Here is a 115,343-nt window from a genome sequence, read left to right as displayed (position 1 = left end):
CATGGCAAGGAAGAACCAGTCCTCGCAGACGTACCGTTCGTCGTCGCAGCTCGCCAGGCGCAAGGACGTGTGGAGGGCGACGACCGCCTCGTCCGGATTGCCGGCGTAATAGTGCGCGACCCCGAGCGTGTTCCAGTAGTTGCCGAGCCGGTCGCGGCCGGACTTGTCCCGATCGTCGTGTTGCTTGACCGACAGCGCTACTACCTGCCTGGCCAGGTCCACGGCCTGGGCAGGGTCGCGGTGCGTGGTCTCGACGCACGTGGCGAGTTCCCAGGCCAGCCCGTTCAGGGGGTTCGGGTCCGCGGGGAGGAGCTCGGCAGACCTCCGGAAGTGGACGATCGCTTGCCCGCACCGTCCCCGCAGGCGCAGGATGTTGGCGAGGCTGAAGTGGGCGGGGGCATGATCCGGGTCGAGTTCAACGACCGTCTGGTAGTAGGCCATCGCCTCGTCCAGCTTTCCCACCGTGTGCAGGGCGTGGCCGAGGTACCAGTTGGCCGTAGGGCTGTGGGGGCGGACGGCCACGGCGATTCGGCGGAAGGCGATCGCGTCGTCCCACGCCGGGGACTTGAGGGATCTGAGGCTCCAGCCCAGGCTGGCGTTGATGGAGTAGTCGGTGGGGTGCCGCCTCTGAGCCGCGCGGAGGAACTCGACCGACGCCTCGACATCGCCGGCCGACCTCAGGGAGTCGCCCAGGGCCGCCAGGACCCGGGTGCGGAGCCGAGTTGGGTCCGCCTCGGCAGCGAGTTCCCGAAGGGCCCTCAGGTCCCCGGCCTCGGCCGCCGCGTTGTAGCGCATACGCCAGGGGTCGGGGCCGGCCGCCCGGGAGATCGCCTGCAGCTGCTGCCAGCGCGCCGGGTCAAGTTTTCGGGGGTCAGTTCGCAGCGCGGAGGCCCACCGGTCGAGCGCGAGCACCAGATCGAGCTTGATGTTGCTTTCCGCCACGCGCGCGGCCGCCGCCTCGGGCGGAAGCGCCCCCACGTCGATCCCGGACGCCTGGAACACTCGGGCGTATTCGGCATAGCCCTGGTCCCGAAGACCGAGCGCGGCCGAATCGATCAGGATCTCCTCGAGCCGCGCGGCGGACGTGAGTTCGACGAGCCGTTGCTCGACGCGGCGGCGCAGGCCCTCGTCCCCGCCCCCGGCACCCAGGACGCCACGAGCCTTCTGGACCTCGGCCACCGCCTCGGGAAGTTTGTTGTCCGCGTAGAGGGTGTCGGCCCGCTGCAGAAATACGGCGACCTCGGAAGCTGTCCGCACCCGTTGCGCCGCCCGGTCGGATGCCACCCAGGCGAATCCGCCGACCAGGACCAGGAACATTACGACCAGGAGAGACGCGCCGGCGAGCGCCTGCTTGTTCCGGCGGGCGAACTTCCGCACCCGGTACCCCACCGACGGCGGGACGGCCAGCACCGCCTCGCCGGCGAGGTAGCGCTGCACGTCCATCGCCAGCCCGTTGGCCGTCTCGTATCGGCGGTTGCGGTCCTTTTCCAGGGCCTTCATCACCAGCCAGTCCAGCTCCCCGCGCACGAGCGTGAACAGCCGCCGCGGCTCGACGCCGCGGTTGGCCGAGACGGTGCCCGCCGCCGGCCCGAGGGTGCTCAGCCGGGTGCTCGGCCGTGGGGGCTCCTCCTCGCGGATGATCTGTCGCAACTCGTCGTAAGCGGCCGTGCGGAACCGCTCCTTGTCGAATGGCGTCGTCCCCGTCAACAGCTCGTATAGCAGGACGCCCAGCGAGTAGATGTCGCTCCGCGTGTCCACGTCCAGTCCGCTCAGGCCGGCCTGTTCCGGGCTCATATAGAGCGGGCTGCCGACCAGCTGTTGGAACCGGGTGTAGACCGTCTTGTCGGTCAGCTGCTGCCCGACCGCCTTGGCCACCCCGAAGTCGATCACCTTGGCAGTCGGTGCGCCGTCACTCCCGGCTACCAGAACGTTGGACGGCTTGATGTCGCGGTGGATCACCCCCTTCTGGTGGGCGTGCTGCACCGCCTGGCACACCTGGACGAACAACTCCAGCCGCTCCCGGAGGCCCAGCCGGGCCTGGTCGCAGTATTCGGTCACCGGGGTACCCCGGACCAGTTCCATGACGAAGTAGGGCCGGCCCTGGTCGGTGACACCGCCGTCGAGCACCTTGGCGATGTGGGGGTGGTCCATGAGCGCCAGAGCCTGCCGCTCGGCCTCGAACCGGGCGACGACCTCGCGCGTGTCCATCCCCGGCTTGATCACCTTCAAGGCGACCTTCCGGCGGATCGGGTGACGCTGTTCGGCCACGAACACGACCCCCATCCCGCCCTCGCCGACCGGCTCGATCAGCCGGTAGGGGCCGATCACCGTGCCGGGGCCGTCGATGGCACCCGTGCCGACGGTCGTCTCCAATCCGGGGGGCTGGTCTTCCAGGAAGCCGCCGGCGCGGAAGTACGCGGCCACCAGCCGCTCGACCTTCAGCCGCAAGGCGCGATCCTCGCCGCACGCGCGGGCGATGTACGCGACGCGGTCGGCGGCGGAGGTGAGTTCGATCGCCCCCGAAAAAATCGTGTCCAGAGGGTTGGGCGTGGACACGCCGAGTCTCCTGAGAGCCGGTCCTACCTCACCTGGCGCCGTCCCGGGCCGGAACGGCTCACGAAAAATGAGCACTCAGCCCGACGGCACGGGTGGATCGGTCAGGGCGGCGAACAGCCAGGCGCGGGCCAGGGCCCAGTGTCGCTTCGCCGTGGCGGGTGAGATCCCCTGGCAGGCGGCCGCTTCCTCGAGGGTGAGGCCGGCGAAGTACCGCAGCTTGACCAGTTCGGCCTTTCCCGGCTCCTCGCGCGCGAAGGCGGTCATGACCTCGTCCAGGGCGAGCAGGTCGGCGGCCCGGTCGTCCCGCGTCGGGACGGCCAGTTCGTCGAGGTCGACCCGGTCGCGGCCGCCGCCGTGCTTGGCGCGGAGTTTCCGCCGGGCCTGGTCGACCAGGATGCGGCGCATGGCCTCGGCCGCGGCCGCGAGAAAGTGGCCGCGGCCGTTCCAGGTCCTCGGCCGGCCGTCGCCGACCAGGCGCAGGTATGCCTCGTGGACCAGGGCGGTCGCCTGGAGCGTCTGCCCCGGCCGCTCGCCCGCCAACCGGGCGGCCGCGAGCTTCCGCAACTCGTCGTACACGAGCGGGAGCAGGTCGTCGGCGGCCGCCAGGTCGCCGGCCGCGGCGGCGTCGAGGAGCCGGGTGACGTCGGACATCAGCCCGAGTGTACCCGATCCGACTCGCGACCGTATCCGCAAACCGTCCATACCGGAGGCCGACTCCGGCTTCCGGCGGGACGGTCATTGCGTCCGAGCGGACGCGGGCGTACGCTACAAACCATCAGGTGCTCGTTAGTCGATTCCTCTCGACCCTTGGCCGCGTTGCCCGTTGCGGAAGCCGTGCCGGTTTCGTGGCTCGGGCCAACTGACGGGGAGGCCGACTCATGGCTTCGATCCTGGTCGTGGACGATTCGATGATCGACCAGCGACTGGCGGGTCGGCTGTTGCAGTCGCGGACGTCCCCGACCGACGGCCCGGAGCCGACCGGGTTCACTGTGACGTACGCGGCGAACGGCCGGGAGGCCCTCGCGGCCGTCGATCGCGAGGCCCCGGCCGTCATCGTCACCGACCTGCTGATGCCCGAAATGACTGGGCTGGAACTGGTCCGCGAGGTCCGGGCCAGGCACCCGCTCGTGCCCGTCGTTTTGATGACCGCGCACGGGAGCGAGGAGATGGCCGTGCGCGCCCTCCAGGCGGGTGCCGCGAGCTACGTCCCGAAGCGGGACCTGGCCCGCGACCTCCTGCAGTCGGTCGAGGCGGTCGTCGAGGCGTCCAAGACCCGGCGCGGCCACGCCCGGCTGATGAAGTGCCTGACCCGGAGCGAGGCCGACTTCGTGCTCGACAACGACCCGTCCCTCATCCCGCCGCTGGTCGGCCACCTCCGGGAGTGCGTGTTCCGGATCAGCAGTGCGGACGAGACGGAACTGGTCCGGGTGACGATGGCGCTGCGGGAGGCGCTGATGAACGCCATGGAGCACGGCAACCTGGAGATGAGTTCCGACCTCCGCGGCCGCGACGACAAGGAGTACCACCGCCTCGCCGACGAGCGGCGGTCCGACCCACGCTACGCCGGCCGCCGGGTCCACGTTACCGCGCGGGACACCCCGGCGGAGGCCGTGGTCGTGATCCGCGACGAGGGGCCGGGGTTCGACACCACGGCGGTGCCCGACCCGACCGACCCGGCCAACCTGGAGAAGTCGAGCGGCCGGGGGTTGCTCCTCATGCGGGCGTTCATGTCCGAGGTGCGGCACAACGCCAAGGGGAACGAAGTCGCCCTGATCCGCCGGCCGGAGTCGTGACCCCGCGCGCCGGTGCCCGGCCGTGATTCGTGGTAAGGTGAGGAAGCGGTCGAGTGGATTCGGAAGCATCAGCCGTCCGGAGGTCGCCATGAAAGTCCTGATCGCGGACGACGACCCCGTCTCCCGGCGCCTGCTCCAGAGCTACCTCCAGAAGTGGGGCTATGACGTCGCCACCGCCGTCAACGGCGCGGACGCCTGGCGGCTGTTCGAGCAGGAGGAGTACCCGATCGTCATCACCGACTGGGTGATGCCCGAACTGAACGGGACGGAGTTGATCCGCCGCGTCCGGGCCAGTCAGCGGCCGCACTACGTCTACGCCATCCTCCTGACGTCGCGGTCCCAGAAGGAAGACCTCGTCGAGGGGATGGAGGCTGGGGCCGACGACTTCGTGAACAAGCCGTTCCTCGCCGAGGAACTCCGCGTCCGCCTGCGGGCGGGCGAGCGGATCGTCAACCTCGAGCGGGCGCTGGCGGACCAGAATCAGGCACTCCGGGAGGCCCGTGCCGCCCGGGAGGGAACCGTCGACCGGCCGGACGCATGACCACGCGGGAGGACGGCATGGCCCTCGCCCCGACCGACCGGACCGCAAAGCCGGGCGCCCTTCAGAAGGCCCTGCAGATCAACCTCGACCTGGGCCGGTACGGCACCTTCGCCGAGATCGGCGCGGGCCAGGAGGTCGTGCGCTGGTTCTTCCGCGCCGGTGGCGCCGCAGGCACGATCGCCAAGAGCATCTCCGCCTACGACATGGCCGTGAGCGACGCCTACTACGGGCCGTGCGAGCGGTACGTGTGCCGGCAGCGGCTGCAGAGCATGCTCGACGCCGAGTTCGACGGCACCGTCCGCGAACTCGGCCCGGCGCGCGGCGGCGCGACCGCGTTCTTCGCGTTCGCCGACACGGTGTCGGCCCGCAACTTCAAGGGGACGAACGAGTGCCACGGGTGGATGGGGGTGAAATTCCAGGCCCGCCCCCGCGAGCCCGCGAGCCAGGTCATTGTCCACGTCCGGATGCTCGACCCCGAGAACGCCCAGCAGCAGGAGGCGCTCGGCGTCGTCGGCGTGAACCTGCTGTACGGCGCGTTCGCCCACCACGCCGAGCCGGAACACGTCCTCGACTCGCTCCTCGACGACCTCGGCGTCCAGCGGATCGAGGTCGACATGGTCGAGTTCTCGGGCGCCGCCTTCCGCGAGGTGGACAACCGGGTCATGAGCCTTCGGCTGGTGCTGCTCGGGCTGACCGACGCGGCCATGTTCGCGGCCGACGGGACGGTGCTCCAGCCGTCGGAGGTGCTGTACAAGCGGCCGATCCTGGTCGAGCGCGGCAGCTTCCGGCCGGTCACCCGCGTCCACCTCGACCTGCTCCGCTGCGCCCGCGAGAAGTTCCTGCAAGAGCCTGCGGTCCGCGGTGAGGCCGTCGTCCAGCTCGCGGAGGTGACCATGAGCAGCCTGCTGGCCGGCGGGGCGGTGGACCACCGCGACTTCCTGGCGCGGGCCGACCTGCTGGCGGCCGAAGGGCTGACGGTGCTCATCTCCGACTACTTCGAGTACTACCGGCTCGCCGCGTACCTCGCCCGGCACACCAAGCAGCGGATCGGAATCGCGCTGGGCGTCGCCGGCCTCCGCGAGCTGTTCGACGAGAAGTACTACGCCGGGCTTGAGGGGGGCATCCTGGAGGCGTTCGGGCGGCTGTTCAAGAACGACCTGCGGCTCTACGTCTACCCGCACCTCGACCAAGCCACCGGCGACTTGACCGCCGTCCAGAACCTGGAGGTCGCGCCGGGGCTGCGCAAACTCTACGGGTTCCTGGTGGACCGCGGCTGCATCGAGCAACTGAACAACTTCGACGAGAGGTGCCTGCCAATCTTCCCCGCCGACGTCCTCCGGAAGATCGCCGCCGGCGACCCCGCGTGGGAGGAGATGGTCCCGGCCGGTGTCGCGGGCGTCATCAAGCGCTGCGGGTACTTCGGTTACCGACCGGACGTGGTGCCGGCCCACGGCTGACGGCCCTCGCGGTCATGATCCGTGGAGTTCGGCCAGCGCTGGCTGGAGGCGGCCGACGGCCGCCTCCAGCGCGGCCAGGGCCGCGTCGATCCCGTCCCACCGCCCGGCGCGGCCCATCTCCTCAAGCCGCTGGGCCGCCGCCGCAGTCTCGTCCGCCCCGAACGTCGCCACCGCCCCCTTGAGGGCGTGGGCCGACAGCTGCAACCCGGCCCCGTCCCTCCGGGGAACGGCCCCGCGGATCGCCGCCATCAGCTTCGGGGCCTCGTCGATGCACAGGCCCGCCAGTTCCCGGAGTAACTCCTCGTCCTCGCCGGTCCGCTTCAAGGCCGCGGCCCGGCTGACGGCCGACGCCGGGGGCAGTGCGCGGTCGGCGCCGCCGCCGGCGTCGGCCAGCCCCTCCAGGGCGGCGAACAGGTCCTCGGGCCGCAGCGGTTTGGTGACGTACCTGTCCATCCCCTCGGCCAGGCAGTGCTCGCGGTCGCCCTTCATGGCGTGGGCTGTCATGGCGATGACCGGCAGGTGTCCGCCGGCCTCTCGCTCCTGCGCCCGGATCGCGGCCGTCGCCGCGAACCCGTCCATCTCGGGCATCTGGACGTCCATCAGCACGGCGTCGAACCGCTCCCGCTGCAGTGCGGCGAGCGCCTCCCGGCCGTTTCCGACGACGACCACCCGGTGGCCGCGCTTCTCCAGCAGTCGGACCGCCAGCTTCTGGTTGACCGCGTTGTCCTCGGCCAGCAGGACGCGGAGGGGCCGCCGGGCGGCGCCCCACCCCGGGGCGTCGGGCGTCGTGCCAGGCCTCGCAGCTCCCTCCACCCCGAGGGCGGTCATGATCGCGTCGAGCAGGGTGGACTGACGGACCGGCTTGGTCAGGTAGGCCGCCAGGCCCAGCGCCCGGCAGCGGGCGGTGTCCTCCCGCAGGCCCGCCGACGACAGCATCATGAGCGTTGCCCCGGCGACAGCCGGGGTCCGCTGGATCCGCTCGGCGAGGTCAAACCCGTCCATCCCCGGCATCATGGCGTCGAGCAGGACCAGGGCGAACGGCTCCCGGGCGGCCTCCAGGGCGGCGAGCGCCGCCGGGCCGCCGTCGGCGACCGTGGGCCGCATCCCCCACTTCGTGAGCATCTCACGGAGGATGAGTCGGTTCGTGGCGTTGTCGTCCACGACCAGAACCGAAAGCCCACGGAAGCTTGCCGGGTCGGCCGGTGCGGGGTCCGCCACCGGCCCGCGCGCCGGGGCGAACCGGACCGTGAAGTGGAACGTGCTCCCCCGCCCGACCTCGCTCTCCAGCCAGACCCGCCCGCCCATCATCTCCACCAGTCGGGCCGAGATCGCAAGGCCCAGCCCGGTGCCACCGTACCGCCGGGTTGTCGAGGTGTCGGCCTGGGCGAAGGCCCGGAACAACTTTGCCTGTTGGTCGGCGGTGATGCCGATGCCGGTGTCACGGACGGCGAAGTGCAACACCACGCCGCCCGGCGCGTCGGGCCCGTCGTCATCCTGCCACCGCGACACGTCGAGTACGACCTCGCCCGCCTCCGTGAACTTGATGGCGTTGCCGATCAGGTTCACGACCACCTGCCGCAGTCGGTGCGGGTCGCCGGCCAGCGCGGACGGGACCTCCGGGGCGACGTGGTCGGCCAGTTCCAGCCCCTTCTTGTGCGCCCGGGCGGCGAGCGTGGCGACGGTGTCGTCGAGCGTGTCGCGGAGGTCAAAGTCGGTGCACTCGAGATCGAGCTTGCCGGCCTCAATCTTGGAGAAGTCGAGGATGTCGTTGATGACCGTCAGCAGGTGGTCGGCCGACGTCTTCACCAGCCCAAGGTACTCGCGCTGTTCCGGGGTCAGCTCGGTGTCCAGTGCCAGCTCAGTCATGCCGATGATGCCGTTGAGCGGGGTGCGGATCTCGTGGCTCATGTTCGCCAGGAACTCACTCTTGGTCCGGGTCGCGGCCTCGGCCGCCAGCCGTGCCTCCTCGGTCGCGGCATCGGCCCGCCTCTCGGCGTCGATGTCCGTGTGTGCCCCGACCCATTCTCGGACCCCGCCCCCCTCGTCCAGGATCGGCACGGCCCGGACGAGCATGTGCCGATATTCCCCGTCGTACCGCCGGAGCCGGTGTTCGACCTGACACTGGGTCCGGGCGGCGAGGGCCGCCGACCACACCCGGGTCGTCTCCTCACGGTCGTCCGGGTGAATGGCTTCGAGCCACCCCCACCCCCGGAGTTGCTCGAACGTCTGCCCCGTATACGTACTCCACCCAGGTTGCTCGGTCACGGCTCCGCCGGTCGCATCGGTGGTCCAGACGATTGCCGCTGTCGCCTCGGTCAGCGACCGGAACCGCTCCTCGCTCCGCCGCACGGTGTCGAGCAGGTTTCGGAGCAGGAGCCGCTCTCGAGTCAGTTCGTCCTCCGCCTGCTTCCGCTTGAGGAACTGGCCGATTTGGCTGCCGATCGCGGCGAACATTCGCAGAAGCTCGTCGTCCGGCTCCTCGATCTCGCGGCCGAAGAACTCGACAATGCCGATCACCGCCCCGTCCACCTCGACCGGGAAGCCGAACGCGGCGTGCAGACCGTCGCGGGCGGCCGCCGGGGCTCGCGGGAAGTTCGGGTCGGTGACCACGTCCGGCACCCAGACCGGCCGGCCGCTGGCCCAGACCCGGCCGGGCAACCCGGCCCCGCGGGCGAACGTGAGTTGTCGGCTAAGGTCGGCGAACGCGGGTGACGGGGAGACCGACCACACGTCCGCGCAGCGGAGGGCATTTCCCGACTCGTCGACCCGCCACACGGCCCCGAGCTGCCAGCCCAGGCTGTCGCAGATCGCCCCGAGTATCGCCGGCATCGCGGCGGCCGGCTGCGGCGAGTCGGCCAGAGCCTGGGTCGCTGCGTACTGGGCCGTCAGCCGCCGCTCGGCCCGCCACCGCTCCCGGTCGGCCCGCTCGAGCGACGCCCCGATCCCCCACACGAACGCCGAAAAGACGGCGGCGTTGACGAGCACGAACAACGACAGCCCCATGACCGGGCTGATTACACCCCGCTGCTCGCCGGCCCACCTCACCCAACCTGCTGCGAAAGGAACGAGGACGGCCACGGGTAAGAGGCGGCGGACCATCACTCCCCCGGCCCCGGGGCTGACGGCAACCGCCATGAGCCCCGAGGTCGACCGGGCACACAGGATGCCGGCGCTAAGCAACCCGAGGGCGGCGGCGGTGTTTAGTGCCATCGGGACGAACTGTTCGACCCCCGCCAACGCCTCCGCGGAGTAGGCATAGCCGACGACTGCCGTCAGAGCGACGCCCGCCGCCGCGAGGGCCAGCACCTCGGCCGGCCGGATGCCGCGTCGCCACCGCACGTCGAGGAGCACGAGGGCCAACCCGGCGAGGAGGAGTCCCGCCGCCGTGTTCGGGGCCATCCGGTTTGGCGGATCTTCCCGGTCCAGCATCTCCCGGAATAGGAGTTGATCCGGCCCTCCGTCCCAGCCGGCGAGGTACCCCCCGATTCGGAGAGCGGCGACGAGGACGACGCCGGCGGCCAAGGCACGGGCGACGAGGCGGCGCCGGCCGTCCGGTCCCAGCTGGAGCCAGAGCGCCGGCCCGGCCAGGAGTAAGGCGAAGGCCGTGCCGCCCGGATTCATGGCTGTCAAGCCGGGGGCGAGGGCCCGGAGGACCGGGACGTCGAACGCCCACCCGACCAGGACGAGGCTACCGATCAGGGTGACGCCGCCGGCCGCGACTCGAGAAAGGTGGCGACACCCGGCGCCGAGGTCGACGCGGGACGTGGGCATGGCCGGACCCGGGCTGAAGGGCGGCCGAACGGCCTTCGCACGCCGTTTGTCTGAGGACGGAGTCGGGGATTAACACCCGAGTTCGTCCACCGTGAGTTACTCGGACTCAGACAGGCGGCGAACGGCAGTTGTGACCGTGGTAACCATCATAACGAGCCCGATGCCGCGCCGGCACAATTTCCGGACTCCCCGGCGATATGCCCCGTCGCTCGGTGCAGAGCATTCTTCACGCTGCTGGCTACGCGCCCGATGAGTGGACTGCGTAAGAGAGCCCCTGGTCGGTGAGCATCTTCAGGGCTTGAAGCTTGAACTCGCGGGTGTAGGTCCTGCGGGCCGTTGGTGCGCTCCTCCTTCGGAGTCTACACCCATTAATCGGACTCCATGACTTCCGGGGAAGCCCACCGACCACCGGGAGGATAACAGCAAGAGCTGTTCGGTGAAAGACTTGCGATCAGCGAGGACGACGGGACTCGAACCCGCAACCACCGGATCGACAGGCCTGTGCCGAACCACCTCGACGGACGGCGGAAGTGGTTTGCAGGGATGATACTAGGCCCGAGAGGGGGGTATGGCAAGTCCGTGCAAACTCGTGCAGAAGCGTGCAAAATGACGCGGTAATAGCGGTCTACCGGCAACGTGGCCGGTAGTGCGTTTCGGTGTCGTTGCCACGGTTGAAGCAGCACCGTGGCACGAGTCCCATCCGGCTGGGGAAGGGCAGGATGGGTACCCCGGATTGCATGTGCGTACCGCCTGTCGAAAGACGCCGGTTGCAGTGCAGCTTTGCGAATAAACGCATCGCAACTGGATTCTGCACACCGACCCTTGCGCCCAATCCACCAATCGTGTAGCCTCCTGCGATCACCCGCGGAACCGCGCTGATGAACGTCGAGCCGCACGTCACCGAGGTCGCGTTGGACCGCCTCATCGCTCGGGAGAAGGACGCCAACCGGGCCGAGCGGCTCCGGGCCGTTCCGCTTGCACTCGCCGGGCTCGACTCCCCGACCGTGGCCGATCGCACCGGGTACAGCTGCCGGTCGGTCCAGACCTAAGTGGCCCGGTTCAATGCCGTGTTCCTGCCCGGTCTGGACGACGCCCCCGGCCGCGGTGCAAAGCCGCTCGACGCCGACCAAGAGTCCCGGTTGCGCCCGCCTCGAGGTCGGGCGGACACCCGCCACAGGCGTCGACGCCCTGCGGAGGGGAGGACTAGCGCCGGGTCCAGAAGGAGGACTTCGGCGTCGCTGGCTCCCTCGGCGCGGTGTACTATCTGCTCCACCGCCTCGGGTACTTGTCGCTCGCGCCCCGACCCCACGGCCGCGCCACCGACGGTCTCGAACCCTGCGGGATTACGAGGCGGGGGCGACACACTCCCATCACGGGAGAGATCACCCGCACGCCGGGCGCATCCGGCCGCGGTTGGCCCTAGCGGTTTGCTGCCAGGGCTCGGCGGAGTGAGGGGTAGCTGTGGGTTGAGAGGAGTGTGGTGTGGGAACGGCAGCTGAAGGCCGCCGCTCCGAACTGGCCAGGCTGGCCCCGTACACGCTGCGCGGGCGGCCTCCGCCGATTGCGTGGCGACCGCTTCCCGATCGCCCGGAAGTCGACTTCTCACCTGACCAGTTCACGCTGAAGGCTTCCTGTCAGGCACCGAAGGGCCGAGCATGCGGTGGGTACTCGGACTCGGGTAGGTTTCTGGGGTCTGGGGTTTCTGATTGTCTCGCCGCGGACAGTCGGGTACTCTTCACTAAACTCGTGTCGCCTTCCGTTCCCACCACGCGACACACTCCCACCCTCCCCACCTGCCCCCGGGGTGTCACGTGGATCAGAAGTACGACGGCCCCGCGCCGATGGCCGAACTCACCCTCCGCGGCCGCCGCGTCACCCGCTCTACGGTCCTCAACGACTGGGGCCTCCAACTCCGCTGGCTCGTGACGAAGGACGGCAAGCCCGCCGCCACCGTCGCCGCGCCGCGCTCCGGCGACAGCTACGAGCACCCGGACACGACGCCCGGCACGTACGAAATCACCCTCCAGACGTGGCGGTACGTGAGCTACGCGAAGGGCGCCGACGGCGAGTTCACCGCCAGCAAGTTCATCCCGATCTCGAACGCCGTCCGCTACACGATCTGACCCTCCCGCCTCCCCTCCCGGGCCGACGCCCGGGCCTCGCCTCGCGGAGTCCGCCCATGCTGAACGTCGGCAACGTCCGCGTGCCGGTCTGCCACGGCGCCACCCGCCGCAGTTTCCTCACCGCCGGCTCGGCTGGGCTGGCCGGGCTCGCGCTCCCCGACCTGTTCCGCCTCGAAGCCAACGGCCAGGTGGCCGAGACGAGCCGGTCGCAGATCAAGAACTGCATCACCATCTTCCTCGTCGGCTCGCCCGGCCACCTCGACACCTGGGACATGAAGCCCGACGCCCCGGACACCGTCCGCGGCAAGTTCAAGCCGATACAGACGAACGTCAACGGCGTCCGCATATGCGAGCACTTCCCGCTGATGGCACGGATGATGGACAAGGTGGCGCTCATCCGCAGCCTTCATCACAAGACCGGCGCCACGCACGAGAACGGCCAGCGCTGGATGATGACCGGCCACGACTTCAACCCGGACGCGGTGAAGCCGCACACCGGCAGCGTGGTCAGCCGGGTGTTCGGGCCGAAGGGCGACCTGCCGGCGAACGTGATCCTTCCCGGCCCGATCGGGAACACCGGCGCCGGCCCGTTCCACGGCCAGACGGCCGGCTACCTCGGCAGCGCGCACGAGCCGTTCTTCCTGAACGCCGACCCGAGCCGCCGAGACTTCAAGGTCGGCGACCTGGAGGTGCCGGCCGGCGACTCCGCGAGCCGGTTCGACAACCGCCGCCGGCTGCTCGACCAGATCGACGAGCTGCAGCGCCGCACCGAGACGCGCACGACGACTGCCCACGACAGCAGCTACGAGCGGGCGTTCCGGCTCCTCACGTCGAGCGCCGCGAAGCAGGCGTTCGCCATCAACAGCGAGTCGGACGCGGTGCGTGACCGGTACGGGCGGAACACGTTCGGCCAGAGCTGCCTGATGGCCCGCCGGCTGGTCGAGTCGGGCGTGCGGTACGTGACCGTGAACCACTTCGACACGGTGTTCAACCTGTCGTGCTGGGACATGCACGCCGACGGCGGCGGGCTGAACAACACGTACCTCGACTACGAGCGCCACCTGTGCCCGCAGTTCGACTGGGCGTTCACCGCGCTGATCGAGGACCTGCAGCAGCGGGGCCTGCTGGAGAACACGGTGGTGGCGGTGCTGAGTGAGATGGGCCGCACGCCGCAGGTGAACGGTCGCGGCGGCCGCGACCACTACCCGCCGGCGTGGACGAACTTCCTGTGCGGGGCGAACATCCGCGGCGGGCAGGTGGTGGGCGCGACGGACAAGACGGGCTCGCGCCCGGTGGACAGCCCGGTGGAGCCGCCGCAGGTGCTGGCGAGCATCTACAAGGGGATGGGGATCGACCTGGACAGCACGATGATGCCCGGCCCCGGCGACCGCCCGATCCGCCTCGTGGAGGCCGAGCCGATCCACCAGTTGTTCCGGTGACTTACGGTAGGTCGGGCCGAGACTTCGAGGCCCGACGCGGGCCGCGGCCGCCGAACGCTTGACTTCGGGACCGGAAAACCACGTAGGATTGGCGCCCTCGACATCCCGCCACCGCACCCGTCCCACGCGACGGGTCTCGAAAAGCCTCGACCCGACCCACAAGACCCGAGCCAAGCCCGCTGATGTCCCGACTCCCGGCGTGTCTCGCATTGATCCTCCTGGGCCCGCACGCAGGTGCCGCGGAGCCGACCGTTCGCGCCGTCAGCGTCCGCGGCCTGCAACTCGGCGCGCCCACGACCGTCACCATTGACGGCGACGACCTCGGCAAGGCTCCGAAGCTCCTCCTGCCGTTCGCGGCGAAGCAGACGTCCGGCGAGAAGAACACCGACAAGCAGGCGACGTTTACCGTGACCCCGGACGCGGCGGTCGCTCCGGGCCTGTACCACCTCCGCGCCGTGACCGACGGCGGCGTCAGCCTGCCGACCGTCATCGCCGTGGACGCGCTGCCGCAGCGGCCGTTCGCGCCGGCGGTCGAGGCGCTGCCGGCGGCGTTGCACGGCGCTGTCGGCGGCAGCCAGGTGCTCGAAACGACCTTCGCCGGCGCCGCGGGTCAGAAGGTGATCGTGGAGGTGGAGGCGCAGCGGCTCGGGAGCAAGCTGCGGCCCGTCGTTCACCTTTACACGGCGAAGCGGCTCCAACTTGCGTGGGCGTGGGGCGTGCCCGACCTGCTCGGCGACGCCCGCCTCGAAGCGACGCTGCCCGAGGCCGGCACGTACACGGTGACGCTCCACGACGCCGAGTACGCGGCGGGGAACCCCGGCTTCTTCCGCCTGAAGATCGGCCAGTGGAAGACCGCCGACCTCGTCTTCCCGCCCGTCGCCGGGGCCGAAACGCAGGCCGTCGAGTTGCTCGGCGCCGGCCCGCCCGTGCGCGTCGAACTGCCGGCGGCGCGCGCCGCCGGGCCACTGCCGTGGCCGACAGGTGGCGCGTGGTCCGGGCCGCGGCCCGTCCTGGAGATCAGCCCGCGGGCCGAGCGCACGGCCGAGCCGACGGGCGACACGCCGGTCGAACTGCCGGCGGGTTCGGTCGGCGTGTCGGCGCGGTTCGCGGTGCCGTTCGCGGAGCACCGGTACAAGGTGCCGGTCGAGCCGAAGTCGAAGGTGCGGTTCGAGGTGTTCGCCGAGCGCTACCGCTTCCCGGTGGACGCCGCGCTCGTGGTCCGCGACGACAAGGGGACGCTGCTCGCCCGCGCCGAGGACGGCCCCGGCACGCTCGACCCCGTGCTCGAGTACGCGGTGCCGGACAAGACGACGAGCGTGACCGTCGGCGTGGTCGAGACGCAGGGCCGCGCCGGCCCACGCGCCGCGTACCGGCTCGTGGTCGATCCCGGGGCGGGCGCGGTGAAGGACTCGCGATTGTTCACGCCGGCTCAACGGCTGTCGCTCCCGGCCGGCGGCCGCGGCGTGCTTCCCGTCTTCGCCGACCGCCGCGGGTTCGCCGGGCCGATCACGCTCACCCCGACGGCCCTCCCCGCCGGCTGGAGCGCGACGGGCACGACGATTCCGCCCGACGCCGACGGGGCGCTCGTCACGCTGACGCGCACTGCCGCCGCCGCGGAGGCCGCGGTGATGGGCTGGACCGGGAACGGGCGTCCGCTGACGGTGAAGGGACACCCGCTCGAACGCTTCCAGCCGTGGCTCGCCGCCGAGTTCGCGGCAGCACCGGTCGCCGGCAAGGCGGACGTGGCGGTCGAGTGGAACGCCCTCCCCGACGCGGCCGCGCTCGCGCCGCCGTTCAAGCTCAAGCTGCCGGTGAAGGTGACGCGGCCGGACCCGGCGGCGCCCGTGCGGCTGACGCTGTTGACGAGCCAGAACCCGCCGCTCCAGAACAACCAGCCCGACGCGGCGAAGACCGTCCGCGCCGAGAAGGCGGTGGAGCTCGCGGCGAAGGCGGCCGACGGCGAGCTGGTCGCCCTCGTGCCGCCCGAGCTCCCCGCCGACGGCTACGACCTCGCGGTGCAGGCCGAGGTGCTGTCCGCCGACAAGCAGCGGGTGCTGGCGACGGCGGTCACGGCGGTCCGCCGTCTCCCCGTGCGGCTGCCGGTCGCGGTGAAGCTCGACGGCGGGGCGGCGATAACCGCGACGCTCGATGCGAAGGCCGCGACGGTCGTGGAGCTGAAGGGCGAGGTGACCCGAGCCGGCGACTTCACGGGCGACGCGGTCGTTGCGCTCGCCGGGTTGCCGCCGGGCGCGACCGCGCCGCCGGCGACGGTCAAGACTGGCGAGACGCGCTTCGCCCTGAAGCTGACGCTGCCGCCGACCACGCCGCCCGGCGACGTGCGCGGGCTGAAGCTGTCCGCCTCCGCGGCGCCGGACCCGGCGCAGGCGGCGGCTCGTGTGAAGTCCCGCGACAGCGACATCGTGCTGACACTCCGGCCGGGAGCGAAGACGCCATGATTCGACGCCTCTCCGCACTCGCCGCGCTGCTCGCGTTCGCACCCAGCGCACCGGCGCAGGAAGCGACAAGCGTCACCGTCTCGCCCGCGGCGGTGACGATCCGCCACCACCGCCACCCGCACTCCCTCCAGGTGCTCGGCCGCACCGCCGACGGCTTTTCGCTCGACCTCCACGCCGCCGCAACCTACGCCAGCGCCGACACGAAGGTCGCCACCGTGGACGCGGCCGGCTGGGTGCGACCGGTGGCGAATGGCACGACCACGGTCACCGTCACCGCCGGCGGGAAGACGACGGCCGTTCACATCACCGTGCAGCTCCCCGCGGCCGAACCGGCGACGAGCTTCCGCCACGAGGTGATGCCGGTGCTGACGCGCGCCGGGTGCAACATGGGTTCGTGCCACGGCTACTCGCTCGGCAAGAACGGGTTCAAGCTGTCGCTCCGTGGCGAGTCGCCGGAGCAGGACTTTGGCGCCGTCGTCCGCGACGCCGCCGGCCGGCGTATCAGCTACCTATCGCCGGCCGAGAGTCTGTTGCTGGCAAAGGGGCGCGGCGACGCCGGCCACGAGGGCGGGGTACGCTTCGCCCGCGGCAGCCTGTCCGACGACATCCTGACGCGCTGGGTGCGCGAGGGGACGCCCGGCGACATCGCCGACGCCGGCCGCGTCGTCCGCGTGCGGCTCGTGCCCGACGTGCTGGTGATGAAGCCCGGCCAGCGCCACCGCCTCCAACTCCTCGCCGACTACGCCGACGGCTCGACCCGCGACGTGACGCGGCTCGGCCTGTTCGCCGCGAACAACGACCTGCACGCGAAGGCCGACGAGGCCGGCGTGGTGGTCGGCGGTCTGCCCGGCGAGACGGCGGTGATCGGCCGGTTCGAGCGCAAGTTCGCCGCCACCGGCGTCACCGTCCTCGACGCCGCCGGGCCGTTCACACCGACGCCGGTGCCGAGCAACCTCATCGACCGGCCCGTCCTCGAGAAGCTGAACCGGCTGCGGGTCGCGCCGTCGGGCGTGGCGACCGACGAGGAGTTCCTGCGGCGGGCGTACCTCGACCTGATCGGCGTGCAGCCAAAGCCGGACGACATCCGCTCGTTCCTCGCCGACCGCGACCCGCGCAAGCGCGAGAAGCTGCCGGACGCGCTGTTCGCCCGGCCCGAGTTCGTCGATCACTGGTCGCTCAAGTGGGGCGACCTGCTGCAAAACTCGCGCACGACGGCGAGCCCCGCGGCGGTGTACCAGTTCCGCGAGTTCATGCGCGGCGCCGTTGCCTCGAACACGCCGGCCGACGAGTTCGCCCGCCGCGTGCTGACCGCCCGCGGCGGCCCGGCCGACGACCCAGCGAGCGGGTACTTCGCGGCGAGCAAGGACGTCAACGACACGGTCGAGCGGGTGACCCAGGTGTTCTGCGGCGTGCGGATGCTGTGCGCCCGCTGCCACTCGCACCCGCTGGAGAACTGGACGCAGGCCGACTACTTCGGCGTCGCCAGCTTCTTCACGCAGGTGGCGGTGCGACCGGACGCGCGGGCGCCGGCCGTGCCGAACAGCAAGCTGATCGCCCTGAACCTGAACGCCGGTTCGGCGACGAACCCGCGCACCGGCAAGCTACAGCCGCCGCGGTTCCTCGGGGGCGCCGAGCCGCCGCTGCCGCCCGGCGTCGACCGCCGCGAGGCTTACGCCGCGTGGCTGACGAGCCCGCAGAACCCGTTCTTCGCCCGCGGCCTCGTCAACCGCGTGTGGAGCTACTTCTTCCACCGCGGCATCATCGACCCCGTGGACGACGTGCGCAGCACCAACCCGCCGATCAACCCCGAGCTGCTCGACGCCCTCACCGCCGACTTCGTGAAGAACAAGTTCGACCTGCGGCACCTGATGCGGACGATCGTGGGGTCGGCGACGTACCAGCGGTCGAGCGTGCCGACCGGGTCGAACAATCACGACGAGCAGAACTTCTCGCGGGCGGTGCCGCGGCGCATCCCCGCGGAGGCGCTGCTCGACTCGCTGGTGCAGGCGACGGGCGTCGCTGAGAACGTGGGCGGCGCGCCCGGCGGGTTTCGCGCGGCGCAGCTGCCGGACGGTGACGTGGCGAGCGAGTTCCTCCGGCTGTTCGGCAAGCCGCAGCGGATGGACGCGTGCGAGTGCGAGCGCGACAACGGCTCGAACATGCTCCAGGCGCTTAGCCTGTTGAACGGCAAGAGCATCCTCGGCCGCGTTCGCAACCCGGCCGCGCGGCCGGCGCTGCTCCTGCGCGAGAAACTGACGGACGAGAACCTGGTGATCGAGCTGTACCTGTGGTCGCTGGCGCGGCACCCGAGCCCGCGGGAACTGGCGGTCGGCGCCCAGTTCGTCCGGTCGGCCGGCGCGCTGAAGGATCAGGCTGCCCAGGACCTCATGTGGGCACTGCTCAACAGCCGCGATTTCCTCCTCGTCCACTGACCAACACTCGTTCTACAACGTGAAGTATGGCGGCACCCCGGGCGGGAGGTACTGTGCCGCGGTCGATCGGGCCTGGGGTAAGCTGTACGTGAGGCGAAACGTGAACCACGGCGGTCGGGCGCGGGGTAGCTGCGCCCCGACCGCAATTCCCATCCCCGATTCACGATCCGGGTGAGCCTGTCTATTTTGTCATCGGCAGGATTCCCGACCCCGTTGAGGACCGGCCGTGATCCGCATCTCCCTACCGGACGACGACCTGCAACGACTGGAGGCGGTGTTCCGTGATGCCGCCGACGCGACTTTGCGGCACCGGGTCCAGATCGTCCTGACGGCCCACCGGGGACGCCGGCACCCGGACATCGCGGACGACACCGGTACCACCCCGCGGTCCGTCCAACGGTGGCTCAACGCCTACCTCGACCGCGGGCTCGACGGCCTCCGCCCCATACATGAACCCGATGGCAGTGTCGCATCCTCGAACCGGAGGTAACACCTCCCGTTGCAGGATGCCGCCGCGATCCGTGTCGTGCTCCCCCAGACCGACGCCGACTCCCTGGATGACCTGTTCCGCTCGACCACGGACCGCAAACTCCGTGACCGCCTCCAGATCGTCCTTATGGCCCACCGGGGGTGTCCCCGCCAGGACATCGCCGCCGACTTGGGGGTGAATCGCCGGACCGTGCCCCGGTGGGTCAACGCCTACTGCGACGCCGGCCTCGACGGGCTGCGACCGAAGTCGGCCAACGGGATGCCCGGCAAGATCCCGGCCTCCCTGGCCGACGAGGTCCGTGGATGGGTCATCGACGGGCCGGCCGGGCAGGGGCTGGACCGGGCCAATTGGACCCACGAGGAGTTGGCCGACCACCTCCTCAAGACGAAGGGCATCTGCACCTCCCGGACGGAGTGCCGTCCAGCGGTTTTGCTCGGGGAGCGGCATCCGGCCGTACCGGCCGACGTACCGGCATCTGCGGGGGCAGCCCGAGAAGCAGGCCCAGACCGCGAGCGACTTGGCCTACCCAGGAAACGCGCACGGGCCGGGGAGGTCGTCCTGTTGTGCCAGGACGAGGCCCGGTTCCCGATGGTCCCGACCCCGGCGGCGACCCTCGGGGTCAAGGGGCACCGGCCGACCGTCGGCACCCGCGACGGCAAGGACCTGCGGTACGTGTTCGCGGTCGTCACCCTGACCACTGCGGCGGTCCACGCCAACACGCTGGAAAGCCAGAAGAACGCGAAGAAGAAGACCGGGTTGAGCAAGACGCGCCGCATGCAGGCGGCATTCGCGGCCCACCTGCGGCACGTCGGCCGGACGTACCCGCGGGAGGTGCACCGTAGCCGTCCGGTGGCGATGCTGATGGCCATACCGCTATTTCCGAGTCGTCCCCGCGTAACCTGGCGGTTACACTCGCCTCCATGTCCGACGTGACTCGTCTCCTCGATGCTGCCGCGGCCGGCGACCGCCGCGCCGCGGGCGACTTGCTGCCGCTCGTCTACGACGAGTTGCGGAAGCTTGCCGCCGCCCGCATGGCCGCCGAGTCGCCGGACCACACCCTCCAGCCGACCGCCCTGGTCCACGAGGCGTACCTCCGGCTGGTCGGCCCGGCCGACGCGCTCCGCTGGGACAACCGCGAGCACTTCTTCGCCGCGGCCGCCGAAGCCATGCGCCGCATCCTGGTGGAAGCCGCCCGCCGCCGGCACGGGCCGCAGCGCGGCGGCGACTACGCCCGCCACGCCCTCGACCCCGATCAGCCCGAGCCCCCGGGACCGTCGCTGCGGTTGCTCGCCCTGGACGAGGCCCTCGACCGGCTCGCGGCCGTCGAGCCGCGGGCCGCGGAGGTGGTGAAGCTCCGCTACTTCGCCGGCCTGACCGTCGCGGCGGCCGCGGCCGCCCTCGGCATCTCGACCCGAACCGCTGATGCCGACTGGGCTTACGCCCGGGCCTGGCTCGCCACCACCCTCCGCGACGGGGACTGACCCCGGCCCCCGGGGAAAAAATCGCCGAATCCGTCGCGCGATCCGGCCGCCGCTCTCGCATTGGGTAACGAGAGCACTCCCACCAGAAGGGGCCGACCGTGAGCGAGCGCGACATCTTCACCGCCGCATGCGAGCTGACCGACCCGGCGGCCCGGGCCGCCTACCTGGGCAACGCCTGCGGCGGTGACGCCGGCTTGAAGGCCCGGGTCGAGGCGCTGCTCCGCGCCCACGACCGGCCGGACAGCCTGCTCGATCACCCGGCGGTCGCCCCGCACGACCCCGACCCGGATGCCACTCGCACGGTCGGCCACGAGGGCGGCGTGGCGACCGACGACGAGGTGCCGCTCGGGTTCCTGGAGCCGGCCACCCGTCCCGATTCGCTCGGCCGCATCGGGCACTACGAGGTGCTCCAGGTCCTCGGCCACGGTGGGTTCGGGATCGTCTTCCGCGCCTTCGACGACGTGCTCCACCGGGTTGTCGCGGTGAAGGTGCTGGCCCCGCAGATGGCCTCCACGTCGCCGGCCCGGAAGCGGTTCCTCCGGGAGGCCCGCTCGTCGGCCCAGGTGCGGCACGAGAACGTGGTGCAGGTGTACGAGGTCGGCGAAACCCCGCTGCCGTACATCGCCATGGAGTTCATCCCCGGCGAGACCCTCCAGGACCGCCTCAACCGCATCGGCCCGGTCGACCCGCCCGAGGTGGTGCGGATCGGCCGGCAGATCGCCGAGGGGCTGGCCGCCGCCCACGGCCAGGACCTGATCCACCGGGACATCAAACCGGGGAACGTCCTGCTGGAGGGCGGGGCCGGGCGGGTGAAGATCACCGACTTCGGGCTGGCCCGGGCGGCCGACGACGCCAGCATCTCGCAGAGCGGGATCATCGCCGGCACGCCCATGTACATGGCCCCGGAGCAGGCCAAGGGCGAGAAGCTCGACCAGCGGGCCGACCTGTTCAGCCTCGGCAGCGTGCTCTACCAGATGGCCGCCGGCCGGCCGCCGTTCCGGGCGAACAGCACTGTGGCGGTGCTCAAGCGGGTCGCCGAGGACACCCCGCGAGACATCCGGGAGATCGTCCCGGAGGTGCCGCAGTGGCTGTGCGACATCATCGCCAAGCTGCACGCCAAGAACCCGGACGACCGCTACCAGTCGGCCCGCGAGGTGGCCGACGTGCTGGCTGATTGCGAGGCCCAACTCAAAGCCAATTCGAAGTTGAAGGATTTCAGCCGCATTCCGCTCAGCAAGCAACCCACCACAAGGAAGTCCGGCAGTTGGAAGTGGGCCGCGGCGGCCGTCGTGCTGCTTCCCGTGCTCGCGCTGGCCGTGACGGAGTTCGCCGGGGTGACGCAGCTGTTCCGGCCGCAGGCGACGCCCAACCCGATCACGCCCGGTGGCGACCAAACGCCGGTTCTGGTCGCGAAGCAGGAACCGCTGCCGCCCACGTTCACGAACGGCATCGGCATGGAGTTCGTGGTCGTGCCGAAGGGCAAGTCGTGGCTGGGCGGGGGTAAGGACAAATTGGGCGATAAGGAGGTTGAGTTTCCGGCCGACTTCTACCTGGGAAAGTACGAGGTCACGCAGGAGGAGTGGGTGAAGGTGATGGGCGAGAACCCTAGCCACTTCTCGCGCACGGGCGGCGGCAAGGACGCGGTGAAGGACGTCCCGGACGCGGACCTGAAGCGGTTCCCGGTCGAGAGGGTGTCGTGGGAACAGTGCCAGTTATTCGTGGCAAAGCTGAACAAGCTGGAGAAGGAGACGGGCTGGGTCTACCGGTTGCCGAAGGAGGCGGAATGGGAGTACGCCTGTCGGGGCGGCCCGATGGTGCTTTCGGACAAGTTGGACAGCGCCTACGATTTCTACTTTGCGAAGCCGACGAACACGTTGCTGCCGGAGCAGGCGAATTTCACCCCGGCGGAGGGCAGGGGTCTGAAGCGGACGTCTCAGGTGGGTTCGTACGAGCCGAATTCGCTTGGCCTCTACGACATGCACGGCAACGTCTGGGAGTGGTGCGACGACACCGAGAAAGCAGCCGATGGCGCCTCGCATGGGGTGTGGCGGGGCGGCGGCTGGAACGACGACTCCTGGCTCTGCCGGGCGGCGTATCGCTATACGTTCCCGCCGTCGTACCGGCAGTTCCACCTCGGCCTGCGCTTGGCCCGAGTTCCGGTCGGCACTCCTTCGCCCGCAGCGAAGTCGCCACCACCCGCCGTCGCCCCGTTCACCGACGCCGACGTCCAGCGGATCGCCGCGCTGCCGGCCGAGCAGCAGGTCGAGGAAGTCCGCAAAGAGTTGAAGCGACTCAATCCCAAATTCGACGGCAAGGTCGAGCCCACCATCGACAACGGTGTGGTGACCGGATTGAAATTCCTCACCGACGAGGTGGACAACATCGCGCCGGTCCGGGCGTTGAAGGGGCTCGTTTCTCTCGATTGCAGCCGCACCAACGAGGTCAAAGGGAAGCTATCGGACCTTTCGCCGCTGAAGGGCATGGCACTCACCTCGCTAAACCTTGAAGGGACAGACGTGACCGACCTGTCGCCGCTCAAGGGGATGCCACTGAAGTATCTGAGGCTCTGGGATGATAGCAATGTGGCCGACCTGACGCCGCTTGAGGGGATGCCGCTGAAAAGTCTCCTCATCTTCAATCTTAGGCACGTTAAAGATCTGTCCCCGCTAAAAGGGATGCCGCTGGTATCTCTTCTTTGCCGCGCACCGGTGGACGACTTGACGCCACTGAAAGACATGAAGCTGACCTCTCTGGACATTGAACAGACACACGTTACCGATCTTTCGCCGCTGAAGGGAATGCCCCTGGGGTTGCTGATGATTGGCGAATGCAAAACGTCTGATCTAACGCCGCTCAAGGGCATGCCGCTCAAAACACTCAACATCTGGGGTACTCAGATCCAGGACCTGACACCGCTACAAGGCATGCCGCTGAAGTCTTTGAGTATGTTTGAATCCAGCGTGACCGACCTGTCGCCTCTGAAAGGGATGCAGTTGGAGAGCATCCGCCTGACCCCCAAGAACATCACCCAGGGTCTGGACATCCTCCGCGGCATGAAGAGCCTCAAAACGATCGGCATCCACTTTTTTCCTGAAAAAATCTGGCCGGCGGCGGAGTTCTGGGAGCGCTACGACAAGGGGGAGTTTGGCAAGGCCGCCGCCCCCGCACCGGTCGCCGACACGGACCGCAAGGCCGCCGAGTATGTGCTGTCCATCGGCGGGGAGATTACAGTCAACGAGCAGGGGCCCGCGATCAAGGCCGTGACCAACCTGCCCCGCGAGGCGTTCCGGCTCACGTGGGTCGGGTTGCCGAACAACAAGCAGGTGACGGACGCGGGGCTGGCCGCGTTCAAGGACTGCAAGAACCTCGGCGGTCTCCAACTGGAGGGCGCGCCGGTCACGGACGCGGGGCTCATTCATCTCAAGGACGGCACGGGGCTGACGGGCCTCGACCTGTGCGGCACGAAAGTGACGGACGCGGGGTTGGCCCACCTCAAGGGCTGCACGAAGCTGACCTACCTGCAACTGGGGGACACGCAGACGACCGACGCCGGTCTGTCGCACTTCAAGGACTGCAAGAACCTGATGCACCTCAACCTGAGCCGCACACAGGTGGGCGATGCCGGTCTGGCCCGGCTCAAGGAGTGCGGCGGCCTGACGACACTCTGGCTGGACGGCGCCCCGGTCACGGACGCGGGGCTGTCACACCTCACCGGGCTGGACATGCTGATCGAGCTGAAACTCGCCAGGACGAAGGTGACGGCGAGGGGCGTCGAGGGGCTGGCCAAAGCGTTGCCGAAGTGCAAGATCGCCTGGGACGGCGGCACCATCGAGCCGAAGTAAGTCGAGGAACTGCTGGCGACGAGGCGATGGGGGATCATCAACGACCAGCGGCCCACGGAGTTCTGGCAGAACGTCAAGCCGGAGTGACCGCCGGCCGCCGTCAACCCACTCGGCGGTGGGTCTCGCCACGGGACTTCCCCCATGCATCCGGCAACAGGTCCGTCAGGTCAGCCCCGGCCCGCCGGGCGGGCAACTCCGACAGCACGTGCGTCAGGTACGACCACGGGTCGAGACGATGCCGGGTCGCGCCGGCGCAGACGCTCAGCAACACGGATGCGGTCTTCAGCCCACGATCCCCACCGACGTGCAGCCAGTTGCCGCGGTTATGCAAACCTCCGCATAACCGCGGCAACTGGCTGTTCGTGGGCGGTGACGGGGGGCTGACGAGTGCCGGGGTGCTGATGAGTGTGTGCGCGTCGGCGAAGCGGCATGCGTTGAACCCGTGGGCTTACCTGAGCGACGTGTTGACGCAGCTGGCCGCCAAGCCGGCCGACGTGACGCATCTGTTGCCTGACGCCTGGGCCAAACAGCACTTCCTCGTCAACCACTGAGGTCCCAACTCGCCGCGCCGCCAAAAACTCAACGCACACCACGACCGTACTGTGCACGCTTCCCGAGCAGCAGCGTCTTTGTCAACACAGCTACTCCCGTGCTACCACGGTACCGACCGGGGCGGAATCGCATCCCAGCCCATCATTTTTCCCAGAATGTCGCGTAAGATCGGGCCGCCCCGCCCGACTGGCCTGGTGCAGCCCGAGGTACGCGCATGGCTGGTCACTCGCCCGAGCCACCCCTCCGCGACCGTCTGGAGCGCCACCGGCCGGGGCTGCTACGGGTCGCCCGGTTGTCTCTCTTCGAGCGCGCCCGTGCCCGCCTGGACCCGGAAGACCTCGTGCAGCAAACGTTCGAGGAAGTGCTGTTCCACCCCGAGCGACTGGCCGGGATGTCGGATGAACGACTGCACGCGTACCTGGTGGCGGCGGTGCGAAACAACACCCGCGACGAGAACCGGCGCGAGTCGGGCGAGGTGCCGCTCGACCTCTGCGAAGAGTCGTCGCAGAAGCTGTTGGACCGGCTCGGCGGCGACCTGACGACACCGAGCATGCGGGCGATGCGGGCCGAGCAGTTCGCCCGGCTCGCCGACGCCATCGCGGTGCTGCCGGACGCGCAGCGGGTGGCGGTCGTCCTGCGGTTCATCGACGGCCTGCGCGTCGCCGACATCGCCGCGCGGATGAACAAGAACGCGAACGCCGTCTCGCAACTCCTCCACCGCGCGCTGACCGCGTTACGAGGCATGCTCGAAGACCCGGACGCCTGACCAGAGGAACTCCCGTGCCGGACGACTCGCCCGACGCGACCCGCTCGCACCACGTCGGTTCAACTGCCGATCCCGAGGACACCGGGTTCGCGCTCGTGTTGGAAGCGGAGGACCGCGGCGACTGGGCGCCGGTCGTGGACTGGCTCGCGCGCCGGCCGGACCGCACCACGGACCTGCTCGGGTGCGTCGCCGCCGGGCGCCGGATGGGCGCTCTGCTCGGAACCCCGGTTCCGGCGCGGGCGCCCGGCGGCGCGCTGGGCGACTTCGAGATCCTGGAGGAGATCGGGCGCGGCGGGATGGGCGTCGTGTACCGCGCCCGGGACCGGCGCCTCGGGCGCGTGGTCGCGCTGAAGGTGGTGCGCGGCGCGCTGTCCGCGGCCGAGCGAGCGAAGCTCCGGTTCGAGGCCGAGTCGATGGCCGAGGCGAGCCACCCCAACGTCATGCCGGTGTTTGCCTCCGGCGAGGCCGACGGTGAACCGTATCTGGTCATGCCGCTGATGACCGGCTCGCTCGCCGGATGGTTGAAGGGCCGGTTCACCGCGCCGACGAAGGCCGCCGAGATCGTCCGCGACATCGCGCGGGGCGTCCACCACGCGCACCAACAGGGACTGATCCACCGCGATCTCAAGCCGGCGAACATCCTACTCGACGCGGAGGGCACACCGCGGGTCGCCGACTTCGGTCTCGCGCGGCGCGCCGACGCGACCGCGACGGGCATCGCCGGTGCGCCGGCGTACATGGCGCCCGAACAAGCCCGCGGCGACAAGTACCTGACCGTCGCGGTGGACGTTCACGCGCTGGGCATGATCCTGTTCGAGCTGCTGACCGGGCGAACCCCGTTCGGCGGTGGGGACATCGCCGCGGTGTTGCGCCGGGTGATCGAGGACCCGGCCCCGTCGGTGCGGGCGCTGCGCCGGGACGTGGGTAAGGACCTGGCCGCGGTGTGTGCAAAGTGTTTGGAGAAGGAACCGGCCCGGCGGTACGCCTCGGCGCAGGAGTTGGCCGATGACCTGCAGCGGTTCCTCAGCGGCGAACCGGTGCGCGCCCGGCTGCCGGGCATCTGGGGCAAGGCCGTGCGCGCCGTGCTGCGGCAGCAGTTCGACAAACCCGGCGCGTGGGGGTGGGTGTCCGTCTGGAGCGGAATTCTCATCATCGCGTTCCACCTGTTTTGTGCGTGGGCCATCTCCGCCGGGCTGCCGCGCGGAACGTTTGCCGCCGCGACAGCCTTGAACGTCGCCGCGCTCGCCGTGTTGTACTGGGTGATTCTGCGCCGGCGGCGGTTCCGGGCCGGCGACCGGCACACCCTGACCGTCATGATCGGGTTGGTCGTCGCGGCCACGCTACTGCCGGTCGTGTACTGGCCGTCGGACGGTGGCGACCTGACCGCGTACCGGCTGTCTCTCTACCCGCTGCTGGCGCTGATCACCGGCGTGTCGTACCTCGCGCTCGCGCATCCGTTTTGGGGCGGTTACCACCTTCTCGCGGCGGGCTACCTCGGCCTGGCCGTCGTGTTCAAGCTTGTCCCCGCGATCGGGCCGTGGATGTTCGCGGTCGTCCACGGCGGGGTGACGCTTCTGGTCGGGGTGTATCTGATCCGTCTGGACCGCGAGCCGGAACCGGACGGCGCAAACTCGAACCCAATGGGGAACCGATGACGCGACCAATCGCCCAGGCCCGGATCGTCCGGGTCGCCGGGATGTGCGATCAGTGGGGCGTGGACCTCACGGCCGGCTGCGAACATCGCTGCGGCTACTGCCACTTCCATCGGTACCAGTCGATGGCCCTCCGCCACGAGGCCGGAGGAGCCGATGTCGCCCCGGCGCTGGCGCTCGACGAGTTGCTCCGCCGCGACGAGTACCCACCGGCGCTCTACCTCAGCCCGTTCACCGACCCGCTCGCGCCGGCCGCGCGGGGCAATCTGGAGGCGCTGTTGCGCCGCGTGTTGCCGCGGAATGTGAGTGTCGGCATCTCGACGAAGGGAGTCGTCCCGCGGCGTGTGCTCCGGTTGCTGGCCGAGTATCCCGAGCAGGTACTCCTGTTCGTCGGGCTGACGAATCTCGACGACGCGCGGAACCGGGCCGTCGAACCGGGGTGCGCGCCGGCCCGGGCGCGGCTGGCGAATCTCGTGTTGGCCCGCGAGTACGGGCTGCCGGCCCGGTTCGTGCGGCTCGACCCGGTGCTGCCCGGCGTGGACGACTCCCCAGAACAACTGGCATCGCTTCTCGACGCAATCGCCGGCGCCGGGGCGGTACAGGTGTCAGCTGCGTATCTGTTCCTCACATCCGGCGTCAGCCACGCCCGGCTCGGCGGCGCACCGTACCTGCCAGCGGCCGCGTCGTACTGCACCGAGGCGTGCCCGATCGACGGCGGCACGGTCTACTCGGTGCCGCTGGAGCGGAAGCGGGCGACCTACGAGTGGTTGAACGCCGAGTGCACGCGTCGGGGTCTGACGTTTGGAACGTGCGGGTGCAAGGATCTGCGACTGGCGGGCAGTTCGTTCCCGACGTCGTGCAGCTACCCGCACCTTGCGGAGTGCTCGGCCGCCGGTCACAAGGAGTCGGCCTTCAGGTCACTGCCGATGGCCGGGCCGTGATCCGCCGAGCGCGTACGCTTCACCGGAGAGCATGACTCTACGGCGCCGGCCCGGGGAAGAAGTTGATCGCTACGCACCCAACTCAGCGGGGAGAAACGCGATGAGTCGCCGGTTCGTGCGGAGCGTCGCCGTCGGACTCTGCCTGATGGGGGTCGGTGCCGCCAGTTGCGCCCTGTGGCCGTCCTCACAACCGGTCGAAGTCGACCCGCCGCACGGCCCGAGGATGGAGCCCCCGCCCCTTGATGAAGAGTTCGCCGAGCTTGCCAGGACTGACCCGGTCGCGATACTCGCCGCCTGCATGAACCGGTACGAAAACAAGGTTAAGGGGTTTCGCGCGACGCTGGAGAAGCGGGAGTTCGTGGCAGGCGTCCTTCACGACCGGGAGATCATTCAGATCGCCGTCGCGGGAGAGGTACCCGACGAACCGGGGGTCCGGCCGAGAACACGGGTGCGCATGGTCTGGGAGAAGGGGTTCCAAAAGGCAGGGCGACTTGGCCTCTCTTACGAGGTCCACGGGGTGTTGTACCCGTCCCCCGACAACAGCAATGAGATGCTGACCTTCCGGCCCGACGCCTTCCTGACCGACTACTCCATCGCCACCCGATCCCCCGATGCCCGGAACGCGTCTCGGTACTGCGTGACGGACTCGGGCATCTACCGCGGGATGCTCCGCACGTACACCGCGTGGAAGAATCTGAAGGACAGAAACGAGTTGACGGTCAAATACCAAGGCAAGGACCGCGTCGAGAAGGCCGGGGGCCGCGTGTGCCACATCATCCGCCGGACCTGCACACCGGCGGAGGTGGACTCGTTTGTGATTGGCGAGAAGACACCGCCCGCGGCAGCGAACATCGACCGCGACGGCTTTTCTGAGGTAACGGTGATGATCGACGCCGACCGGTGGCTCCAAGTCGGCACAGTATTGAGGAGGGCGAACGGCGACCTGATCGGGGAGTATTACTTCCAGAACGTGGAGGTCGTGACCGAAGCCGGGCAATTCCAACCGGACACGTTCACGCCCGAGGGCATGAGGGCTGCGGCGAACAAAAAGAACTAGCCGGTCGTCGGTGGGAGACCGACTCCGGGGTCACATCAGACATTTGCCCGAGTGTACCGGATGCGGGCGGCATGGGCGCGGGAAATCCCACTGCCGATGCCGCCATCAAGCCTTTCACCTTTCACCGGACGCTTACCGTGTTCCAGCCCGACGACGCCACCCAGACGCTCCGCAGCTACGTCCGCCAGCGGGCCAACCTGGTCAGGCTGTCGGCCCACCGGCGGGCGAAGAAGCTGGGGTACGAGGTCCGGAAGGTCGAGCCGCCGGCACCGGCCGACGCGGCGGCGGGGTGAGGCGGCGGGGTGAGGCGGCGGGCACGTGTCGGGCAGCCGAGAGGCGGGGTGATCGGGGACGAGTGACGTGCGTGGCGACCGGTCGAGTCCGGTGGTCGGCGTCGGAGGTACGCGCCGAGGACCCACGACGGCTCGGTCAGCAGAGGTGATCGACGCGGCTACTCAAGAGAAGTTCCTGGGGCGGCCGGGCTGCCCACCAACTCCCGCAACTCGGCCGCCAGCGCCGCGGCCTCGGCCGACCCCCGGTCCGCCGCGGACAGCAGGCGGATCAGTTCGTGGACGCGGTCGTGGGCGGCGAGGTCCCGCCGGGCGTGCTCGGCCATCCCCTGCCGCACCGCCGCCACCGCACCCGCCGGCGGGGCGACCGGGCCGGCCAACCGCTCGGCCGCGGCCGTCCAGGCGAACCGCGTGGCCCACAGTGCCAGGACGTTCGCCGGGGTCGGCCGGATCCGGCACTCGTACCGCACGAAGTCGTCCTCCAGCAGCCCGGTGGCATTCTCGTGGCCGACCGCCACCGGGGCCGCCGGGTCCGCCCCCGGGGCCGCCCGGAGGGCCAGGGCCAACTGCTGGCCGCGGGGCAGCCGCCAGGGGTCGTCGGTGACGAGGACCGGACCGATGTAGTCACCGTACCCGACCACGAGGGCCGACCCGTCCGGGGCGGCGTCGATCTGATTCGGAAGGCGGTGGAAGGACACTACGTCAGGCATTCGATCCCGTCCCCAATCGGAATCAATCGCGCGGGCCACACCTAGCTTTTCGGCGGGATTGGTAGCATTCGCGCCTCCGTGGCCGAACGTTGAAGCTGAGCGGCCAGCGCGCCGCTCCCCCTGTGGCGAGCAGGGTGCTGTCGGCGCGCTGGTCCGCTCCAGCGCCGGGTTCGGGCTGGGCGGGGCCAGTTCGCCGAGCGGACGTTGGTTCGCTCAGCTTCGGCGTCACCCGCCCGGCGAGCCACGCCGGGAGGGACCGCCGGGGTTTGGGTATAGAGCATCGCGACACCCGGCCGGGGCGCGGCCGAGGCCGCTTCCGCCGCGATACTGGGTTATCGGCGGTCCGGTTTCCGCAACATGGCTTCCCCCGAACCACCTATCCAGCCCGAACCATCAATTCCGCAGATCCGCAGAGTACGGCGGCCTGGACTGCATAACGCCGACCGCCTCGTGGAGACGGTAGCCGCATCTACGCTCTGGGTCAACAACTCCGGAACGCGTCCCCGCCAGCCAAACCGTACTATGCAGCCCGGGACTGCTGCATAGTACGGCCGGATAAGCAGCACGGATCACAGCCGGTCAGCCGGGCTGGTCACCCCCCGCCCGCCCTTGTTCAGTACGTGGGTGTAAATCATCGTCGTCTCCAGGTTCGCATGCCCTAGCAGCTCCTGGACCGTCCGCACGTCTGCCCCATCCTCCAGCAGCTGGGTCGCGAAACAGTGGCGCAACGCGTCATCACACTGCTCATCGATCGACCGCGCGCGTCTGCTACCGCCACCATCCGTTCTTCTCCCAGGACGTGGTGATCGTCCGCCTCATCCGGCGGACCGAGCCCACGGTCATCGTGCGGCTCGCGGACGGAACGCACGTCGCCATTCCCGAATGGATGCTCGACGCCGCGTACTGCGCCGCCCTGCCCGCCCCTCGCATCGATCAGGGAACGGGGAGTGTCTCGCGCGTGCCACTCGCCCCGTCGACACCCGGGGCCGAGCGTCGGGTCAGAGTCGGGTACCCACCCGACGCTGCTCCGGGCCGTTACCCACTGCAAAAACAAGGTTTGCGACTCCACCGAGTCTCAGTGTCGGGTGTCGGGTAAGTGGGCGGGGAGCGGCCGTGCCGGCCTGCGGGGGTCGTGACCACTCCCTCTCACCCGACACCCGACACTGACCCGTGAATTCGACGTAAATGGTTATAAAGAAGCATTTTGCGCAACTAATCCGCGTCGGTTCGGCACCCGACACTGACCCGACACTGCCCCGAGCCGGTTGATCGCCGCGAACTGTCGTCTGAGCGACTTCCCTTCCCCGGCGCGGTTAAAGCCGTGGAACCCCGGTCCGCCTGAATCCGCCACCTCCGGCTGTCAGCATCACTGGGGACGAGCAGCATCCGGCCCCGCCGGCCGCCACGTCTCGGCCCGGCCACGTGATCACGCGTCGGAGACAACACATGTGCGTCACACTGTCGGCGGCCCGACCGGGGCCGGCGGCCGGGGAGGCGTTCGCCGCCGCATTGCCGCGGGTGGAGGCGGTCGCCCGGTTCGCGACCCGCCGGGTGCCGTGCCCGGACGCCCGGGAAGAGTTGGAGGCCGAGGCGGTGGCCCTCGCCTGGCGGTGCTACGTCGCGCTCCTCCGACGGGGGAAGGAGCCGGGGAAGTTCGTCACCACCATCGCCCGACGCGCGGCCCAGGCGGCGCTGGGCGGCCGCCGGGTGTGCGGGGCGGAGAGGGCCCGCGACGTCCTCTCGCCGCTCGCCCGGCTCCGCGGCCGGGTGCGGGTCGAGCGGCTCGGGGACCGCGACCGGGGTCGGCGCCGACGTCCCGGGGAGGTGGTGGCGGCGGAACTGGCGGCGGCCGACCCGCGGGTGAAGGTCCCCGACCAGGCCGCCTTCCGCGTCGACTTCCCCCGGTTCCGCGGCGGGCTGACGCCGGCGAGCCAAGCTGCACTGGACCTGCTGGCGGCCGGGTGGGGGACGGGGGCGGCCGCGGCCCGGCTCGGCGTCACACCGGCCCGGGTTAGCCAGCTCCGCCGCGAGCTGGCCGAACAGTGGGAGGCTTTCCACGACGGCCCCGCGTGACCGGGGCCGGCAACACGAGGGGAGGCAGGTGATGTTTGCGACGATCCTGGGGCCGCTGGTGGACCGGGTGAAGGTGCTCCTGGCCGCCCGGGCGGTGCAGGAGCTGGAGGCCGACTTCCTGGCCGGCGCGGCCGGCCGGGCCGGCGGCCTGGACAAGCTCGCGGCGGCGTGGCAGGCGGACGGCCTCGACGGGGCCGCGGCCGAGGTCCAGCGGCGGTCACGGGGGCTGAAGGCCACTGGCGACGGGCCGGGCGGGTTGGCCCCGCCGCCCCCGCCGGCGCTGCCGGCTCCGGGCCGGAAGCCGCGGCCGCGGTAGCCGGCGATATTCGACAATCGAGACCAAAGGAGGTAAGTGATGGGTGCGCGGCAGAAGCTGAACCAGCTGCACGCGACGGGGGCGGCGGTCGTGGCCGGGTGGCTCGGGCTGGCGTTTCAGTCGTGGTGGGCGTTCGTGGCGTTCCTGCTCGGGCTGCTCGGCCTGGGCGTGTGGGGCGGGAGCATCCGCCTCGCCCGGCGGTGAGGTATGCAACAGACGATCCCCGGCCGGGTGACGGCCCGGCCGGGCTTTCGTTAGCCGTCAGCGACAGCAGAACTCCGCGCCCGCGTCCGCTCCGTCAAGTCGCCCACGGCCAGCTGCTCAGACACAAGAAGTTGCGGAAAGAGCAGACAGGGTTGCGATCTGGCCGAGCTGCTCCTTGACCACCCGTGGCAGGTCCGGGTTGGCGGCCGACTCGCGGTACAGGTCGTCGGGGTAGCCCCTCACCCCGCCGGCGTTCCTCCACCTCCGGGTTCGTCAGCCCGAGCCACAGCCCCGCCGTGGGCACCGCGATCAGCGCCGTGGCCAGGCCCAGCGCGGTCGTACCTAATGCGGGCGGGCGAGAGGCGCTCACCCGCCGGGGTGCAGTCCCCAGCCGGATCACAGGTCCGTGTCGAACAGCCCCTCGAACGCCGACATGTCCGCCACGAGATCGACGTGCGGGCCACCCACGCTGTTGAAGATGAACCAATCGCTCCCGCCGCCGCCTGCGAGCAGGTCGCAGGCGGCGTCGTCGAACACCGTCGCCGTCGGGCCGGTCGCCCGCAACACCGCCTCACCGTTCACCCCGGTCGTGCCGGTCCCGGACAGGTTCGCCACCCGGTCGGAGAAACACCGGGCGGATGACCACTCGGCCCGGACGAGATCGAGCGCAGCCAAGTTGCCGTCGAACGCCGTATACCCGGCGATCAGGATGTCGTCCGCCCCTTGACCGCCGATCAGGTCCGACCCGCGGCCGCCGATCAGGATGTCCCGGCCGTTTCCCCCGAGCAGCACGTCGCACCCGTCGCCGCCGACGAGGATGCTGTTCCCCCCGCCCGCCTTCAGCAGGTCGTTCCCGGTCCCGCCGAACACCGTCAGCGGCACCGTCACCCCGCCGGCGACCTGTACCAAGTCGTCCCCCGCGCCGGCGTAGACCACGATCGCGGTAACGCCCACGTAGGTGGACTGCACGCCGTTCAACTTCACCTTGATCTCCGGTGCCCCGCCGCCCGGATTCACCTTGATGTCGTCGTCGCAGCTGGTCCCGACGATCACCAGTAGGCCACCGGGCAGCAGCGTCACGCCGGAGGGTGCGCCGACGGTGACGAGGTGCGACGCGGTCGTCGCCCCGCCGTCCTTGTCCGTCACCGTCATGGTGACGGTGTAAGCGCCGGGTTCGGTCGGCCTGAAGTTCAGGGTCGTTCCGGTCGTGGCGACGCCGGTCAGATCGACGGGCGTACCGCACCGCAGGACGGACCACTGGTACGTGAAGCCCGCGGCCGCGTCCACCGAACTGGGATCGGATGCGCTGGCGACTTGTACCGAGAAGTCGATACCGACCTGCCCGGTCGTCGGGCCGGAGACCGTCGCCGACGGCGTGACGTTCCCGACCGCGATCGTGTGCGTCGCCGGCGCGCTAGTCGCGCCGTCCTTGTCCGTCGCGGTGAGGGTCGCGCGGTAGAGGCCGTCGTCGTTCGGGTTCAGGGTGAGGGCCGCCCCACTGCCGACGACGTAGGGGGAGAAGGTCGCACCGCCGTCGCGGCTGCGGGTGACGGTCCAGACGTACGTGAACCCGGCGGCCTGGTCGATAGCCCCGGCGTCGGTGGCAGAGCCGGTCAGCAGGACCGACGTACCCTCTGTGCCGGTGGTCGCGCCGCCGTTGAAGGCCGCGGGGGTGGCGTTGCCCACGGCGATCGTCTGTTCGGTCGTCGCCGCCCCGCCGTCCTCGTCGGAGACGGTCAGCACGATGCGGTAGCTGCCGTTGTCCGTGGGCGTGAAGCTGAAAGACGTACCGTTGCCGCCCGTGGCGAACGCGGAGGCAGAACTACCCACGTAGACCGCCCACGCGAAGGTCAGGGTGTCGTTCGCCCCGGCGGGGTCGGTCGCCGACCCGGTGACCGCGATCGACGTGCCTTCGACCCGGACGGTGCCGATCGAAGAAATCACGGGGATCGGGTTCGCGTTGGTGATGTTGACCGTGGCGCTGCCGTCGCTGCTCGCCCCCGCCGAGTCCGTGACGCGCAACCGCACCGCGACCGCGGCCCCGGCGAAGCCGTCGAGGCCGGCCGCCGAGAACGTCGGGTTCACGCCAACCTCGTCGCCGCGCCCGGCGGCCGCGCCCGTCTCGCCGAAAACGTTGTCGCCGTCCAGATCCCACGTGTAGGTGAGCGTGCCGGCCGACTGGTCCGGGTCGCTGCTGCCCGAGCCGTCGAGCGTGACGGACCCACCCTCCGCGACGGTGTATGGCCCGCCGGCGTTGGCGGTCGGCGGGGCGTTGACCGAGATGACCGCCAACACCACATCGTTGCCGGTCCCGCCCTGGTAACTGATCTGATACGTGATGCTCCCGATCTTAACAGTCGCCCCCTCCGGCAGGCCGGAGAACGTGCCGACGACCGAGTTGCTGCCCCGGTTGTCGATGATCGTGAACGTGTCATTCAGGTGCGGAGAGAAGCCGTTGGTGAGGACGATGGACAACGTCCCGGCCAGGCTGACGTTCCCGTTCACGACGATCTGACCGTACCCGGTGCCCGGTGTCAGCCCGCCGATCAACTCCGTCAAGCTGCCCGTGGCGGTCTGGGTGTAGTTGGTGACGGGTGGCGGCGGCGTGGGCGAGGGCTGCGACGACACCTGACCGGAGTTGACGACGGCGGTCGTGACCGGCCCGCTGAAGTTTCCGGTGATCGTGCCGGAACTACTGCCGCCGCTCGTCGTCGTCGTGACCTGCACGAGGCCGCAATCGATGTTGAGCGACCCTTGCTCGACCTGCACGCTGCCGCTGTTGAACAGCTGCATGTGCAGGTCCGTGGTGGTGGCGGTGGTCTTTCGGAATAGGCCTTGGTTTTCGAAGTCGGGGCAGTTGTTATCGGCGCTGCCGAAGTGCCCGCCCGCCCGGTCCTCGAACGTCGCCCCCGACAGGTTGGTGAAGTGACTGTCGGCACCGTAGAAGTTCACCGCTCCGCCGGACCAGACCGCGTCGCCAGCGTTGATGAGGGTAAAGTCGCGGATGGAGTACGTGCCGTTGAGCGTCATGTTGCTGAGGACGGTGAGGCTACCGAGACCGGCGACGCCTTGAAGCGTGCCGCCAGACCAGTTAAACGAGCCCGTCACGAGGAAATCGTCCGCGCCCCGCAGCGTTCCGATTACGGTCAATTCCGGAATGGTGAGGGACTGCGGTCCGATAGCCGGGATAAAACTGGTCGTGCCGGAGACGGTCAGCTTGCCGACGCTGGAGACCGTGCCGGTGAAGTCAACCGCCCCGGTGTCGGTCGCGCCGGTCACCGCGTAACTGCCCGCCACCGTCGTGCCGGTCAGCCCGACCGTCCCGGCGCTGGAGACGCGTGACGTCGCCGTCAGGTTCTGCTGGTAGAGCACCAACGTCGTGTTCACCGCGCCATCGAACGACCCGCTGCTGGTTCCCGGGGTGTCGATCCACAGGGTTCCGTTGCCGACCTGCACCGAGCCAGCGTTGGAAAACCCGACGCCGTCATAGATGTAGGCGGTGCTCGCGTTGGCCGTCTTGGTGATCGAACCGGTCGTCGTATTGGTGAAGCTGCCGCCGCCGGCCTCGCCGTACATGTCGAGGCTGCCGATGGCGAACGACCCGGAGTTAACGACCGCCGCGCCGTTGCTGAGAATGAACCGCTGCGAGTTCCAGCTGCCGGTGCCGGCGTTGGCCAGCGTGCGGCCCGACAGCCGGAGGTGGCCGCCGGTGCCGGTCAACGTCCCGCCCGCCAGCACCGTCGTCGTGCCCGCGCCCGTCATGGCCCCGCCCGACCACGCGAACGTCCCGGCAACAGTGATCGGGGCGTTGCTCTGCAGGGTGCCCGTCAAATACAGGTCGCTCGGGCTGACGGCGATGCCGTGGAAATCGGTCGTGCCGGAGACGGTCAGCTTGCCGACGCTGGAGACCGTGCCGGTGAAGTCAACCGCCCCGGTGTCGGTCGCGCCGGTCACCGCGTAACTGCCCGCCACCGTCGTGCCGGTCAGCCCGACCGTCCCGGCGCTGGAGACGCGTGACGTCGCCGTCAGGTTCTGCTGGTAGAGCACCAACGTCGTGTTCACCGCGCCATCGAACGACCCGCTGCTGGTTCCCGGGGTGTCGATCCACAGGGTTCCGTTGCCGACCTGCACCGAGCCAGCGTTGGAAAACCCGACGCCGTCATAGATGTAGGCGGTGCTCGCGTTGGCCGTCTTGGTGATCGAACCGGTCGTCGTATTGGTGAAGCTGCCGCCGCCGGCCTCGCCGTACATGTCGAGGCTGCCGATGGCGAACGACCCGGAGTTAACGACCGCCGCGCCGTTGCTGAGAATGAACCGCTGCGAGTTCCAGCTGCCGGTGCCGGCGTTGGCCAGCGTGCGGCCCGACAGCCGGAGGTGGCCGCCGGTGCCGGTCAACGTCCCGCCCGCCAGCACCGTCGTCGTGCCCGCGCCCGTCATGGCCCCGCCCGACCACGCGAACGTCCCGGCAACAGTGATCGGGGCGTTGCTCTGCAGGGTGCCCGTCAAATACAGGTCGCTCGGGCTGACGGCGATGCCGTGGAAATCGGTCGTGCCGGAGACGGTCAGCTTGCCGACGCTGGAGACCGTGCCGGTGAAGTCAACCGCCCCGGTGTCGGTCGCGCCGGTCACCGCGTAACTGCCCGCCACCGTCGTGCCGGTCAGCCCGACCGTCCCGGCGCTGGAGACGCGTGACGTCGCCGTCAGGTTCTGCTGGTAGAGCACCAACGTCGTGTTCACCGCGCCATCGAACGACCCGCTGCTGGTTCCCGGGGTGTCGATCCACAGGGTTCCGTTGCCGACCTGCACCGAGCCAGCGTTGGAAAACCCGACGCCGTCATAGATGTAGGCGGTGCTCGCGTTGGCCGTCTTGGTGATCGAACCGGTCGTCGTATTGGTGAAGCTGCCGCCGCCGGCCTCGCCGTACATGTCGAGGCTGCCGATGGCGAACGACCCGGAGTTAACGACCGCCGCGCCGTTGCTGAGAATGAACCGCTGCGAGTTCCAGCTGCCGGTGCCGGCGTTGGCCAGCGTGCGGCCCGACAGCCGGAGGTGGCCGCCGGTGCCGGTCAACGTCCCGCCCGCCAGCACCGTCGTCGTGCCCGCGCCCGTCATGGCCCCGCCCGACCACGCGAACGTCCCGGCAACAGTGATCGGGGCGTTGCTCTGCAGGGTGCCCGTCAAATACAGGTCGCTCGGGCTGACGGCGATGCCGTGGAAATCGGTCGTGCCGGAGACGGTCAGCTTGCCGACGCTGGAGACCGTGCCGGTGAAGTCAACCGCCCCGGTGTCGGTCGCGCCGGTCACCGCGTAACTGCCCGCCACCGTCGTGCCGGTCAGCCCGACCGTCCCGGCGCTGGAGACGCGTGACGTCGCCGTCAGGTTCTGCTGGTAGAGCACCAACGTCGTGTTCACCGCGCCATCGAACGACCCGCTGCTGGTTCCCGGGGTGTCGATCCACAGGGTTCCGTTGCCGACCTGCACCGAGCCAGCGTTGGAAAACCCGACGCCGTCATAGATGTAGGCGGTGCTCGCGTTGGCCGTCTTGGTGATCGAACCGGTCGTCGTATTGGTGAAGCTGCCGCCGCCGGCCTCGCCGTACATGTCGAGGCTGCCGATGGCGAACGACCCGGAGTTAACGACCGCCGCGCCGTTGCTGAGAATGAACCGCTGCGAGTTCCAGCTGCCGGTGCCGGCGTTGGCCAGCGTGCGGCCCGACAGCCGGAGGTGGCCGCCGGTGCCGGTCAACGTCCCGCCCGCCAGCACCGTCGTCGTGCCCGCGCCCGTCATGGCCCCGCCCGACCACGCGAACGTCCCGGCAACAGTGATCGGGGCGTTGCTCTGCAGGGTGCCCGTCAAATACAGGTCGCTCGGGCTGACGGCGATGCCGTGGAAATCGGTCGTGCCGGAGACGGTCAGCTTGCCGACGCTGGAGACCGTGCCGGTGAAGTCAACCGCCCCGGTGTCGGTCGCGCCGGTCACCGCGTAACTGCCCGCCACCGTCGTGCCGGTCAGCCCGACCGTCCCGGCGCTGGAGACGCGTGACGTCGCCGTCAGGTTCTGCTGGTAGAGCACCAACGTCGTGTTCACCGCGCCATCGAACGACCCGCTGCTGGTTCCCGGGGTGTCGATCCACAGGGTTCCGTTGCCGACCTGCACCGAGCCAGCGTTGGAAAACCCGACGCCGTCATAGATGTAGGCGGTGCTCGCGTTGGCCGTCTTGGTGATCGAACCGGTCGTCGTATTGGTGAAGCTGCCGCCGCCGGCCTCGCCGTACATGTCGAGGCTGCCGATGGCGAACGACCCGGAGTTAACGACCGCCGCGCCGTTGCTGAGAATGAACCGCTGCGAGTTCCAGCTGCCGGTGCCGGCGTTGGCCAGCGTGCGGCCCGACAGCCGGAGGTGGCCGCCGGTGCCGGTCAACGTCCCGCCCGCCAGCACCGTCGTCGTGCCCGCGCCCGTCATGGCCCCGCCCGACCACGCGAACTCGCCTCCGATGCTCAAGTTTCCGCTGCCAGAAAGAGTTGAGGTGAGGAATAGGTCCTTGGCAACAGACGAGGCAGCGGCGATGTCGAGCGTACCGCCGACAAGTCTGAGGGATGCCAAGTTCCTCAGGCTTTGAATTGCGGTGTCGCCTGCCGAATGCGTGACCGCGAAGTTATTGCTCCCGAGGTCGATCACTACATCGTCACTCGCCCCGGGCAGCACGTCCGCACTCCAGTTCGCGGCCGTGTTCCAGTCGAAGTTGCCGCCGCCGCCGTCCCACGTCACCGTCGCCGGCACGGTCCGGTCCTCCAGCGGGTCGACTCGCAATCGCGGTCGGCTGGGCGGCGTGGCCCGTGCCGAGCGGCGGTCGCGGCGGGACGGGATCTGGTAGAGACCGGGCAGGCGGGCGAACCACTTGCGAAGCATCGGGCGACTCCGGCGGAGGAACTTACGAGACTGCAACACTTCGAGCAGGGACGCGGTGCGGGCGAGTCACTGCTTGTACGGGTCGTGGACGCGGCCGGCTTCCGTCCAGGGCACGTCCGCGAGGGCTGCGGCCGGGCGGGCGTAGATCGGCCCCGGGTCCCGGCCGAACGCTAGCAGGCGGTCTCCGTCCGCGACCAATCGGTCGTACCCGGGCGGCCACGGGCCGACCGGAACCCAGGCCGCATCGAGCTGGCTCGCGGGTCGCTTGAACAGGCGCTCGCCGTCGTTCCCGAACAAAAAGTCACCCACGACCGCGAAGCCCCCATGTTGGACCGGGTGTGTGGTCCGCACCCAGCCGACTGCCGGGTCGGACAGCGGCCGGGAGTTTAGGGCGTGCGGTTTCATGGCCATACACAACCGCCCGCCAGCGATGAACAAGTCGCGACGGTCCTGGTCGCCCGGTTCGAGTGGCGGCTCGTCGCACCACTTCACCCACGGGGCCGTCGGCTCGGCGAGCAGTCGAGACCAGATCCCGCCATTCACGTGGCAGAAGGCGCGCCCGTCCGCCACCACCGGCGAGACGCCGGGACATTCCCCGGTGTATCGCCACGAGTCGGTGTCGTCCCGGACGTACAACCCGCCGCACTCCGCCGCCAGGATCACCCTGCCGGAGAATCCCGAGGCTCCCAGACTCCTGGCCGGAAGCAGCAACTCACTACCCGGCGGGCCGAAGAGCAGTCGGAGTAGCGCGGCCTCGGCTCGTTCGTCCTTCGGGAGTCGGTCGAACAGCCGTTCCGTGGCCGCGAACTCGTCCCGCCCAATCACGACCTCCCGCCCCGGCCCGGACAAAGCCGGGAGTTTGATGGCGACGGGCTTTTCCGGGTTCATCCAGTACCAGCGGGTATCCCCAGTCGGCTGCGAGTCAACCCGAAGCTTGCGCCGAAACACACAGTAGCGGCCGCGCGACACGGCGGCGAGCTGGGTGATCGCCGGGGGCGGTGGCGTCACCCGCAGCTCGACTTCGACCTCCGACCCGAACGCACGGACGCTCTCGACACGGACCAAGTTCTCCTTGGGGTAGAATCGCTGGAAGATGTCCCGGACCTGCGGGGCGATCTCTTCCCGCGTGATCCGCAGGTTTTTCACCTGCAGGTTTTCCGGCTCGACGGCCGCGGCGACGGCCGGGGTCGGCGCGAGTGGCTGGGGGCTCCGTGTGGCCGTCCACCAACCCTGCACCGCACCGGTTGCCGCCACGCCTCCGGCGCAAACGACCAGGCCGATCGCCGACGGGATCCCTCGCGGCATCCACCACCCCCCGGTCAGCGGGACGCCCGCCTCCGCCCGGGCCCAGGTGATGTCAGCGAGGGCAGCGGCTCGGGGTGGATCGAGCCCCGCTGAGCGGGCGGAGAGGGCGGCTTCCAGAACCGCCACTCCTCCGACTGCGAGTATGTCTTCTCGACCGAGCAATTGCCGCAACCGCCCCAGTCCGCGCTGGACACACGTACTGACCGAGCCGCGGGACCAGCCCAATGCAGCGGCCGCCTCGGCGTGCGTCATCCCCTCCTGGTAGACCAACTCCAGGGATCGCCGCTGGGCGGTCGGCAATCGGAGCAGGGCCGCCGTCAGTGTTGCATGCCGGGCATCCGCGTCGAGGTCCGGGGCGGGAGTGCTTTCCGGTGGGCACTCCTCCGCTTTCCGCTGTTCGCGCCGAGTCAGCCTCCACCGATGACGGTTGACCTGCCGAGCAGTGTTGGTCGCCGTCTGGTACAGCCAGGCGACGGCGGCCCCGTAGGTCGGCAGGCGGCCGCGGTGACGGATCAGGGCGAGCAACGTCTCCTGAACGGCTTCCTCGGCCAGGTGATCGTCACCCAGGACGGCGCGGCACCGAGCGTAGATCCGCCCACCGACCCGCTGCAGTAGCACTCGAAATGCACCCTCATCCCCGTGATCCCGGAACCGGACCCACAAGTCGTCGTCGCTCAACCGCCGGTAGGGCTCGTCAGCCAGAAATCGACGGAGGATGTGTTCCAGTGGGTCCATGGCGTCCGACCGCGGCGCGGGCTGTCGATGTACAGTAAAATGCCGCCGGGTCCGCTTTGCCGACAGAAATCTCGAAATGCGGCAAGATTCTCTCAGGGGGCTGGATCGGTCAGGTCTGTGCTTTCCGCAACTTCCTGTACTTGAGCGGCTGACCCTGGGCGGGTAGACGACGGCCGGCCCGTCCGGGACGATGGCGGTACCACACGACCCTCGCCCCGGACGGAACCGGCCATGCCATCTTCGCATCCCCTCCCCCCGTCGTGCCACCCGTTTTCCCGCCTCGCGTCCGTCCTCGACCCACGATCGGCTCCCCGGCTGGCGTGGCTGCTCGTCGGGGCCGTCCTGGCCCGCGGCCGTCGGACGGTGACGAGTTGGGGCCGGGCCGCCGGGCTGAGCGACGAGTACCGCCCGTGCTACACCACCGTTGCGGCCGCCGGTGCGCGGACCGACTGGATAGCCGCCCGCCTGGCCCACGAAGTCGTCAAGCCGCTGGTCGCCGGACGCGGCCGGCTCGCCGAACACCGCCGCGTACTTGTCGCGGAGTTTGGCCGCGGTCATCCGCATTAGCGCCGCCAGCTCCTTCGCCAACGTCGGCGGCTTCTCGGTTGTCGCAGGCATGCGGGCCTCCTCTCGGGCGTCTCGGGGTCGTTAACCGGCGTGGACAGTAACGCTTGCGCGGGGCGACGCATCAAGTCGATTCGGCTGGTTATTCCTGCGAATTCGTGGTGCCGTCCGGGTGCGGGAAGGCGGCAGGGTAGAGGTAGCGGAGGAGGCCGGTAGCGTGGAGTGCGGCGACGGCGGTGGCCCGCTCGGCTGGGGTCATTTCGGCGGGTGGCGTGCGGTCGAAGGGGCGAACGGGAGCGGCCGTCATCACGTCGGCACCTCCGGACGGGGTGTGGCCCACAGCGACATTCGGCGGCACCGGCCGGCGGCTGTCTGGCGGGAGTCTCTGGACGTGCTAATTGCCCGAACGGGCAAGAAGTGCCCGACCGTAAATCAAGAGGGTCTTTCTGACCCACTCGACGGTCGTTCCGTGCTGGACTGCCACTTGGTGGTGGTTAATTCTTACCACGGCGAGCCCGTCGACGCCGAGCGCTGCAGTGGTCCGCCTCGCTTCGGGACGCCAAACGTCTTACCACTGACCGGAATCAGGTCCCAGCGAGGCACGCCACTGGGGGTGTCTCGTTCTGGAGTTTGCTAGGTTCTCCTCACGCTCTGAGACCGCGACATGCTCGCACCGGTCGCCTACCCAACCCGGCGCGTGCCCGCCGATCGACAATTCCAGACGCGGCAGTCAGCAGGGCGGTCGGGTGCCCGGCGTGCGGGTCCCGGTTCAAAGCCGCTAGTCGGTCAGCACTTTTGAGGTGCGGGGTAGAGCCGGCGGAGTTTGACCCGGGCGTCGGCCGTCGTGAAGCGCCAGTTCACTCCGACCTTCCGCTCGTTCCGCTCCTTCACCCACGCCGTCACCACCTGGCTCAGCCGCGCCCGCCGACCCGATCCGGCGGTCCAGGCACTGACCCGACAGGGCGGCCAACTCGCACTCCGCCACGTTCAGCCACGACCCGTGCTTCGGGGTGTAATGCCACTCCAGCTTCGCGGCGATCCGCCGCGCCCGGTCCGGCTCGAACGCCTCGTACAGGCACCCCGGGTCGTGGGTGTTCAGGTTGTCCGTCACCAGGACCAGCTTGTCGGCCCCGGGGTGCCGCTCCTCCACCAGCCACCGCAGCACCTCGGCGAAGTCCTTCGCCGTCCGCCGGTCCGTCACCGTCACCTGCCGCCAACCCGCCAGCGGCTCGGAGATCATGAACAGGTTCGCCGTCCCCTCCCGCTTGTACTCGTAGTCGTACCGGGCCGGGGCGCCCGGGGCGGTCGGCAGGGGCTCACGGACCTCACTCACCAACTGCTTGGACGACTCGTCGATGCAGACCAGCGGCCGCTTCGGGTCCGCCGGCCGGTGGTACACCTCGATCACGTCCTCCATCCGGGCCACGAACTCCCCGCTCGGGCCGTCCGGCAGGCACCACTGCTCCTTCAGGTGCGGCTTCACCACGTTTTTTTCATCACCCGCCGGACCGTCTCGGCCGAGACGGCGGGAACGACCTCCAGCTCGACCAACTTGTCGGCCAGCATCCGCAGGGTCCACCGGGTGCGCTCGTCCGGGGGCGGGGAGCAGGCGAGGGTGATGAGTCGGGCCTCGGCCGCCCCGTCCAGCACCCGCTCCCGACTCGGCTTGGCCTGGGCCTTCCGGGTCAGGGCGGCGGCCACCCCCGACTCGACGAACCGCTGGCGGACCCGCCCGACGGTGTCGGTGCTGACCTCCACGGCCTCGGCGATCCGGTCGTCCGTCCACCCCGGCCGGCCGTCGGCGGTGTCGGCCTTGAGCAGGATGCGGGCGTGGGCCACCTTCTGGGCGGCCGTCCTCCCGGCCGCCAGCAACCCGGTCAACTCGACCCGCTCTTCGGCGGTCAGGGTCACGACGTACTTCTTCATGGCGGAGTCCTCCCGATCGCCCCAGTGGAGCTGATCGGTGGGCTGTCCGCAACTCGAAAGCGTCAGCCGACTAGCCGTACATCTGAGGGGGCGTTCACACCCACCGCCGCCATCGCCGAGAAGGTGGAGGGTGTCGGGCGATTCGCTGTCAGTGGAATGCGTGGGGCCGGGGCGTTCGGAACCGCGTTCCGGGCATACAACCCGGAACTCTACCAGGAGTGGCGTTCAAGGTGCCCAACCCCAAGGTGTTCAACAATCCAGCACAAATCATGCAGTCCATCCGTGAGTCGAAGACTGCCGCCAACCTCCGCCACCCACATGTCGTCTCCGTCCACGTCGATTGCCGATAGGGCTACCGGTTGTTCATCGCGGCGGCGTTCGTAGACGGGAAGCCGGTGTTCGGAGCGATGAAGTACGGCGCCGTGACCCTGAACCGCAGCTCGCGCGTCACCCGCGAACTCGCCGGCATCTGCCCACAACTTGTCGTCGCGAAACATGACTCCCAACAATCAGAACGAGAAAACCCAAAGATAGGGGTCGTAGCCAAGCCGCCCCGTGGGGTACAGGAACTGGTACACGGCCTGTGTGTCGATCGACGGCTGGGTGCTCGCGGTCGGCGAGGTCGGCGCCAGGTACTGGGGTGTCAGCGTCGTATCCCCTGCTACCGGGCCGACCGGGTCGGTCAGCGTCGAACCCGAGAGGACGAACCCGAGCGGCCCGGTCGCGTCCGCCGAGGCCGTGAACGTCACCACGTAGGCGCCCGGCGGTAGCACCAGTGCCGGGCCGGAGACGGTGTCGCCGGCCGCGGCCGTCAGGTCGAACAGCGCCGGCCCCGTCGGGTCGGCGGCGCTGCGGATTTGCACGCGCACCGCGGCGGCGGCGCCGGTCGCAGTCAGGGTCAGGCCGAACAGCTGCGTCTGGCCGACGTACACGTTGAACCCGCTCGCGGCGCCGGCCCCGGCCAGCGTGCCGGCGGCAAAGTCGCTCACTGCCGCCGCGGTCGTGCCGAAGCTCACGTCGAGGGCGTAGTTGCCCGACGCGCCGCCCGCCTCATACACCCGCACGAAGTAGTTCGCCTTCCGCGGCGGCACGCCGGTCGCCTGGACGGTGAACGTCCCGTTCCCGTTCACCAGCACCCGCGCCGGGATGACGCGGTTGCTGCCGTCGAGCAGCTCGACCCGCGGGGCGACGGCGTTCAGGTCGACCGCCCGCACCGTCGCCGTCATCACCTGCGCCGTCCGCACGTCCGGGGCGCGGACGCGGTAGAAGTCGTTGTCGGCCGCGTCCGCCAGGCTGGCGACGACCCGGTAGTGGCTGTCGGCCGCGTACCCCGGCGTGGCCGGGAGACTCGTCGCCACATCGATCGTGTCGTCGGCGTGCAGGTCGTCGTCGTAGAAGGCGTGGTCGGGGTCGGTGAACACGGCGTAGAGGTCGTTAGCGTCGAGCGTGTCGTACGGGCCGCGGAGCACGGCGTCGAGCGGCGTGACGGTCGGCAGTTGGAGGCGGTCCATCGTCACCGCGACGGCGTACCGGCCGACGCCGACCGGCCCGCCCGGCGCAGCCTCGACTCGGACGTAGTACTTCGCGGACGGGTTCACGGACGGGAGCGTCAGACTCAGCACACCGCCGGCCGACCCGCCCCCGACGGCCTGCGCGAGAACGCGGTTGTTCAGGTCGACGATGCTCAGCCGGGCGGCCAGGAAGCTGACGCCGGCAGTCTGGACGCGGACGGTCATCGGCCCCGTGTACCCGCCCGGGGGCGACAGGTAGAAGGTGTCCACGTCCTGGCGGGTGGTGACGTCGCCGTACCCGACGAGCGGGGCGGAGAAGATTTCGGCACCCGTCGGCGACTGGGGGTAGTGGATGCGGGTGGCGGTCTTCGGCTCGGCGTTCCCCTTGTCCCCCTCGTTCGCGTCCGGCGCCCGCACCCCGTAGAGCGCCCGCAGCGCGGCCGTGTCGCTGGCCGTGGGGACGGTGTTGCCCGAGAACTGGTTGTACATCACCGACCGCGGGTCGGCGCTCGGCCCGAGCCCGAGGGCGTGGCCGACCTCGTGCAGCGCCACGCCGTACAGGTTGGCGGGGTCGAAGTGCCCGGCGGTGTTCAGGAACACGTCGCCGGCCAGGGTGCCGGACAGGAACGGGTCGGGCGGTACGGCGTTCGCCAGCTCGGCGGTCATCGGCACGGCGCCGACGCGGATGTCGCCGAACCGCGCGTCGCCCTGCGTCTCGCCGGGCGTGCCGAACGGCTGCCCGGCGTCGGCGACGAGGCCGACGTTCAGGTTGCCGAGTTCGCTCCACGTCTGCACGGCCCGCAGCACCGCCCCCTGCCACGCGGCCCGGCCCACGGCCGCGTCGAGGGTGGCGAACAGCGTGCTCGGCGTCCCCTCCGCCGGGGTGCCGTCCGGCACGAAACTGAGTGTCAGGTGCGTCGGGTCGCCCCACGCCACGCCGAACTGCGCCGGCACCTCGCGGCCTTCGAGGGCGTCGAGCCGCGGGCGGAAGCGGGAGCGGGTATCGGTCATCGGTTCACCACCGGGAGAATGACGTGGGTCAGGGTGCGAGGACGGCGGCGGCCGCGACCATGGCACGGAACGCCTCCACCCCGTGGACGGTCTTCAGGTCGGCGTCGGACGGCATGAACCGGCCCCACGACGGGTCTTTCCTCAGGGCCGCGCGTAGGAAGCCGAGACCGGTCTGCCGCTCGTCGTCGGTCGCGGCGCAAAGCAGATGGGCACATCCGATTTGATACAGGATCAGAGCCGGCGTGTCTGCCCCGACGCACCGCGCCGCGTCAGCGCGGGCGGCGGCGGTGCGGCCGGCGCGGGCGTGCAGCACCGACCGCCCGGCGCGGGCCGGGGCGTGCGCCGGGTTCAACTCCAACACTCGGTCGAGCGCCGCGACGGCCTCGTCAGGGCGGTTCAGGTGTTCGGACAGCACCTCGGCGGCGTTCTCCCAGCCGAGCAGGTAGCCGGGGTCGAGGCGGGTCGCGGCGCGGAAGTCGGCGAGGGCCGCGGCCGGGTCGGCGGGGCGGGCGCGGAGGCGGGCGCGGCCGCGGGCCACCCACGCGGCGGGGTCGTTCGGCTCGGCCGCCAGCCCGGCCCGCAGGTCGGCGGCGGCCCCGGCTGCGTCGCCGGCCAGCCGCCGGGCGTGCTCGCGGACGAAATACAGCCGCGGCAGCCGGGCGCCGGTCCGCTCCAGCCGGTCGAGGTCGGCGACGGCCCCGGCGTGGTCCTTCTCGCCGAGCCGCGCCAGCGCCCGGTTCAGCAGCGACTCCGGGTGGTCGGGGAGCGCGGCGAGGACGGCGTCGAACTCGGCGCGGGCGGCGGCGTGGCGGCCGAGCTGGTGGAGGGCGATGCCGCGGTGGAAGCGCACGGCCGCGGCGTCCGGGGCGAGGGCGGCGGCCACGTCGAGGCAGCGCACCGCGTCGGCGTTCTCCGCGAGCCGCAGGTGGCAGTACCCGAGCACGACCCACGCCGGGTAGTGCGCCTCGCGGCCCTGCGGCCGCGCCCGCTCGATCACCTCGCGGTAGCGGCCGGCGCGGATCGACTCGGCGACGCCCTCGGCCGGGGTGACGGCGGGCGCGTCCGGCTCGGGCGGCAGCCCGGCGGCGCGGCGGAGCGCGGCCCGCTGCGGCCGGGCGGCGTCGGTCACGGCCGCAGCCTGCTCGTTGGCGCGGAGTGCGGCCGCGAAGCGGTCGGCGCGCGCGGCCGGGTCGGGTTCGCGCGCGGCGAGCGCGGCCCGTGCCTCGGCCAGCGCCATGAGGAGCCGGCCGGCGTCCGCCCGCGCCGCGTGCGCCTCCTCGCTCGGCAGCCGCGCCAGGAGCGGGCCGGCGGGCCAGTCGGCGGCGTCGGTGTGGTACGGGGCGAGCACGGCTTCCGCGCGGCGGGCGGCGTCGGCGGCGAACGCGCCGGGCGCGTCGTGGTCGATCAGCAGCGCCTCGACGGCGTCGCGCTCGGCAGCGAGCCCGTGCCGCGCGTCCGCAGCTTCGAGCCGGCCGAGGTGTTGCTGGCGGACCAGGAAGCCGCCCGCCGTCAGCGCCAGCACGACCGCCGCCGCCGCCGCGACGCTCGCCCCGGACGCCGCCCGCGGGTGCCGCCGCCGCCACTTGGCGAACCGCTCCCGCGGCGACGGGTTCGCCGCGAACGCCAGCGGCCGGGCGTCGAGCTGCCGCTGCAAGTCGTCGCGCAGCGCCGCGGCCGTCGGGTAGCGGCGGGTGAAGTCCGAATCGAGGCATGTCGCCAGGATCGACGCCACCGCCGGCGCCAGGTCGGGGTGGAAGCGGCGGGCGCTCGGGGCGGGTTCGGCGCGGGCGGCGCGCATCGCCTGAACGGTCGCGGCGGGCGGGCCGGGCGGCGGGTCGGGGTACGGGAACGTGCCGGTGAGGAGCTCGTACAGCACGAGCCCGAGGGCGTACACGTCGGCCCGCGGGTCGGCGTGGCCGCGGTGGTCGGCGAGCGCGGCGAGCACTTCCGGGGCCATGTAGTGGAGCGTGCCGCCTGCCGGCAGGTCGCCCACGGCCGGGTCGGCGGCGTCGGCCGCGAGGTTGAAGTCAAGCAGCATCGGCCGGCCGTCGTCGGTGACGAGCACGTTCGCCGGCTTCAGGTCGCGGTGGAGCACGCCGCGGTCGTGGGCGTGCGCCAGCCCGTCGGCCAGCTGCGCCCCGAGCCACAGTACGGTGTCGGGGTAGCTCAGCGCCTCGAGCCGCGCCAGCGCCGCCCGCGACAGGCCGGGGGCGTCGCCGGCCGGCGGCGCGGGCGTGGCGTCGGACGCGCCGCCGGTGGTGCGGTGGGCGTGGCCGGCGAGTGTGCTGACGAGCCCCTTCCCCGACCCCGGCAGCCCGCCCGGCCCGCGGAACGACGCGAGCAGGTCGGCCAGCGTCGTCGCCCCGAGGAACGGCATGACGAGGACGTGGTACGGCCCGTGCCGGCGGATCGAGTAGACCGGGACGATGTTCGTGTGCTGAAGCCGGGCGAGGGTCTGCGCCTCGCCGACGAGGCGCGACGACACCTTGAGCACGACCGGCCGCCCGGCGAGGCCGGGCTCGTGCGCCAGGAACACGCGCCCGAACGCCCCGCGGCCGAGCTCGCGCACCAGCTCGAACTCGCCCACCCGGTCGCCGGGGGCCGGCATCGTCGACGGCTCGTCGCCGGCCTCGGAGCCCAGCACGCTCGTCCGCGGCAGGTGGGCGGGGCCGGTGGCGCCGCCCAGGTCGATCCCGAAGCGGCGGTGGTAGTCGGCGGGCGTGGGGCACTCGCCCGCGGCCTGGCGGAGGCGGTACTCCTCCCACGCCACGGCCCGCAGCCCGTCCGCGTCGGCGAACAGCTCGGGGAGGCGGTCGCGGTACGCCTCCACCCGACGGGGCGCGCCGCGGTCCCAGGCGAACTCCAAATCGATCCGTGCCAGCTCGCGCAACACCGCCCGGTACTTCGGGTGATCGGCCGGGGGAAGAAAGGCGGCGGGGGCGGCGGCCGGGTCGCGGGCGGCGGCACGCTCGAAGGCCGCGACGAACCCGTCGAGCTCCGCGTCGAACGCGGGCGGGGCGGGGGCCGGCGGGGTGTCAGTCCGGTTCATTCACCTGCCCGCGGAGGCTCTCCCGGAACTCTTGCAGGATCCGCTCGACCGACCGCTTGGCCCGGCCCGTCTGGGCCGCGATCTCGGCCACCTCGTGCCCCGCCACCCGCAGCTCGACCACCTCCCGGTACGCCGGCGGCAGGCGCGCCAGGATCTCGTCGATCGTCAGCCGCAGGGCCGTCAGCGACTCGTCGTCGGACTCGGGGGCGGCCGCGGAGGTAATGTCGCCGCCGGTGGCGGCCACGTCGCGCTTCGCGGCCCGGTGGTGGGCGGCGACCGCCCGCACCTTGTTCAGGCCGATGACCAGGAACAGCTTCCACAGCTCCTCGCCGGCCGGCACGTCGTACTGCCCGGCGGCGGCGCGGCGGAAGAACGTGCGGAACACCGACTGGACGATGTCGTCCGGGTCGAGCCGGCGGCGCAGGTCCGGCGCCGTCTGGGCCTCGGCGACGGCGCGGAGCCGGCGGGCGTAGCGGAGGTACAGTTCGGTCGCCGCGTCGCCCTCGCCGCGGCGGAAGCGGCCGAGGAGCGAGGCGTCGGTGGGTGCGGGGTCGGGGCCGGTCGGGTCGGCCATCGCGCTACCTGTTGGGACGTGGCGGGCACCGGTATTGTGGCACGCTCCCGCCCGCCGGTCCACCCGGTCACGGGCCGACCGCCTCCACCTTCAGCGCCACCCCATCGGCGCCGAGCTTCGCCTGCCCGAAGTCGTTCACCCGGAACGCGGCGAGCGTGGCGTCGGCGTCGTTCCGCTCCACCTTCGTCCCGGGGCCAGTGCGGACCACCACCGTCGTCCCGTTCGACCGCCGCAGCGTGACCGTGCCGGCCCCCGCGTTCACCGCGATCACCGTGCCCTCCTCATGGCTCGCCACGGTCGTAGACCCGCCCGACGTGCCGCCGCCGGAGCCGCCCTCCGCGATGTCGCTCGGCGAGGGGTTGTCGTCCACCGCCCGCGTCAGCCGGCGGATCGGCCCGTCCGAGGCCGGGTCGAACACGGAGAGCACGTCGTCGTTGCCGTGGCGGGTGTGCGCCACCACGTCGTCGCGGCCGTCGCCGTTCACGTCGGCCGAGCCGACCCGCACGCCGCCGCGGAACGAGATGTCGTCAGCCAGGAACGATTCGAGCTGGTCGCGGGAGAGGGCGTCGAACACGCGCACGACCGGCCCGCCGCCGACCCCCGCGCCGGCGATCACGTCGTCGCGGCCGTCGCCGTTCACGTCGCCGGCGGCGACCAGTACGCCCCCGCGGAACGAGTCCTCGGCGGCGAAGAAGCTGCCGAGCTGGGCGCCGGTGAGGCCGGAGAAGGTGACGACGCGCGGCCCGCCGCCGACGCCGGTGCCGGTGACCACGTCGTCGCGGCCGTCGCCGTCGATGTCGCCGGACGCGACCAGGACGCCGCCGCGGAACGACCCCTCGTAGGCGAGGAAGTCGCGGAGCACGGTCTGCCCCAGGGTGGCGCCGTCGAGCACCCGGACGCGCGGGCCGCCGCCGTTGCCGGTGCCGGTGATGATGTCGGCGCGGCCGTCGCCGTTCACGTCGCCGGCGGCGACGTACAGCCCGCCGGTGAACGACGGCTCGTACACGAAGAAGTCGGCGAGTTGGTCGCCGGTGGCGCCGTTGACGATCTTCACCCGCGGCCCGCCGCCGACGCCGGGGGCGATGATCAGGTCGTCCACGCCGTCGCCGGTCACGTCGCCGAGGGCGGTGCGGACGCCGCCGCGGAAGCCGAGCTCGTAGGCCTCGATCTCGCCCACGTCCTCGCCCGTCACCGGGTCGATGATCTTGACCCGCGGCACGCCGCCGTCGTCCGGGCCGGTGGTCACGGAGTCGTCCGGGATGGGGCGCCAGCCGGCGGCGGGAACCGCACGCTCCTCGAACCGTTCCAACGTCGGGCGGAAAGCCGCGCGCATCACTCAGTCCTCAACGCAGTCCGGGCGACCGGGGCCGGGCGGCCGAGCCGGCCGGAACCCCTTCACCGGTAGAGAGTCGGATCGGGCGGTTCGGTCCGCCAGAAACCCGCCCGAATAATCGGCGCGCCGGAAGTCGCAGTCTCGCAAGGAGTTGCGACGCTCTTTCCGGCCGATGAGTGGAATCGGTGCGATTCTTGGCGGACGGCGCGGTCGCGACCGACTTCCTCCGGCGTCGCCCCGACGGCCGCCGGCGCCGTGCCCGCGTCCCACTCACGTCATCCGTTCCGATCAGGGTTCATCATGTTTCATCACTGGCTCCGGCAGCTCTTCGGCACCGCCCCGCGCCGCCCGATCCGCAACGCTTCGCGCCGCCCGCGCCTGGGCCTCGAAGGGCTCGAGAGCCGCGAGGTGCCCGCGTTCCTCACCCCCACCAGCTACGCCGCCGGCGCCAACCCCGCCGGCATCGCCGTCGGCGACTTCAACGGCGACGGCCGCGACGACATGGCGGTCGTCAGCAACACCCTCGCCGGCTCCGTCGGCGTGATGCTCAGCAACGCCGACGGCAGCTTCGCCCCGCGGGTCGATTACGCCACCAGCGCGTCCCCGTTCGACGCCGCCGCCGGCGACCTGAACGGCGACGGGGTCCGCGACCTCGTGGTGGTCGGCTCCGCGGTGGACGTGCTGCTCGGGAACGGGGACGGCACCTTCGCCGCGCCCGTGAGCTACCCCGCGGCCGGCCCGCACTCGGTGAAGGTCGCCGACTTCACCAACGACGGCAACCTCGACGTGGGCGTGGTGAGCACCAACGGCGCCGCCGTGTACGTCGGCGCCGGCGACGGCACCCTCGGCGCGGCGCTGGCGACCGGGCTGCCGGGGAACAACATCAACCTCGTGGTCGGCGACTACGACCGCGACGGCAACCTCGACATGGCCTCGTCCAACACCGCGAGCGTGGGCACCGTCGGCGTCCTCCGCGGCCACGGCGACGGGTCGTTCGAGCCGGCCCAGAGCTACTACGCGTTCACCGCCCCGGTGTACCTCGCGGCCGGCGACTTCAACCACGACGGCTACCTCGACTTCGCCTGCCCGAACTCCTACGCCGCCACGTCGATGAGCGTGCTCCTCAACAACGGCGACGGCACCTACGGCGCGCCCCACACCTACGGCATCGCCCAGACCGGGTACGAGATCGAGGTGGCCGACTTCAACAGCGACGGGAACGACGACTTCGCCGTCCGCGGCGGGTCGTCGTACATGGTGAGCCACGGCAAGGGCGACGGCACGTTCTACCCGTCGGTGTCGTTCCCGACGCCGTCCGGGCGGTTCGAGGCCGGGACGCACGGGGACTTCAACGGCGACGGCGCCGTGGACCTGGCGTACCCGAGCACGACCGGCGTGACGGTGGTGACCAACGACCACGCCGACTACCAGAACCTCGCCGGCGCCGTGACGTTCCAAGTGACCGCCCCCGCCACCACCACGTCCGGGTCGGTGCTGCCGATGACGATCACGGTGGTGGACGCGAGCGGGAACGTGGCCACGGGCTTCCGCGGCGTGGTGTACGTCAGCAGCAGCGACCCGCGCGCCACCACCGCCGCCGGCTACGCCTTCAACCCGCTCGACGCCGGCATCCCCTACGTGTTCACCGCCGCCGACGCCGGCACCCACTCGTTCGTCGGCGCCATCCGGCTCGTCACCGGCGGCGACCAGACGGTGACCGTGTCGGCCCCGAACCTGACCGCCGGCTCGGCCGCGGTGACCGTGACCGGCCAGGTCGCGCGGCTGACCGTGGCCGCCCCCGCCGCGACCGGCGCCGGCGACACGTTCGCCGTCACTGTCTCGGCGATCGACACGGGCGGGCTTCTGGCGGCCGGCTATTCCAGCCGCGTCCACTTCGCCAGCACCGACGTGCTCGCCGGCCTCCCGGCCGACTACACGTTCACCGCCGCCGACGCTGGCACGCACACCTTCACAGTGACGCTGCAGACGGCCGGCGCGCGGTTCGTCAGCGCCACCGAGGTAGGCGGTTCGATCACCGGGGGCGCGACCGTGAGCGTGTCCCCGGCCGCGGCGCAGACGCTCGTGTTGGCCGGCGGCGGCGGGGCGATCGGCGTGGCCCGGCCGGTCACGGTCGTTGCCCGCGACGCCTTCGGGAACACTGCCACCGGCTACAGCGGCACGGTTCACGTCACCAGCTCCGACCCGGCCGCGGTGCTGCCGGCGGACACGGCCCTGGTGAACGGCGTCGCCACCGTGAGCGTGAAACTGCTGACCGTCGGCACGCAGACGATCACGGCGACGGACGTGGCGAACGCCGCGCTCAGCGGCACGGTGTCGAGCGACGCCACGCCGCCGGTCCCGGCCCTGTTCAGCGTCGGCGGTTACCCGGTCGCCATCACCGCCGGCGTGGCGAACGCCTTCACCGTCACCGTCCGCGACACGATCGGCCAGGTGGCCAGCGGGTTCACCGGGACCGTGTACTTCAGCAGTTCGGACGTGCAGGCCGGGCTCCCGGCGAGCTACACGTTTACCGCCGCCGACGCCGGCAGCCACACGTTCGCGGCCACGCTCCGCACCGCCGGCACGCAGTCGATCGCGGTGCGCGACCTGAGCGGGGCGCTGTCCGGCTCGCAGGGCGGCATCACCGTGTCGGCGGGGGTCTTCGCCGGCTACCGCGTCACGACCTCGCTCGGGGCCGACAGCAAGGGGCACGTCCTCGTCACCGCCGGCGACGCCGTCCCGCTGACCGTGCGGGCGATCGACGCCTTCGGCAACACCGTCGCCGCGTACCGCGGCAAGGCGAAGTTCACCAGCACCGACACCATCGCCGCGCTGCCGACCGACTACTCGTTCACCGCCGCCGACGCCGGCAGCCACACGTTCGCCGTGGTGCTGAAGACGGCGACCCCGAACAGCGTCGTCTGGTCGGTGACCGTGACCGACGCCTCGAACGTCGCCCTGGCGGCGACGCTGACGAACTTCGAGGTGGTGAACGCGGCGGCGGCGAAGCTGGTGTTCGCGGCGCCGTCGAACGCCACCGTGGGCGCCGCGGCGACGCTGAAGGTGACGCTGGTAGACGCCTACGGGAACAAGGTGAAGAACTACTTCGGCACGATCCACTTCGTCGGCGCGAGCGGCGTGCCGGTGGACTACACCTTCACCGCCGACGACGCCGGCTCGCACACCTTCACGATGGTGTTCGCGGCGCCGGGTGACTTCACCCTGTCGGTGACCGACGTGTCGAACCCGCTGTTGACCGGCAGCAGCCTGGTCAAGGTGAAGGCCGCGAGCACCGGCGGTGGCGGCGGTGGCGGCGGTGGCGGCGGTGGCGGCGGTGGCGGTGGCGGTGGCGGTGGCGGTGGCGGTGGCGGTGGCAAGTCTGCGTAACACGTTACCCGAAAGCTCACGGGGGCTAGCAAGACGCTGGCCCCACAACGACCTCACCGCCTGCGAACTATCTCAAACCTGGCCTTGTGTTCGATTTCGATCGGTCCAAGAAATCAGTCCTTCAAATGCGGAGTGCAGACTGGCCCTGGCGTACTACCAGTCCGTGAACGCGGAACAGCACAGGCGGGACGCAACGGGTTTTCCCTCGATTCTGAAGTGGCGTAGGCTCATCGGGCGTCAGCGACCAGGACGAGTCCGGTGGCGAGCTGTTCCACGTGCGGCGCCCTGAACGACCGGGGCGGCTCCCGGGTGGCGGTCACGAACACCGACGGCGACGCGCGGGCGGACGTGGCCATTCACAGCTGTGCCAGCCGCCCGGCCCGGATGCGGCTGTTCTTGTAGAAGGACTTCGGCGGGGGCGAGGAGCCACCCGCGACCGACCTCGACGTACTCGGCGGGGCGTGACGGCCGACGGGGAATACGTCGGGTGAGCAGAGTGGGCGGTCGGCGAGCGGCCATCGCCGAGGAACGTGGGCGAGTGGGAGACGCCTTGGGGCCGGCAGAGCGCACACCATCGATGCCTCTATTCTGTTAAGCGCCGGAACGTCGGCGGGCGTCCCAGAAGGAATTATTGGGACGAACTTGCCATCGACGGCCAACCCGCCAGTTAATAGGCGCGAGACGCCTGAAATCCTAGGTGTTTCGTCGTTCTGCCCCCCTCAGCCTGTTCCCAAGGAACACTCCGTCGAGATCGCTGGGCGTTGCGTCGAGGTTCGACCGAGTGAGCGCAACGCCCCCCTGCGGGACCGATGCGACGCACGGCCCGCGGCTCCCGATCGGTCCTATCCCACTCATGTCCCGGTCGGTGCCGTCGGCTCCAGCCGATATCCCAACTCGCCCGCTCGTCGCGCCAGCCCCTTGACGACTCGCGCCCGGTAGGCCGCCTCGTACTCCTCCGCGTCCCGGCGCACGTACTGCTCGCCGTACCGCAGCAGCCGGTACACCCGCTCCGCCAGCTTCCGCGCCGTCGCCACGATCGCCTTGGGCGCGCCGGCCCGTGCCTGGACCCGCCGGTAGAACGCCCCCAGCGCGTTCTTGGCGTGGTGGCAGCCCCGCACCGCCAGGCGTAACGCCCGACCCGCCCGGTTGGCCCCGCGCCGCACGCCCCGGCTCTTGATCCGCCCCGCCGAGCCCTGGTGCTGTGGGCACAGGCCCAGCCAGCTCGTGAAGTGCTTGGCCGTCGGGAACCGGCTCACGTCCGTGCCGACCTCGGCGAGGATCACCAGCGCCGGGCCCTCGTCCACCGCCTCCAGCACCGTCAGGTCCACCCCGGCCATCCGGTACAGCCGCTCGCGCACGGCCTCGAACGCCAGGTCGTTGGCCCGGCGCGACCGGCGCTTGTAACCCGGCCGGTCCTCGAGCGGGCGGCCGTCGGCCCGGTCCGCGAACGTCCGCAGGTGGGCCTCCAGCTCGGCGTCGCACTCGCGCATCTGCTGGTGGTAGAACTCGTACAGCGCCACCGCCTGCTTGAGCGCGAACAGGTGCTCGGCGCGCCAGCTCCCCTCCAGCGCCCGGGCGATCTCCGCCCGGGTCCGCTTGCACAGCACGTTGCGCCGCCCGGCCAGCCCGTCCGGGTCGCGCTCGCCCGCGAGGATCGCCTTGATGATCGCCAGGCCGGTGACGCCGGTGACGTCCGAGACCACCTCGGTCAGCTTCACGTTCATCTGCTCCAGCGCCTTCTGCATGTGCTGGACGTGCTGCCCCGCGTACCGCAGGAGCATCTGCCGCTGGCGCAGGTAGGCCCGCAGGACGACCACCCGCTCGGCCGGGCGGAACGACGCGGTCAGCAGCCCGTAGCTGTGCAGCCGCTGGAGCCACTGGCAGTCGAGGACGTCGCTCTTGGGCCGGCCCGGCGCGTGCCGCGACTGCCGCGGGTCGACCAGGTACACCTCGAGCCCCCGCGCCTCCAGCAGCTCGAACAGCGGGATCCAGTACACCCCGGTGGACTCCATCGCCACCGTCCGGACCCCGCAGGCGGCCAGCCAGTCGGCGAGTTGGTACAGGTCGGCGGTGCAGGCCCCGAACGCCCGCACGTGGGCCGGCAGGTTGGCCGGGTGGTCGGGCGGCGGGGCGGGGGCGTGGTCGGGCGGGACCGCGACCCAGTGGATGTCGGAGTGGATGTCGATGCCGGCGGCGTGGGGGTTGGTCACCCGCAGCCGCCGGGCCGCGCGCGGCCGCGGGGGCGCCTTCGGCGGGTCGGTCGTGGTCTTCGTCCGGGTCGTGCGCGTACTCATGACCGCCTCCGCGGTGGGCGATGGGTACAGGGGTGAGGTCGCGGGCGCGGGAGGGTGTGATCGTCGAGCAGTTTCCCAAGCGGGGACACACGGGGTGCCACCAGTGATGTGATCGCAGGCTCCCGGGACCAGGTTAACTGACGGGCACGAGGCACCACTCAGATGTCGGCCACCTCGACCCGCGACCTCACCCGCACTCTACGCACTGACACCGACCCGCGGAAGAAACGCCCGCACGTGTTCCTTCGTGATGTGGGGCAGCGTGCTGCCTGTCCCGTTAACTGTCGCCTCCCGACTCTCCAGAGACCGCGAGACTTTCCGCCCCTCCCACCCCCAAAACGCCCACACTCGCACTCCTCGTTCCACCAACCGACCGACCGGTCTGAGACTTTCCCACGCGTCCCACAACGCCCAAACCCTTGCGGAATAAGCCCCTGATACGCGAACACCCCGGGGCTTCTCTCCCCGGGGTGTCGGTGTTAACTGATTGGATGGCGCGAGTTCGCACCTGTTCGGCAAGCTCCCCTGGGCAAACAGGTTACAACCGGGGTTTCGAGGGGGTTCGCGCGCGAGATCGGCGCGAGATTTCGGCGGGGGTGATTGCGGGGTAGGAAGTTGTGAATTCTCTCGTTGTCGTGCGGAGGCGAGAGAATGGAAGTTCGTTGGCGTTGATGGGGATGTCGGGCGAGCAGGTTGCGAATTTCGGCCATCTACTTCTGCGAGTGGTGAAACTTGATCGACCACCGACAAGCGCATGTGACCGCGACGGGCTTCTCCGGCCGCGGTCCCGGAACCTGACGGCCCTCCAGACCGGGTTCGGATTCCGGCGATCTGAACCTGGTCGGGAGGAGCATCGGGCGCTACGGTCAGCCGACCCAGACGCCGCCGGGGATGACCGCCGCGAACGGATCGAACGTCTGGACCCCGCCCGGCTCAGAACTCGACCCGAACGCCGTCGCCAACTGCGTCGCCCGATACACACGCACCGCCGACGCCTCGCCCGACCCGCTCCCCGTCACGATGTCGGCCAGGCCGTCACCGTCCACATCCTTTGCTGCCACGCGCACGCCGCCGCGGTTGTTCGAACTGCCGGCGAAGAAGTTGTTCAGCACCAGCCCGTTCCCCAAATTCACCGGGTCGTCGAGGTTCACGCCCTCCAGGTTTGGCAGGCCCAGCAGCACGGCCGAGTTCACGACCCGGAGCCGCGGCCCGCCGCCCGGCCCGCCGCCGACCGCGATCTCGGCCTGGCCGTCGCCGGTCACGTCGCCGGCCGTCACGAATGCCCCGCCGCGCTGCGTGCTCTCGAACACGAACAGGTTGGCGATCGGGTTCGTCGTCGGCTGGCCGCCGGCGGCGCCGGCGAACCCGGTGCCGTTCCACACGGTGACGCGCGGGCCGCCGCCGGTGCCGGCGGCGACGAGCAGGTCGTTGAGCCCGTCGCCGTTCACGTCGGCGACCGCCGGCCGGCCGCCGAGTTTCACCAGCGGGTTGTTCTGCCCGCTCGCCCCGCTCAGCGACGCGAGCCCGTCGAACGCCGCCACCAGCGACGGGGTGCTCGTGCCGCCGCGGAGCGAGGCGCCGTTGTACACCCGCACCGGCAGCTGGTTCGGCACCGGGCCGCTGAACGCGTCGGCCGCGTCCGGCGTCACCACCACGTCGGCGATGCCGTCGCCGGTCAGGTCGCCGACGGCCACGAACAGGCCGCCGGCGTAGCCGGGGAACGGGACGAAGTCGGCCAGCACGTTGCCCACGTTCGGGGCCGGGCCGTTCGCCCCGTCCACCACCACCACGCGGCCGCCGCCGGGGCCGGTGCCGACGACGCCGTCGGGCACACCGTCACCGGTCACGTCGCCGAGGGCACCGTGTAGCTCGCCGGCGAAGCCCGGGACGAGCGTGACGCCGGAGCCGGCCCCGAACTGGCCGCCGCCGGTCGGGCCGAAGACCTGCCCGCTGCCGGTGCCCGGCCCGGTCACGAGCAGCGGCCCGACGAGCGCCCCGGGCGTGGGAATCGCGGTCAGGGTCACGTCGTTGCCGTCGCCGCCGACGTAGCTCACCCGGTAGGCCGCGCCGCCCGCGTCGAGGGCGACGCCGCCCTCGGCGACGCCGGCGAACGTGCCGCCAACGGCGTCCGCCCCGTCGTTCTGGAGGATCACGACCGAGCTGCCGATCGGGAGGGGCGCACCGACGGGGAGGACGAACAGCGTAGCCCCGCCGAGGGCGACGGTGCCGGTCACGGCCAGCACGTCCACCGCCCCCGGGCCGCCGAGCTTCACGCCGAACGTGGTGCCGCCGCCGTTGAACGCGACGCTGCCGGTGGACAGGGTGGCGATCGTGGTCGGGTCGCCGGGGAGGACGGCGCCGCCCGCCGCGACCGCGACGGCCCGCGGGGTGGACCCGCTGCCGCCAAGGGCGCCGGTGCCGGTGAGCGTGACCCCCGACCCGGCCAGCCCGAGGGGGAGCGTGCCGTTCAGCAACAGCGTCCCGTCGGTCACGGCGGTCACACCCCCGTAGGCGAGGTTCGCGGTCGGCGGGAACGTGATGGTCCCCGTACCCGCCTGTGTCACCGCGAGGGTGTTGTTCAAATTATTGGGCACGGTGATGTTGTCGGAGCGGTTGAACACCAGCGTGCTGCTGCCGAACCCGTTCGTGGTGACCGGCCCGGTCCCCAGGGTGCCGGTCGTGCCCCCAGCCCCGACCCGCAGAACGCTGTTGTTGTCGACGGACGTGATCCCGGTGTACGTGTTCGCCCCGGTGAAGGTCACGTCGCCGCCCAAGACCGAGACCGAGCCACCGCCGTCGATCGGGTTCGCCACGGTCGTAGCGTCCGACCGGCCGAAGTTCAGCCTGGTACCCGGGAGGACTGTTACCGGCCCGGTCCCCAGTGTGCCAGTCGTTCCCCCGATCGTGCCGACCACGAGGTTACCGGCCTGAACCACGGTGGGCCCGGTGTAGGTGTTCGTCCCGGTCAGGAACAACGTTCGCCCGCCCAAGCTGGGAATCTGGACCAGCGTGCCGGACCCGCTGATGGCGTTGCCGATGACGACATCGTTGGACCGGCCGAACGACAAGGTACCGTTGTTTACGACGGCCCCCGCGCCGAGGTTGCCGGTCGATCCCCCGGCGCCGACCTGGAGGGTACCGGCGGTGACGGTGGTCGTGCCCGCGTAGGAACTTGTGCCGCCGAGCACGGCCCTTCCCGCCCCGATCTTCTGCAACGAATCGCCGCCGCCCGTGCCGCCCAGACCGAGGAACGCCACGGGTGCGGTGATGTCGCCCCCGGACGTGTCCAGCACGAACGTGTCGGTCGCCCCAGCCCGGCCGCTGAAGGAGATCGAACTGGTCGCATCGGCGGACTGACTGGCCAGCACCGTGGCCGGGTTAGCCGTGTCCACGATCTGGTACTGGCTGCCACTCACCCGCAGCGTGTACGACGAAACGGTGGACGCGGGCGGGGCCGCGTAAACGAGTTGCGTGCTGGCGTTGGCGACGATCACACCGTCGATCGTCCACCCGTTCAGCGGAACACTCCCGTCGGTCGCCATGCGCCAGCGGAGTTGGACGGTCCCGCCGACGGCCACGGCCGGCAGATTGGCGGCGGTGGTGAGCGTCCCGCCGGAATTTCCGGTCCACGCCTGGCGACCGGCGATCGGGTTGGATCCTCCGAGGGTTCCGGAATAACCGCCGATGATAAAACTGCCCCCGGCGGCGAGGATGTCGACGAACGCCCCGCCGTTCACACTCACTTCCAGCACGCCTCCGTCGAACGAGTTCTCGGTGAGATAGTTGTTGTCGAACTGCACGCCGGCCGCCGCCGAGATGTTGAACACCGGGCTCTGAAGGAACGTGTCGGTTACGACGGCCGGAGCGGCGACCGTGGCCGCGCTCCCGTTGCCCGCCCACGGATTCGCGCCGGCGTTGTTGACGTTCGTCCACCCCGTCGGCAGGGCCGGGGCGGCGAGGTCGCCGAAGTTCTGGACGTAGTTGGCGGGGACGACGCGGTCTTCGAACGCCTCCAGGCGGCCGAGTGGAGCGGCCCGCCGGACCGGCGGCCGCGGCCCGCCCAGCCGACACGCCCGCTTCCAAAGCCGCAGCCAGGTTTTCGTGACCATCGGACCGCTCTCTGCAGGGTGATCGCCGACGGAATCGTCCGCCGTCACCGTGCTTATCGCGGCGACCTTACACGATCTTTTCGGAGAGGAAGGAGTTGGGTTATCGCGCCGGCCCCGCCGTGCGGCGGGCGCGGTCCTGGGCCGCGAGCGAGTCCCACACGCGCACGGTGAGGTCGCCGGACCCGGACACCAGCCGCGTGCCGTCCGGACTCCAGCCGACGGAATGGACGTAGTCGGTGTGGCCGTGCAGCTCGGCCACCTGTTGACGGCGGGCCACGTCGAACAGGCGGATCGTGTTGTCGCGGCAGCCGGCCGCCAGCCGCCTGCCGTCCGGGCCGAACGCCACCCCGTACACGGCGCTCCCCACCGGCATCACCGCGAGCAGCTCGTGCGTCCGGGCGTCCCACAGGCGGACGGTGTTGTCGGCCGACCCCGACGCCAGCATGGTGCCGTCGGCGCTGAAGGCCACCCGCCACACGGTCCGCGTGTGCCCGCGCAGCACGGCGACCCGGGCGCTCGCGGCCACGTCCCAGAGGCAGACGGTTCCGTCGTGCCCGGTGCTGGCGAGCTGCCGGCCGTCGGGGCGGAACGCCACGTCCGCGACGGACCCGTCGTGGCCCACGAGCGGGGCCACCTCCCGCCGCGCGGCCGCGTCCCAGAGCCGCACAGTCCCCGCCGTGGACGCCGCCGCCAGGAGGGTGCCGTCCGGGCTCAGGGCGGCCCGGCTGCCTTCGTCGAACCCCATCGGTACGATCCACGGCGGCGCGTCGGCCGCGGTGTTCCAGACGGCCACGCCCCGATCGCGCTCGACGGCGGCCAGCCGGCGGCCGTCGCCGCCGAACGACACCGAGTGGAAGATCTTTGCCTCGTGCCGGAGCAGGCCGGTCTGTCGGCCGGTCGTGGCGTCCCACAGGCGGACGGTGCCGTCCCACGCGGCCGACGCCACCCGCTCGCCGTCGGGGCCGAAGGCGGCGTCGTAGACGTAGCTCTCGTGGCCGCGGAGGATGCCGTTCCGCTCCGCCAGGGCCGTGTCCCAGACGCGGACCGTGCCGTCCGCCGAGCCGGTCAGGAGGCGGGCGCCGTCGGGCGTGAAGACGGGCCCGCTACCCCGGGTGAACTCGCCGCCGTGCCCGCGGAGGACGGCGAGCAGCTCCCCCGTGTCGGCGTCCCACAGGCGGAGCGTCGCGTCCTCCGCCGCGGTGACGAGCCGGGTTCCGGTCGGGCTGAAGACGGCGTGCCACACCTGGCCGGTGTGCCCGCCGAGCACGGCCACCAGCCGCCCGGTCCGGCCGTCCCAGAGCCGGGCGGTCTGATCGAGCGAGTTCGTGACGAGCCGGGTGCCGTCGGGGCTGAAGGCCACCGCCTCAAGGGTGTTCTTGTGCCCGGCGAGGACGGCGAGCGGCCGGCCGGTCGCCGCTTCCCACAGGCGGGCCGTGTTGTCCGGGTAACCGCCGGCGGTCACCAGCCGCGCCCCGTCCGGGCTGAATGTGAGCGTCATCACACCGGTCGTGTGGCCGCGCAGCACGGCGGTTTCCCGGCCCGTCTCGGCGTCCCACAGGCGGACGGCGTTGTACTCCCCGACGGCCGCGGTGTCGTACGGGCTGGGCGTGTTGGAGGTCTGCCAGGAGGCGATCCGGCGGCCGTCCGAGCTGTAGTGCAGCGCCCCCACCGTCAGCGGGTGCGGCCCCAGGGTGGTCAGCCGGCGGCCGGTGGCGGCGTCGTGGACGTGGACGTAGTCCCCGTCCGCCATCACGACCCGGCGGCCGTCGGGGCGGAAGGAGACCGGCAGGAAGCCCACGTGCCGCCCCGACCCGGCGGCCAGTTCCCGGCCGGTCGTGGCGTCCCACAGCCGGCCCGCCACGCCCAGCCGGTCCGTTCGGGAGGTGGTGTTGGAAACGAGTCGGGTGCCGTCCGCGTTGTAGCTCACGGTCACGGGATGGCCCGCGTCGCCCGGCGGTCCGGGGATCGGGAACCGGGCGGTTTCTCGCCCCGTCGCCGGGTCCCAGAGGCGGACGGTCTGGTCGGGGGCAACGGTGGCGAGTTGCCCGCCGTCCGGCCGGTACGCCACGCCCGTGGCCCAGGCCGTGTGCCCGCGGAGGACCGCGTCGGGCCGGCCGGTCGCCACGTCGTACAGGTACACGTCGGGGTGGCTGCTGCAGCCGACGGCGACCTGCCGGCCCGACGGGCTGATGGCGAGCGCGAACACCTGCCCGCCCGGCACCGGCACCACGAGGGCGGCCCCGTCGAGCTGGCTGTGGAAGTGGTGCCACTCCCAGTTGCGGTGCTCCGGCGGGGCGTCGTCGAGGGCGCGGCGGGCGGCCCCGCTGTTCTGGAGCCGCAGCGCCGCGGACGCGGCGGCGATGTTCGCCCGGTAGCGGCCCCACCGCTCGGCCCGCTCGTTCGCCTCGGCCGTCTGCCGCTGCCCGGCCTCGTCCACGCGCGCCTTTTCCGCCCGCAGGTAGCTCCACGTCACGAGCGCGAACGCCGCCAGGAAGACGCCGCCGACACCGGCCAGCGACGCGGCTACGGCCGGATTCCGCCGCGCCCACTTGCGGGCGCGCTCGACACGGCCCGCCGGCCGGGCCAGGATCGGCTGGCCGTCCAGGTATCGGCCCAACTCGTCGGCCACGGCCGCCGCCGTCGGGTAGCGGTTCGCCGGTTCCTTCCGCAGGCACGTCAGACACACCGTGTCCAGGTCGCGCGGCACGGCCGGGTTGACGGCCCGCGGCGAAACCGGGTCGAGCTCGACCACCTGGCGCAACGTCTCCAGCGGCGTCGCGGCCTGGAACGGCGGGCGGCCGGTGAGCAGGGCGTAGAGCGTCGCCCCGAGCGCATACACGTCGGCCGGCGGCCCGACCTCGGCCCCGCGACCCTGGGCCTGCTCCGGCGGCATGTAGTTCGGCGTGCCCATCACCTGCCCGGCGACGGTGAGGTCGGCGTCGCCCAGGTCGGCGCGCTTGGCGAGGCCGAAGTCGGTGACGACGGCCCGGCCGGCGGCGTCGAGGAGCACGTTGCCGGGCTTCAGGTCGCGGTGGACGATGCCGCGGGCGTGGGAGAACGCCACGGCCGACGCGGCCTCGCGCATCAGCCGGGCGGCCCGGCGCGGCTCCAGCGGCCCGGCGGCCAGCTCCCCGGCGAGGGTGCCCCCCGGGGCGAACGCCATGACGAAGTACGGCCGCCCGGCCGCCGCGCCGATCTCGTAGATGGGGATGACGTGGTCGTGCTGCACCGCCGCCACGGCCCGCGCCTCGGCGAGGAACCGGTCGCTCAACCCGGCCTGCCGGGCGGCGTGCGGCCGCAGCACCTTCACCGCGACGGTGCGGCCGAGCCGCGGGTCGGCGGCCCGGAAGACCACGCCCATGCCGCCGCACCCGATCACCTCCAGCACCCGGAACGGCCCGAGCCGGCCGATCTCGCCCGGGGCTTCCGGCGGGGCCAGCACCTCGCGGGCCTCGGCCGACAGGTCGGCGTGCGGCGGCCGCGCGCTGCCGTCGGCCCAGCCGGGCGTCCGGGTGGTCGAGTCGGCGTCGAGCCGCCCGACGAGTTCTTCGGCGCGGAGCAGGCCGGCTTCCGGGGTCTCGGCCCCGGCCTGATCGGCCCGGCGGACGAGCCGGCAGACGGCGTCGGCGGGGCCGGGGTCTGCGAGTCGGTCGCGGCACGCGGGGCAGGCGTCGAGGTGTGCGCCGACCGTCTCGATCTGGGCGTCGTCGAGCGTGCCTGCGTTGAACGCGCTCAGGACGTGCGGGGCAGGGCAGTCGTTGCGAACCATCGGCGGCGCGCCTCACGGGTCCGAACGCGGTCTCCCCGCCGTGCTTATCGCGGCGACCTTACACGGCCCGGCTCAGACGAGGCCGTCGAGCTCCTCGCGGAGCCGCTTGAGGACGCGGCTCTTGGCGACGTACACGGCCCCAACGGACATGCCCAGCTCGGCGGCGACCTCCGCGGCCGGCCGCTCGTCCACGCCGACGGCCTGGAACGCCTGCCAGGTCCGCGGCTCGAACTCGTCCCGGATGAGTTCCAGCCCGCGGCGGACGAGGCTCTGGCTGTCCGTCTCGTCGGCCTCATCGTCGGGCGGCAATTCGGGATGGAGGTGGAGGCGGACGTTGGCGGCGGAGCCGCCTTCGGCGGTCGGCCGGTCGGCCTGCCGGCGGAAGAAGTCGCGGACCTTGTACTGGGTGATGCGGCGGAGCCAGCCGCGGAACGTGGCCCCGTCGTGGTCGCGGCGGAACTCAACGACGCTGTGGAGCACGCCGACGAACGTGTCCTGCACCACGTCGGGGGCGTCCGCCTCGGGCACCCCGCCGCGGCGGACCCACTGGTAGACGACGGGCGTGAACAGCAGCACGAGGCGGTGCCACGCGGCCGCGTCCTGGTGGCGCACCCGTTCGAGCAGGCTCGGCGTGATGGTTTCGGACATGGCTCCGCACCTTAGCTCGTGGGCGTCGAACTCGGCGAAAGGTGCGGCATACCTCGTGGGACGGGCGGCGGTGGGGCGACTCAATTCACCCGACATTCTCACACCTCCAACGGGTGCGACGCAATTCCATTTCCGGAGCGCCAAGACCTACCGTGTCGGCGTGATCGGGACCTATGACGCCCCCCTCCTCACCTTCCCTACCCGTTGGGGGTTCCAACCCGAGTCGCCCGCGCGAGCAGTGGTGGTCAGAATCTCGTCCCCCCGCGAGGGCGACACGTCGGCCGTGTCGATGTCGTCGTCCTTCAACTCGACGAACCGACAAACCGGGTGCTGGCGGCCGACCCGGGGCACGGCCCGGCACGACCTCGGGGTGCTGTTGCGGGCGTTGTCGTGCCCCGGGGCAAGCGCTTCCAACGACGGGGATAACGTTGACGCCGGGTGAGGACGAGGCCTGCCCGCCCGAGTGTACCAATACCTCTCCCTCCGGAGCGAATGGTGAAGAGCAGGGCGAGACCGATTCCGGAGCGCGAACAGGCCGACCATGCCGCCAATCCGCCTCACCCTCGTGGTCGCGTCCGCCGGGTGGGCGGGTGTGACCGCGACGTCGGCAGTCGTCGGCTTTCCGGCTCCCCCGCTCTTCTGGGCCGGCTTCGCCGTCACCCTCGCCCTCGCCGGGGCAAACCTGGTCGCCGCAACCGCCTGCGGGACCGCGCCGGCCGCACGGGCGGCCCACGTGGCCGTCGCGCTGGGGGTGTATGCGACCGCCTTCCCCGCCGCCCATGCACTCCTCGGCCCCGGCCACTTCGACGCCCCGCCCGACGCCGGCCCGGGTGCCTGGGCGGCGTTCGCCGTGGCCCACCTCCTCCGCGCCGCCGACGCCCTCGACCTCGTCCGGGACTGGGGGGCGGTCCAGGCCGTTCGCCACACCAGCCCTACGGCCGCCGGACTGCTGGTCGGGTTCCACCTCATCGCCGGGGCGTTCGTGGTCGACGCGATCGGCCGGGCCGCCGGGCGCGCCCGCCGAACTCTCGTCGGGGACATGCCCCGGACGATGGCGGTCGTCCTCCTCTCCGTCTTCGCGCGGCTCGGGCTCGCGGCGTGTGCGGCCGTCCCGCTGGGCATGGCCATCGGCCAAGTCCAGAACTCGGGGATCCGGGTGTTCGACTGGCGGGCGGTGCCGCTGGCGGCTGCAGCGGCGGTCGGGTGCCTCGGACTGCTCCGGCTCGCCACCCGGCTACGCGACCGCTCCAGGGTGGGGCCGGCGGACCCGGGGGACGCGTTAGGGGAACTCGGGGCCGACGCCGGCCGGCCGCTGGCCCGGGCCGGGGCGGTCGTCCTCGCCCCGGCGTCGGTCGCTTTGCTGGTCGCGCTGGTGTCGATCACCGGGCTGGCGGCGAACGAGATCGGGGCGGCAGGGATGGCGTGGTGGGCGGTGGACCAGGCCCTTCGGGGGGCGGACTTCGCCGACGTGATGCAACTGTTCGACCTCCGGGTCACCGCCGGACCGGCCCTCCCGGCCGCGGTGCTCCCCGCGGTGTGCCTCCGGGCCGCGGGGTCGGCGGTCGTCGGGGTCGCCGTCCACCGGCTGTGGCGGCTGGCCCGGCCGGCCCCGGTCCCGACGAGGTGAGACCTGCGTCCGGGCAGCCGTGGTCGCCACCAGGGCGACGTACGAGGGCACCGCGGAAGCGATGGTGCCGGGGAACCGCACTCGAGCCGCCGTGACGGCAATGACACGGTGTCGGGGGGCGAAACTGCCGGTCGCAGTGTTCCGGGGGCGGTGGCCCCACAAGCGGCGCTGATGCAGGTGCTGGTGAGGGCGGGGCGGGGCGGGGCCAACCGAGCCGGAGCCGGCAACCCGTGCCGTGCCGGCGGCCGACCCGGGGCACGGCCCGGCACGACCTCGAGGTGCTGCTGCGGATGACCAGGCGGTGGCCCGAGGGCGGCAGCTATGCCCCTGCGCTCGGAACTCGGATCCCGGCGACCAGATCCAGGTACGTCCCAAACGCCTCCGCCCCGCCGCACGCCCGCACCTCCTCGGCCACCCGCCGTGCCGGCTCCGCCCCCGATGTATGCGAAGACGGCTACGAGACCCCCGGCGACGGTCGCCAGCACTTTACGGAAGCTCGCGGTTGCGCTGAACTCGAGCCTGGTGGAGCTACCAAGATCAGGGTATTGTGCGCCCAGAAACCCCTGTCCGAAGCGTTACGGACCATCCATGCGCGTCGAAGCCAAAGACCTCGAGCGGAGCTTCGGCGGGCAGGGAGGGCCGTTCGAGAGCTTCGTCTTCTCACTCATTCACGAGGCCGCGCGGGAGTGTGGGATCGCCGCAGACGCGGTCGGGTGGGATCCGCGGCCCAACGCCCCGGACGGGGGACGCGACATCGTCGTCCGGGAGGGTGACCCACGAGGTCCGGGACACTTCATCCCGGATCGGCCGTCCATCTGGTCCGTGAAATCCGGCGGAGACGGGGTCAAGCGCGCGACGCTTCGGCACGAGATCCTGGAGCAACCCAAAGGGGGTGGTCGGCCCGACCATCCGAACGTCCGTGCCGCCCTGGGACGCGGTGACGTGTACGTCTGGTGTGCCGTCCAGCCGATCGACCCCGACGACCGGGACGGGATGGTTGAGGAGGCCTTGAACATCGCGGCGGAACTCGGGGTCGACCCCGGCCAGTTCGCCTTTCGCTGGCAAGACCAACTGGCTGTCGCGGCGGAGCGATTCCCGAACGTGGTCCCCGTCCACCTGCCCCCGCTGGCTGCACGATGGGCTGGGGGTGCGATACCTCCGCGAGTGGGAGCGGGAGTCCAACCTGGCCAACGCGTGGGCCGATTTCGGGGACCGGGCCGGGCTCGTGGACCGCGTCGCGCGGCACCTTCTCGGGCGGGACGCGCCCAACGTCCTGCACGTTGCCGGGCTCTCCGGGATCGGGAAGACGCGGGTCGCGTTCGAGGCGTGTCGCCGGAACGAGCGGCTGAACGGGGTGTTCTACCTCCCGCGGTACACGGACCTCACGCTGGCCCTACGGCGGGCGATCGAGGCGGCGGACGCCGTGACCCTGGTGGTGGACGAAACCTCGTTCTCCGAGTTCGAGCAGGTGCGGGCGCTGTTCGCGGACCGCCCGGCACAGGTGCGGATCGTGACGCTCGGCCCCGCCGCCCGCCAGCGGGTCCATGCTCACCCGGACCTGATCGTGGTGCCGGAACCGCAGACCGAGGGCGAGGTGCTGGCGGTCATCCGCGGGCCGGGGCAGTCGCTCCCCGAAGCGGTCCTGCAAAGCATCGCAGCCCGGTCGGCTCATGACCTCCGACTCGCCTTGCTGCTGGTCGAGGCGACCCGCCGGAGGCCGGACTTCCAGACCGTTCCGCTGCTCGACTTCGACGGCGTCTGGCGGCGGGTGACGACCTTGTTCTCGTCACACATCCCGGACCCGGTCGCCTTCCGCTCCCGGTACGAGGTGCTGACCGTCTCGGTCGATGTCGGCGTGAGGGACGAGTACGGCGACGAGCTCCGCGCCCTGGCGGGCTACTTCGGGATCCCCGAGTCGCACCTCCTCGACGCCCTGAACGTGGCGGAGGGCTGCGGGCTGGGGGTCCGGACGACGCGGTTCTTCGAGGGGGTGCCACACGCGCTCGCCGTCGGCCTGTTCCACGACCTCTTCCGGCGCCGCCTCCGGGACCGGCTGGAGGAGTTCATGGGCCGCCTCCCGGAGCGGCTCCTCCGGCGGTTCCTGGAGCGGTGCCAGGAGCTCCCGGGCGGCTTGCGGGAGGAGGTGGCCGACCACGTCGGCCGCGTCTTTCTGAACTGGCTGTCCGGGGCCGGTGTCACGGCACTCGTCGGCCGGTCGGACTCGCGGGTGTTCCAGACCTGGGCCGAGTTCGACCCGACCCAGGGCCTGGCCTGGCTCCGTCGGGCGGCCGAGGCCGCGTCCGCCGAGCAACTGCTCGGGGTCGACGGCGCCCCGGACGGCTCGGGCGGCTGGCGGGGGCGGCGGCAGCTCGTCTGGCTGTGCCAGAACCTGGCCGGGTTCGCCGACCACTTCGCGGCGTGCGAGGCGATCCTGTACCGGCTCGCCCGGTACGAGACCGAGCCGCGGATCGGGAACAACGGCACCGCCGTCTGGCGGTCACTGTTCTGGCCCGTCCTCACCCCGACCGAACTCCCGTTCGACCGGCGGTTCCGCACCCTCCTCACCCGCCTCCGGGCGGCGTCGGCTGACGACCTAGAACTGGTCCTGGAGGCCGCCTTCGCCGTGATCGACCCGCCGCACCTAGGGCTCGGCATGCCCCCGGGGATGGTCGGCGGGCGGGTGACACCGCAGCCGTGGATGCCGGCGTCACACGAGCAACTCCGGGAGTACCGGCGGGACGCGGCCCGTCAGGTTCTCGGAGCCGTGGCCACGCTACCGGAGCCGGTCAGGGATCTCGCCCGCCGCCGCCTGGTGAGCCGCATCCGGCGGTTCGGGTACGTCGGGGCGCTCGACGCGGCTCGCGGGCTGTTCACGACCTCTTCCCTTCCCGCCGACCTCCGGCGCGAGCTCGTGGTGGAACTCGACCGGACGATCGGCTTCCACCGGCGGATCGACGGTGGCGCCCGGCCGCCGGCCCACCTCCCGCTGCTGGAGCAGTGGCGGGCCGACCTCGCGGTGGACGACCTGGCGACCCGGATCCAGGACCTGACCGCCCACGGCTACCACGACCTGTGGATGGAGCACCAGTCGGACGCACTGTACGAGGCGCTGGCCGAGGAGCTGTTGACGACCCCGGGGTCGCTCGCCGGGTTGGGGGACTGGCTCGCCGCCGAAGCCGCCAAGGGGGCCGGGGCGTTCGGGTTCACGGTCGGCCGGCGGGATACCGCCGGCCGTTGCGCGGAGACGGTCCGGGGTTGGCTCGGGACGGACGCCGCCCGCCCGTTCGTTCTCGGCTACCTGCACGGGGTCATGGCCCGGACCGGCGACCTGCCCGGCGACTGGGCCGCCGAGCTCGACGCGGTCGCGGCCGGGCATCCCGAGCTGGCGGTGATAGCGACCGTGACTGCCGACCGCGGCGCCCGCGGCGTCGACCGGATCCTGGCCGTCATCGGTCGGGTCACGCCGCCGGCATCCCGCCTCCTCCGGCAGCTCGCCTACGGCGGGTGGCGGGAGCGGTTGGTCGAGCCGGACCGGGTGAGAGTCCTGGATGCCCTGATGGGGTTGCGGGAGACCGGCGACCGGGCCGCGGTCGGCGTCGGGCTGGAACTCGTTGCGTTCTGGTACCACGACGCCCCAGGGCTCGACCCGACCATCGTCCCGGCAGCCGCCCGCTTGGCAGCGCTCGCCCCGACCGCCGAGGCGAGCCACGACCGGATTCACGACTGGCACCGGGTGCTGCGGCTCCTGGCCCCGTTCGACCCCCAGATGGTCGCCGAGGTCGTCGTCGGTCTGATTACCGGGTCCGGGCACGATTGGCGGCTCGACGACGGGAACGTCGAGGTGTTGGCCGCGGCCGGGCGGGTCGCGCCGCGGGGGGTGATGAACGTAATCGGGGCGGCGATCCTGGACCCCGCCCGCCGGGGCATCTTCGGGGTGGACGTGTTCCACGGCCTGTTCGAGGCGATCGGGGTGGCCGAAGTCCGCCGGTGGGTCGAGGCCCACGGCCCTGAAGCCCTCCGGTGGGTCGCCCGGCACCTGGACAGTCCGTCCGTCGGTCCGGCGGGAGAGGTCGTGATCCCGGCGGTGACGCACTGGCTGTTCACGGACCGGGAGGGTGACCAGGAGGCGTTCGAGTTGTACTTGATGGGCCGGCACAGCGGGGCGTTTATAGCCACGGACGATATGGCCGACCGGACCAGGGCGGTTATGGCACCGTTCACATCGCACCCGCTCCGGCGGGTGCGGGAGTGGGCCGAATATGAGATCCGGTCCGCCGAGCAGCACACCGACTGGCTGCGACGGGAGAACGAGGAGGATGAGCGGTTATAATGTCGCGGTCGCTGCGCACCAGGAAGCGGTGTCCGGTACGCTACCTCCGGTCCAGCCGACTCCGGTCGATACAGACAGCTCGAAGGGTGGCGTGTCTTGGCGCGGAGCTCAACGACAGTGTGGCCGTGAATCTATCGCCCGTTACGGTGGAGTAGTGATCACGACAGAGGATGTCGTGAGCCGCGCCTCCAGCCCCGCCAGCGCCGCCGGGTCCGGCCCGGTCCCGTCGAACACCACCGTCGCCACTCGCCCATCGTCCTCGAAGTAGACCCCCGGCGGCAGGTCGTCGGCCATCCCGCTCCCCCACCGGGACGGCGACCACCAGGTCGAGCTGACTCGACTGCGGGAGCCTGCGGAGCACCTGGCGCAGCTTCTCCAGCCGCACCCGCACCCTCATCGCCCCTCCCCTTCCCACCACGCCAGCCGGGCGGCGAACACCCCCGCCAACTCCTCGGCGACCGACGCCGCCGCCCGCGACGGCCCGGGCGGCTCCGACCCCGCCCGGTGGATGAACGCCTCCCCGTCCGCCCCCGGGGTCTCGTCCGCCTCCGCGTCAGCCTTGGCTGCGGCCAGCACCTCCCCGCCGGCCAGGTGCTCGTCCAGCCCCCCGGACGGGAGCAGGTGTTCGCCGTAGAACCCCGCCGGGACGCCGTGGGCATCGGCCTACCACCCATCCGCAGCGTCGGGGAGGATGCCGGCGGCAGCCCAGGACCGGTAGTACTCGAGTTCCCGCGGGGTGAGGAAGCCGCCGGCCGCGGCGTCGGCCACGCCGGCGAGTTCACGCCGGGCGACGTCGTACCGCCCGGCGACGCAGGCGAGCCGGGCGAACAGGCCGCGGAACTTGCTCAGCTCCGGGTCGGCCCGGGTGAGGACCGTGAGGGCGGTGCGGGTGAGCACCCAGACGTTCGGCCGGCCGTACGCCGCCCGGAGGTCCGCCAGCTGGGTGGGGAAGACGATCGGCCGGGGGAGGGTGTGGTGCGCCATGACGTGGGCGACCGGGACGACCGGCAGCCGGCCGTGGACGTTCCGGGTGCGGACGCACTGCCAGGCGAACCCGAGGTAGTCGTCGTCGGTGCCGTACCACTTCGGGTGGAGGTACTCGATCTTGACGGTACACGCCGGGGTGTTGTCCGGCTCGGCCCGCATCGCCCGCCCGAACCAGCGCTCCATCTCCTCGCGCGGGTGGCCCAGCCCGACGCACACCCACAGCATCTGGGTCGCCGCCTCGGGCCGGTCCGGGTCGAGGTCGTGGGCCTCGGCCAGCGCGGCCTCGGCCTCCGCCATCCGCCGCCGCAGCAGGCGGTGGCCCTCGGGCGTGACAGTGTCCGCGAGCCCGCGGCCGCGGGCGTCCCAGGCGTGCCGGATCAGGAACGACCCGGTCACGACCAGCCGGGTGTACGCCGGCGCGCCGGCCTCGGCGAGGCGGGCGGCGGTCTCCGCGTGGGCCTTCTCCCGCGTCCCGCCGCCGGCCATCACGTACTCCTCCCGCACCCGGGCCAGCTCGACCACGTCGGCCTGGGTGTACGGGTCGGGGTCGCGGCAGGCGCGGCCGAGCGCCTCCCAGTACCGGGCGTCCCAGACCCGCGACTCGGGCGGCGGCGGGTCCCGGTCGCCCGGCAGCTGGAGGGTCAGGAGGTTCTGGATGGCGTGGGCCTTCCGCACGCCCCCGTACTCGCTCGCCCAGAGAGCCTCGACGATCGGGACGAGCGTGGCGGCCGCCTGCCCGAGTAACGGGAACCGGTAGGCGGCGTGGTCCAGCCGGTGGCGGAGGTACAGGACGAGGGGGTCGTCGCACCCGGCGGCGATCGCGGCGGCGAGCGCGTCGTCGCTCGAGAGCTTGACCCGGTAGTCGAGCCCCGAGGGCTCGCGGGCGGCGAACTCGTCGGCCCGGAACTGGAGAGCCTCGCGGGCCTTTCCGGCCCACGGCGCCTGAGCCCCCTTCGACCGGTCGAACCCCCCAACCAGGCTGTCGCGGTACCAGGCGCGGCGGGCGGCGCGCCGGGACGCGGCGCGGGCCGCATCCTGGGGGATCGGCTCGGGCTGTTCGGCCGCGCGCTCGTCGAGCCAGCGGAGGGTCGCCGCGTCATCGGGCTCGGCCGGGGCGAACGGGTCTTCCTGCTCGGGAGCCGGGGGGAGAGCGGGCGGCCGGACCGCGGGGGGCGCGGCCGGCGGGAGTCTCGCGCCGGCGACTCCCGGGCCGGCGTTCGGGTTCCGGAAGGCCAGCACGAGGCCGCCGGCGGCCCCCGCCACGACGACCACGGCGCCGAGGCCGACGAGCACCAGCGGGAGCACTCTCCGCCCGGCGGTTGAGCGACCCGCCCGCGTGCGCGACCGCCGCCGGTCGGAGCGGCCCGATTCCTGCGGGTCCGGCTCGACGACCTCGATGTCGGGCTCGGGACCGGCGGGTACGGCGACCGCCCCTCCGCACGTCGGGCATCGCAACTCGACCCCGGCGGCGGCGTCTGGCGCGCGGAGGCGGGTGAGACAGGTCGGGCACTCGACGGGAATGGGCATGGGGCACCGGGAGAGGTCACCGGCGGGCGGGGCCGCGTGTCGGGCGCGTCACGGCAGGTGGTAATTCTCCGCACCCGCGTCGGCGGGGCAAGCGGTGGGCGGGGATTGCTGCCGGGGGATGACATCCGGCGGCCGGCGATCCCGCCGCCGACCGGGACGGCGATGATGAGTCGGCCTGGCGGCGGAAAGCGGCCGACCAGTATCCGTAACTTCTCCACCCGCCCGCGCACCTTCATCGCCCCTCACCCTCCCACCACCCCAGCCGGGCGGCGAACACCTCCCCCAATTCCTCGGCCACCGACGACGCCGTCCTCACCTGGCCCACCGGCCCACCCCGCGCGGCGATTATCCCCGCCACCTCGTCCGCGGTGACCTCGTCCCTCTCGGCCTCGTCCTCGGCTATCCGCAGCACGTCCCCGCCGACCAGTGCCACCTCCAGCCCGCCACACGGCAGCATGGCCCGCTCGCTGAACGTGGTCCACCCGTCCCGGGCGGCCAGGAGCAGGTAGCCGAATGCCCTGGCGACGTTGCCCATCCGCCCGCCCGGCCCCTCGTCGTAGTCCTCCTCGAGGCGTTTCGTCTGGAAGAACCGGGCGGTCAGCTCGAATCGCTCGGCCCGGTGGCGGTCGAGGACCTCCCGGAACGCCATGTACCGCGGGAACGTATCCGGCACGACGACGGGCACTCGCGGGGCGGTCGCGACGAGGCGCTCGTGCTCCGCGTCGTCGCCGCGCCCGCTCGCGGCCAGCATGAGCGCGAGGCGCTCGTCGGGCCGGAGCACGGCGTAGCGGCGGGCGAGGCGGTCGGCGGTCACGACGGGCTCCTCCGGGACAGGACGGCTTCGAGCGCCACCACCCGAGCGGCGACCTGGTCGGCCTCAATCGCGTCGAGCGCGACGCGGGCGATGGCGCCGACGGCCCGCGCCCGGGCGACCGGGTCGGCGGTCGGGTCGGCGCGGACGCGCCCGGCCTCGGCCTCGAGCAGCGCGAGCACGTCGGCCGGGGACCGCAGCCGCACCGGGGCGTCGACACCTGTCGCTGCCCGCAGGAACACCGCCCGGCCGAGCCGGGCCAGCCGCCCGCGGGTCATCGCGCCCCTCCCGCACCCGAGTGAGCGATCAGCAGCGCCGCCGCGTACGCCACCGCGTTCAGCTGGTCGGCATCCGCCCGGTCGAAGTCGGCCATCGACACCGTCCCGGCCGCCAGCCCGGCCAGCAGCGCCGCCGGGTCGGTCGGCACCCCCTTCGGCCGCCGCCCCGGCAGCCGCCGGGTCAGCCTCGCCACCCGGCCGTGCAACGTCATGGCGGCGGCTCCGTCCACCAGTTGGCGGCGTGGGAGGTGACCCCGCCGCAGGCCGGGCACGTCGGGAAGACGACGATCGACGGCGGCGGGCTCGGGTCGCGGGAGTCGGTGGTCAGGAGCGGCACCCCGAGCCCGCACCGCTCGCAGTGGTGGCCCAGGAACCAGGCGTGTGGCCGGCCCAGCAGCCACTCGACCAGCGCCCGCGGGAACTGGAACCCGGCTGGCGCGACGGCCCACCTTGCGAACGGCCGGGCCACCCACGAGTGGAGGGCGTCGTCCCCGTCCGGGTCGCGCAGGGTGATCCCGACCGCCATCCGCAGGTCCTCGGGAACCATCATGAGGAACGCCACCCGCTCGGCGTGCCCCGCGTCCACCGCGGCGGCGACGGCGGCGTGGCGTTCGCCCGCCTCGGCCTGGCGGCGGGCGAGGTCACCGATACGGCGGGAGAGGGCGCGGGTGCTCACGCGGGCTCCGGGTCGTCGGGGGCGTACAGGACGAGGACCGCCCGCCCGCCGGGCATCGGGTAGCGGCCCGGCACCTCGGTCCCGCAGTCCTTGACCGGCAGCCACACCTCCGTCGGCGCCACCGCGGCGGCGGCGGCGACCGACTTCACCGCCGACCGCAGCCGATCGAGTCGGCCCCGACGCGCACTCACGACCGCCTCCCGAGGTCAGCCGTTTCGACAGCGGCGGGGGGCGGGACGACGTCCGGCCCGAGCACGATCTCCAGCGCCGCCGGCGGCGCCTTCCGGAGTACCCGCTCCCGTGGGACCGGGTCGGGCTCGTCGCCATCGTACACCACGTCGATCACTCCGCCCGACCGGTACACCCCCGGCGGCCGGCCGTCCGGGTCGCCCCCGGCCGGCACCCTCACCACGATGTGGGCCAAGTCGTCCCCGTCCCGCCCGACCAGCCCGGCCCGCAGCCGCGCCACCCGCCCGCGGACGTTCACCACCGCCTCCCGCCGCCGTCCGGCGGGCCGAGGGCCTTGACCTTCTCCTCCAGGTCCCGCAGCTCGGCCTCCAGGTCGGCCAGCTCCCGGATCTTCAGCCCGACCTCCAGCACCGCCTTCGCCGCCCCCAGCCGCACGGCCGGCGGGGCCGACTCCTTCATCAGCGCCAGGAGCGTCCGCACCGCCTCGCCGGACGCGGCCGACAGGAGCCCGGCCGACCGCCGGACCATGTCGGAGCGGACCTGCTTGACCCGCAGCTGGAAGTCGGCGTCCTTGAGCCGGGTGTAGACCGTCCGCTCGGACAGGTCGCACTGCCGGGCGGCCGCCTCCACCGTGGCCCCGCAGGCGAGCGCGAGGACCAGGGCGTCGTCGTTCTTCTTCCGGGCGACCATGCGTCCCTCCCGCGAACAGGGCGAACTTGCAGACTTTTTCCGCCGATCTTCAGGGTCCGGGCGGGTCCGCCGGCGGTTCGCCCGCCTCCACCACGACCTCGTCAATCACCAGCACGTGGCACCCGCCACACATGGGGCACGGCGGCGGGTCGGCGTCCTCGTCGGCGGCGAGTCGGTTCACCACCCCGGGGCCGGGACAGCCGGTGGTGGCGGCCACCGCCGCCGCGACCGCCCCCACCCGCTTGCTGAGCCGCATCGGCTGCCCCTCGATCGTACCGGCTACGCCGCCGCTGCTTCGGCCCGCCGCGCCGCCACCACGTCCGCGTGGGCGACCTCCGTATCGCCGTCGAGCAGTCGCACCGGCACGGCATCGCCGAACGTGGCCCCGGCACGAGACAGGATGACGTCACAGTACCGCGGATCGACCTCCAGCAGCCGCGCGCTACGGCCCGCCTGTTCGGCGGCCACCAGCGTGGTGCCGCTCCCGCCGAACGGGTCGAGGACCACCCCGCCGACCGGGCAGCTGTTGGCGAGCAACGCCTGGAACAGGGCCACCGGCTTCATGGTCGGGTGCTCGGCGTTCCGGGCCGGCTTGTCGAACTCCAGCACGGTGGTCTGGGCGCGGCCGCCGAGCCACGTGTGGGGGGCGCCGTCGGCCCAGCCGTAGAGGCACGGCTCGTGGCGCCACTGGTAGTCCTGCCGCCCGAGCACCAGCGCCGGCTTCACCCACACCAGGCACTGCCGCACCCGGAGCCCGGCCTCGGCCGCGGCCCGGCGGACGGACAGCCCGAACGTGTCGGCGTGCCACACGTAGAACCCGCCCCCCGGCCGCAGGTGCGTTCGTGCTGCCGTAAGCGCCGAGAAGAGGAACTGCTGGAAGTCGTCGGGGGACAGGTCGTCGTTGGCGATGGTGAGGCGGTCGGCGGTGCCGCCCTCGTACGCGACGTTGTACGGCGGGTCCGTCAGCAGCACGTCCGCCGGGTCCCCGCCCAGCACCCGGGCCACGTCGGCAGCCTTGGTTGCGTCGCCGCAGAGCAGGCGGTGGCGGCCGACGGCCCACAGGTCGCCGGGGCGGGTCACCGGCACCGCCGGCGGCTCGGGCACGGCGTCCGGGTCGGCGACAGCTGCCGCTGGCGGGTCGGCGAGCAGCGCCAGCAGGTCGTCCTCGGCGAACCCCGTCAGGCCGAGGTCGAAGTCGACGGCCTGGAGCGCGGCCAGCTCCTGGGCGAGCAGCCCGTCGTCCCAGGCGGAGAGCGTGGCGGTCTGGTTGTCGGCGATGCGGTACGCGCGTGCCTGCTCGGGGGTGAGCCCGCGGGCCACATGCACCGGCACCTCAGTCAGGCCGAGCTTGAGAGCCGCCTTGTACCGAGTGTGCCCGACCACGATCACGTCCTGCTCGTCCGCGACAACTGGTTGCTGCCACCCGAACGCCTTCAGCGACGCCGCGACGGCATCGACCCCGGCGTCGTTGTGCCGGGGGTTCTGCGGGTACGGCTTGAGCCGCCCGACCGGCCACATCTCCACGTCCATCGGCCACCCCTCGCGTGTGTGCGCTGCCCCATACCCCTGTCTGTTGCCCGCGCCGGCGAAAAGTGTCTCACCAACCCGGCGGCTTTCCCCGCCCGGGTACTACTCCCGGCCCGGCCAGAGTGTCCGCGGATTGTTCCGCTTCGCTGGAAATTGATGGGAAAATCTGCTTCTGCGCTGGATGTCGGCGGGCGGCCGAGCCAATGTGTCACACCCCGGCCGACCGGCTCGGGGCACCCACGGGAGAGGCACATGGCGACGAAGGCGAAGGCGGACGCGAGCGCGACTGCGGCGGGTACGAAGAAGGCGGCGAAGGATGAAATGGCGACCGCGGCTCCCCCGCCTGATTGGCGACAGCCGGTTTTCCCCTTCAACGACAGTTCCATTTCCCGCCGTGTGACCCTCCGATCGCCGGTGTGGCTACGCTGACCGACCCCAGGGGTTCGAGGGTTCGGCATGCGTGTCACGGATCAACAGGTTCGCACGTTGCGGCGACTGGACGCGCGGGGCACGCCCCGCGCCGTCGCCGCCCTCCGGTCCGGGATGGATCCCAAGACCGCACGCAAGTACCGCCGGCTCGCCCGGCTCCCCAGCGAGGCACGGATGCCGCATCCCCGACGCACCCACCCGGACCCGTTCGACGCCGTCTGGACCGGTGTCGTCGAGCGACTCGCCCTCAACCCAGGGCTGGAGGCGTTGACCCTCTTCCAGCACCTCCAACGCGAGCACCCCGGGCGGTTCCCCGACGGCCAACTCCGCACCTTCCAGCGGCGGGTCAAGACGTGGCGGGCGACCCACGGTCCGGCGAAGGAAGTGTTCTTCGCCCAGGTCCACACCCCCGGTCGGTTGTGCGCGTCCGACTTCACGCACCTGACCAAACTGGGGGTGACCATCGCCGGCCAGCCGTTCGACCACCTGATCTACCACTTCGTCCTGACCGACTCGAACTGGGAGACCGGCACGGTGTGCTTCGCCGAGTCGTTCGAGACGCTCGCCGAGGGGTTGCAGAACGCGCTGGCGGAACTCGGCGGCGTGCCCGCGGTTCACCGCACCGACCGGCTCACCGCCGCCATCCCGCCGGGCACGACCGGGGCGGAGTTCACCCGGCGGTATCAGGCGTTGCTCGCGCACTACGGCCTCGAAGGGCAGGCGATCCAGGCCGGGCACGGCAACGAGAACGGCGACATCGAGCAGCGGCACCACCGGTTCAAGCGCGCACTCGACCAGCAGTTGATGCTCCGCGCCAGCCGGGATTTCACGAGCCGGGCGAGCTACGAGTCGTTCCTCCGCGAGTTGTTCCGGCAACTGAACGCGAACCGACGTGTGAAGCTGGCCGAGGAGGTGAAGCACCTGCGTGCGCTGCCGGGGAGGCGGTTCGAGTCCGCGGGTCGCGTGCCGGTGAAGGTGTCGGCGGGGAGTACGGTTCGCGTGCACGAGAACACGTACTCGGTGTCGAGCCGGCTGATCGGCGAGCGGGTCGAGGTGCGCCTGCACGCCGAGCACGTGGAGGTGTGGTACGCCCAGACGCGGGTGGAGCAGATGCCGCGATTGCGTGGTCGCGGCCGGCACCGGATCAACTACCGGCACGTGATCGACTGGCTGGTTCGCAAGCCGGGGGCGTTCGCGGCGTACCGGTATCGTGACGACCTGTTCCCGACCACCACGTTCCGGATCGCCTACGACGTGCTGCGACGTCGGGTGCCGCCGCGGGCGGACAAGGAATACCTGCGGCTGCTCTTCCACGCGGCCCGCGACAGTGAGGTGTCCGTGGAAGCCGCGATCCGCGTCGTCCTCGCCGCCGACGGGACGCCGACGGCGGACGCGGTGCTGGGTCGGCTGCGGGAGTCCTCGACCACCCCGACGATCCCGGTCGTCGTCGTCGGGCCGGTGGATCTGAACGTGTACGACCAACTCCTGAGTGCCACGGAGGGCACCTCCCATGTCGAAGGCGATGACCGAGGGCGAGCAGTTGACGGGGAACCTGAAGGACCTGGGCCTGCCGACGATGCGGCGGACGTTCGCGGCGGCGGCGGGTGCGGCGCGGGCGAACGAGCAGACGTTCGAGCAGTACCTGCTGGGCCTGACCGATGCCGAGGTGAGCCACCGCCGCGAGAACCGGATCGGGCGGTTGCTGCGGGCGTCGAAGCTGCCGCTGGAGAAGAGTTGGTCGGCGCTGGACACGAAGCGTCTGCCGTCGAAGGTGGTGCACCAGGCGAAGGCGTTGCTCGACGGCGGGTTCGTGGACCGGCGGGAGAACGTGCTGGTGTTCGGGCCGCCCGGCTCGGGGAAGACGCATTTACGTTGTGCGGTGTCGCAGGAGCTGGTGCGTGCGGGGCGGAAGGTGCTGTTCACGACGTGCAACCTGCTGGTCCAGGAACTGCTGCTGGCGAAGCGGGAGTTGAAGCTGCCGAAGGCGCTGAAGCGTCTGGGTGGATACCCGGTGCTGATGGTGGACGACCTGGGGTACGTGCAGCAGAGCCGGGAGGAGATGGAGGTGCTGTTCACGCTGCTGGCGGAGCGGTACGAGCGGGGGAGCGTGCTGCTGACGAGCAACCTGGCGTTCTCGGGGTGGGAGTCGATCTTCAAGGATCCGATGACGACGGCGGCGGCGATCGACCGATTGGTACACCACAGCGTGATCGTGGAGTTGAACGTGCCGAGCTACCGGGCCGAGCAGGCCAAGAACCGACGAGCGAAGACCGCGGGCGAGGCGACGACGTAACGAGTGCCGAGGAGCAGGCGATCCAGGCGGAGAACTGACTGTCGCCAAGAGGGAAGCGGTGCTGTCGCTGATCACCGGTCGTCACCTTCGCCTCGAAGAAGCCCGGCCGGCGGGTGCCGTCGGCCGCGAACTTCAGGTCGTACAGCATGAACCCGAGCGACTCAGTCCACCCGGTCAGCGGTTCCTCGCTGCCGTCGGGCGGGGCGAAGTGCGCGGCTAACTCGCGGACGCCGAGGTACGGGCGGTGGAAGCACTGCCCCTTCTCGACGCGCCGCTGGAACATGCCGACGTACTTCGCCACCGTGTCCGGGCCGTGTTCCTCGTCGGTGTCCTCGGGGCGGGTGCGCGGGCGGTTGGCCCGGTCGGTGAGTTTGGGGCTGGCGTCGATCTGGTAGGCGACGTGGTGCAGCATCCGGCTGTTCCGCTGGGTGCGGTTCTGCCCCTGTGCTCCCTCACGGCCAGCAGAATCGACGAGGTACGGCTCGAACGTGTCGGGCGCCTTCATCCAGCCCTCGACGGTGCGCGGCGGGATGGTGCCCTGGATTTCGTTGCGGCGGACGCCGATCATGCGGTAGTGCTGTCGGGCCTCGGCCGCGGGGAAGCCGGCCGGGAAACGCGGCTTCAGGACGGTGATGCGGCGGACGTGCCACGTCATCTGCGGCTTGTACAGGATGGCGTCGAGCACGCCGCGGGCGGCCGACGGCGTCATCACCGGGTAGGAGATGCGCTCGACGGACAGTTCCGGGCGCGTGAACAAGGCGAACTCGCCCCACACCTTCACCGCGACTGTTGGCGGTAGCATCCGCGGCTCCTCGGTTACAGGACGAACACGTCGGCCATTTCCTCGACGATTCCGGCATCCTCGTCGTATTCGCCGTCCCAGACCAGCACCTTGCCCGGCCCCTCGTGGTACAAGTGCCCCAGCTTCGCCATCTTCGACGGCAGCAGGTTCACCTGAAACCGCGCCAGCGCCCGGTACGTAGACTTCCGCGGCGCCGACTCGAGTTCGACCAGCAGCGCCGCGATTTCCGCCTCGTGCGACTTCCACGCCCGCACCACCACCGGCTGCCCGGCGTCGTCGATGAGCTTGTACGCCTCCGCCGCGGCCCGGAACTTCCACGCCCGCCGCAGTTCGAGGACGCCCGGCGCGTCCAGCGCCCCGGGGCCGCCCGTGAAGTACAGCCGGCGGAAGTAGTCGGTGATCGTGTCGGGGTCGTCCACCCGCGGGCCGTCGCCGTTCGCCGCGATGATCTGCTCCAGTTTGTCGCGGCCGGCCGTGTACCACCCGCCGGGGATCGTGCCTTCCGCGCTGCGGAACACGACCACCTTGCTCTCCGCCCACGGCCGCTTTCCCTCGCGGTTGCAGCGGCCGGCGGCCTGGATCACCGACTCCAGCGGCCCCATCTCGCGCATCAGGAACGGGAAGTCGACGTCCACACCGGCCTCGATCAGTTGCGTGGACACCACGAAGCACGGCGCCTTGGCGTCCAGCAGCCCGCGCACCTGCGCCAGCTTCTCGCGGCGGTGCTGCGGGCACATCCCCGTCGACAGGTGGAACGCCCCCGGCGTACGCTTCGCTGCCAACTCCGCGAACACCGCCCGCGCCGCCTTCTTCGTGTTCACCACGCACAGCGCCGAGCCCGCGTCGCGCATCCGTTCCGCCACCTCCGCCCACGACAGCTTCGGGTCGTCGCGCTTCGGCCACACCACGTCCACGCGCTTCAGCGACGTGAACAGGTTCGCGTCCCCCGGGATGATCTCCTCGGCCGTGAGCCGCTCGTCGGCCTTCAACAGGTCGTGGTCGAACGCCGGCTGCGTGGCGGTACACAGCACGACGGTGCAGCCGAGCCCGCCCTCGCCGACGGGGGCGGTGAGCTGCTTCAGCATCCCGCACGTCGGCGCCACCAGGCCCGGCGGCAGCGACTGGCACTCGTCCAGCACGACCACGCTGCCGGCGACGTTGTGGAGCTTGCGGCAGCGGCCCGGTTTGTTACTGAACAGGCTCTCGAAGAACTGCACGTTCGTGGTCACCACCACCGGCGCGTCCCAGTTCTCGGCCCGGCGGGCGGCCGCCTCGCGCCGCGTCTCCGCCGTGTCGGCGTCGCCCGGTGGCTCGGCCAGGCTGTGGTGCTCCAGCACCGCCGCGTCGTGCCGGCTGACGCCGAGCGCCTCGCGGATCACGTCGGCATTCTGCTCCAGGATGGTCGTGTACGGGGCGACGTAGATCACCCGCCGGAGGTGGTTCCGCTCGGCGTGCTTCAGGGCGAACGCGAGGGCCGCGAGCGTCTTGCCGCCGCCGGTCGGAACGGTCAGTGAGAACAGCCCGGGCGGTTTCTCAGCCGCCGCCAGACACGCCGCCAGAACCGTGGCGCGGGCCGCCTTGACGTGCGGTTCGAGCGGCCGGGCGGCGAGGCCGGCGAGGTGCGCTTCGACGTGCTTCCACCTCTTCTCGGGTGCGAGCGGCGGCGGAGCCGGGTCGGCTGAGTAGCCCTTCGTCTGCTGCTCGTGGCGGGTCGTGTCGGCCCAGTCGGCATCGACGAGGCAGGCGAACAGCACGCGGGCGAACAGGTCGGCGGCGAACTCGCGCGGCACCGGCGGCAGCCCGTCGAGCGCGGTCGCGAGGTCCGGCAGGTCGGCGACGGCGGCGGCCCACACCGCCTGCCAGTCGGCGGCCGGCGACTTGAAGCCGGATTGCAGGTCCGCCAGGTCCGGCAGGCCACCGTGGTGCCCGAAAATGGCGAACGCAACGGCCCCGCACTTCGCCGCCGCCGCCCGCGCCGCGCCGGCCTCCTTGTGGAGCCGGTCCGGCAGCGGCGGGTCGGGGTAGTCCGGGTGGATGTAGCGCTGGAAGCCGGGCCGGTACTTGCCCAGGTCGTGGAGTAGCCCGGCGGCGGCGGCGTGGGCGGCGAGGCCGGGCATGCGGGTCGCGACCGCCCGGGCCCGTGCCGCCGCGGCCACGCTTCGGAGGTGTTCGGCGAGAAGCTGGAACAGGGCCGGGGCCGGGCGGCCGGCCGTGTCCCGGGCGGAGTGGGCGTAAAAGGTCATGCGAAGTGTGGTGACGTTCGGGCCGTGCCGGGTCGCCCTCCAGTGGGTTCGGCGGTGACGGACGGGTACCGGGGGTGCCCGATCGGTTGTGTGCAGGGGAGTAGACCGACCTCCCTGCCGCTCGCCGCAGACGAGCAATGAGAACACGCCCGACACCGCGAAACAATGTCAGAAGCGAAAGCCGATACGAGAATAGGACGAAATGGGCCGGGTGCCCTCGTCCGCTTCGCCTGTCACTCCGAAAATCGCCAGAATGCACACGGCGGCCGGGCGCCGGCGACTGAGCGCACACCGCACGGGTGACACCGCCTAGGTAGGGAGGCACTCCGGAAATGGTTTTGGCGTGCCGCGCAGCGGCGCTCCCCGCGAATCGACGGCCGGAAGATCGGTCGCGGGCGAGAGTGGGGAGGGCGGGGGGTGCGGCCCGTCGACACTTCACAACTACCACAACCCCGTCGACGATCAACTGCCGTCACCGTTGCCGCACACGCCGACCGGCCGACGCCGATATTCGGCGATCGACCGATGCCCCGCCTCGCGCCGCTCTCCTCGACCCGGGGCGGAGCGGAGCCAGGACGATCGGCCGCTCGGTGGCGACCCCCGCGCCTCATGGGTTCGGCCAGGCAAGCCGTCGGGTGGCGTGTCGACTGAAGGGTTGCCGCACCTGACTGCCCGAGGCGTTGACGCGCCGGAAATCGGGGTTCACCCGCGCAGGCGCCCATCTCGGCATTGCGGCCGGACGCGACCCGCGACGACCACCGCGCTTCGGAACCCCGCCCGCCCGGACGCTTCATTGCCTCAACCCACCAGTCCGGCCCGCCGCAACACGAACCCGACGTCCTCGACCGGGTGGCTCGGCCGCGGGTGCGTCGGCTGTGGCCGCAGGCCCCGGAGCCGGGCGAGCTGGGCGAGGGCCCGGTCGAGTTCCCGCGACAGGTGGGCCTCGGCCCGGTCCGCCCGCTCCCCGAGCCCGCCGGCGGCCAGCAGCGCGTCCGCCACGGCCCGCCCCCGTGCCGTCCGCAGTTCGGCCACGAGCGCCGCCTCCGTCGCCTCCAGGCCGCGGACCCTCCCGCCGCGGGCCTCGGTGCCGGCCAGGACCGCGGCCCGCACGTCGGCCAGGAACACCGGCGGGTCGCGGCCCTCGCACCCGCCGGCCCGGCCGACTACCCGGCGCAGCAGGTCCGCCGTCCACTCGGCCGCGATGGGCGTGGCCACCTCGACCCCCAGCCCGGCGAGCACCCCGACCCACGGGTCCGGCTTCTGCTGGATCCGCCAGCCGAGCAACTCGCCCGCCTCCCGGGTCGCCGTCACCACCGCCCCGAGGGTGAGCTCGACGTCCGCCCCGGCCAGGGCGGCCGCCACCGCCCGGTCGGCGGCGGCCGCCGCCCGCTGCCCCGCGAGTGCGGCGCGGGCGTGGACCAGTCGCGCGGCCGGCGGGGCGGCCGGGCTGACCGGGATGAAGTGATCAACCCCCTCGCCGGTGATCGTGTCCGGGTCGGGGGGCAGCGCCGCCGGGGCGGGGCCGGTCGCCAGGGCCGCGAGCCGCCGCTGGCGGTACAGCACCCACGCCACCCGCTCGGCCGTCGCCGCCTCGGCGGCGCCCTCGGGCCGGAGGGACCGGGCCACCGCCGCCCGGAAGTCGTCCCAGTCCGCGGCCGTCTCGCCGAGGGCGGGGAGCAGGGCGGCGGCGGCGTACAGGCCGTGGCGGACGGCGTTGCGGGCGGACGCGGCCTTGCCGGCGGGGGTGCGGGGGCCGGTCGACCGGCGGGCGTTGGCGCGGTTGGCGGCGAGGCGGGCGGGGGACACCATGGCGGGCTCCTGGAGTGACGGCGAGTGTACCACGGCCGGTCGGACGGCCGCACCTGCACCCGGTTGGTGACCGCGTGGACTTCGCGAAACGAACCCACCGCCGAACACCGCGAGCGGCACCGACGCGGCGGGGTGGTTACGGTCAGCAGAACGGCGTCGATCTGCCCGGATCTGGCGTTTCCGACGGCAGACTGGGCGGGACTCGACGCACTTTTGGAGAACGCAACAGTCCGCGGCGTGTACGAGGTACGGGCGGAGTCGGCGAAACGAACCCAACGAGTCGGCTCCCCCGGCGGCCGTGGCACGCTGGCCCAACGAGTCGGCTCCCCCGGCGGCCGTGGCACGCTGGCCCAACGAGTCGGCTCCCCCTGCGGCCGTGGCACGCTGGCCTCGTCCGGCTGGCTCTCGGCCTCCGGCGCTGAGGGCCGGAAGAACGGCCTCCACCGCCGAGATACGGCCACGGCCAGTGCAGCGTGACTCCGGCGCGGGCCCGAACCACCCCCGCGGCGTCACATTGTCCGGTTAACCCCGGACGGAGGACCCGGAGGCGCCGCCGTAGCGGAAGCGTTCGGCGCCCGGGGTCTCGGTCTCACTCCCCAGAACGCCCCGGGTCGTCACCGGCCGTCGGATTCGACCCGCTCCCGGGCGCCCGGAACTCGCGGTCCAGCACCGGGCCGAGGTCCTCGGGGTGGAGCGCGTGGTTGAACGCCAGGACAGCCAGGTGGACGTCCAGCGCGTGAACGGCCGGCGGCCCGTCCGGGCCCACCAGCCCCCGCCCCACGACGGCCAGACACCGGCCGGCGCGGTGAGCGTGCCGGACCCGGCCGACGTCGCCGTACGGCCCGTTCTGCTCGTACACCGCCACCCCGTCGGCCGCGTCCCCGATCAGCCGGTCGCAGGCGTCGCAGAGCACCACCGCCGTCGGACCCCTCTCGTGCGGTACCGTCACGATCGCCATCCTCGTTCCTCCCCGGGTGACCCCAACGAGTGTGCACCATCCCCGCCCGAGTCCGCCAGCCGGCGGTGGAATTTCCGCGTCGCGACGGCGGGTGGTCCCGTGCCGCAACGAGATTCGGCCGCCGGCGCTGGTGCGGCGGCGGGGCGGCCCAGGGCGTCAGAGGGCGAAAAGCGGGTCGGCCGCCCACCGGTCGAGCGAGTCGGCACGGCCGTCAGTGGTCCAGCGGTCCGGCCTGGCGGCACTCGGGGCCGCGTCCGTCTTGTGCGCCGCCAGCCTGCGCTCGGTCGTCATGCCTTCGCCTTTCGATGCGGTATGTGGCGGGCGGCGCGCCGTGGTTTCATACCAAGCAGCTTGGCCAGGAGGGCAGCGCCGCCCGTTGTTGCGGAACATCACTTCGAGATCCCAGGCCGTCCCGTTCGGCTCGACCCGCACCCGGACGGGTGGCCGGTCCTGCGGGCAGTGGGCGGATCCGGCCCATCGGCAGCAGCCGGAGCCCGGGACCGGCTGTGTCGAACAGGTCCGACAGGTCGGAGAACGTGACCGCGGCGATCTCCTCCAAGACGCGCCGTCGGGTCGCCACCGCCAGCCGCGACAAGTGGCGTGACCGTCCGCCACTCCCCTAGGGACCCCGACATTGCTCAGCAGCCGCGAGCCGTTCGCCGCCGCGGTGGCGGGTGCGGGCGGCGCGTAGGCGGTGCGGTAGGCGCGGGCCGCGTTCGGGTCGGTGAGGTACTCGGCCACGAACCGCCGTTGCCGGTCGTTCAGCCCGGCGCGTCGAGGATCGTCACCACCGGCGACCGGCCGGGGTGCCGCTCCACCGCCACCAGCCCGGCCGCCTCCAGCGCCGCCAGCCCCCGCCGCGCCGCCGCCCGCGTCCCGGCGCCGAGTGCCGCCAGCCGGCTGAGGGTCGCGGCGACCGTCCGCCGCCGTTCGCACCCGGCCAGGAACCAGACCACCAGCCCCACCGCCAGCGCGCGACCGGGGAGCGCCGCGGCCGCCGTCAGCCAGTCCATCGGGATCGGCCCGCGGAGGAACTTCACCCCGGGCCGCGGGCGCGGCGGCGTGGTGGGCGGCGGGAAGTCGGCCGGGTCGAGCCGGGCCGGGTCGAACGGGTCGGGCATCGGTCATTCCTCCGCCTCCTACAGGGGAAGACAAGAGAACTCAGAAATAACACTGGGCGGGGGTGCCGCCGGTGGTACGGGTCCGGTGTCACCGGTGGTACGGGTCGGGTCCACGCCGAGCTCGGCCAGGAGCCCGTACACCAGCCCCCACGTCCGCGCCCCGCGCGGGTCCGTCCACCGGTCGGGGTGCCGCACGATCTTCGCGTCCGTCCGCAGCGGGAAGCCGGGGAGGACGAGCTCGGACGCCTCCCGCATGGCGTCGCGCATCCGCTCCGTTTCCTCCTCGGCCCGGTCGGCCGGCGCCTCGATCAGGAAGGCGTCGTGAACCGGGCAGCACACCGCCAGCCCGCGCTCGGTGGCCAGACACGCGGCCAGCCGCATCATCTCCGCGCCGTGCGCCTGCATCGGCCAGTTGCGCAGACTCCGGGGGTTGGCGAGCGGGCGGCCGGAGACCGGGTCGAGCCCGCCGGGAACGCTGATCGCCCACCCGAACCGGGTCCGCAGCCGGCCGGTGAGGAGTGCCCGCTCCTCGAGCGAATCCGACCACTCCCAGAACCGGCGGAACGTCCGGCGGTGGAGCTCGAGCAGCTCGACCCCGCGGCCGCGGGGGGCGCCGAGTCGCCGGGCCAGCCCCTCAGCCGACAGCCCGTAGAGGACGCCGAGGCTCACCACCTTGAACGCCTCCCGCTCGGCCGGGTGGGTGTGCTTCGTGGCGTCCGCCGGGATCGCGCCGGCCATCCGGGCGAACGTCGTGTAGAAGTCGCCGCTCTGGTACGCCTCCATCATCCGCGGGTCGGCCGACAGCGCCGCGGCGATGGCGAGTTCCTGTTGCGACCAATCGACGTACACCACAGCCCGCCCCGGGCCGGGTCGGATCAGAGACCGCAGCCACGCGGCCGGGCCAAAGATGAACGCCGAGTTCGAAGGCTGGTTCCGCCCGGTCCGGGAGCGGAACGCGGACAGGAGGCACCGGTTCCGCCCGTCGGGGCCGACGGCCAACTCGTTGAGCCGGAACTCGCCGAGGGCGTGCCGGAGGTCGCGGATCGGTCCGACCTCAGCAGGAAACCGCTTCGCCATCTCGCGGAACGTGTCGTCCTTCAAGTCGAGCGCCCCGGACGGGAGCCGGGGCCAGGGGATGCGGTGCCGCGCGAGATACCGCGCCCACCGGTCGGCCGAGAACGACAGTGGACCGGGCGGCCGTTCGGTGCCGTCGCGGGGACCGAGTCGGTCCGCCGCGTCGCGGATCAGCCCCGGGTCGTGCCGCGGGCGGGGGGCCGGGTCGGGTTCGGTCAGCACGCCCCAGAGCTTCGGCGTGTAGTCGTCGTCTACTCCATCCGGGTCGTACCCGGGGCCGATGCCGAGGGCGGGCAGCTCGCCGGCGAGTTCTCGCGCCGCCACGTCGAGCCCCGGCACGTCGAGGTAGTCGCGCCCGGCGTCGAGCAGCCGGCCGACCCGCGCCGATGTGAGCCCGGTGGCGGAGCGAGCGGCGCGGACCGCGGCCAGCCGGCCGGCGGTCGACTCGACCTCCTCCCGGTGGTGGTCGGCGGCGGCGGCGGCCAAGGCGTCCGGGTCGAGCCCCCACTGGCGGGCCGCGTCGATGACCGAGGCGCCGAACCGGCTGGCCGGGTCGAGCCGGCGGCCGGTCGGGGCGAACACCCGGTAGTCGGTATCGACCGCGCGGACGAGTCGGTCCTTGATCCCGCCCCAGTGTTCGCGGAGTGCGGCCAGCGCCGCCGCGTCGATCGGAACCCCGGCCCACTCCATCCGCGCGGCGGCGGTCATGTACCGGCCGCGGAGCAGCGCCCGCGGGAGGTCGAGCCGCGGGGCCATCCGCGGAAGGAGTCGAGCCAGCGCGTCCACGTCCGCCTCGCAGTAGTCGAGCAGCGCGGCTTGCTCGGCAGGGGTGAACGGCCCGCCGCGGATCGCCAGCGCCCGCAGCTCGTCCTTCTCGCCCGCCGCCAGCCCGTCGAGCCGGAAGTGAGCCAGCGCCCCGAGCAGCCCGGACCCGTGGGGGGTCGGGGCGCCGTTCGTCAGGAGCCGGAACTCGGCGTACAGGTCGAGCACCCGGGCCGGGAGCGGCCAGCCCAGCGCCAGGAAGCACCCGAGTTCGGCGCTTGCGTAGTACGCGACGAACACCGCCCCGGCGTTGGTGGGGAACGGCGGCGCGGCCGGCGCGTCGTCGGTGAGCCACACCCGGACCGCCCGGCCGGACCGGAGTTCCCGGGCGCAGACGCACAGCGGTGCCGGCCGGTGGCCGGGCGGGGCGTGGAACTCGAAGTCCGCGCACCACACCTCGCGGAAGCAGCAGAGTGCGTCCACCCGTCAGACCTCCCCTCGGGTTTTCTCCGCCGCCCCGGTGGTGGGCGTCTGCGTCGTGCCGCCGCCGGGGGGTGCGGGTGCCGCGGTGCCGGCCGTGTAACGGTCCACAAACAGCCGCAGTTCGTCCACGACCCGCTGCAGCCGGTCCGCCGCGCCGCTCACCCTGCCGGGGTCGCGGTCGGCCGCTCTCGCACGGCCCAGCCGCGACAGCGCCGCCACCCACGTCATCGCGCTCCGGGCGATGTCCTGCAACTCCGACCAGCGGGCCGCCCCCGCGCCGGGATTCTCGGCGTGGGGTCGGGCCGCCGCCGCCGGGGCCGCTTCCTCGGCCTTGTGCTTGCGGGCCGCGGCCGCGATGTCGCGCGCCTGCGGCCCGGGCCGCGACCGCGTTTTCCCGTCCCGGCCGCGGGTCGCGGCCAACCGCGGAATTTCCGCAGTAGCCTCCAGGGCGCCCCGCACGGCGGCGACGGTCTTCCCGTCCGCTTTCACCTCCGCGGCGATGTCCCGATTCGAGCGGCCCGGGTCGTTCCTCAGCCGGTGGGCGATCACCTCACGCTTCCGGTCGCGGGTCAGGTGGCGGCGGTGGAGGTTCAGGTCTACCGCTCGCACCCGCTTCTGGGCCCCGGACAACCCGGTGAGCACCGTCACGGGCACGGCAGTCAGTCCAAGCTCGGTGGCGATCTCCAGCCGGTTATGCCCGTCGATCACCTCGTGCTCCTCGGTGACGATCACGGGGTAGGTGATCCCGTTGGAAGCGATGTCGGCTTTCAGCTCGGCCCGCTCCTCGGCGGCCAGAGGGGGCATCACGTCGAGGAACGGGCACGTATACGTCGTCTCGTTGAACGTGATCGACTTCATGGTCACTCTCCGGGCCGTGGCTGCGTACATGGATTCCGCCTCCGCACCGGTTCCGGTCCCAAGCTGTCGGAGGGGGGGCCGTGGCAAGTCGCTCGGCACCAACCCCGCCTCGCACCCGGGTCAAACCGTGGAAAACAGCGGTACGGGTCTGTCGGCTCAGACCTCCCCCCGGAGTTTCTTGAGCACGGGGTGCTCGAGGCTCGTCACGGTGCGGTCCTTGAACGCCAGGCGGAGCAACTCCGGGAACGGGAGCTCGGGCCAGGTCGGCGCGTCGGTCATGTGCTCGGACACCCTGATCCGGTGGCGCCTCTGCGTCTGATCCCAGTAGAGTTTCGTCCATTGCCCGGCCGCCACCCGCGCCGCCTCCTGGGGGATGCTCACCCAGTCCGGAATCTTCCCGTCGGGGCCAGGCATCCGCAGCCCCCACACGAACACCAGACCGCCGCGCGTGACGGCCGTCACCACCTGCCGGCGGGTGAACGTCGGCTCGTCGGCCAGCGCGGGCCAGAGGGACCGGTCCACCCAGAACGACTCCGCGTCGTCGTCCTTCAGCTCGATCAGCCCGCCGACGCACCGGTAGGCGGGGTCCGGGTGGACCCGGAAGAACTGTTCCTTGCTCGGCTTCCGGAACGGCACGGACACCAGCAGCTCCCGCACGCCGAGGTCGGCGTCGGAGTCGTCGGGGAGCGCCAGCCGGGTCACGTCGAACGGGTCGGGCGGCGGCGGCAGTGCGGCGGCGGCGGTCGTAGTGGCGTGGACGGTCATGAGATCCTCTAGGTTGAGTTTGTCCAAGCGGGTGAGCCCCGACGGGTCAGATCCCGAGCCGGTCAAGTTCGGACAGCGTCGCGTCGGGAGTCGCGGCGGGGGGGTGAATCGGGGGCGCGGGCGCCGCGGCCGTCAAGGCGTCGAAGAACCGCTGCAGCGCTTCCACCGAGGTCGCGACGCGGCCCCCGCAGCGAATGACCTCCAGCCGGTGGCCGCGGAGGCCGCGGGTCGCCCAGCGGTAGAAGGTCGAGGGCCGGGGTGGCCGGCCGCCCTGGATCGCGGCCAGGTGGCGACCGGCCGCCGCGAGCGAGAGAAGAGATTCGGAGCGGATGTCGATCACCGCACGCCTCCGCACGGGCGTGCACGATGCTCGCCCAGCGGACGAAATTCTTGGCGCGGCTAGGTCGTCAATCAAATGACGAATTGTGTCAATTCATTGACAGCGATGTCACGGCCCGGCCGGCCGGAAGCAATACGGCGTCGTGCCGGGGCGTACGACGCGATCCGGTGGCCCGGGCGCGGGGCGGATGTGACAGTGCGAGCCGCCCCGCCGACTCGCTTCAGAAGTGACCGACCTCGACCGCCGGCCCAGCCGGGAATCGCGGGGATCTCGATTCTGTCGGGCGGAGCCCCGAACCGCTTCGGTGTCAGTGACGGGGGCGGTAAACGGATTTGACTCGCCACGGCCCCCTGTCACCCCTCCGCTCGAGGCAATCCCGGATCGGCGGGGGCAAGGTTCTGTGCATCCGAGTCGAATGGGCGCCTTGAATCACGTCGTTTCCTCGCTGAAGCGAGGCAATTTCCTGGTAATCGTCCCCGGCGTCAAGTAGGAGGCGGAGAAACTCGGCTTGCTGCTCACTCACCTCCGCCACGTGTCTTCCCCCGATGGAAACGGCCGCTCGCCCACGCACTGTATCGGTATCACCCACCTTCAACAGCTGGGTTTCCGCTTCAACCTCCTCGGGAGCCGTCGGCCGTTCGGCGCCGGAGGTTACGCCAGGCCCGGGCAAAGGTGCGTCCCCGGGCGAGAGCCCCGCGGCGAGTGCTGCGCCGGCGGGGAGGACTGTTTCGACAGGCGAGGGAATCAATCGCGATGGTGTTAGCCGCAGCTCGTTGCGTAATTGGGTTGCCGCCAGTAGAAGGCGCATGGAGTCCGTGCGGAAGCACTTGCACAGGGGGTCGAATGCACCGGGTTCCTGTTCCAGAGCCGCCGTCCAATCGGCCGGAGTTTGTAAAACCAGCGGGTAAACGCCTTGCGCCGGGTCCCATCCCGACTCCAAGCACTGATCTTCCTGATCTTCAGCCGGAACATTCACCCCACTCGGGAGCGGCAGACTGTTGACCGGAATGTCGATACTCCGAAGCCCGGCGACAGGATCGGTACAAAGCTTGTAAACACTCAAATTCGCGAGAACGAGGTCGGTTACGGGGAACTGGCCGGGTGGAGAGGCTGCCGTCGCATGACGCTGCCGGATCCGAACCCCCGCAAGGTGTCGGAGGACGCGGTTCCATTCGTTCAGACAAGTGTCACTGTATTGGTCGTCGATAAATTTCACATCGGCGTCCGCGAGTATCTGACCTTTCAGGACGCAAGTGTACAGCGACTGTGCGAGGCGCGTGGCCTGAACGAGCTGGCATATTAAGTCCCACGCGTCCTCAACGGACCGCCGCCACGGACTTTCCGGCCGCTTTCGGATGTGCGGGGGGAGGGCTTCTAATTCGCGCGGCAGGGCGGGATGGACGGGCGGGTCGAGCGGGATAGCTCGCCCCCCCGCCGCGTTCGTCAGTGGTGACATGGCGGTACTTGACACTCGCGGTCAGTGGTAGGACTCAGTCACCCCGTTGCGGCCGCGACTTGTGCGGCCAGCGCCGCGTCGCGCGCGGCATACACCTCGGTCACGCTCAGCTTTGCGTGTCCGAGTACGACCTGAGCCGCCTCGAGGCCGAACGTCCCGCGGACTTCGGTCGCCCGGGTGTGTCGGAGTTGGTTGGGGTGCCACCTGGTCACGCCCGCCTTCCCGCACGCCCGGGCGACCGCCGCCGCGTACGCGTGGCGGGTGTAGAACGCCCCCGGCTGGCGCTTCGGGGCGGCCTTCCGTCGGCACGCCTGGCTGGGCGGCACCTTCGACTTCCGGGCCGCCCGCCGCGCCGCGTACCACGCCTCGCGGCCGGCCTTCGGGCTGAACACGTAGGCCTCGGGGTCGGACGGGAGCACGTCGCGTAGCACCGCCTGAGCCTTCGGCCCGACGAGCACGAGCCGCTCCCTCCCCCGCCACGACGTTTTGTGCCGCCGCGGGCGGTAAGTCCAGAGCTCGCCCGCCGTGTCGAGATCGCCGGCTCGCATCCGGGCCGCTTCCCCGGGCCGCATCCCGGTGAGGCGCTGGACCCGGACCAGCGCTTGCAGAGGTAGCGACAGGAAGGGGAGGGCGGCCTCGACGTCGGCGTCCGGCACGGGCCGCACCGGCGGCAGCTCGCGGGCCGCCGACCGCCCGGCCTTCAACCCCTCGACGGCCATCAGGGCTCGGTACACCGGCTCGGGGACGAGCTCATCGGACACCGCCCACCGGAACACCCGGCGGACCCGCCCGACCCGCTGGTTGATGACGCCGCGGCTGAGCCCCGCGTCGATCAGCGACTGGCGGAGCGCCTTGAGCTTGAGCGGCGAGAAGTCGGCCGCCGGGAGGTCGGCGAAGAGCCGCCGCAACGGGCGGAGGGAGAGGCGGAAGTCGGCCAGCTCGCTGGTCGGGGTCCCGTCCGGGTGGCGGTAGTGGTGGACGGCATGCCCGTCCCAGAACCGGAGGATCAGCTCGGCCACCGTCAGCCGCGGCGCGGCAGCCGCGGGCCGGCCCGCGGCGAGCCACTCGGCGACGAGGGCGTCATAGGCGGCGCGGATCAGGTCGGGGGGCGTGAGTTGGCCGTCGGGCCAGTGGCCGAGGTAGTGGTCGCGGCCGCCGAGGGTCACGACGCCCTGGCGGCTGGGCTTGTGGCGGCGGAGCGAGGGGGGCGTTGATCGACGGGACATAGACGGCCCAGGGTCGGAGGAACCCGGTAGACTACCGGGTTACTACTTCCACCGGCCGCACCTCCCGACCACCGGGAGGGTAACAGCAAGGGCTGTTCGGCGAAGGACTTACGATCAGCGAGGACGACGGGACTCGAACCCGCAACCACCGGATCGACAGTCCGGTACTCTAACCAATTGAGCTACGTCCCCAACGAAGAAGAATCTTAGGCTCGACGCCACCGGGCGGCAAGGGTTTTTCCCGAGGCCCGGTGCTCGCTTCAGTCCTTCGCCGCAGGCACCTTCGGCGTCGGCGGCGGGGCCGTAGGCAGCGTCGCCGGCAGGGGTGCGTCCGACTTTGGGATCGGGGCTGAGGGAGCGGTCGCCGTCAGCTCGGCCTTCGCACCGGCGGACAAAACGCGCGGGGCGATCTCCTCCAGGTTCGGCAGCTTTTCGCCGCCAGCCCGAGTCGCCATTGCAAGCAGGTGTTCAGGCTTTATATCCGCCGGCAGCCATCGCACAGTGCCGTCGGCCATTACCGCGTACGTGCCCTCCTTCCCGTCCGGCCGCGCGTGCTTGAACGCCGCCATCGGGTTGGTTGGGTCGAGCCCGACTACCGTTGCGCCGCCACCGGCGGCCCACGGCCGGGGTGCGCCCGGGGGCGTCTGCAACAGGTAGATCGTGTTCTCCGGTCCGTCGGTAATGTCGGCGAGCTTCGAACCCCAATCGTATCCGGTGACACCCGCCTGCTTGGCGTTCGTCTTCGGGTTGTAGCGCGGGGCGTCGTGGCCGACACCGGCCACGGCCACGAAGTTGGTGCCGCCGAAGGTAAAGTCCGGCGCCAGGGGCGACGTCGCCCGCCACGCCGACTGCGGGTAGTAACTGACTAACAACTCCGGTACCCAGGACCCGGCCTGCGCCGCATTCTGGTTGCTGAGCCAGCCGAGCGACGGGTCGATGAGCTGCCGCAGTCCGCCGCGGCCGAGCGCCGGCAGGAGCTCGACGTAGAAGCTGACCCGCTGCGCCGGCGGGTAGGCGACGCCGAGGCGGGTGTCGTGGTCGTTCGGGCGGCTCACCGGGACGGTTCCCGGCGGCAGTTCCTTCCGCTCGGTGCCGTATCGCTTCACGGCCCGGCCGAGTGCGTGCCACGTTTCGGTACCCGAGTACACGGCCGCCTTACCCTTCAGCTGGTTGGCGTAGCCCAGCAGCCGGGGGCCGAGCAGGCGGTAGAACACCTCGTCGGGCCAGGTGATGTCCACCGTAACGAGCACCGACTCGTCGAGGAGCCGCAGCGCCACGAACGACGGGGCTTGTTTGGCCTGGGTGGGCTGGTTCGGCCCCGTCGGCGACATCGGCCCCGGCATCTGGCCGGACGAACTCGCCATCGGGCCGAAGCCCGGGGGCGGGCCGATCACGCCGGGCGGGCCGCTCGTCAGCGGCGGCCCCATCGGCCCCGGCGAACTGCTCGACGACGGCGGGCCGCTCGCTCCCGGCAACGGCCGCCCCATCGGCGTGGTGCTCGACCCCATCGGGCCGCCCTCCGGGTTGGTGCCCGGGACACCCGTCGGCGCGTAGTTGGGGTCGGCCATGTTGCGGAACTCGACGTGGGTCTGAAGCAGCAGCGACACCAGCGGTAACCCCTCGCCGAGCGTCGGGGTCAGCTTCTCCAGCGCGACGAGCCGGGCGTCGGACGCGGACTTCGTGAAGAAGCGCACGTTCGCCACCAGTTGCTGCGGGGTGAACGCCACGAGGTTCATTCCGACGTGCTCGGTCCGCGTCAGCACCGGGTCAACGGCGGCGGCGATCGGGGCGTATTCCTTCTTCACGCCCTTCCGCGGGTACTGCGCCTCGTCGAACCGCTCGGCCAGTGCGAACGGCGGCTCGCCGGTGCGGTCCTCCAGCATCGTCAGCAGCACGAGCCGAAGCTTCGGGTCGAGCGTCAGGTAGCGCGGGTTCGTGGTGAACGCCTTCGCCGACGACGCTACCGCCGGCGGGGCGGCCTTCGGCGTCGGCGTGTCCGGCATGCCGTCCTTCTTCTCGGGCTCCGGCGGCGGGGCTTCCTTGTTCACTTCCGTCTGAAACTCCGGATACCCGTTCCTCAGCCCGGCGAGGTGGCTCTCGATCGCGGCGAACTCGCCGACGAGGACGTGCTGGGTGTCGTAGACGCAAACCCCGAAGGCCCCGGGCTTGGCTGGCTGGGCGGGCGGCGTGGTGTACACGTCGGCGAAGAGGGTGCGGGCGGCGAGGGCGTTCCCGGCCGCGGACATCAGCGGGTTGTTCTTCACCGGCATGAGCGTCTTGCCGCCGACGACCTTACCGGCGCCGGCGCCGACGATGCCGGCGGCGAGCTTCTTCTCGTCGGCCGGCAACCGGAGGCGGATGAGGCCGACGGCCGACCGCTCCTTGTCACCGACCGAGCAATGGTAATAGTGCTCGATGTCAGCGAGTTCGAAGCCGAGTGACGACTTCACCATGTCGGCGGTGGCCGGGTCCAGCAGCATGCCGCCGGCCGGGGTGGCCCGGAGGCGGCCCATGTCGAACCTGTAGACGGCGACCGACTTCGTGGGGAGGAGGTTGGTCGGTTCCTTGTCGCTCCGCGGGGCCGACGGCACGACCGGCGTCTTGTCCTTCGGCTTCTTCGAGGGGTCTTCGTCCTCCTTCTTCCCTTCCTCCGGATTCGGGTTCGACCCGTCCGGTTGGGGGGCCGGGCGGGGCTGGCTGGGCGGATTTACGGTGGTGGTGCCCTTCGGCTTGTCGTCGGTGCCGAACATGACGTAGCCGCCGATGCCCAGCAGTGCCACGGCGCCGACGGCGAGGCCGATGCCGACGAGCTTCTTGTTGCCCCCCTTGGCCGCCTTAGGTTTCTTCTCCTTGGCGGCTTTCTCCTTCTTGTCCGCCTTGGCGCCCGCCTTGTCGGGCTTGCCCGCGTCCTTCGCGGGCTCGTCGGCCGGCGCCTCGACCTTGAACCGGTACTTGCACTTCGGGCACTCGACCTTCGAGCCCACGAGGTTGGGGTTCTTGATGAGAACCTGAGCCTCGCAGCTCGGGCACTGGACCTTGAAACTCGACATGGGGGTTCCCCGGGCGGCCGGCCGGCGGACGTGATGAGGGTGGACGAATCCCGGGCGGCGGCACTAGACGCCATCTTATCGCGGGACGAACACCACGGGGAAGGGAATTCGTGTCACAAGCCCGGGGTCAGCTCCGCGTACGGTGGCACGTTCAACCGCCCCGGACCTCGCGCTCGGCCTGATGCCAGTAGGCGACACCATCCCCATCGGGCCGGCCGGCCGCCTCCCAGAGTTCGTGGGCGCGGGTGCGGATGCGCTCCTCGTCGGCGTGCTCGAACGTCTGTTGCGGCGGGATCAGGATGTTCGCGGGTGGAGCATCAGGGATGACCTTCGTCGGCGGGATTCGGCTGGACATCGGTGCCTCCGGTTACGAGGAATGTGCCCGTCGGGCGGGCGGGCGGCCGAATGCGGTGCAATCGGCGGGCCACAGACCGGTCGTTTGGCACGCCGGATGCATTGACTGCTGACATCCTGCGGCCCTCGGGTCGCGGCAGTCCCCGGGCTTACACCGCCCGACATCCGGAGGCTCCTCAATGCTTCGCTGGGCTCTGATGTTCCTGGTGATCGCGCTCGTCGCCGCCGTGTTCGGCTTCACCAGTGTCGCCGGCACCTCGATGTTTGCCGCGAAGATCCTGTTCTTCGTCTTCCTGGTGCTGTTCGTCGTCTCGCTCATCGCCGGCAACCGGGCGCCAAGGTCAACGGTTTAGCGCCGGACCCCACGACCGGGACGAAGCCCACCCGTTCCGACGGGTGGGCTTTTCGTGTGTACCCCCCGTCCGGATGCTGTCCCCATGAAACTCACCGAGACCGGCCGGCTCATCAAGCAGACGCTGGCCGAGTTCCTGGCCGACAAGGCTATGACACTCGGCGCCGCGCTGGCGTTCTACACGGCACTGTCCATCGCCCCGATGCTTCTCCTCGTGACGGTGATCGCGGGGGCGGCGTTTGGCGAGCAGGCGACCCGCGGCGAGATCGCCAACCAGTTGAACGACCTGATCGGCGAAGAAGGCGCGAAGGCGGTCCAGGCGATGCTGGCGTCGACCCAAACGCCCGGCGGCGGCATCGTGTCTACGGTCGTCGGCATCGTCGCGCTGTTCTTCGGGGCCACCGGCGTTTTCACGTCCCTCCAGGACGCCCTCAACACCGTGTGGAACGTGAAGCCTGAGGACTCCAGGACCGGCATTCTCGGCCTCGTCCGCGACCGGGTTGCGTCGTTCACGATGATCTGCGGGATGGCGTTCTTGCTGCTCGTCTCGCTGGTGTTCAGCGCGTTCCTGACCGCCCTCGGCGGCCTCGTCAACCGGTGGATGCCGTACGGCGACGCGTGGATGGGTGCCGCCAACCTGGTGGCCGGCTTCCTGGTCACCACGCTGATGTTCGGCATGATCTACAAGTACCTGCCGCACGCCCGCCCGGACTGGTCCGATGTGGGCGTCGGGGCCGTGGTCACGGCCCTGCTGTTCACCGTGGGGAAATACCTCATCGGCCTCTACCTCGGTACCGCGTCGATCGGCTCCACGTACGGCGCGGCCGGGTCGTTCGTCGTGCTGCTGGTGTGGATTTACTACTCGTCGCTGATCGTGCTCTTCGGCGCAGAACTCACGCAAGTTTACGCGACGAAGTTCGGGTCCGGACTGACCCCCGCCGGCCGCCACCGCCTCGCCGGTCGGCCCGACCCCGTGCCTACCTGAACAGAAACATCATTCTTCAGAACAGGATCGACCAATGCCCCCGCCCGCCCCGCCGGCCAAGCTGTCCGCGGCCCGCCCGGCCCGCCCGATTCCGTACCCCAAGGCTGCAGGGAAGGCCGGCCGTGGCGCGTACCGGTCCGAAGCGCACGCCGGCATGGGGGCTATTCCGCACGCGGGCGGCGTCGCCTTCCGGGTGTGGGCGCCGCACGCCGAGGCGGTCAGCGTCGTCGGCACCTTCAACGATTTCAAACCCGGTACCCACCCGCTCAGCCGGGAAAACGACGAGGGGTACTGGTACTGCGACGTGCCCGGGGCGAAGGTCGGGGCCGAGTACCGCTTCCACCTGAAGACGCCGGCCGGGGAACTGTCGCGGATCGACCCGTACGCCCGGGAGGTGACGAACTCCGTCGGCAACGGTGTCGTGTACGACCCGCGGGCGTTCGACTGGGGCGACGACCACTTCCCGACGCCGAACTGGAACGAGCTCGTGATCTACGAGCTGCACGTGGGCACGTTCAACGACACCAACCCGGAGAACGACACGCCGGCTACTTTCCGTGACGTGATCCACCGGTTCGACCACCTCCGCCGGCTCGGCATCAACTGCATCCAGGTGATGCCGGTGGCCGAGTTCCCCGGCGACCGGTCGTGGGGCTACAACCCGGCCCACGTGTTCGCCGTCGAGAGCGCGTACGGCGGGCCGAACGCCTTCAAGGAGTTCGTTCGGGAGGCCCACCGCAACGGGTTTGCGGTGATCCTCGACGTGGTTTACAACCACTTCGGCCCCGGCGACCTGCACCTGTGGCGGTTCGACGGCTGGGGCGAGGGCGACGGCGGCGGCATCTACTTCTACCAGGACTGGCGCTCCGAGACGCCCTGGGGGCACACCCGCCCGGACTACGGCCGCGGTGAGGTGCGGCAGTTCATCCGCGACAACGCCCTGATGTGGCTGGACGAGTTCCGCATCGACGGCCTGCGGATGGACATGACGCTCTACATCCGGAGCGTCCGGGCCGACGGCGAGCCGAATCTGCCCGACGGGTGGAGCCTGATCCAGTGGATCAACCGCGAGGTCAGTGAGAAGTTCCCGGGCAAAATCACCATCGCCGAGGACTTGCAGGACAACGAGTGGATGACGAAGAAGCCCGACGAGGGCGGGGCGGGTTACTCGGCCCAGTGGGACGCCCGGTTTGTTCACCCGGTCCGGGAGGCGATTATCACCCCGGACGACGCCAACCGCAGCATGCACGCGCTGCGGGACGCGCTGGAGCTCAAGTACAACAACGACGCCTTCCAGCGCGTCGTTTACACCGAGAGCCACGACGAGGTCGCCAACGGCAAGGCCCGCGTGCCCCAGGAAATCGACGGCGGCGACCCGACGGGGTACTGGGCACAGAAGCGTTCGACGCTGGGCGCGGCACTCGTCTTCACGGCGCCCGGCATCCCGATGCTGTTCCAGGGGCAGGAGTTCCTCGAAGGGGAGTGGTTCCGCGACACCGTGCCGGTGGACTGGGACAAGCGCGACGAGTTCCGCGGGCTGGTCCGCCTGTACCGCGACCTGATCCGCCTGCGCCTCAACCGCGCGCAACAAAGCAAGGGGCTGACCGGCCAGCACATCCACGTCTCGCACGTCCACGACGACATGAACATGCTCGCCTTCCGCCGCTGGGCCGACGGGGGCCCCGGCGACGACGTCATGATCGTCGCCAACTTCCACCGCGAGCCGCGGGAGGGGTACACGGTCGGCTTCCCCGCGGCGGGCACGTGGAAGCTGCTGCTAAACTCCGACTGGGCCGGCTACAGCGAACTGTTCACCGGCTACGCCAGCGCCGACGTGGTGGCCGAGCCGGGCGAGTACGACGGGCAGCCGGCGCACGGCACGTTCGGCATCGGGCCGTATTCCGTCCTGATCTACGGCCGCCCGACGGCGTGAACCCACGACTGTGAGCCCACAGGAAGCCCGGGGACGGCCGTCCCCGGGCTTCCGCGCTTTCTGGCACGCCGGATGCATTCCCGGAGTTGACAGACGTTCCCCCGAGGAGCCGACCCGTCATGACCGCCCCCGAAGTCACTACCCCCACCCCCGCGCCCGCCACCCCTCAAGGGACGGTCACGGAGTTGGTGTCGGGGATCATCGGCGACATGCAGAAACTCGCCCGTCAGCAGCTCGAAATGCTCAAGGCCGAAATCCGGGAGGACATGAGCCGCACCAAACGGGCGATGGTGTACGGCGGGGTGAGCGTCGCGCTACTGACCATCGGCGGCATGGCGCTGATGTTCAGCCTCGTCTACATCCTGCGCGACGCCGGACACCTCCCAGAGTGGGGCGCCTGGATGCTCTTCGCCGGGCTCTGCACCGCCGGCGGCGTCGCGCTCGGCTTCTTCGCGCGGAACCTGTTTGAGAGTTTCAACCCGCTCCCGGACAAGACCTTCAACGCCCTCCAGGAGAATCTAACGTGGCAGACGCAACCCCAGGCGTGACCGGCGCCGACGCGGATCCGGACCGGATCGAGCGGGAGATGGAGCAGACCCGCGAGTCGATCACCGCCAAGGTGTCGGCCCTCGAAACGCAGGTGCTCGGCACCATTCAGACTGCCACGACCACCATTTCCGACACCGTCCAGGCGGTGAAGGAGACGGTGACGACGGCCCCGACGGCGATGAAGGAGACGGTCCAGGAAGCGGTCGCCGCCGCAAAGGAGTCGGTGAAAGAGACGCTCGTATCGGTGAAGGAGGCGGTGGCGTCGATCAACCTGGGCGAGTGCGTCGGCAACCATCCTGGTGCGGCGCTGGGTGTCAGCGCTGCCGCGGGCTTCGTGACGGGTTACGTGCTGTTCGGCGAGAAGGACTCCCGGCCACTGACGAACCGCGGCTTTCGCGGGCCCGCGCCCGAGGGTCGTCCCGACACAGCGTCGCACGACTTCACGCCGTTCGGGCACGGAGCCGCGTCCCGCACGGTGCCGTCCCGGCCGGGGATCTTCGCCGGCCTGTGGGCGATGGTCGGCAGCGAGGTGGAGCAACTCGCACGGCAGGCGCTGACGACGGCCCTGGCGTCGCTCAAGCAGAGCGTCAACGAGCAGGTGCCGCGGCTGGTTGACGGCGCGGTTCAGAACGTCGCCAGCCGGGTGTCCGGGAACAACGGCGTGACCCGCCCGGGTTACGCGCCGACCGTCTCCAGCGTATAGCCGTTGCCACCGTCCCGCAGTGAGATTCAATATCCTCCGGGCGAACGCCGCCCCGCGGTCGGACCGGTCCGACTGCGGGGCGGCGGCTTATCCCCACCGGAGCCCGGCCATGGATTTCGTGACCCGCTTCCGCCTGCCGGGTGACGGCACCCCGCACCTGCCGACGGACGCCGCTGAGGCACTGAGTTGGCTCGCCGAGGGGAACGCCCGCTACGCCGCGGAGCAGGCAGGCCCGCTCGCGGCTGCCGGCACGCCGAAGCAGTCTCCCTACGGCGTTGTCCTCGGCTGCTCGGACGCGCGGGCCCCTTTGGAACTCGTGTTCGACGCCGGACCGAACGAGCTGTTCGTGGTGCGCGTGGCCGGGAACGTGCTCGGCGACGAGGCACTCGGCAGCATCGAGTACGCACTCGCCAACTTCCGCCCGTCACTGCGGTTGCTCACGGTCTTGGGTCACACCGGCTGCGGGGCCGTCGCTGCTGCCGTGCAAGCGTACCTGAGCCCGAAGCACTCCGCCGGTGTCGCCTTCAGCCGGTCGGTCAGGGCGGTGGTGAACCACATCCTCGTCGCCGTCCGCAGCGCGGCGCTGTCACTGGAACAGACGTGGGGGCCGTCCGTGGCGAATGACCCCGGGTACTCGAAGGCACTGGCCGAGGCGGCGGTGTTCCTGAACACCGCGATGATCGCCTATCAGTTGGCCCAGGAGCTGCGCCCCGAGGACGCCGGCGTGAAGGTCGTGCAGGGCGTTTTCGACCTCGCCGAGGGGAAGGTAGGAACGATCCGCGGCGGCCAGCTCCGGCCCGCACCGACGGGGCCGCAGGAACTGGTGGACCTGGGCCTGACACTGGCCGCGGCACCGCTGGTGACGCGGCACCTCAGTCCTTCTTGAAGTCGCTCTTCTCGATCTTGTACTGTGCGATCTTGTCCGTGATGCTCCGCCGCGACAGGCCCGTGATGGTGGCGCACTTGCCGACGTGGCCGCGCGTCTTCCGCAGCGCCTTCCGCAGGTAACGTTCCTCGAACGCGGCCGTGATCTCGGCCAGCTGATCCGGGAGCGGGCGGGACAGGTCGACCTGGAACGGGTTCTTTGCCTCGACGCGCCCGGCGATGTCGCGCGGCAGGTTGTGAACGCGGATCACGCCGTCCTTGCACGTCACGCACGCCCGCTCGACGGCGTTCTCCAACTGTCGGATGTTCCCCGGCCACGGCGCCTTCTTCAGCGCCTCCAGCGCCTCCGGGTCCACCGTCGGCACCGCCCGCCCGGGTCGGGCGAATTTGCGGATGAAGTGGTTGACCAGCACCTCCACGTCCTCCGGCCGGTCGCGCAGTGGTGGTAGGTCGATCCGCACCACGTTCAGCCGGAAGTACAGGTCTTCGCGGAACTTTCCCTCGCGGATCAGGTCGTCCATGTTCCGGTGCGTCGCGGCCACGACCCGCACGTCGATCTCGATCGGCTCCCCCCCGCCGACGCGCTCGAACCGCCGCTCTTGTAGCACGCGCAGCAACTTCACCTGCATGCTCATCGGCACGTCGCCGATCTCGTCGAGAAAGAGAGTGCCGCCGTGGGCCTGCTCGAACCGGCCGACGCGCTTCTTGTCGGCCCCGGTGAACGACCCCTTCTCGTGGCCGAACAACTCGCTCTCGAGCAGGTTCTCGTTGAACGCAGCACAGTTCACCGGCACGAACGGCCCGGAGCGAGTCTCGGCGGAGGAGTCGTGGATGGCCCGCGCCACCTGCTCCTTCCCGGTGCCGGTCTCGCCGATGATCATCACGGTCGCGGTGGTGTCGGCGATCTGCGAGATGAGTTCGAAGACGTCGTGCATCTTCGGGCTCTTGCTCAGCACGTTGAGAAAGGTGTGGCCGCCGTGCAACTGCTCGCGGAGGGCGGCCACCTCGTCCTGGAGGCGGCGCTCCTTGAGCGCTCGCTGAGCCATGCGGATGAGCCGCTGCGGCTCGTCGGTCTTCAGGAGGAAGTCGTACACCCCCATTCGCATCGCCTCGACGGCGTCCGGCACCGACCCGTGGCCCGTCGTCACGATCACTGTCGATGGGATGCCGTCGTCCTGGATCTTCTGGATGAGCTTCATGCCGTCCATCCGCGGCATCTGCAGGTCGGTGATGACCAGGCTGTACGGCCGCTCGGCCAGCAGCGCCAGCGCCTTGGCCCCGTCCTCGGCAGTGTCCACTTCGAGCTTGAGCGCTAGCTTGAGCAGCGTCTTCAGCGATTCGCGGTTGTCGGGCAGGTCTTCGACGACGAGGACGCGCTGCTGGACCTGGGGTGACTCGTCCGGGGAGGCGGCGTCCGACGCGGCGGCGGGACTGGGCATTGGCGGCGTCTCGGGGTGCGTGTCGGCGCGGGGTGTGCGAGAAGTTCAATTCTACCCGACAGTCCTACCATGAAAAGGGCCGGCGGTCGGCCGCAGTGAGGGTACGGCACGATGGGCGAATTCTGGTCGAAGCTCTTCGACCCCGAGGGGTTCGTGCCGCGCATGGCGTGCGGGAACTGGACGCCGGAATTGGTCTGGCTCCACGTCGGGTCGGACCTGGCAATCTGGGTGGCGTACCTCTCGATCCCCCTCGTACTCGTGTCGTTGTTGCGGCGGAAGCGGGAGGTGCCATTCTCGTGGCTGTTCGTGCTGTTCGCCCTGTTCATCCTGAGCTGCGGGTTCACCCACCTCGGCGACGCCCTGATGTTCCACTACCCCGCGTATCGGGCGCAGGGAGTGATGAAACTCGTTACCGCCATCGTTTCGTGGGCAACGGTGTGTGCTCTGGTCCCTGCCGTACCGCAACTCGACGAGCTGATCCGCCGCGTGTCCGGTAAGTCGTCCGGGGCCACGAACGCACACGCGCCGCTGGCCGCCCGACGGGGGTGGATCTGGGATTACGTGTTCGCAGCGGTCGCCGGCGTGGCGGCCATCTTCATGCGGGCCGCCCTCGACCCGCTGCTCGGTACCGATCACGCGTTCGTGCTGGCAATCCTCGCCGTCGTGTACGTGTCGTGGCAGTCCGGCTTCGGCCCCGCCGTCGCAACGCTGCTCATCAGCATGTCCGGCATCGTGTACTTCTACGTCCACCCCCGCGACTCGTTCGTCGTCCAGCGGGTAAGCGACCAGGTGGCTCTGGCTGCGTTCGGGTTCTGCGGCGTCGGGTGTGCAGCCCTCGGCCACGCCCAGCGGGTCGCCCACCGGAAGGCGCGCGCGGCCTTGGCCGACGCCCTGGCCCGTGAGCAGGCGCTCGGCGTGGAGATGGGCCGCCGGGCGGTCGCGGAAACGGCGCTCGGGGTGAGCGAGGCGCGGTTCCGCACGCTCGCCGACTTCGTCCCGCAAATCGTTTGGGTCACCCGCCCGGACGGCTACCACGAGTACTACAACCGCCGCTGGTACGACTACACCGGCGTGCCCTTCGGGTCGACAGACGGCGAGGGCTGGAACGGTGTGTTCCACGCCGACGACCAGCCCCGCGCCCGGGACCGCTGGCGGCAATCCCTCGCCACCGGTGAACCGTACGAGATCGAGTACCGCCTTCGCCGGGCGGACGGCGCCTACCGCTGGTTCCTGGGACAGGCGCTTCCCGAGCGCAACTCGGCCGGCGCCGTCGTCCGTTGGTTCGGCACGTGCACGGACATCGACGACCAGAAGCGCGAGGCCGAAGTGCTCGAACGCCTGGTCGCGGACCGGACGGCCGAGTTGATGCAAGCCAACGCCGCGCTGCTGGCGGAGGTCGAAGAACGCCGGCGGGTCGAGGAACGGGAATCGGCCGCGGCGCGAGAGTTGCGACGGAGTAACGCCGAACTCGAGCAGTTCGCCTACGTGGCGAGCCACGACCTGCAGGAGCCGCTGCGGAAGATCCAAGCCTTCGGCGACCTGCTGGTCACCAAATACGGGCCCGGCCTTCCCAACGAGGGGCAAGGGTATGTCACCAAGATGAAGGCGTCGGCCGGGCGGATGAGCCGGCTCATCGACGATCTGCTGAGCTACAGCCGGGTCACGACTCACGCCAAGCCGTTCACCCGCGTCAGCCTCGCGGCTACCGTCGCCGACGTGGTGGACGACCTGGAACTGCGGGCGGAGAAGGTCGGCGGGCGCGTCGAGGTGGGTGTGCTGCCCGAGGTGATGGGAGACCCGAGCCAGATGCGGCAGTTGTTCCAGAACCTGATCGGCAACGCGCTCAAGTTCCACCGCCCCGGCGTCCCGCCGGTGGTGCGGGTCGCGGCCGAGCGCGACGGCGTGAACTGGGTGGTGACGGTGTCCGACAACGGCATCGGCTTTGAGGACCGGCACGCCGCCCGCATTTTTCAGGTGTTCCAGCGGCTGCACGGGCGCGACGAGTACGAGGGGACCGGCGTCGGGCTGGCGATCTGTAGAAAAATCGTCGACCGCCACGGCGGGACGATCACCGCCCGCGGTCGGCCCGACGGCGGCGCCACGTTCGTGGTCACCCTCCCGGCCCCCGCCCCAACCGCGCCAGGCCAGTAATGCCCAACCGTACCAAGCCCGTTACGATCCTGGTGGCCGACGACGACCCCGACGACCGCGCCCTCACCCGCGAGGCGTTCGACGCCGCGCACCTGGCCAACGACTTGCGGTTCGTCGAGGACGGCGAGGAACTGCTCGACTACCTCCAGCGCCGCGGTAAGTACACCAATGCCGAGGCGGCGCCGTGGCCGAGTATCATCCTGCTCGACCTGAACATGCCGCGGATGGACGGCCGCGAGGCGCTTCGGGCGATCCGCGCCGACCCCCGCCTCCGAGGCATCCGGGTCGTGGTCATGACGACCAGCAAGGCGGAAGAGGACATCCTCCGTAGCTACGACTTGTCGGCCGCCAGCTACATCACCAAGCCGGTCACGTTCGACGCCCTCGTCGAGGTCGTCCGGTCGATCGGCAAGTACTGGCTCGAGATCGTCGAGTTGGCCCCCGAAGCCGACGCCCCCTGACCCCTCCGGGAGGCCGAGGTGCGAGACCTGGCCGAGATGATTGCGGAGCCGCTGGCGGTCCTCGTGATCGACGACGACCGAGAGGACTATCTGCTCACCCGCGAGATGCTGGCGGACGTGGGCGGCGTGGCGTTCAAGCTCGACCACGCGGCGACCTACGACGACGGGCTGGCACAACTCCGCGCCGGGAAGCACGACGCCGTCTTACTCGACTACCGTCTCGGCGGCCGCACGGGCATCGACCTGCTCCGCGAGGCCCAGGAGCTGGAACGGCGGCCGCCGATCATCCTGCTCACCGGCCGTGGCCAGCGCGACGTGGCGCTCGAAGCGCTGACCCTGGGCGTTTCAGACTACCTGGAGAAGTCCGGGCTGTCGCCGGCGCTCCTGGAGCGCGTCATACTCTACGCGATGCGGCAGCGCCAGCAGGAGGAACGACTCGAGGAAAAGGTCCGCGCGCGGACGGCCGAGTTGGCCCGCGCCAACGACGCCCTCCGCGACGAGGACCGCCGGAAGAACGACTTCATCGCCATGCTGGCGCACGAGTTGCGCAACCCCCTGGCCCCGATCCGCAACGCCCTCGAGATCATGCGGCTGACGGCCGACGACGCCGAGGCCGTCGAGCGCAGCCGGGCCATGCTCGAGCGCCAGGTCGGCCAGATGGTCCGCCTCATCGACGACCTCCTTGACGTGTCGCGGATCACGACCGGCAAGCTCCGGGTGCAGGCGGAACCGATCACCCTGCGGGCGGTACTGGACGCCGCGGCGGAGATCAGCCGGCCGGCGCTGGACAAGGCAAAGGTGCGGTTCGAGGTGTGCGTGCCCGCCGAGTCGGTGCCGCTGTACGGCGACCGCGTCCGGCTGGCCCAGGTGTTCTCGAACCTGCTCAACAACGCCGCGAAGTACACGCCCGAGGGCGGCACGGTCAAGCTAGCCGCCGAGCGGAGTGGCGCGGAGGTGGTCGTAACCGTGCGTGACAGCGGTGTCGGCATCCCGGCCGACGTGCTGCCGCGGGTGTTCGACCTGTTCACGCAGGTGGACCGCACCCTCAACCGCTCCCAGGGCGGCCTTGGCATCGGGCTGGCGCTCGTACAGCGACTCGTGCAACTGCACGGCGGTCGTGTCTCGGTCCGCAGCGACGGGCCGGGGCGGGGGGCCGAGTTCACCGTGCGGCTGCCGGTGGCCGAGTAGCCCGCGAACTCCACTTCCCGCTACGCGGCAGCGCTTTGCTTCCCGGTTCCGGCACCGCCGTTGCTCACGTTCCGGCCCCGGGTCCATTCGTCCGGGGGAGTTCCATGTCTCAGCACGGCTATGCTCAGGAATGGCAGCGCGCCCAGGTCGTGTTGGCGAGCATCGTATCTGCCGCGGCGACGATCGGCGTCTTGTACTGGGCGCGGTCGATTTTCATCCCCGTAGCCCTGGCGATCTTCCTCACCTTCGTCTTCAGCCCGGTCGTGACGTGGTTCGAGCGACGCGGCATCGGCCGGACCCTTTCCGTGATTCTCGTGGTCGGCCTCGCGCTGCTCGTGAGCGGCGGCCTCGGGGCGATCCTCGCCGCGCAGATCGCGTCGCTGTCGGACGTGCTCCCCGACCGCAAGGACGAAATCGTCCGCAAGCTGACCGAGGTCAAGGTCGCGGTAGTGGGGTCCGGCGAAAGCCGGTTCGGAAAGTTGATCGAGGAGATCGGCAACATCTTCGCCCCGCAGCCGCGCGACCAGCAGCCGGGCGCCCCGCCACCCGTGGTCGTCGAAAGCCCCGGCCCGAACTGGATGGGGCAGGTCGAGACGTTCGCCAGCCCGGCGCTCGAGTTCGTCGGCCAGGCGGCGTTCGCGTTCCTCCTCACCGTGTTCATGCTGATAAAGCGGGAAGACCTCCGGAACCGCGTCATCCGGCTTACCGGACACGGCAAGGTGACGACCACGACGAAGGCCGTGGACGACGCCAGTCGGCGCGTCAGCAAGTTCCTGTTCACGCAGTTGCTGCTGAACGCCGGGTTCGCGCTCATCGTCTTGGTCGGCCTGCTGCTGATGGGCGTGAAGTATGCGGTGATGTGGGGGGTGCTGGCGTTCGTGATGAGGTACGTGCCGTACATCGGGTCGTGGATCGCGGCCGTGCCGCCGGCCCTGTACGTCCTCGCCGTCACCGACGGTTGGGGGATGACGATCGCCGTCGCCGCCCTGTTCATCGTGCTGGAACTGATCTCGAACAACGTTTTTGAGCCGCTCCTGTACGGCCCGAGCATGGGCCTGTCGGAGGTGGCTCAGCTGGTGGCGGCCGGGTTCTGGGCGTTCCTGTGGGGGCCGATCGGGCTCATTCTGTCGGGCCCACTGACGGTCTGCCTGCTGGTACTCGGGAAGCACGTTTCGCGGTTCGAGTTCCTCGACGTGCTGCTCGGCGACGAGCCCGTCCTGCCGGACCGCGTCGCGTTCTACCAGCGGCTCGCGGCCCGCGACCAGGACGAGGCGAGCAAGATCGCCCTGGCGACGGGCGACGGCGACGACGCGGCCGTCGTGTACGACCGCGTCATCGTGCCGGCGCTGTGCCTGGCGAAGCGGGACCACCAGGACCACGACCTGCCCGACGAAGGGTTGCGGTTTGTCACTACCGCCGCCCGCGAGATCGGCGAGGAGGTGGCGCTCGAACACCCGCCGGCCGCGACCGAGGGTGAGCGACCCGTCCGAGTGCTCATCGCCGCGGCGCGCGACGACGTCGACCAGGCCGGGGCCGAATTGATGAGCCGACTCCTCGACCCGAACCGCTGGGACGTGGAGCTGGCAACCGACGAGGTGCTCGCCGCCGAGTTGCTGACGCGGATCGAACGGACGAAGCCGGCGGCGGTCGTGATCGCGTCGCTACCGCCCGGCGGCGTCGCACACACGCGCTACCTGGTAACGCGGATCAAGGCCCGCTTCCCGGACCTTCGGCTCGTCGTCGGCCGGTGGGGCCGCGGCGAGGATTTCGCGGACGACGATGCTCAGGCCGGCGGGGCCGACTGGGTCGATCACACGCTGGCGGCCACGCGGAAACGGCTGACGGAGTTGCACTCGGTTTTTGACGCGGCCGCCGTGCCGTCGGCGGAGAACGGGAAGGCGAGGGTCGTTGGCACGGCGGGTGCATTGGTCGGGTAGTGTCGGTTCGAACTGAGTCGGACCTCACCCAGAATCGGAGGTTTCGCCATGGCGGACATGAAGAACAACGTGAAGTCGGGGATCGACGACGCGGCGCGGGCGGCGAAGTCGGGCGTGAACGAGGCCGCCTCGGCCGCGAAGAATGCCACCGAGCAGGCCGGCGGCGTTACGGGCACGATCCGCGACACCGCGCAGAACCTGGCCGACCGGGCTGGCGACCTGGCGGGCCAGGCGAAGGACCGCGTGACCGACCTGGCCGGCCAGGCCCGCGACCGGCTCGGCGACTGGGCCGGGAATGTGAACACGGAGAACGTCCAACGGTTGGCGCACGACGCCTACGACGCTGTCGGCGAGCGTGCGGGCGACTTCGGCCGCGAGGTGGCGAGCCTGGTCCGCCGCTACCCGCTGCCGGCGATCCTCGTCGGCTTCGGCGTCGGGCTGCTGCTCGGCCGGGCCGCCCGTTCGGCGTGACCGAGGGGACGACGTGAGAGACCGGCGGCCGCGGGTTGAATCCCGCGGCCGCCGGTTTTTTCGTACCCGATCGAGCCTGGCGAGGCGTACGACGTGAGCCGCCGGGTGTGCCCGCAGTCGACGCACGCACGACCTCGTACTGGCAACCTGTTTCACACGGGTCAGAACATCGGCCTCCGCTGGGCGACAGGTGTGCGTCCGCCGGCCGGTCGTTGGCACGCGACAGCCGCCTCCCACGGCCAGCGGGCCCTGGTCGGTCGCCCGGAAGAGATGGTAGAGTCAGGCGGCACTCGGCGGCTGGCGCCTCCGGGCTCGCCTGATTCAAACGAAAAAGCGGGGGGCTTGCGCCCCCCGCTTGGCCTGCTCGTCTTGAACCACTCACGCCACTTAGCTGCCCGAGGGCACCACGGTCGGCGCCACGCCCGCCGGTGCGACCACTTGAGCCGGGGCGATACCCGCGACGGCCGGTGCGACCATCGCCGGCGCCACAGCGGGATTGGCCGCCGCGGCCGCCTGTACGGAGGCCTCGGCCCGCGTCGTCTCGGCGGTCGGCGGCAACTCGGCCTTCCGCGCCGCCCGGCCGATCGACCCGAGGAAGAAGCCGATTGTGAGGAACACGGCCCCGGTGAGGAGGAGCCCCCAGAACATGAACTGGAGCGGCGGGGAGAGCGGGTGTGGGGCCAGGGTGTAGTACCACACCAGGTCCCACACGTCGATGAGCGCCCCGCCGGTGATGAACGCGATCGACAGCTTCGGCCCGAACGCGGGTTGACTCAGGATCGGCATACGGCCTCCGGAAGTGGGGACGGCGGGCGGGGGGTCCGCCCACTCCGACGGGGCGTAATGCATCCCGGATGCCAAGCGGCACGCGGTTCGCACGCCCGGCGGTATGAGCGAGAAGACGGCCCTCCCCGAGTACGCTGACACCCTCGCCGCGTTCCACCGTGCCTTCCGCCGGGAACTATGCCGGGCCGTCCGGGCCGTCCCCCTGACCTCGGGTGCGGCCGTGCTGGATGTGCCCTGCGGAGACGGGTTCTACTCGGCCCTGCTGGCTCGTCGCCTCCGGCCGTTCGGGAAAGTGACCGCGGCCGACCGGTCCGACTCTTACCTGAGTGCCGCCCGTACCGCCGTCGCCGCCGTCGGCGACTCCGCGGCCGTCGAGTTCGTGAAAGCCGATGCGTACCACCTTCCGTTTGACGACGCCGCGTTCGACGTGACGTGGTGCGCTCAGAGCTTCATCAGCCTGGAAGACCCGGTCCGTGCGCTGATGGAGATGAGGCGTGTGACGCGGCCCGGCGGCAGCGTCGCCGTGTTGGAAGACGACGACCTCCACCGAGTTGTCCTGAACTGGCCGGTGGAACTGGAGATGGAACTGCGCCGCGCTGCCGTCGCGGCCAGTGCGGCGAAGTACGGCTCGCGGGCGGCGCTGTCGCCGGCCCGGCGGATGCGTCAATTCTTGAGCGACGCCGGGCTGACGCCGCGCGGCAAGAAGACGATCGCGGCGGACCGCCTGGCTCCGTTCGGCCCGGCCGTCCGCCGCTTCCTCCGCCTCCACTTGCGGGACACGCGCGCCTACCTGACCGACTTCTTGAAGCCCGCGGCCCTCGCGGCACTCGACCGGGCCATCGACCCTGACCACCCCGAGTCGCTGCTGAAGCGCCCGGACGCGACGGTGACCTGCCTCACCACGCTATTCATTGCTGGGCGGTGAGGCCCGGGGCGGTACAGCACCCCTCGACGGCGTAAAACATGTCGAAGGCCCGGGGACGGCCGTCCCCGGGCTCCGCCCGCGGAGCGCCCCATGCCCACCGTCGCCGACCTGGCCGCCGCGCTGAACGCTTTCGCCCCGCCGCACACCGCCGCCGACTGGGACAACGTCGGCCTCCTGCTCGGCGACCCGGCCGCGCCCGTCGGGCGCGTCATGACGTGCCTTACCGTGACGCCCGACGTGGCTGCGGAAGCGGTGGGCGAGAAGGCCGATCTGATCGTGTCGCACCACCCGATCCTGTTCCGCGGCGCGAAGACGCTCGTGGCGGGGAAGGGCGACGGCGATGTGGTCCTGCCACTGGCCCGCGCCGGCGTCGCTGTCTACTCGCCGCACACCGCGTTCGACAACTGCCCCGGCGGCGTCAACGACGTCCTGTGCCGGCGGCTCGGCGTGCGGAACGCGGTCCCGCTGCGGCCGCGCGAGGGGCCACGCCAGTTCAAGATCGCCGTCTACGTCCCCGACGCGGACCTGGCGAAGGTGTCCGACGCGCTGTTCGCCGCCGGCGCGGGCGTGATCGGCAAGTACGAGCAGTGCAGCTTCCGCGTACCGGGTAAGGGCACGTTCTTTGGCACCGACGACACGAACCCCGTCGTCGGGCAGAAGGGCCGTCGCGAGGACGTGGACGAGTGGCGGCTCGAGGTTCTCGTGCCCGAAGCGAACGTGACCGCGGCCGTGCGGGCGATGCGGGCCGCGCACAGCTACGAGGAAGTGGCATTCGACATCTACCAGCTTCGTGCCGGCCAGAGCGGCGGGGAAGGGCGGGTCGGCGAGCTGGAGGCGCCGGCGACCCTGGGTGAACTGGCGAAACGGGCGAAGACCGAACTCGGGGCCGCGTCGGTTCAGGTCGTCGGCGACTCGAGCCGGACTGTGCGGAAGGTAGGGGTCGCGTGCGGCGCGGCGGGGGAGTTTTTGGTAGATTCCGTGCGTGCGGGTGTCGATGTGTTTATAACCGGTGAGCTAAGGTTCCACGACGCACTGTCGGCCCGTGCCGCGGGGGTGGGGGTGATCGTGCCCGGCCACTACGCGACGGAGCGGCCGGCCGTTGAGGAACTGGCCGCGAAGCTGGCCGCGGACCACCCGGGCGTGACCGCCTGGGCCAGCCGGGTGGAGCGCGACCCGCTCGGGCCGGGTTGATTCGGCCGCGCCACCACGGTATGGGTTGGTCGCGGCAAGGACGCCTCAGGGGGTGGGTGATGACGCGATTCGGTCTCGGCATCGGGCTGGCCGTGATTGTCGGGCTGTCGGCGTGGGGCTTCGCCCGCGGCACCGAGAGCAACCCCGCCAGCGCGACCGAACCCGCCGCCACGACCGACGACGATAGCACCCACGACGAGGCCGTCCACCGGCACCGGACGAATCAATCGAACCACTGGCGGCACGTGATGGTGGGCCGCCGGTAGAATGCCGGCATGACCGCCGTCCACTTCGACCCGCTCCCGCCGCGGTGCAGCACGGGGGCGGTGCTCGCGTTCGTGTGCAACACCACCGGCCTCGACCGCAAGCACGTCGGCAAGATCGCCCTGATCGGCCGCGGCGCCACCGTCGAGCTCGACGACCGCCACGCGGCCAAGGCCGTGGCCGCCCTCGACGGCGCGGCGTTCAACGACCGCCCCGTCCGCGCCCGCTTCGCCGGCAAGGCCGACTTCACGAACGTCGACCACTTCGGCAAGCTCTCCAAGTTCCTCGACCTGGAAGCCGCCGCGGAAGAAGCGGAGGCCCGCCGCCGCGCCGCCGAGGGCACCGACCGCGGCGACGGCGGCACGCTCCTGGGGCTCGTGCTGCGCGAATCC

85 protein-coding genes, 1 tRNA gene and 4 pseudogenes (2 of these 90 cut by a window edge) are annotated in these 115,343 nt (G+C 71.2%); 43 read left to right on the top strand and 47 right to left on the bottom strand.

All coding sequences use genetic code 11. The features are described from left to right. Together ETAA1_RS16135 and ETAA1_RS16130 are read right to left on the bottom strand one after the other, a co-directional pair. A protein-coding gene (locus ETAA1_RS16135; RefSeq protein ID WP_145240185.1) for a serine/threonine-protein kinase crosses the window boundary here: on the bottom strand, positions 1-2,556 show its 5' portion. Its footprint begins 150 nt before the window's first position; 2,556 of the gene's 2,706 nt are visible here — the first part of the coding sequence; the start codon lies at positions 2,554-2,556; its stop codon lies beyond the left edge, outside the window. A gap of 75 nt (positions 2,557-2,631) precedes the next feature. Beyond that, positions 2,632-3,207 (bottom strand): ECF-type sigma factor, encoded by a 576-nt coding sequence (locus tag ETAA1_RS16130; RefSeq protein WP_145240183.1) that lies wholly within the window; start codon positions 3,205-3,207, stop codon positions 2,632-2,634. 227 nt (positions 3,208-3,434) lie between these two features. On the opposite strand from ETAA1_RS16130, the gene ETAA1_RS16125 reads away from it, so the two are divergent. The 3 genes from ETAA1_RS16125 to ETAA1_RS16115 all read left to right on the top strand — a co-directional run bounded on the left by ETAA1_RS16125 (position 3,435) and on the right by ETAA1_RS16115 (position 6,347). Next, entirely contained in the window at positions 3,435-4,349 is a 915-nt protein-coding gene (locus tag ETAA1_RS16125) for an ATP-binding response regulator (protein WP_145240181.1), read from the top strand. A gap of 88 nt (positions 4,350-4,437) precedes the next feature. Further along, positions 4,438-4,890: a response regulator gene (locus ETAA1_RS16120; protein ID WP_145240179.1), complete on the top strand. Its 453-nt coding sequence runs from the start codon at positions 4,438-4,440 to the stop codon at positions 4,888-4,890. Next, positions 4,887-6,347, top strand: coding sequence for a hypothetical protein (locus ETAA1_RS16115; RefSeq protein ID WP_202920167.1), 1,461 nt, complete (start codon positions 4,887-4,889; stop codon positions 6,345-6,347). The genes ETAA1_RS16120 and ETAA1_RS16115 overlap by 4 nt, the downstream gene beginning before the upstream one ends. Positions 6,348-6,359: 12 nt before the next feature. Here ETAA1_RS16115 and ETAA1_RS16110 read toward each other — a convergent pair whose 3' ends face one another. Next, the gene (locus ETAA1_RS16110) at positions 6,360-10,118 is read right to left on the bottom strand and encodes a hybrid sensor histidine kinase/response regulator (RefSeq protein ID WP_145240177.1); all 3,759 of its coding nucleotides are present in this window, start codon (positions 10,116-10,118) and stop codon (positions 6,360-6,362) included. Between the two features lie 878 nt (positions 10,119-10,996). Between ETAA1_RS16110 and ETAA1_RS32015 the strand changes: the two genes are divergently transcribed. The 15 genes from ETAA1_RS32015 to ETAA1_RS32005 all read left to right on the top strand — a co-directional run bounded on the left by ETAA1_RS32015 (position 10,997) and on the right by ETAA1_RS32005 (position 29,642). Then, the gene (locus ETAA1_RS32015; RefSeq protein WP_202920166.1) at positions 10,997-11,167 is read left to right on the top strand and encodes a hypothetical protein; all 171 of its coding nucleotides are present in this window, start codon (positions 10,997-10,999) and stop codon (positions 11,165-11,167) included. Positions 11,168-11,929: 762 nt separating this feature from the next. After that, positions 11,930-12,241: a hypothetical protein gene (locus tag ETAA1_RS16105; protein ID WP_145240176.1), complete on the top strand. Its 312-nt coding sequence runs from the start codon at positions 11,930-11,932 to the stop codon at positions 12,239-12,241. 56 nt (positions 12,242-12,297) lie between these two features. After that, a complete protein-coding gene (locus tag ETAA1_RS16100; RefSeq protein ID WP_145240174.1) occupies positions 12,298-13,680 on the top strand; it encodes a DUF1501 domain-containing protein in 1,383 nt (460 codons plus the stop codon). Between the two features lie 182 nt (positions 13,681-13,862). Further along, complete coding sequence (locus ETAA1_RS16095; protein ID WP_145240172.1) at positions 13,863-16,136, top strand: hypothetical protein; 2,274 nt, start codon at positions 13,863-13,865, stop codon at positions 16,134-16,136. Continuing rightward, complete coding sequence (locus ETAA1_RS16090; RefSeq protein WP_145240170.1) at positions 16,133-18,568, top strand: DUF1549 and DUF1553 domain-containing protein; 2,436 nt, start codon at positions 16,133-16,135, stop codon at positions 18,566-18,568. Before ETAA1_RS16095 ends, ETAA1_RS16090 begins: the two co-directional genes overlap by 4 nt. A gap of 226 nt (positions 18,569-18,794) precedes the next feature. Continuing rightward, entirely contained in the window at positions 18,795-19,058 is a 264-nt protein-coding gene (locus tag ETAA1_RS16085) for a helix-turn-helix domain-containing protein (protein WP_145240168.1), read from the top strand. A 36-nt stretch (positions 19,059-19,094) separates the two neighbouring features. After that, complete coding sequence (locus tag ETAA1_RS16080) at positions 19,095-19,991, top strand: helix-turn-helix domain-containing protein (RefSeq protein WP_145240166.1); 897 nt, start codon at positions 19,095-19,097, stop codon at positions 19,989-19,991. Then, positions 19,979-20,539, top strand: a complete 561-nt coding sequence (locus tag ETAA1_RS16075; RefSeq protein WP_145240164.1) for an ECF-type sigma factor — start codon at positions 19,979-19,981, stop codon at positions 20,537-20,539. The genes ETAA1_RS16080 and ETAA1_RS16075 overlap by 13 nt, the downstream gene beginning before the upstream one ends. Positions 20,540-20,637: 98 nt before the next feature. Next, positions 20,638-24,381: a bifunctional serine/threonine-protein kinase/formylglycine-generating enzyme family protein gene (locus tag ETAA1_RS16070; protein WP_145240162.1), complete on the top strand. Its 3,744-nt coding sequence runs from the start codon at positions 20,638-20,640 to the stop codon at positions 24,379-24,381. A 401-nt stretch (positions 24,382-24,782) separates the two neighbouring features. Then, positions 24,783-24,932: a transposase domain-containing protein gene (locus ETAA1_RS32010; RefSeq protein WP_202920165.1), complete on the top strand. Its 150-nt coding sequence runs from the start codon at positions 24,783-24,785 to the stop codon at positions 24,930-24,932. 215 nt (positions 24,933-25,147) lie between these two features. Then, on the top strand, positions 25,148-25,699 hold the full coding sequence (locus ETAA1_RS16060; RefSeq protein ID WP_145240158.1) for a sigma-70 family RNA polymerase sigma factor: 552 nt from the start codon (positions 25,148-25,150) through the stop codon (positions 25,697-25,699). A 14-nt stretch (positions 25,700-25,713) separates the two neighbouring features. Next, complete coding sequence (locus ETAA1_RS16055; RefSeq protein ID WP_145240156.1) at positions 25,714-27,354, top strand: serine/threonine-protein kinase; 1,641 nt, start codon at positions 25,714-25,716, stop codon at positions 27,352-27,354. After that, complete coding sequence (locus tag ETAA1_RS16050; protein ID WP_145240154.1) at positions 27,351-28,292, top strand: radical SAM protein; 942 nt, start codon at positions 27,351-27,353, stop codon at positions 28,290-28,292. The genes ETAA1_RS16055 and ETAA1_RS16050 overlap by 4 nt, the downstream gene beginning before the upstream one ends. 100 nt (positions 28,293-28,392) lie before the next feature. Further along, the gene (locus tag ETAA1_RS16045) at positions 28,393-29,349 is read left to right on the top strand and encodes a DUF1571 domain-containing protein (RefSeq protein ID WP_202920164.1); all 957 of its coding nucleotides are present in this window, start codon (positions 28,393-28,395) and stop codon (positions 29,347-29,349) included. 137 nt (positions 29,350-29,486) lie between these two features. Further along, on the top strand, positions 29,487-29,642 hold the full coding sequence (locus ETAA1_RS32005; RefSeq protein WP_202920163.1) for a hypothetical protein: 156 nt from the start codon (positions 29,487-29,489) through the stop codon (positions 29,640-29,642). A 158-nt stretch (positions 29,643-29,800) separates the two neighbouring features. Here the strand turns inward: ETAA1_RS32005 and ETAA1_RS16035 are convergent, their stop codons facing one another. Further along, positions 29,801-30,349: a hypothetical protein gene (locus ETAA1_RS16035; protein WP_145240148.1), complete on the bottom strand. Its 549-nt coding sequence runs from the start codon at positions 30,347-30,349 to the stop codon at positions 29,801-29,803. Positions 30,350-30,918: 569 nt separating this feature from the next. Further along, the gene (locus ETAA1_RS16030) at positions 30,919-31,077 is read right to left on the bottom strand and encodes a tyrosine-type recombinase/integrase (RefSeq protein WP_390621216.1); all 159 of its coding nucleotides are present in this window, start codon (positions 31,075-31,077) and stop codon (positions 30,919-30,921) included. A 718-nt stretch (positions 31,078-31,795) separates the two neighbouring features. On the opposite strand from ETAA1_RS16030, the gene ETAA1_RS16025 reads away from it, so the two are divergent. From ETAA1_RS16025 to ETAA1_RS32000, 3 genes are read left to right on the top strand one after another with little or no spacing between them, the layout of a single operon-like run. Next, a complete protein-coding gene (locus ETAA1_RS16025) occupies positions 31,796-32,422 on the top strand; it encodes a hypothetical protein (protein WP_145240144.1) in 627 nt (208 codons plus the stop codon). 31 nt (positions 32,423-32,453) lie between these two features. Then, the gene (locus tag ETAA1_RS16020) at positions 32,454-32,738 is read left to right on the top strand and encodes a hypothetical protein (protein ID WP_145240142.1); all 285 of its coding nucleotides are present in this window, start codon (positions 32,454-32,456) and stop codon (positions 32,736-32,738) included. Between the two features lie 39 nt (positions 32,739-32,777). Continuing rightward, positions 32,778-32,942 (top strand): hypothetical protein, encoded by a 165-nt coding sequence (locus tag ETAA1_RS32000; RefSeq protein WP_202920162.1) that lies wholly within the window; start codon positions 32,778-32,780, stop codon positions 32,940-32,942. 117 nt (positions 32,943-33,059) lie between these two features. On the opposite strand, the gene ETAA1_RS33470 is transcribed toward ETAA1_RS32000, so the two are convergent. The 3 genes from ETAA1_RS33470 to ETAA1_RS16010 all read right to left on the bottom strand — a co-directional run bounded on the left by ETAA1_RS33470 (position 33,060) and on the right by ETAA1_RS16010 (position 41,891). Further along, positions 33,060-33,185 (bottom strand): hypothetical protein, encoded by a 126-nt coding sequence (locus tag ETAA1_RS33470; RefSeq protein WP_261341983.1) that lies wholly within the window; start codon positions 33,183-33,185, stop codon positions 33,060-33,062. 153 nt (positions 33,186-33,338) lie between these two features. Beyond that, positions 33,339-39,851: a PKD domain-containing protein gene (locus ETAA1_RS16015; protein WP_145240140.1), complete on the bottom strand. Its 6,513-nt coding sequence runs from the start codon at positions 39,849-39,851 to the stop codon at positions 33,339-33,341. A 66-nt stretch (positions 39,852-39,917) separates the two neighbouring features. Next, on the bottom strand, positions 39,918-41,891 hold the full coding sequence (locus ETAA1_RS16010; RefSeq protein WP_202920161.1) for an RNA polymerase sigma factor: 1,974 nt from the start codon (positions 41,889-41,891) through the stop codon (positions 39,918-39,920). A gap of 231 nt (positions 41,892-42,122) precedes the next feature. Here ETAA1_RS16010 and ETAA1_RS31995 point away from each other — a divergent pair, with 231 nt between their 5' ends. Beyond that, positions 42,123-42,458 carry a hypothetical protein gene (locus tag ETAA1_RS31995; RefSeq protein ID WP_202920160.1) on the top strand — a complete coding sequence of 112 codons (336 nt, stop codon included), beginning with the start codon at positions 42,123-42,125 and terminating at the stop codon, positions 42,456-42,458. A gap of 139 nt (positions 42,459-42,597) precedes the next feature. On the opposite strand, the gene ETAA1_RS31990 is transcribed toward ETAA1_RS31995, so the two are convergent. The 6 genes and pseudogenes from ETAA1_RS31990 to ETAA1_RS15985 form a co-directional block, all read right to left on the bottom strand. Continuing rightward, positions 42,598-42,762, bottom strand: coding sequence for a hypothetical protein (locus ETAA1_RS31990; RefSeq protein ID WP_202920159.1), 165 nt, complete (start codon positions 42,760-42,762; stop codon positions 42,598-42,600). A gap of 479 nt (positions 42,763-43,241) precedes the next feature. Beyond that, positions 43,242-44,381, bottom strand: a pseudogene (locus ETAA1_RS16005) (IS630 family transposase). A 509-nt stretch (positions 44,382-44,890) separates the two neighbouring features. Next, positions 44,891-46,903 carry a matrixin family metalloprotease gene (locus ETAA1_RS16000; RefSeq protein WP_145240136.1) on the bottom strand — a complete coding sequence of 671 codons (2,013 nt, stop codon included), beginning with the start codon at positions 46,901-46,903 and terminating at the stop codon, positions 44,891-44,893. A 28-nt stretch (positions 46,904-46,931) separates the two neighbouring features. Beyond that, positions 46,932-49,952 carry a serine/threonine-protein kinase gene (locus ETAA1_RS15995; RefSeq protein WP_145240135.1) on the bottom strand — a complete coding sequence of 1,007 codons (3,021 nt, stop codon included), beginning with the start codon at positions 49,950-49,952 and terminating at the stop codon, positions 46,932-46,934. Then, the gene (locus ETAA1_RS15990; RefSeq protein WP_145240133.1) at positions 49,939-50,526 is read right to left on the bottom strand and encodes an RNA polymerase sigma factor; all 588 of its coding nucleotides are present in this window, start codon (positions 50,524-50,526) and stop codon (positions 49,939-49,941) included. The genes ETAA1_RS15995 and ETAA1_RS15990 overlap by 14 nt, the downstream gene beginning before the upstream one ends. 67 nt (positions 50,527-50,593) lie before the next feature. Further along, on the bottom strand, positions 50,594-51,859 hold the full coding sequence (locus tag ETAA1_RS15985; protein WP_145240131.1) for an FG-GAP-like repeat-containing protein: 1,266 nt from the start codon (positions 51,857-51,859) through the stop codon (positions 50,594-50,596). 300 nt (positions 51,860-52,159) lie between these two features. Here ETAA1_RS15985 and ETAA1_RS15980 point away from each other — a divergent pair, with 300 nt between their 5' ends. Together ETAA1_RS15980 and ETAA1_RS31985 are read left to right on the top strand one after the other, a co-directional pair. Further along, complete coding sequence (locus ETAA1_RS15980; RefSeq protein ID WP_145240129.1) at positions 52,160-55,246, top strand: beta strand repeat-containing protein; 3,087 nt, start codon at positions 52,160-52,162, stop codon at positions 55,244-55,246. A 258-nt stretch (positions 55,247-55,504) separates the two neighbouring features. Next, positions 55,505-55,648, top strand: a complete 144-nt coding sequence (locus ETAA1_RS31985) for a hypothetical protein (protein WP_202920933.1) — start codon at positions 55,505-55,507, stop codon at positions 55,646-55,648. Positions 55,649-56,097: 449 nt separating this feature from the next. On the opposite strand, the gene ETAA1_RS15975 is transcribed toward ETAA1_RS31985, so the two are convergent. The 4 genes from ETAA1_RS15975 to ETAA1_RS15960 all read right to left on the bottom strand — a co-directional run bounded on the left by ETAA1_RS15975 (position 56,098) and on the right by ETAA1_RS15960 (position 66,066). Beyond that, the gene (locus ETAA1_RS15975) at positions 56,098-57,540 is read right to left on the bottom strand and encodes an IS110 family RNA-guided transposase (protein ID WP_238389459.1); all 1,443 of its coding nucleotides are present in this window, start codon (positions 57,538-57,540) and stop codon (positions 56,098-56,100) included. Between the two features lie 866 nt (positions 57,541-58,406). After that, positions 58,407-61,649, bottom strand: coding sequence for a beta strand repeat-containing protein (locus tag ETAA1_RS15970; protein WP_145240127.1), 3,243 nt, complete (start codon positions 61,647-61,649; stop codon positions 58,407-58,409). Positions 61,650-61,749: 100 nt separating this feature from the next. Beyond that, the gene (locus ETAA1_RS15965; protein ID WP_145240125.1) at positions 61,750-65,418 is read right to left on the bottom strand and encodes a WD40 repeat domain-containing serine/threonine protein kinase; all 3,669 of its coding nucleotides are present in this window, start codon (positions 65,416-65,418) and stop codon (positions 61,750-61,752) included. Between the two features lie 72 nt (positions 65,419-65,490). Beyond that, on the bottom strand, positions 65,491-66,066 hold the full coding sequence (locus ETAA1_RS15960) for an RNA polymerase sigma factor (RefSeq protein ID WP_202920932.1): 576 nt from the start codon (positions 66,064-66,066) through the stop codon (positions 65,491-65,493). Positions 66,067-66,607: 541 nt separating this feature from the next. On the opposite strand from ETAA1_RS15960, the gene ETAA1_RS15955 reads away from it, so the two are divergent. Together ETAA1_RS15955 and ETAA1_RS15950 are read left to right on the top strand one after the other, a co-directional pair. Then, positions 66,608-67,693, top strand: coding sequence for a hypothetical protein (locus ETAA1_RS15955; protein WP_145240121.1), 1,086 nt, complete (start codon positions 66,608-66,610; stop codon positions 67,691-67,693). A 1,147-nt stretch (positions 67,694-68,840) separates the two neighbouring features. Continuing rightward, the gene (locus tag ETAA1_RS15950; RefSeq protein ID WP_145240119.1) at positions 68,841-72,023 is read left to right on the top strand and encodes an ATP-binding protein; all 3,183 of its coding nucleotides are present in this window, start codon (positions 68,841-68,843) and stop codon (positions 72,021-72,023) included. 141 nt (positions 72,024-72,164) lie between these two features. Here ETAA1_RS15950 and ETAA1_RS31980 read toward each other — a convergent pair whose 3' ends face one another. The 12 genes from ETAA1_RS31980 to ETAA1_RS15895 all read right to left on the bottom strand — a co-directional run bounded on the left by ETAA1_RS31980 (position 72,165) and on the right by ETAA1_RS15895 (position 78,711). Further along, the gene (locus ETAA1_RS31980; RefSeq protein ID WP_202920931.1) at positions 72,165-72,317 is read right to left on the bottom strand and encodes a hypothetical protein; all 153 of its coding nucleotides are present in this window, start codon (positions 72,315-72,317) and stop codon (positions 72,165-72,167) included. A gap of 99 nt (positions 72,318-72,416) precedes the next feature. After that, on the bottom strand, positions 72,417-72,599 hold the full coding sequence (locus ETAA1_RS15945) for a hypothetical protein (RefSeq protein WP_145240117.1): 183 nt from the start codon (positions 72,597-72,599) through the stop codon (positions 72,417-72,419). An 87-nt stretch (positions 72,600-72,686) separates the two neighbouring features. Further along, positions 72,687-74,537: a hypothetical protein gene (locus ETAA1_RS15940; RefSeq protein ID WP_145240116.1), complete on the bottom strand. Its 1,851-nt coding sequence runs from the start codon at positions 74,535-74,537 to the stop codon at positions 72,687-72,689. A gap of 232 nt (positions 74,538-74,769) precedes the next feature. After that, positions 74,770-75,351, bottom strand: a complete 582-nt coding sequence (locus ETAA1_RS15935) for a hypothetical protein (RefSeq protein ID WP_145240115.1) — start codon at positions 75,349-75,351, stop codon at positions 74,770-74,772. After that, positions 75,348-75,626 (bottom strand): hypothetical protein, encoded by a 279-nt coding sequence (locus ETAA1_RS15930; RefSeq protein WP_145240113.1) that lies wholly within the window; start codon positions 75,624-75,626, stop codon positions 75,348-75,350. The genes ETAA1_RS15935 and ETAA1_RS15930 overlap by 4 nt, the downstream gene beginning before the upstream one ends. Next, positions 75,623-75,838 carry a hypothetical protein gene (locus tag ETAA1_RS15925; protein WP_145240111.1) on the bottom strand — a complete coding sequence of 72 codons (216 nt, stop codon included), beginning with the start codon at positions 75,836-75,838 and terminating at the stop codon, positions 75,623-75,625. Before ETAA1_RS15925 ends, ETAA1_RS15930 begins: the two co-directional genes overlap by 4 nt. Then, complete coding sequence (locus tag ETAA1_RS15920; RefSeq protein WP_145240109.1) at positions 75,835-76,302, bottom strand: hypothetical protein; 468 nt, start codon at positions 76,300-76,302, stop codon at positions 75,835-75,837. Before ETAA1_RS15920 ends, ETAA1_RS15925 begins: the two co-directional genes overlap by 4 nt. Further along, positions 76,299-76,493, bottom strand: a complete 195-nt coding sequence (locus tag ETAA1_RS15915) for a hypothetical protein (protein ID WP_145240107.1) — start codon at positions 76,491-76,493, stop codon at positions 76,299-76,301. The genes ETAA1_RS15920 and ETAA1_RS15915 overlap by 4 nt, the downstream gene beginning before the upstream one ends. Then, entirely contained in the window at positions 76,490-76,789 is a 300-nt protein-coding gene (locus tag ETAA1_RS15910; RefSeq protein ID WP_145240106.1) for a hypothetical protein, read from the bottom strand. The genes ETAA1_RS15915 and ETAA1_RS15910 overlap by 4 nt, the downstream gene beginning before the upstream one ends. Beyond that, the gene (locus tag ETAA1_RS15905; RefSeq protein WP_145240104.1) at positions 76,786-77,181 is read right to left on the bottom strand and encodes a hypothetical protein; all 396 of its coding nucleotides are present in this window, start codon (positions 77,179-77,181) and stop codon (positions 76,786-76,788) included. The genes ETAA1_RS15910 and ETAA1_RS15905 overlap by 4 nt, the downstream gene beginning before the upstream one ends. Positions 77,182-77,230: 49 nt before the next feature. Continuing rightward, on the bottom strand, positions 77,231-77,437 hold the full coding sequence (locus tag ETAA1_RS15900; protein WP_145240102.1) for a hypothetical protein: 207 nt from the start codon (positions 77,435-77,437) through the stop codon (positions 77,231-77,233). Between the two features lie 23 nt (positions 77,438-77,460). Further along, positions 77,461-78,711 (bottom strand): DNA modification methylase, encoded by a 1,251-nt coding sequence (locus tag ETAA1_RS15895; RefSeq protein WP_145240100.1) that lies wholly within the window; start codon positions 78,709-78,711, stop codon positions 77,461-77,463. 453 nt (positions 78,712-79,164) lie between these two features. Here ETAA1_RS15895 and istA point away from each other — a divergent pair. After that, positions 79,165-80,625, top strand: a pseudogene (gene istA, locus ETAA1_RS33845) (IS21 family transposase); the annotation flags it as partial. 22 nt (positions 80,626-80,647) lie between these two features. Beyond that, complete coding sequence (gene istB, locus ETAA1_RS15885) at positions 80,648-81,430, top strand: IS21-like element helper ATPase IstB (protein ID WP_202920930.1); 783 nt, start codon at positions 80,648-80,650, stop codon at positions 81,428-81,430. A 97-nt stretch (positions 81,431-81,527) separates the two neighbouring features. On the opposite strand, the pseudogene cas5c reads toward istB, so the two are convergent. The 15 genes and pseudogenes from cas5c to ETAA1_RS15820 form a co-directional block, all read right to left on the bottom strand. Continuing rightward, positions 81,528-82,232 (bottom strand): annotated as a pseudogene (gene cas5c, locus ETAA1_RS32905) (type I-C CRISPR-associated protein Cas5c); the annotation flags it as partial. Positions 82,233-82,246: 14 nt separating this feature from the next. After that, positions 82,247-84,475 (bottom strand): CRISPR-associated helicase Cas3', encoded by a 2,229-nt coding sequence (cas3, locus tag ETAA1_RS15875; RefSeq protein ID WP_145240098.1) that lies wholly within the window; start codon positions 84,473-84,475, stop codon positions 82,247-82,249. A gap of 798 nt (positions 84,476-85,273) precedes the next feature. Next, on the bottom strand, positions 85,274-86,284 hold the full coding sequence (locus ETAA1_RS15870) for a hypothetical protein (RefSeq protein ID WP_145240096.1): 1,011 nt from the start codon (positions 86,282-86,284) through the stop codon (positions 85,274-85,276). 589 nt (positions 86,285-86,873) lie between these two features. Further along, the gene (locus ETAA1_RS31970) at positions 86,874-87,242 is read right to left on the bottom strand and encodes a hypothetical protein (RefSeq protein WP_202920929.1); all 369 of its coding nucleotides are present in this window, start codon (positions 87,240-87,242) and stop codon (positions 86,874-86,876) included. Positions 87,243-87,398: 156 nt separating this feature from the next. Beyond that, complete coding sequence (locus tag ETAA1_RS33465; protein ID WP_261342021.1) at positions 87,399-87,533, bottom strand: hypothetical protein; 135 nt, start codon at positions 87,531-87,533, stop codon at positions 87,399-87,401. A gap of 393 nt (positions 87,534-87,926) precedes the next feature. After that, positions 87,927-87,983: pseudogene (locus ETAA1_RS33840) on the bottom strand (hypothetical protein); the annotation flags it as partial. Positions 87,984-88,003: 20 nt separating this feature from the next. After that, the gene (locus ETAA1_RS31965) at positions 88,004-88,363 is read right to left on the bottom strand and encodes a hypothetical protein (RefSeq protein WP_202920927.1); all 360 of its coding nucleotides are present in this window, start codon (positions 88,361-88,363) and stop codon (positions 88,004-88,006) included. 18 nt (positions 88,364-88,381) lie between these two features. Then, complete coding sequence (locus tag ETAA1_RS15855) at positions 88,382-90,682, bottom strand: DNA polymerase (RefSeq protein WP_145240090.1); 2,301 nt, start codon at positions 90,680-90,682, stop codon at positions 88,382-88,384. Positions 90,683-90,685: 3 nt separating this feature from the next. Further along, positions 90,686-91,540: a ParB N-terminal domain-containing protein gene (locus tag ETAA1_RS15850; RefSeq protein WP_202920926.1), complete on the bottom strand. Its 855-nt coding sequence runs from the start codon at positions 91,538-91,540 to the stop codon at positions 90,686-90,688. Positions 91,541-91,696: 156 nt separating this feature from the next. Next, a complete protein-coding gene (locus tag ETAA1_RS15845) occupies positions 91,697-92,305 on the bottom strand; it encodes a hypothetical protein (protein WP_145240086.1) in 609 nt (202 codons plus the stop codon). Positions 92,306-92,351: 46 nt separating this feature from the next. Beyond that, positions 92,352-92,645, bottom strand: a complete 294-nt coding sequence (locus ETAA1_RS15840; RefSeq protein WP_202920925.1) for a DUF1580 domain-containing protein — start codon at positions 92,643-92,645, stop codon at positions 92,352-92,354. 1,494 nt (positions 92,646-94,139) lie between these two features. Next, the gene (locus ETAA1_RS15835) at positions 94,140-95,327 is read right to left on the bottom strand and encodes a tyrosine-type recombinase/integrase (RefSeq protein ID WP_145240082.1); all 1,188 of its coding nucleotides are present in this window, start codon (positions 95,325-95,327) and stop codon (positions 94,140-94,142) included. 118 nt (positions 95,328-95,445) lie between these two features. After that, a tRNA-Asp gene (locus ETAA1_RS15830) sits at positions 95,446-95,519 on the bottom strand. Positions 95,520-95,587: 68 nt separating this feature from the next. Further along, positions 95,588-98,377, bottom strand: a complete 2,790-nt coding sequence (locus tag ETAA1_RS15825; protein ID WP_145240080.1) for a DUF1559 family PulG-like putative transporter — start codon at positions 98,375-98,377, stop codon at positions 95,588-95,590. 151 nt (positions 98,378-98,528) lie between these two features. After that, a complete protein-coding gene (locus tag ETAA1_RS15820) occupies positions 98,529-98,732 on the bottom strand; it encodes a DUF2934 domain-containing protein (RefSeq protein ID WP_145240079.1) in 204 nt (67 codons plus the stop codon). A 178-nt stretch (positions 98,733-98,910) separates the two neighbouring features. On the opposite strand from ETAA1_RS15820, the gene ETAA1_RS15815 reads away from it, so the two are divergent. From ETAA1_RS15815 to ETAA1_RS15790, 6 genes are all read left to right on the top strand, one after another. Continuing rightward, the gene (locus ETAA1_RS15815) at positions 98,911-99,084 is read left to right on the top strand and encodes a DUF1328 domain-containing protein (protein WP_145240077.1); all 174 of its coding nucleotides are present in this window, start codon (positions 98,911-98,913) and stop codon (positions 99,082-99,084) included. A gap of 84 nt (positions 99,085-99,168) precedes the next feature. Further along, positions 99,169-100,068 carry a YihY/virulence factor BrkB family protein gene (locus tag ETAA1_RS15810; protein WP_145240075.1) on the top strand — a complete coding sequence of 300 codons (900 nt, stop codon included), beginning with the start codon at positions 99,169-99,171 and terminating at the stop codon, positions 100,066-100,068. Positions 100,069-100,222: 154 nt separating this feature from the next. Continuing rightward, positions 100,223-102,001 (top strand): alpha-amylase family glycosyl hydrolase, encoded by a 1,779-nt coding sequence (locus ETAA1_RS15805; RefSeq protein WP_145244678.1) that lies wholly within the window; start codon positions 100,223-100,225, stop codon positions 101,999-102,001. Positions 102,002-102,120: 119 nt separating this feature from the next. Further along, positions 102,121-102,549 (top strand): phage holin family protein, encoded by a 429-nt coding sequence (locus ETAA1_RS15800; RefSeq protein ID WP_145240073.1) that lies wholly within the window; start codon positions 102,121-102,123, stop codon positions 102,547-102,549. Further along, positions 102,525-103,253: a DUF3618 domain-containing protein gene (locus ETAA1_RS15795; protein ID WP_145240071.1), complete on the top strand. Its 729-nt coding sequence runs from the start codon at positions 102,525-102,527 to the stop codon at positions 103,251-103,253. The genes ETAA1_RS15800 and ETAA1_RS15795 overlap by 25 nt, the downstream gene beginning before the upstream one ends. A gap of 109 nt (positions 103,254-103,362) precedes the next feature. Continuing rightward, positions 103,363-104,139, top strand: coding sequence for a carbonic anhydrase (locus ETAA1_RS15790; protein ID WP_145240069.1), 777 nt, complete (start codon positions 103,363-103,365; stop codon positions 104,137-104,139). Here ETAA1_RS15790 and ETAA1_RS15785 read toward each other — a convergent pair. Continuing rightward, positions 104,126-105,577 carry a sigma-54-dependent transcriptional regulator gene (locus tag ETAA1_RS15785; protein WP_145240067.1) on the bottom strand — a complete coding sequence of 484 codons (1,452 nt, stop codon included), beginning with the start codon at positions 105,575-105,577 and terminating at the stop codon, positions 104,126-104,128. The genes ETAA1_RS15790 and ETAA1_RS15785 overlap by 14 nt on opposite strands. 111 nt (positions 105,578-105,688) lie before the next feature. Between ETAA1_RS15785 and ETAA1_RS15780 the strand changes: the two genes are divergently transcribed. The 5 genes from ETAA1_RS15780 (at position 105,689) to ETAA1_RS15760 (ending at position 111,785) form a co-directional block, all read left to right on the top strand. After that, positions 105,689-107,728, top strand: coding sequence for a sensor histidine kinase (locus ETAA1_RS15780; protein ID WP_145240065.1), 2,040 nt, complete (start codon positions 105,689-105,691; stop codon positions 107,726-107,728). Next, positions 107,728-108,189 (top strand): response regulator, encoded by a 462-nt coding sequence (locus ETAA1_RS15775; protein WP_145240062.1) that lies wholly within the window; start codon positions 107,728-107,730, stop codon positions 108,187-108,189. The genes ETAA1_RS15780 and ETAA1_RS15775 overlap by 1 nt, the downstream gene beginning before the upstream one ends. Before the next feature lie 18 nt (positions 108,190-108,207). After that, positions 108,208-109,377 (top strand): hybrid sensor histidine kinase/response regulator, encoded by a 1,170-nt coding sequence (locus ETAA1_RS15770; RefSeq protein ID WP_238389456.1) that lies wholly within the window; start codon positions 108,208-108,210, stop codon positions 109,375-109,377. A 104-nt stretch (positions 109,378-109,481) separates the two neighbouring features. Then, positions 109,482-111,314: an AI-2E family transporter gene (locus tag ETAA1_RS15765; protein ID WP_145240060.1), complete on the top strand. Its 1,833-nt coding sequence runs from the start codon at positions 109,482-109,484 to the stop codon at positions 111,312-111,314. Between the two features lie 48 nt (positions 111,315-111,362). Beyond that, on the top strand, positions 111,363-111,785 hold the full coding sequence (locus tag ETAA1_RS15760; protein ID WP_145240058.1) for a hypothetical protein: 423 nt from the start codon (positions 111,363-111,365) through the stop codon (positions 111,783-111,785). 387 nt (positions 111,786-112,172) lie between these two features. On the opposite strand, the gene ETAA1_RS15755 is transcribed toward ETAA1_RS15760, so the two are convergent. Further along, positions 112,173-112,571, bottom strand: a complete 399-nt coding sequence (locus ETAA1_RS15755; protein WP_145240056.1) for a hypothetical protein — start codon at positions 112,569-112,571, stop codon at positions 112,173-112,175. A 103-nt stretch (positions 112,572-112,674) separates the two neighbouring features. Here ETAA1_RS15755 and ETAA1_RS15750 point away from each other — a divergent pair, with 103 nt between their 5' ends. The 4 genes from ETAA1_RS15750 to ETAA1_RS15735 form a co-directional block, all read left to right on the top strand. Further along, a complete protein-coding gene (locus ETAA1_RS15750) occupies positions 112,675-113,496 on the top strand; it encodes a methyltransferase domain-containing protein (protein ID WP_145240054.1) in 822 nt (273 codons plus the stop codon). Between the two features lie 90 nt (positions 113,497-113,586). Further along, a complete protein-coding gene (locus ETAA1_RS15745; RefSeq protein ID WP_145240052.1) occupies positions 113,587-114,687 on the top strand; it encodes a Nif3-like dinuclear metal center hexameric protein in 1,101 nt (366 codons plus the stop codon). A gap of 59 nt (positions 114,688-114,746) precedes the next feature. Next, positions 114,747-114,953 carry a hypothetical protein gene (locus ETAA1_RS15740; protein WP_145240050.1) on the top strand — a complete coding sequence of 69 codons (207 nt, stop codon included), beginning with the start codon at positions 114,747-114,749 and terminating at the stop codon, positions 114,951-114,953. 9 nt (positions 114,954-114,962) lie between these two features. Further along, on the top strand, positions 114,963-115,343 hold the 5' portion of the coding sequence (locus ETAA1_RS15735) for an AAA domain-containing protein (RefSeq protein ID WP_145240048.1). It continues 1,755 nt past the right edge of the window; only the first 381 of its 2,136 coding nucleotides appear in the window; it begins with the start codon at positions 114,963-114,965; the stop codon falls past the right edge of the window.

It is taken from the genome of Urbifossiella limnaea, from assembly GCF_007747215.1.
Classification (GTDB): domain Bacteria; phylum Planctomycetota; class Planctomycetia; order Gemmatales; family Gemmataceae; genus Urbifossiella; species Urbifossiella limnaea.
This window is presented reverse-complemented; position numbering and strand designations above follow the sequence as displayed.

Bases quoted from the DNA above. Each gene is read 5' to 3' on its own strand.
- ETAA1_RS32000 (WP_202920162.1), top strand. From the start codon at position 32,778: ATGGGTGCGCGGCAGAAGCTGAACCAGCTGCACGCGACGGGGGCGGCG.
- ETAA1_RS15975 (WP_238389459.1), bottom strand. From the start codon at position 57,540: ATGAGTACGCGCACGACCCGGACGAAGACCACGACCGACCCGCCGAAG.
- ETAA1_RS16075 (WP_145240164.1), top strand. From the start codon at position 19,979: ATGTCCGACGTGACTCGTCTCCTCGATGCTGCCGCGGCCGGCGACCGC.
- ETAA1_RS16035 (WP_145240148.1), bottom strand. From the start codon at position 30,349: ATGCCTGACGTAGTGTCCTTCCACCGCCTTCCGAATCAGATCGACGCC.
- ETAA1_RS15825 (WP_145240080.1), bottom strand. From the start codon at position 98,377: ATGTCGAGTTTCAAGGTCCAGTGCCCGAGCTGCGAGGCTCAGGTTCTC.
- ETAA1_RS15835 (WP_145240082.1), bottom strand. From the start codon at position 95,327: ATGTCCCGTCGATCAACGCCCCCCTCGCTCCGCCGCCACAAGCCCAGC.
- ETAA1_RS16000 (WP_145240136.1), bottom strand. From the start codon at position 46,903: ATGACCGATACCCGCTCCCGCTTCCGCCCGCGGCTCGACGCCCTCGAA.
- ETAA1_RS15965 (WP_145240125.1), bottom strand. From the start codon at position 65,418: ATGGTTCGCAACGACTGCCCTGCCCCGCACGTCCTGAGCGCGTTCAAC.
- ETAA1_RS15960 (WP_202920932.1), bottom strand. From the start codon at position 66,066: ATGTCCGAAACCATCACGCCGAGCCTGCTCGAACGGGTGCGCCACCAG.
- ETAA1_RS15765 (WP_145240060.1), top strand. From the start codon at position 109,482: ATGTCTCAGCACGGCTATGCTCAGGAATGGCAGCGCGCCCAGGTCGTG.
- istB (WP_202920930.1), top strand. From the start codon at position 80,648: ATGTCGAAGGCGATGACCGAGGGCGAGCAGTTGACGGGGAACCTGAAG.
- ETAA1_RS15895 (WP_145240100.1), bottom strand. From the start codon at position 78,711: ATGGACGTGGAGATGTGGCCGGTCGGGCGGCTCAAGCCGTACCCGCAG.
- ETAA1_RS15955 (WP_145240121.1), top strand. From the start codon at position 66,608: ATGCCGCCAATCCGCCTCACCCTCGTGGTCGCGTCCGCCGGGTGGGCG.
- ETAA1_RS16120 (WP_145240179.1), top strand. From the start codon at position 4,438: ATGAAAGTCCTGATCGCGGACGACGACCCCGTCTCCCGGCGCCTGCTC.
- ETAA1_RS15775 (WP_145240062.1), top strand. From the start codon at position 107,728: ATGCCCAACCGTACCAAGCCCGTTACGATCCTGGTGGCCGACGACGAC.
- ETAA1_RS15900 (WP_145240102.1), bottom strand. From the start codon at position 77,437: ATGCGGCTCAGCAAGCGGGTGGGGGCGGTCGCGGCGGCGGTGGCCGCC.
- ETAA1_RS15820 (WP_145240079.1), bottom strand. From the start codon at position 98,732: ATGTCCAGCCGAATCCCGCCGACGAAGGTCATCCCTGATGCTCCACCC.
- ETAA1_RS15990 (WP_145240133.1), bottom strand. From the start codon at position 50,526: ATGGCCGACCCGACCGGCCCCGACCCCGCACCCACCGACGCCTCGCTC.
- ETAA1_RS15930 (WP_145240113.1), bottom strand. From the start codon at position 75,626: ATGACCCGCGGGCGGCTGGCCCGGCTCGGCCGGGCGGTGTTCCTGCGG.
- ETAA1_RS15805 (WP_145244678.1), top strand. From the start codon at position 100,223: ATGGGGGCTATTCCGCACGCGGGCGGCGTCGCCTTCCGGGTGTGGGCG.
- ETAA1_RS31990 (WP_202920159.1), bottom strand. From the start codon at position 42,762: ATGACGGCCGCTCCCGTTCGCCCCTTCGACCGCACGCCACCCGCCGAA.
- ETAA1_RS16020 (WP_145240142.1), top strand. From the start codon at position 32,454: ATGTTTGCGACGATCCTGGGGCCGCTGGTGGACCGGGTGAAGGTGCTC.
- ETAA1_RS16125 (WP_145240181.1), top strand. From the start codon at position 3,435: ATGGCTTCGATCCTGGTCGTGGACGATTCGATGATCGACCAGCGACTG.
- cas3 (WP_145240098.1), bottom strand. From the start codon at position 84,475: ATGACCTTTTACGCCCACTCCGCCCGGGACACGGCCGGCCGCCCGGCC.
- ETAA1_RS32015 (WP_202920166.1), top strand. From the start codon at position 10,997: ATGAACGTCGAGCCGCACGTCACCGAGGTCGCGTTGGACCGCCTCATC.
- ETAA1_RS16100 (WP_145240174.1), top strand. From the start codon at position 12,298: ATGCTGAACGTCGGCAACGTCCGCGTGCCGGTCTGCCACGGCGCCACC.
- ETAA1_RS15995 (WP_145240135.1), bottom strand. From the start codon at position 49,952: ATGAACCGGACTGACACCCCGCCGGCCCCCGCCCCGCCCGCGTTCGAC.
- ETAA1_RS16060 (WP_145240158.1), top strand. From the start codon at position 25,148: ATGGCTGGTCACTCGCCCGAGCCACCCCTCCGCGACCGTCTGGAGCGC.
- ETAA1_RS31970 (WP_202920929.1), bottom strand. From the start codon at position 87,242: ATGGCGATCGTGACGGTACCGCACGAGAGGGGTCCGACGGCGGTGGTG.
- ETAA1_RS15785 (WP_145240067.1), bottom strand. From the start codon at position 105,577: ATGCCCAGTCCCGCCGCCGCGTCGGACGCCGCCTCCCCGGACGAGTCA.
- ETAA1_RS15760 (WP_145240058.1), top strand. From the start codon at position 111,363: ATGGCGGACATGAAGAACAACGTGAAGTCGGGGATCGACGACGCGGCG.
- ETAA1_RS15790 (WP_145240069.1), top strand. From the start codon at position 103,363: ATGGATTTCGTGACCCGCTTCCGCCTGCCGGGTGACGGCACCCCGCAC.
- ETAA1_RS15750 (WP_145240054.1), top strand. From the start codon at position 112,675: ATGAGCGAGAAGACGGCCCTCCCCGAGTACGCTGACACCCTCGCCGCG.
- ETAA1_RS16090 (WP_145240170.1), top strand. From the start codon at position 16,133: ATGATTCGACGCCTCTCCGCACTCGCCGCGCTGCTCGCGTTCGCACCC.
- ETAA1_RS15810 (WP_145240075.1), top strand. From the start codon at position 99,169: ATGAAACTCACCGAGACCGGCCGGCTCATCAAGCAGACGCTGGCCGAG.
- ETAA1_RS16025 (WP_145240144.1), top strand. From the start codon at position 31,796: ATGTGCGTCACACTGTCGGCGGCCCGACCGGGGCCGGCGGCCGGGGAG.
- ETAA1_RS15905 (WP_145240104.1), bottom strand. From the start codon at position 77,181: ATGGTCGCCCGGAAGAAGAACGACGACGCCCTGGTCCTCGCGCTCGCC.
- ETAA1_RS15755 (WP_145240056.1), bottom strand. From the start codon at position 112,571: ATGCCGATCCTGAGTCAACCCGCGTTCGGGCCGAAGCTGTCGATCGCG.
- ETAA1_RS16115 (WP_202920167.1), top strand. From the start codon at position 4,887: ATGACCACGCGGGAGGACGGCATGGCCCTCGCCCCGACCGACCGGACC.
- ETAA1_RS15970 (WP_145240127.1), bottom strand. From the start codon at position 61,649: ATGGTCACGAAAACCTGGCTGCGGCTTTGGAAGCGGGCGTGTCGGCTG.
- ETAA1_RS15980 (WP_145240129.1), top strand. From the start codon at position 52,160: ATGTTTCATCACTGGCTCCGGCAGCTCTTCGGCACCGCCCCGCGCCGC.
- ETAA1_RS31995 (WP_202920160.1), top strand. From the start codon at position 42,123: ATGCCATCTTCGCATCCCCTCCCCCCGTCGTGCCACCCGTTTTCCCGC.
- ETAA1_RS16130 (WP_145240183.1), bottom strand. From the start codon at position 3,207: ATGTCCGACGTCACCCGGCTCCTCGACGCCGCCGCGGCCGGCGACCTG.
- ETAA1_RS33465 (WP_261342021.1), bottom strand. From the start codon at position 87,533: ATGACGACCGAGCGCAGGCTGGCGGCGCACAAGACGGACGCGGCCCCG.
- ETAA1_RS15745 (WP_145240052.1), top strand. From the start codon at position 113,587: ATGCCCACCGTCGCCGACCTGGCCGCCGCGCTGAACGCTTTCGCCCCG.
- ETAA1_RS15985 (WP_145240131.1), bottom strand. From the start codon at position 51,859: ATGCGCGCGGCTTTCCGCCCGACGTTGGAACGGTTCGAGGAGCGTGCG.
- ETAA1_RS16015 (WP_145240140.1), bottom strand. From the start codon at position 39,851: ATGCTTCGCAAGTGGTTCGCCCGCCTGCCCGGTCTCTACCAGATCCCG.
- ETAA1_RS16010 (WP_202920161.1), bottom strand. From the start codon at position 41,891: ATGGACCCACTGGAACACATCCTCCGTCGATTTCTGGCTGACGAGCCC.
- ETAA1_RS15925 (WP_145240111.1), bottom strand. From the start codon at position 75,838: ATGACGTTGCACGGCCGGGTGGCGAGGCTGACCCGGCGGCTGCCGGGG.
- ETAA1_RS31965 (WP_202920927.1), bottom strand. From the start codon at position 88,363: ATGCCCGACCCGTTCGACCCGGCCCGGCTCGACCCGGCCGACTTCCCG.
- ETAA1_RS15800 (WP_145240073.1), top strand. From the start codon at position 102,121: ATGACCGCCCCCGAAGTCACTACCCCCACCCCCGCGCCCGCCACCCCT.
- ETAA1_RS16045 (WP_202920164.1), top strand. From the start codon at position 28,393: ATGAGTCGCCGGTTCGTGCGGAGCGTCGCCGTCGGACTCTGCCTGATG.
- ETAA1_RS15740 (WP_145240050.1), top strand. From the start codon at position 114,747: ATGACGCGATTCGGTCTCGGCATCGGGCTGGCCGTGATTGTCGGGCTG.
- ETAA1_RS32010 (WP_202920165.1), top strand. From the start codon at position 24,783: ATGAGTGTGTGCGCGTCGGCGAAGCGGCATGCGTTGAACCCGTGGGCT.
- ETAA1_RS15870 (WP_145240096.1), bottom strand. From the start codon at position 86,284: ATGGTGTCCCCCGCCCGCCTCGCCGCCAACCGCGCCAACGCCCGCCGG.
- ETAA1_RS15780 (WP_145240065.1), top strand. From the start codon at position 105,689: ATGGGCGAATTCTGGTCGAAGCTCTTCGACCCCGAGGGGTTCGTGCCG.
- ETAA1_RS15845 (WP_145240086.1), bottom strand. From the start codon at position 92,305: ATGACCGTCCACGCCACTACGACCGCCGCCGCCGCACTGCCGCCGCCG.
- ETAA1_RS15850 (WP_202920926.1), bottom strand. From the start codon at position 91,540: ATGAAGTCGATCACGTTCAACGAGACGACGTATACGTGCCCGTTCCTC.
- ETAA1_RS31980 (WP_202920931.1), bottom strand. From the start codon at position 72,317: ATGGCCGACGACCTGCCGCCGGGGGTCTACTTCGAGGACGATGGGCGA.
- ETAA1_RS16050 (WP_145240154.1), top strand. From the start codon at position 27,351: ATGACGCGACCAATCGCCCAGGCCCGGATCGTCCGGGTCGCCGGGATG.
- ETAA1_RS16110 (WP_145240177.1), bottom strand. From the start codon at position 10,118: ATGCCCACGTCCCGCGTCGACCTCGGCGCCGGGTGTCGCCACCTTTCT.
- ETAA1_RS15940 (WP_145240116.1), bottom strand. From the start codon at position 74,537: ATGCCCATTCCCGTCGAGTGCCCGACCTGTCTCACCCGCCTCCGCGCG.
- ETAA1_RS16095 (WP_145240172.1), top strand. From the start codon at position 13,863: ATGTCCCGACTCCCGGCGTGTCTCGCATTGATCCTCCTGGGCCCGCAC.
- ETAA1_RS15815 (WP_145240077.1), top strand. From the start codon at position 98,911: ATGCTTCGCTGGGCTCTGATGTTCCTGGTGATCGCGCTCGTCGCCGCC.